This is a genomic window from Pseudomonas sp. Os17 (genome assembly GCF_001547895.1).
Classification (GTDB): Bacteria; Pseudomonadota; Gammaproteobacteria; order Pseudomonadales; family Pseudomonadaceae; genus Aquipseudomonas.
Genome location: NZ_AP014627.1, coordinates 5,886,401 through 5,999,238, shown reverse-complemented (window position 1 = coordinate 5,999,238; position 112,838 = coordinate 5,886,401). Strand labels below are relative to the sequence as shown.

102 protein-coding genes, 4 tRNA genes and 2 pseudogenes (2 of these 108 running past the window's edge) are annotated in these 112,838 nt (G+C 63.4%); 67 read left to right on the top strand and 41 right to left on the bottom strand.

Annotated elements, in window-relative coordinates:
• Together POS17_RS26525 and POS17_RS26520 are read left to right on the top strand one after the other, a co-directional pair.
• A protein-coding gene (locus tag POS17_RS26525; RefSeq protein ID WP_060841231.1) for a LabA-like NYN domain-containing protein crosses the window boundary here: on the top strand, window positions 1-328 show its 3' portion. Its footprint begins 152 nt before the window's first position; the window shows 328 of its 480 coding nt (coding positions 153-480); its start codon lies off the left edge, out of view; the stop codon is at window positions 326-328.
• 27 nt (window positions 329-355) lie between these two features.
• Complete coding sequence (locus tag POS17_RS26520) at window positions 356-967, top strand: 3'-5' exonuclease (protein ID WP_060841230.1); 612 nt, start codon at window positions 356-358, stop codon at window positions 965-967.
• 15 nt (window positions 968-982) lie between these two features.
• Here the strand turns inward: POS17_RS26520 and POS17_RS26515 are convergent, their stop codons facing one another.
• The gene (locus POS17_RS26515; protein WP_060841229.1) at window positions 983-1,435 is read right to left on the bottom strand and encodes an Lrp/AsnC family transcriptional regulator; all 453 of its coding nucleotides are present in this window, start codon (window positions 1,433-1,435) and stop codon (window positions 983-985) included.
• Window positions 1,436-1,595: 160 nt separating this feature from the next.
• Between POS17_RS26515 and yedA the strand changes: the two genes are divergently transcribed.
• Complete coding sequence (yedA, locus tag POS17_RS26510) at window positions 1,596-2,504, top strand: drug/metabolite exporter YedA (protein ID WP_060841228.1); 909 nt, start codon at window positions 1,596-1,598, stop codon at window positions 2,502-2,504.
• Here the strand turns inward: yedA and POS17_RS26505 are convergent, their stop codons facing one another.
• From POS17_RS26505 to POS17_RS26495, 3 genes are all read right to left on the bottom strand, one after another.
• Window positions 2,505-3,560, bottom strand: coding sequence for an alpha/beta hydrolase family protein (locus POS17_RS26505; RefSeq protein WP_060841227.1), 1,056 nt, complete (start codon window positions 3,558-3,560; stop codon window positions 2,505-2,507).
• 178 nt (window positions 3,561-3,738) lie between these two features.
• Window positions 3,739-6,945: a discoidin domain-containing protein gene (locus tag POS17_RS26500; RefSeq protein ID WP_060841226.1), complete on the bottom strand. Its 3,207-nt coding sequence runs from the start codon at window positions 6,943-6,945 to the stop codon at window positions 3,739-3,741.
• Window positions 6,946-7,283: 338 nt separating this feature from the next.
• Window positions 7,284-9,713 carry a discoidin domain-containing protein gene (locus POS17_RS26495; RefSeq protein ID WP_060841225.1) on the bottom strand — a complete coding sequence of 810 codons (2,430 nt, stop codon included), beginning with the start codon at window positions 9,711-9,713 and terminating at the stop codon, window positions 7,284-7,286.
• Between the two features lie 274 nt (window positions 9,714-9,987).
• Between POS17_RS26495 and POS17_RS26490 the strand changes: the two genes are divergently transcribed.
• Window positions 9,988-11,322, top strand: a complete 1,335-nt coding sequence (locus POS17_RS26490) for a DEAD/DEAH box helicase (RefSeq protein ID WP_060841224.1) — start codon at window positions 9,988-9,990, stop codon at window positions 11,320-11,322.
• Between the two features lie 59 nt (window positions 11,323-11,381).
• Here POS17_RS26490 and POS17_RS26485 read toward each other — a convergent pair whose 3' ends face one another.
• Window positions 11,382-12,629: a TIGR03862 family flavoprotein gene (locus POS17_RS26485; RefSeq protein WP_060841223.1), complete on the bottom strand. Its 1,248-nt coding sequence runs from the start codon at window positions 12,627-12,629 to the stop codon at window positions 11,382-11,384.
• A gap of 587 nt (window positions 12,630-13,216) precedes the next feature.
• Window positions 13,217-14,137: a histone deacetylase family protein gene (locus tag POS17_RS26480; protein WP_060841222.1), complete on the bottom strand. Its 921-nt coding sequence runs from the start codon at window positions 14,135-14,137 to the stop codon at window positions 13,217-13,219.
• Window positions 14,138-14,212: 75 nt separating this feature from the next.
• Between POS17_RS26480 and POS17_RS26475 the strand changes: the two genes are divergently transcribed.
• The 3 genes from POS17_RS26475 to POS17_RS26465 all read left to right on the top strand — a co-directional run bounded on the left by POS17_RS26475 (window position 14,213) and on the right by POS17_RS26465 (window position 16,344).
• Complete coding sequence (locus POS17_RS26475) at window positions 14,213-14,782, top strand: GNAT family N-acetyltransferase (protein ID WP_060841221.1); 570 nt, start codon at window positions 14,213-14,215, stop codon at window positions 14,780-14,782.
• A gap of 102 nt (window positions 14,783-14,884) precedes the next feature.
• Window positions 14,885-15,754 carry an acyl-CoA thioesterase II gene (tesB, locus tag POS17_RS26470; RefSeq protein WP_060841220.1) on the top strand — a complete coding sequence of 290 codons (870 nt, stop codon included), beginning with the start codon at window positions 14,885-14,887 and terminating at the stop codon, window positions 15,752-15,754.
• Entirely contained in the window at window positions 15,751-16,344 is a 594-nt protein-coding gene (locus POS17_RS26465; RefSeq protein WP_060841219.1) for an HAD family hydrolase, read from the top strand. Before tesB ends, POS17_RS26465 begins: the two co-directional genes overlap by 4 nt.
• 86 nt (window positions 16,345-16,430) lie before the next feature.
• Here POS17_RS26465 and POS17_RS26460 read toward each other — a convergent pair whose 3' ends face one another.
• Window positions 16,431-17,402 (bottom strand): hypothetical protein, encoded by a 972-nt coding sequence (locus POS17_RS26460; protein ID WP_060841218.1) that lies wholly within the window; start codon window positions 17,400-17,402, stop codon window positions 16,431-16,433.
• Window positions 17,403-18,296, bottom strand: a complete 894-nt coding sequence (gene ypfJ, locus POS17_RS26455) for a KPN_02809 family neutral zinc metallopeptidase (RefSeq protein WP_060841217.1) — start codon at window positions 18,294-18,296, stop codon at window positions 17,403-17,405.
• 139 nt (window positions 18,297-18,435) lie between these two features.
• Here ypfJ and pcaQ point away from each other — a divergent pair, with 139 nt between their 5' ends.
• The 3 genes from pcaQ (at window position 18,436) to pcaG (ending at window position 20,804) form a co-directional block, all read left to right on the top strand.
• On the top strand, window positions 18,436-19,365 hold the full coding sequence (pcaQ, locus tag POS17_RS26450) for a pca operon transcription factor PcaQ (RefSeq protein ID WP_060841216.1): 930 nt from the start codon (window positions 18,436-18,438) through the stop codon (window positions 19,363-19,365).
• Between the two features lie 103 nt (window positions 19,366-19,468).
• Window positions 19,469-20,188: a protocatechuate 3,4-dioxygenase subunit beta gene (gene pcaH / locus POS17_RS26445; RefSeq protein WP_060841215.1), complete on the top strand. Its 720-nt coding sequence runs from the start codon at window positions 19,469-19,471 to the stop codon at window positions 20,186-20,188.
• Between the two features lie 10 nt (window positions 20,189-20,198).
• Window positions 20,199-20,804 (top strand): protocatechuate 3,4-dioxygenase subunit alpha, encoded by a 606-nt coding sequence (gene pcaG, locus POS17_RS26440; protein WP_060841214.1) that lies wholly within the window; start codon window positions 20,199-20,201, stop codon window positions 20,802-20,804.
• Window positions 20,805-20,863: 59 nt separating this feature from the next.
• Here the strand turns inward: pcaG and POS17_RS26435 are convergent, their stop codons facing one another.
• The gene (locus POS17_RS26435; RefSeq protein ID WP_060841213.1) at window positions 20,864-21,712 is read right to left on the bottom strand and encodes an aldo/keto reductase; all 849 of its coding nucleotides are present in this window, start codon (window positions 21,710-21,712) and stop codon (window positions 20,864-20,866) included.
• A gap of 311 nt (window positions 21,713-22,023) precedes the next feature.
• On the opposite strand from POS17_RS26435, the gene POS17_RS26430 reads away from it, so the two are divergent.
• The 4 genes from POS17_RS26430 to POS17_RS26415 all read left to right on the top strand — a co-directional run bounded on the left by POS17_RS26430 (window position 22,024) and on the right by POS17_RS26415 (window position 26,231).
• Window positions 22,024-22,803 (top strand): IclR family transcriptional regulator, encoded by a 780-nt coding sequence (locus POS17_RS26430; protein ID WP_060841212.1) that lies wholly within the window; start codon window positions 22,024-22,026, stop codon window positions 22,801-22,803.
• Between the two features lie 571 nt (window positions 22,804-23,374).
• Window positions 23,375-24,427: a Gfo/Idh/MocA family protein gene (locus tag POS17_RS26425; RefSeq protein WP_060841211.1), complete on the top strand. Its 1,053-nt coding sequence runs from the start codon at window positions 23,375-23,377 to the stop codon at window positions 24,425-24,427.
• Window positions 24,428-24,434: 7 nt separating this feature from the next.
• A complete protein-coding gene (locus POS17_RS26420) occupies window positions 24,435-25,250 on the top strand; it encodes a sugar phosphate isomerase/epimerase family protein (protein WP_060841210.1) in 816 nt (271 codons plus the stop codon).
• A gap of 102 nt (window positions 25,251-25,352) precedes the next feature.
• Window positions 25,353-26,231 carry a DMT family transporter gene (locus POS17_RS26415; protein WP_060841209.1) on the top strand — a complete coding sequence of 293 codons (879 nt, stop codon included), beginning with the start codon at window positions 25,353-25,355 and terminating at the stop codon, window positions 26,229-26,231.
• A 6-nt stretch (window positions 26,232-26,237) separates the two neighbouring features.
• Here the strand turns inward: POS17_RS26415 and POS17_RS26410 are convergent, their stop codons facing one another.
• Complete coding sequence (locus tag POS17_RS26410; RefSeq protein ID WP_060841208.1) at window positions 26,238-27,860, bottom strand: methyl-accepting chemotaxis protein; 1,623 nt, start codon at window positions 27,858-27,860, stop codon at window positions 26,238-26,240.
• An 88-nt stretch (window positions 27,861-27,948) separates the two neighbouring features.
• Window positions 27,949-29,283, bottom strand: a complete 1,335-nt coding sequence (locus POS17_RS26405; RefSeq protein ID WP_060841207.1) for an MFS transporter — start codon at window positions 29,281-29,283, stop codon at window positions 27,949-27,951.
• Between the two features lie 527 nt (window positions 29,284-29,810).
• On the opposite strand from POS17_RS26405, the gene quiC reads away from it, so the two are divergent.
• From quiC to POS17_RS26390, 3 genes are all read left to right on the top strand, one after another.
• Window positions 29,811-31,721 (top strand): 3-dehydroshikimate dehydratase QuiC, encoded by a 1,911-nt coding sequence (quiC, locus tag POS17_RS26400; RefSeq protein ID WP_060841206.1) that lies wholly within the window; start codon window positions 29,811-29,813, stop codon window positions 31,719-31,721.
• Between the two features lie 104 nt (window positions 31,722-31,825).
• Window positions 31,826-32,503 carry a TetR/AcrR family transcriptional regulator gene (locus tag POS17_RS26395; RefSeq protein ID WP_060841205.1) on the top strand — a complete coding sequence of 226 codons (678 nt, stop codon included), beginning with the start codon at window positions 31,826-31,828 and terminating at the stop codon, window positions 32,501-32,503.
• A 99-nt stretch (window positions 32,504-32,602) separates the two neighbouring features.
• Entirely contained in the window at window positions 32,603-32,827 is a 225-nt protein-coding gene (locus POS17_RS26390) for a hypothetical protein (protein ID WP_060841204.1), read from the top strand.
• A gap of 121 nt (window positions 32,828-32,948) precedes the next feature.
• Here the strand turns inward: POS17_RS26390 and POS17_RS26385 are convergent, their stop codons facing one another.
• Both POS17_RS26385 and aroQ read right to left on the bottom strand, forming a co-directional pair.
• Entirely contained in the window at window positions 32,949-33,803 is an 855-nt protein-coding gene (locus POS17_RS26385) for a shikimate dehydrogenase (RefSeq protein WP_060841203.1), read from the bottom strand.
• Complete coding sequence (gene aroQ, locus POS17_RS26380) at window positions 33,800-34,249, bottom strand: type II 3-dehydroquinate dehydratase (RefSeq protein WP_016967261.1); 450 nt, start codon at window positions 34,247-34,249, stop codon at window positions 33,800-33,802. The genes POS17_RS26385 and aroQ overlap by 4 nt, the downstream gene beginning before the upstream one ends.
• 339 nt (window positions 34,250-34,588) lie before the next feature.
• Between aroQ and POS17_RS26375 the strand changes: the two are divergent.
• The 5 genes and pseudogenes from POS17_RS26375 to POS17_RS26355 form a co-directional block, all read left to right on the top strand.
• A pseudogene (locus POS17_RS26375) lies at window positions 34,589-34,846 on the top strand (DUF4160 domain-containing protein); the annotation flags it as partial.
• Between the two features lie 106 nt (window positions 34,847-34,952).
• A complete protein-coding gene (locus tag POS17_RS26370) occupies window positions 34,953-35,474 on the top strand; it encodes an RNA polymerase sigma factor (protein WP_060841202.1) in 522 nt (173 codons plus the stop codon).
• 63 nt (window positions 35,475-35,537) lie between these two features.
• Window positions 35,538-36,545, top strand: coding sequence for a FecR family protein (locus POS17_RS26365; protein ID WP_060841201.1), 1,008 nt, complete (start codon window positions 35,538-35,540; stop codon window positions 36,543-36,545).
• 131 nt (window positions 36,546-36,676) lie between these two features.
• Window positions 36,677-39,382, top strand: coding sequence for a TonB-dependent receptor (locus tag POS17_RS26360; protein ID WP_060841200.1), 2,706 nt, complete (start codon window positions 36,677-36,679; stop codon window positions 39,380-39,382).
• A gap of 82 nt (window positions 39,383-39,464) precedes the next feature.
• A complete protein-coding gene (locus POS17_RS26355; RefSeq protein ID WP_060841199.1) occupies window positions 39,465-40,082 on the top strand; it encodes a heme acquisition protein HasA in 618 nt (205 codons plus the stop codon).
• Window positions 40,083-40,318: 236 nt separating this feature from the next.
• Here POS17_RS26355 and trmA read toward each other — a convergent pair whose 3' ends face one another.
• A complete protein-coding gene (gene trmA, locus POS17_RS26350; RefSeq protein WP_060841198.1) occupies window positions 40,319-41,398 on the bottom strand; it encodes a tRNA (uridine(54)-C5)-methyltransferase TrmA in 1,080 nt (359 codons plus the stop codon).
• The gene (locus POS17_RS26345; RefSeq protein WP_060841197.1) at window positions 41,395-42,687 is read right to left on the bottom strand and encodes an NCS2 family permease; all 1,293 of its coding nucleotides are present in this window, start codon (window positions 42,685-42,687) and stop codon (window positions 41,395-41,397) included. The genes trmA and POS17_RS26345 overlap by 4 nt, the downstream gene beginning before the upstream one ends.
• A 207-nt stretch (window positions 42,688-42,894) precedes the next feature.
• On the opposite strand from POS17_RS26345, the gene POS17_RS26340 reads away from it, so the two are divergent.
• Window positions 42,895-43,344, top strand: coding sequence for a DUF4879 domain-containing protein (locus tag POS17_RS26340; protein WP_060841196.1), 450 nt, complete (start codon window positions 42,895-42,897; stop codon window positions 43,342-43,344).
• Window positions 43,345-43,406: 62 nt separating this feature from the next.
• Complete coding sequence (locus tag POS17_RS26335) at window positions 43,407-43,958, top strand: DJ-1 family glyoxalase III (RefSeq protein ID WP_060841195.1); 552 nt, start codon at window positions 43,407-43,409, stop codon at window positions 43,956-43,958.
• 3 nt (window positions 43,959-43,961) lie between these two features.
• Here POS17_RS26335 and POS17_RS26330 read toward each other — a convergent pair whose 3' ends face one another.
• A complete protein-coding gene (locus tag POS17_RS26330) occupies window positions 43,962-44,252 on the bottom strand; it encodes a HigA family addiction module antitoxin (protein ID WP_016966170.1) in 291 nt (96 codons plus the stop codon).
• A 15-nt stretch (window positions 44,253-44,267) separates the two neighbouring features.
• Entirely contained in the window at window positions 44,268-44,546 is a 279-nt protein-coding gene (locus tag POS17_RS26325) for a type II toxin-antitoxin system RelE/ParE family toxin (protein ID WP_060841194.1), read from the bottom strand.
• A gap of 334 nt (window positions 44,547-44,880) precedes the next feature.
• Here POS17_RS26325 and POS17_RS26320 point away from each other — a divergent pair, with 334 nt between their 5' ends.
• The gene (locus POS17_RS26320; RefSeq protein ID WP_060841193.1) at window positions 44,881-45,177 is read left to right on the top strand and encodes a hypothetical protein; all 297 of its coding nucleotides are present in this window, start codon (window positions 44,881-44,883) and stop codon (window positions 45,175-45,177) included.
• Window positions 45,178-45,211: 34 nt separating this feature from the next.
• Here POS17_RS26320 and POS17_RS26315 read toward each other — a convergent pair whose 3' ends face one another.
• Window positions 45,212-46,450, bottom strand: a complete 1,239-nt coding sequence (locus POS17_RS26315) for an MFS transporter (protein WP_060841192.1) — start codon at window positions 46,448-46,450, stop codon at window positions 45,212-45,214.
• Between the two features lie 574 nt (window positions 46,451-47,024).
• On the opposite strand from POS17_RS26315, the gene POS17_RS26310 reads away from it, so the two are divergent.
• The 3 genes from POS17_RS26310 to POS17_RS31300 all read left to right on the top strand — a co-directional run bounded on the left by POS17_RS26310 (window position 47,025) and on the right by POS17_RS31300 (window position 49,718).
• The gene (locus POS17_RS26310) at window positions 47,025-48,464 is read left to right on the top strand and encodes a cytochrome ubiquinol oxidase subunit I (protein ID WP_011063588.1); all 1,440 of its coding nucleotides are present in this window, start codon (window positions 47,025-47,027) and stop codon (window positions 48,462-48,464) included.
• Between the two features lie 3 nt (window positions 48,465-48,467).
• Entirely contained in the window at window positions 48,468-49,475 is a 1,008-nt protein-coding gene (cydB, locus tag POS17_RS26305; RefSeq protein WP_060841191.1) for a cytochrome d ubiquinol oxidase subunit II, read from the top strand.
• 75 nt (window positions 49,476-49,550) lie between these two features.
• Window positions 49,551-49,718, top strand: a complete 168-nt coding sequence (locus tag POS17_RS31300; protein WP_082729298.1) for a DUF2474 domain-containing protein — start codon at window positions 49,551-49,553, stop codon at window positions 49,716-49,718.
• Window positions 49,719-49,789: 71 nt separating this feature from the next.
• On the opposite strand, the pseudogene POS17_RS26300 reads toward POS17_RS31300, so the two are convergent.
• Window positions 49,790-50,911: pseudogene (locus tag POS17_RS26300) on the bottom strand (methyltransferase); the annotation flags it as partial.
• A gap of 214 nt (window positions 50,912-51,125) precedes the next feature.
• Here POS17_RS26300 and POS17_RS26295 point away from each other — a divergent pair.
• Window positions 51,126-51,902: a ferredoxin--NADP reductase gene (locus POS17_RS26295; RefSeq protein WP_060841190.1), complete on the top strand. Its 777-nt coding sequence runs from the start codon at window positions 51,126-51,128 to the stop codon at window positions 51,900-51,902.
• A 49-nt stretch (window positions 51,903-51,951) separates the two neighbouring features.
• On the opposite strand, the gene mscL is transcribed toward POS17_RS26295, so the two are convergent.
• On the bottom strand, window positions 51,952-52,365 hold the full coding sequence (mscL, locus tag POS17_RS26290) for a large-conductance mechanosensitive channel protein MscL (RefSeq protein ID WP_060841189.1): 414 nt from the start codon (window positions 52,363-52,365) through the stop codon (window positions 51,952-51,954).
• A gap of 287 nt (window positions 52,366-52,652) precedes the next feature.
• Between mscL and POS17_RS26285 the strand changes: the two genes are divergently transcribed.
• The 4 genes from POS17_RS26285 (at window position 52,653) to POS17_RS26270 (ending at window position 56,997) form a co-directional block, all read left to right on the top strand.
• On the top strand, window positions 52,653-54,194 hold the full coding sequence (locus POS17_RS26285) for a catalase (protein WP_060841188.1): 1,542 nt from the start codon (window positions 52,653-52,655) through the stop codon (window positions 54,192-54,194).
• Between the two features lie 67 nt (window positions 54,195-54,261).
• Entirely contained in the window at window positions 54,262-54,822 is a 561-nt protein-coding gene (locus POS17_RS26280; RefSeq protein ID WP_060841187.1) for an ankyrin repeat domain-containing protein, read from the top strand.
• A 45-nt stretch (window positions 54,823-54,867) separates the two neighbouring features.
• Window positions 54,868-56,235, top strand: a complete 1,368-nt coding sequence (radA, locus tag POS17_RS26275) for a DNA repair protein RadA (protein WP_011063580.1) — start codon at window positions 54,868-54,870, stop codon at window positions 56,233-56,235.
• Between the two features lie 33 nt (window positions 56,236-56,268).
• Window positions 56,269-56,997 (top strand): hypothetical protein, encoded by a 729-nt coding sequence (locus POS17_RS26270; RefSeq protein WP_060841186.1) that lies wholly within the window; start codon window positions 56,269-56,271, stop codon window positions 56,995-56,997.
• A gap of 16 nt (window positions 56,998-57,013) precedes the next feature.
• On the opposite strand, the gene POS17_RS26265 is transcribed toward POS17_RS26270, so the two are convergent.
• Complete coding sequence (locus POS17_RS26265) at window positions 57,014-57,382, bottom strand: PilZ domain-containing protein (protein ID WP_060841185.1); 369 nt, start codon at window positions 57,380-57,382, stop codon at window positions 57,014-57,016.
• Window positions 57,383-57,621: 239 nt separating this feature from the next.
• Between POS17_RS26265 and POS17_RS26260 the strand changes: the two genes are divergently transcribed.
• From POS17_RS26260 to yjiA, 3 genes are all read left to right on the top strand, one after another.
• Complete coding sequence (locus POS17_RS26260; protein ID WP_060841184.1) at window positions 57,622-59,688, top strand: carbon starvation CstA family protein; 2,067 nt, start codon at window positions 57,622-57,624, stop codon at window positions 59,686-59,688.
• A gap of 15 nt (window positions 59,689-59,703) precedes the next feature.
• Window positions 59,704-59,901: a YbdD/YjiX family protein gene (locus tag POS17_RS26255; protein WP_007937254.1), complete on the top strand. Its 198-nt coding sequence runs from the start codon at window positions 59,704-59,706 to the stop codon at window positions 59,899-59,901.
• 113 nt (window positions 59,902-60,014) lie between these two features.
• The gene (gene yjiA, locus POS17_RS26250) at window positions 60,015-60,986 is read left to right on the top strand and encodes a GTPase (protein WP_060841183.1); all 972 of its coding nucleotides are present in this window, start codon (window positions 60,015-60,017) and stop codon (window positions 60,984-60,986) included.
• Between the two features lie 23 nt (window positions 60,987-61,009).
• On the opposite strand, the gene POS17_RS26245 is transcribed toward yjiA, so the two are convergent.
• From POS17_RS26245 to POS17_RS26225, 5 genes are all read right to left on the bottom strand, one after another.
• Window positions 61,010-61,723 carry a GntR family transcriptional regulator gene (locus tag POS17_RS26245; RefSeq protein WP_060841182.1) on the bottom strand — a complete coding sequence of 238 codons (714 nt, stop codon included), beginning with the start codon at window positions 61,721-61,723 and terminating at the stop codon, window positions 61,010-61,012.
• A gap of 37 nt (window positions 61,724-61,760) precedes the next feature.
• Window positions 61,761-62,474, bottom strand: coding sequence for a FadR/GntR family transcriptional regulator (locus tag POS17_RS26240; protein WP_060841181.1), 714 nt, complete (start codon window positions 62,472-62,474; stop codon window positions 61,761-61,763).
• 79 nt (window positions 62,475-62,553) lie between these two features.
• Window positions 62,554-63,867 carry a C4-dicarboxylate transporter DctA gene (locus POS17_RS26235; RefSeq protein WP_060841180.1) on the bottom strand — a complete coding sequence of 438 codons (1,314 nt, stop codon included), beginning with the start codon at window positions 63,865-63,867 and terminating at the stop codon, window positions 62,554-62,556.
• A 353-nt stretch (window positions 63,868-64,220) separates the two neighbouring features.
• Window positions 64,221-65,474 (bottom strand): serine hydroxymethyltransferase, encoded by a 1,254-nt coding sequence (glyA, locus tag POS17_RS26230; protein ID WP_060841179.1) that lies wholly within the window; start codon window positions 65,472-65,474, stop codon window positions 64,221-64,223.
• 201 nt (window positions 65,475-65,675) lie between these two features.
• Window positions 65,676-69,524 (bottom strand): sensor domain-containing protein, encoded by a 3,849-nt coding sequence (locus POS17_RS26225; RefSeq protein WP_060841178.1) that lies wholly within the window; start codon window positions 69,522-69,524, stop codon window positions 65,676-65,678.
• A gap of 282 nt (window positions 69,525-69,806) precedes the next feature.
• Here POS17_RS26225 and ettA point away from each other — a divergent pair, with 282 nt between their 5' ends.
• Entirely contained in the window at window positions 69,807-71,471 is a 1,665-nt protein-coding gene (gene ettA, locus POS17_RS26220; RefSeq protein ID WP_016967012.1) for an energy-dependent translational throttle protein EttA, read from the top strand.
• A 68-nt stretch (window positions 71,472-71,539) separates the two neighbouring features.
• On the opposite strand, the gene POS17_RS31985 is transcribed toward ettA, so the two are convergent.
• Complete coding sequence (locus POS17_RS31985) at window positions 71,540-71,794, bottom strand: hypothetical protein (protein ID WP_129406527.1); 255 nt, start codon at window positions 71,792-71,794, stop codon at window positions 71,540-71,542.
• On the opposite strand from POS17_RS31985, the gene gdhA reads away from it, so the two are divergent.
• Window positions 71,793-73,130, top strand: coding sequence for an NADP-specific glutamate dehydrogenase (gene gdhA / locus POS17_RS26215; RefSeq protein WP_060841177.1), 1,338 nt, complete (start codon window positions 71,793-71,795; stop codon window positions 73,128-73,130). The genes POS17_RS31985 and gdhA overlap by 2 nt on opposite strands.
• 6 nt (window positions 73,131-73,136) lie before the next feature.
• Here the strand turns inward: gdhA and POS17_RS26210 are convergent, their stop codons facing one another.
• The 4 genes from POS17_RS26210 to POS17_RS26195 all read right to left on the bottom strand — a co-directional run bounded on the left by POS17_RS26210 (window position 73,137) and on the right by POS17_RS26195 (window position 76,592).
• Window positions 73,137-73,631 (bottom strand): GreA/GreB family elongation factor, encoded by a 495-nt coding sequence (locus POS17_RS26210; protein ID WP_060841176.1) that lies wholly within the window; start codon window positions 73,629-73,631, stop codon window positions 73,137-73,139.
• 70 nt (window positions 73,632-73,701) lie between these two features.
• A complete protein-coding gene (locus POS17_RS26205) occupies window positions 73,702-74,058 on the bottom strand; it encodes a hypothetical protein (protein WP_060841175.1) in 357 nt (118 codons plus the stop codon).
• 99 nt (window positions 74,059-74,157) lie between these two features.
• On the bottom strand, window positions 74,158-76,011 hold the full coding sequence (locus POS17_RS26200; RefSeq protein WP_060841174.1) for an Lnb N-terminal periplasmic domain-containing protein: 1,854 nt from the start codon (window positions 76,009-76,011) through the stop codon (window positions 74,158-74,160).
• Between the two features lie 92 nt (window positions 76,012-76,103).
• Window positions 76,104-76,592, bottom strand: coding sequence for a DUF3015 domain-containing protein (locus tag POS17_RS26195; RefSeq protein ID WP_016967017.1), 489 nt, complete (start codon window positions 76,590-76,592; stop codon window positions 76,104-76,106).
• Window positions 76,593-76,868: 276 nt separating this feature from the next.
• Here POS17_RS26195 and POS17_RS26190 point away from each other — a divergent pair, with 276 nt between their 5' ends.
• Both POS17_RS26190 and POS17_RS26185 read left to right on the top strand, forming a co-directional pair.
• Window positions 76,869-79,307: a Lon protease family protein gene (locus POS17_RS26190; protein ID WP_060841173.1), complete on the top strand. Its 2,439-nt coding sequence runs from the start codon at window positions 76,869-76,871 to the stop codon at window positions 79,305-79,307.
• A 213-nt stretch (window positions 79,308-79,520) separates the two neighbouring features.
• The gene (locus POS17_RS26185) at window positions 79,521-79,844 is read left to right on the top strand and encodes a PA4575 family protein (RefSeq protein ID WP_060841172.1); all 324 of its coding nucleotides are present in this window, start codon (window positions 79,521-79,523) and stop codon (window positions 79,842-79,844) included.
• A 21-nt stretch (window positions 79,845-79,865) separates the two neighbouring features.
• Here POS17_RS26185 and POS17_RS26180 read toward each other — a convergent pair whose 3' ends face one another.
• Entirely contained in the window at window positions 79,866-81,698 is a 1,833-nt protein-coding gene (locus tag POS17_RS26180; RefSeq protein ID WP_060841171.1) for a hypothetical protein, read from the bottom strand.
• Window positions 81,699-81,860: 162 nt separating this feature from the next.
• Here POS17_RS26180 and POS17_RS26175 point away from each other — a divergent pair, with 162 nt between their 5' ends.
• The 3 genes from POS17_RS26175 (at window position 81,861) to POS17_RS26165 (ending at window position 83,534) form a co-directional block, all read left to right on the top strand.
• Complete coding sequence (locus tag POS17_RS26175; protein WP_015637095.1) at window positions 81,861-82,349, top strand: TIGR00645 family protein; 489 nt, start codon at window positions 81,861-81,863, stop codon at window positions 82,347-82,349.
• A gap of 134 nt (window positions 82,350-82,483) precedes the next feature.
• Window positions 82,484-82,789, top strand: a complete 306-nt coding sequence (locus POS17_RS26170) for a DUF6482 family protein (RefSeq protein ID WP_060841170.1) — start codon at window positions 82,484-82,486, stop codon at window positions 82,787-82,789.
• 127 nt (window positions 82,790-82,916) lie between these two features.
• On the top strand, window positions 82,917-83,534 hold the full coding sequence (locus POS17_RS26165; RefSeq protein ID WP_044465159.1) for an FKBP-type peptidyl-prolyl cis-trans isomerase: 618 nt from the start codon (window positions 82,917-82,919) through the stop codon (window positions 83,532-83,534).
• A 90-nt stretch (window positions 83,535-83,624) separates the two neighbouring features.
• Here the strand turns inward: POS17_RS26165 and POS17_RS26160 are convergent, their stop codons facing one another.
• From POS17_RS26160 to POS17_RS26150, 3 genes are all read right to left on the bottom strand, one after another.
• Window positions 83,625-83,894 (bottom strand): PA4570 family protein, encoded by a 270-nt coding sequence (locus POS17_RS26160; protein ID WP_016967029.1) that lies wholly within the window; start codon window positions 83,892-83,894, stop codon window positions 83,625-83,627.
• 206 nt (window positions 83,895-84,100) lie between these two features.
• Window positions 84,101-84,442: a zinc ribbon domain-containing protein YjdM gene (locus POS17_RS26155; RefSeq protein WP_016967028.1), complete on the bottom strand. Its 342-nt coding sequence runs from the start codon at window positions 84,440-84,442 to the stop codon at window positions 84,101-84,103.
• A gap of 114 nt (window positions 84,443-84,556) precedes the next feature.
• On the bottom strand, window positions 84,557-85,525 hold the full coding sequence (locus tag POS17_RS26150; RefSeq protein WP_060841169.1) for a polyprenyl synthetase family protein: 969 nt from the start codon (window positions 85,523-85,525) through the stop codon (window positions 84,557-84,559).
• A gap of 263 nt (window positions 85,526-85,788) precedes the next feature.
• Between POS17_RS26150 and rplU the strand changes: the two genes are divergently transcribed.
• The 5 genes from rplU to POS17_RS26125 all read left to right on the top strand — a co-directional run bounded on the left by rplU (window position 85,789) and on the right by POS17_RS26125 (window position 89,595).
• Window positions 85,789-86,100, top strand: a complete 312-nt coding sequence (rplU, locus tag POS17_RS26145; protein WP_003228361.1) for a 50S ribosomal protein L21 — start codon at window positions 85,789-85,791, stop codon at window positions 86,098-86,100.
• Between the two features lie 35 nt (window positions 86,101-86,135).
• Window positions 86,136-86,393: a 50S ribosomal protein L27 gene (gene rpmA, locus POS17_RS26140; RefSeq protein WP_003228360.1), complete on the top strand. Its 258-nt coding sequence runs from the start codon at window positions 86,136-86,138 to the stop codon at window positions 86,391-86,393.
• A 194-nt stretch (window positions 86,394-86,587) separates the two neighbouring features.
• A complete protein-coding gene (gene cgtA, locus POS17_RS26135; protein ID WP_016967026.1) occupies window positions 86,588-87,811 on the top strand; it encodes an Obg family GTPase CgtA in 1,224 nt (407 codons plus the stop codon).
• Between the two features lie 184 nt (window positions 87,812-87,995).
• Window positions 87,996-89,114: a glutamate 5-kinase gene (proB, locus tag POS17_RS26130; protein WP_060841168.1), complete on the top strand. Its 1,119-nt coding sequence runs from the start codon at window positions 87,996-87,998 to the stop codon at window positions 89,112-89,114.
• A gap of 19 nt (window positions 89,115-89,133) precedes the next feature.
• Window positions 89,134-89,595: a CreA family protein gene (locus POS17_RS26125; protein WP_060841167.1), complete on the top strand. Its 462-nt coding sequence runs from the start codon at window positions 89,134-89,136 to the stop codon at window positions 89,593-89,595.
• 109 nt (window positions 89,596-89,704) lie between these two features.
• Here POS17_RS26125 and rpsT read toward each other — a convergent pair whose 3' ends face one another.
• Window positions 89,705-89,983 carry a 30S ribosomal protein S20 gene (gene rpsT, locus POS17_RS26120; RefSeq protein ID WP_016967023.1) on the bottom strand — a complete coding sequence of 93 codons (279 nt, stop codon included), beginning with the start codon at window positions 89,981-89,983 and terminating at the stop codon, window positions 89,705-89,707.
• Between the two features lie 251 nt (window positions 89,984-90,234).
• Between rpsT and murJ the strand changes: the two genes are divergently transcribed.
• From murJ to ispH, 6 genes are all read left to right on the top strand, one after another.
• Window positions 90,235-91,773: a murein biosynthesis integral membrane protein MurJ gene (murJ, locus tag POS17_RS26115; protein WP_060841166.1), complete on the top strand. Its 1,539-nt coding sequence runs from the start codon at window positions 90,235-90,237 to the stop codon at window positions 91,771-91,773.
• 129 nt (window positions 91,774-91,902) lie between these two features.
• Window positions 91,903-92,847: a bifunctional riboflavin kinase/FAD synthetase gene (gene ribF, locus POS17_RS26110; protein ID WP_060841165.1), complete on the top strand. Its 945-nt coding sequence runs from the start codon at window positions 91,903-91,905 to the stop codon at window positions 92,845-92,847.
• 13 nt (window positions 92,848-92,860) lie between these two features.
• Window positions 92,861-95,692, top strand: coding sequence for an isoleucine--tRNA ligase (ileS, locus tag POS17_RS26105; RefSeq protein WP_060841164.1), 2,832 nt, complete (start codon window positions 92,861-92,863; stop codon window positions 95,690-95,692).
• Window positions 95,685-96,197 carry a signal peptidase II gene (gene lspA / locus POS17_RS26100; RefSeq protein ID WP_016964296.1) on the top strand — a complete coding sequence of 171 codons (513 nt, stop codon included), beginning with the start codon at window positions 95,685-95,687 and terminating at the stop codon, window positions 96,195-96,197. Before ileS ends, lspA begins: the two co-directional genes overlap by 8 nt.
• Window positions 96,190-96,642 (top strand): FKBP-type peptidyl-prolyl cis-trans isomerase, encoded by a 453-nt coding sequence (gene fkpB, locus POS17_RS26095; protein ID WP_060841163.1) that lies wholly within the window; start codon window positions 96,190-96,192, stop codon window positions 96,640-96,642. Before lspA ends, fkpB begins: the two co-directional genes overlap by 8 nt.
• Before the next feature lie 103 nt (window positions 96,643-96,745).
• The gene (ispH, locus tag POS17_RS26090; protein WP_060841162.1) at window positions 96,746-97,693 is read left to right on the top strand and encodes a 4-hydroxy-3-methylbut-2-enyl diphosphate reductase; all 948 of its coding nucleotides are present in this window, start codon (window positions 96,746-96,748) and stop codon (window positions 97,691-97,693) included.
• On the opposite strand, the gene POS17_RS26085 is transcribed toward ispH, so the two are convergent.
• Window positions 97,694-98,218, bottom strand: a complete 525-nt coding sequence (locus tag POS17_RS26085; protein ID WP_060841161.1) for a GspH/FimT family protein — start codon at window positions 98,216-98,218, stop codon at window positions 97,694-97,696.
• Between the two features lie 401 nt (window positions 98,219-98,619).
• Between POS17_RS26085 and pilV the strand changes: the two genes are divergently transcribed.
• The 6 genes from pilV to thiO all read left to right on the top strand — a co-directional run bounded on the left by pilV (window position 98,620) and on the right by thiO (window position 102,282).
• Window positions 98,620-99,063, top strand: a complete 444-nt coding sequence (gene pilV / locus POS17_RS26080; RefSeq protein WP_060841160.1) for a type IV pilus modification protein PilV — start codon at window positions 98,620-98,622, stop codon at window positions 99,061-99,063.
• The gene (locus tag POS17_RS26075) at window positions 99,060-99,770 is read left to right on the top strand and encodes a PilW family protein (protein ID WP_060841159.1); all 711 of its coding nucleotides are present in this window, start codon (window positions 99,060-99,062) and stop codon (window positions 99,768-99,770) included. Before pilV ends, POS17_RS26075 begins: the two co-directional genes overlap by 4 nt.
• Entirely contained in the window at window positions 99,770-100,252 is a 483-nt protein-coding gene (locus tag POS17_RS26070) for a pilus assembly PilX family protein (protein WP_231978983.1), read from the top strand. The genes POS17_RS26075 and POS17_RS26070 overlap by 1 nt, the downstream gene beginning before the upstream one ends.
• Before the next feature lie 175 nt (window positions 100,253-100,427).
• Window positions 100,428-100,709 carry a hypothetical protein gene (locus POS17_RS31980; RefSeq protein WP_129406524.1) on the top strand — a complete coding sequence of 94 codons (282 nt, stop codon included), beginning with the start codon at window positions 100,428-100,430 and terminating at the stop codon, window positions 100,707-100,709.
• Window positions 100,710-100,724: 15 nt separating this feature from the next.
• On the top strand, window positions 100,725-101,126 hold the full coding sequence (locus POS17_RS26060; protein WP_060841156.1) for a type IV pilin protein: 402 nt from the start codon (window positions 100,725-100,727) through the stop codon (window positions 101,124-101,126).
• Window positions 101,127-101,181: 55 nt separating this feature from the next.
• Window positions 101,182-102,282 carry a glycine oxidase ThiO gene (gene thiO / locus POS17_RS26055; protein WP_060841155.1) on the top strand — a complete coding sequence of 367 codons (1,101 nt, stop codon included), beginning with the start codon at window positions 101,182-101,184 and terminating at the stop codon, window positions 102,280-102,282.
• Here thiO and POS17_RS26050 read toward each other — a convergent pair.
• The 3 genes from POS17_RS26050 to POS17_RS26040 form a co-directional block, all read right to left on the bottom strand.
• On the bottom strand, window positions 102,279-103,607 hold the full coding sequence (locus tag POS17_RS26050) for a sigma-54-dependent transcriptional regulator (RefSeq protein ID WP_060841154.1): 1,329 nt from the start codon (window positions 103,605-103,607) through the stop codon (window positions 102,279-102,281). The genes thiO and POS17_RS26050 overlap by 4 nt on opposite strands.
• 255 nt (window positions 103,608-103,862) lie before the next feature.
• A complete protein-coding gene (locus tag POS17_RS26045; protein WP_060841153.1) occupies window positions 103,863-104,096 on the bottom strand; it encodes a PP0621 family protein in 234 nt (77 codons plus the stop codon).
• Window positions 104,097-104,223: 127 nt separating this feature from the next.
• The gene (locus POS17_RS26040) at window positions 104,224-105,246 is read right to left on the bottom strand and encodes an outer membrane protein assembly factor BamD (protein WP_060841152.1); all 1,023 of its coding nucleotides are present in this window, start codon (window positions 105,244-105,246) and stop codon (window positions 104,224-104,226) included.
• 150 nt (window positions 105,247-105,396) lie between these two features.
• On the opposite strand from POS17_RS26040, the gene rluD reads away from it, so the two are divergent.
• The 7 genes from rluD to POS17_RS26005 all read left to right on the top strand — a co-directional run bounded on the left by rluD (window position 105,397) and on the right by POS17_RS26005 (window position 110,484).
• Window positions 105,397-106,359, top strand: coding sequence for a 23S rRNA pseudouridine(1911/1915/1917) synthase RluD (gene rluD / locus POS17_RS26035; protein ID WP_016964308.1), 963 nt, complete (start codon window positions 105,397-105,399; stop codon window positions 106,357-106,359).
• Window positions 106,356-107,081 carry a peptidoglycan editing factor PgeF gene (gene pgeF / locus POS17_RS26030; protein WP_060841151.1) on the top strand — a complete coding sequence of 242 codons (726 nt, stop codon included), beginning with the start codon at window positions 106,356-106,358 and terminating at the stop codon, window positions 107,079-107,081. Before rluD ends, pgeF begins: the two co-directional genes overlap by 4 nt.
• A gap of 130 nt (window positions 107,082-107,211) precedes the next feature.
• The gene (gene clpB, locus POS17_RS26025) at window positions 107,212-109,776 is read left to right on the top strand and encodes an ATP-dependent chaperone ClpB (RefSeq protein WP_060841150.1); all 2,565 of its coding nucleotides are present in this window, start codon (window positions 107,212-107,214) and stop codon (window positions 109,774-109,776) included.
• 295 nt (window positions 109,777-110,071) lie between these two features.
• Window positions 110,072-110,147 (top strand) — tRNA-Asn (locus POS17_RS26020).
• A 9-nt stretch (window positions 110,148-110,156) separates the two neighbouring features.
• Window positions 110,157-110,233, top strand: a tRNA-Pro gene (locus tag POS17_RS26015).
• A gap of 5 nt (window positions 110,234-110,238) precedes the next feature.
• Window positions 110,239-110,314, top strand: a tRNA-Lys gene (locus POS17_RS26010).
• 93 nt (window positions 110,315-110,407) lie between these two features.
• A tRNA-Pro gene (locus tag POS17_RS26005) sits at window positions 110,408-110,484 on the top strand.
• 96 nt (window positions 110,485-110,580) lie between these two features.
• Here the strand turns inward: POS17_RS26005 and POS17_RS26000 are convergent.
• Window positions 110,581-112,838, bottom strand: partial view of a transporter substrate-binding domain-containing protein gene (locus POS17_RS26000; protein WP_060842016.1) — the 3' portion only. 1,393 nt of this gene lie beyond the right edge of the window; 2,258 of the gene's 3,651 nt are visible here — the last part of the coding sequence; its start codon lies beyond the right edge, outside the window — the gene reads right to left on this strand; the stop codon is at window positions 110,581-110,583.

Genomic DNA, 112,838 nt, shown 5'->3' with positions numbered 1-112,838 from the left:
TGACAGCAAGCAGCAGCAGTTTCAGCAGATCCTGCGCAACCTGGGCTTCACGGTAAAACTCAAACCCTACATTCAGCGCAGCGACGGCTCGGCCAAGGGCGACTGGGACGTGGGCATCACCATCGACATCATGGACGCCGCCGCCCAGGTCGACGAAGTGGTGCTGGCCTCCGGCGACGGCGACTTCGACCTGCTGCTCGAACGCATCATCCACAAGCACGGGGTCAGCGCCGTGGCTTACGGCGTGCCGGGCCTGACCGCCAATTCGCTGATTCGCGCCGCCACGCGCTATGTGCCGATCGAAGGCGCCCTGCTGCTCAAGAGCTGATCATTTTTCATACGGAGCTGCACAGGTTTGGAACGTATTGCCGTCATCGACTTTGAAACCACCGGAATCTCCCCGAGCAGCAGTTGCCGGGCCACGGAAATCGCCGTGGTGATGCTTGAGCAGGGGCGCATCGTCGAGCGTTACCAGAGCCTGATGAACGCCGGGGTGCGGGTGCCGGGCTTCATCGAACAGCTGACCGGCATCAGCAACGCCATGTTGCGCAGCGCACCGTCGGCGGAGCAGGTGATGAACGAGGTCAACGAGTTCGTCGGCACCACGCCGTTGCTGGCCCACAACGCGGCGTTCGACCAGAAGTTCTGGGATTTCGAGCTGGGGCGGATCAAGCGCACCCGTTTGCAGAATTTTGCCTGTTCGCTGTTGCTGGCCCGACGCCTGATGCCGGCGGCCCCCAACCACAAGCTGGGCACCCTGACCCAGTACGCCGGCCTGCCCCACACCGGCCAGGCGCACCGGGCCATGGCCGATGCGGAAATGGCCGCCAACCTGGTGGCGCACCTGGCGGGCGAGCTGCGGCACACCCATGGCGTGCGTGAGCTGTCCCACGACTTTCTCTGCAAACTGCAGAAAGTCCCGGCGGCCAAGATCCCCGAGCACCTCAAGCGTCAGCGCGGGGGCTGAGCCCAGGCTCCGGATTCATTTGCCGTTGCTTTCCAGTTGCCCCAGGGGCACCCGCCGTTCGATGGCGCTGGACAGCACGATGGAGGTCTTGCTGAAACCGAACTGGGCCACACGGTTGATCAGCTCTTCCAGCTCCGGCATCGAGCCCACTGCCGCCTGCATGATCACGCAAGGATCGCCGGTCACCCGATGGCATTCGGTGAGCTGGGGGATCTTGATCAACTCGTCGTAGTTTTTCTGGTTGCCATGCTGGGCCAGGCGCAGTTCGATCACGCATTGGATCGGCAAGCCGACCTTGGCCATGTCGACCTTGGCCTGATAGCCGGTGATCACCCCGCTGGCCTCCAGCTTGGCGACGCGCTCGGCCACCGCCGGCGCTGAGAGGTTGACCTTGCGCGCCAGCTCGGCGTAACTCGCCCGGCCGTTTTCCAGCAGGCTGGCCAGGAGCAAGCGGTCGTATTTGTCCATGGATGGCTCCTGATCGGACCGACTTTCGAAAGCACGGTATTTAGCGCAGAACTCCATGCTTTGGAAAGTGTACTGCCCTTATAAACAGGTTTTGTAACTTAAGTTCACCAGGTCGCCTTTCTAGAATAGTGTTCCTCCTGCCTGCTCCGAGCTGCCTCCCATGCCTGGCCAAAGCCGTTTTTCCCTGCCGTTGATCGCCGCTTTCTTTGCCTTGTACGTGATCTGGGGGTCGACCTACCTGGTGATCCGCATTGGCGTCGAGTACTGGCCGCCGCTGATGCTCGGCGGCGTGCGCTTCATCATCGCCGGCAGCCTGATGTATGCCTTCCTGCGCTGGCGCGGGGTTCCGGCACCGACCTGGGCGCAATGGAAGGCCGCCGGGATCATCGGCGTGCTGCTGCTCAGTTGCGGCAATGGTGCGGTGACGCTGGCCGAACACTCCGGGGTGACCTCCGGCGTGGCGGCCCTGGCGGTGGCCACGGTGCCGCTGTTTACCCTGCTCTGCGGCTACTTCTGGGGCGCGCGCAATACGCGCCTGGAGTGGGCCGGCATCCTCCTCGGGATGATCGGCATCGGCATGCTCAACCTGGGTTCCAACCTGCAATCCAGCCCGCTGGGGGCCGCGCTGCTGCTGTTCGCCGCGGCGGCCTGGGCCTTCGGTTCGGTGTGGAGCAAGCACCTGCCGCTGCCCCAGGGAGCCATGGCCAGCGCGGCGGAAATGCTCGTTGGTGGCGTGGTGCTGATGATCGGCAGCACCTTGAGCGGCGAGCACCTGGACGCCATGCCGCCCCTGGAAGGCTGGCTGGCCCTGGCCTACCTGGCCGGCTTCGGTTCGATCATCGCCTTCAACGCCTACATGTACCTGCTCAAGCACGTGCGGCCGGCCGCGGCCACCAGCTATGCCTACGTCAATCCGGCGGTGGCGGTGCTGCTGGGGATCGTCTTTGTCGGTGAAACCATCGGCATCGAAGAGGCCCTGGCCATGCTGGTGATCATCAGCGCGGTGGTGCTGATCGGCCTGCCCCAGTGGCGCAAGCCGAAAGCCGCGGTGCAGCAAGAGGTGGCCTGATCAGCCGGCTGGTGCCTGGCCGGCAAGGTTCTGGCGGAGAAAGTCGCCGATCAATTGCGCCGCCTGCCGGTGCAGGGCCTGGCGATCCGCGCCATCGCCATCCCGGCAGATGATCTGGTCCCCAGGCGCCTGCTCCTTGAGCAAGGCTGCGGCGTCCGGCTTGCACAGCTGCATGAAGCTGAAGTGGCTGGCATCGGCCAGGACCTGATAGCGCGAAGGCGGGGACGCCAGATGGGCGTTCAGGTAGCCCGACTCTTCTTCCACCGGCATGTCCGCGATGTTCACTCCGGCTCCCAGGACCAGGATCGGTGTCTTCAGCGTCGACACACTCTCGGGGATAAAGCCACGGGCGAACCCCAGGTCCAGCGCGACGACGGTCTTGACTCGCGGGTCCCGCAGGTCTGCGCCGAGAGGGCCTTGGTGCTCCGGGGTGATCCCCAGTTCGGGCGCCAGTCCGCACAGGCGCGGATTGGGATGCAGCCGGCATTCCTCCAGGTAGCGTTGCGGGCTGTAGCGGGCACCAGCCAGCGCGGTGACGGTCCAGCCGCCCAGGGAGTGGCCGATGGCGGCGATGCGCTGCGGGTCGACCGTGCCGGCCAGGCTGTTGTCGCGGCTGAGCTCGTCGATGACCCGGCTCAGGTCGCGCGGGCGTTCCCAGAGCTTCGCGGCTTCTGCGGGGCGCTGGTCGAATGTGCTGGTGCCCGGGTGATCGGGGGCCGCGACTATATAGCCCTGGTCGACCAGCTCGGGTACCAGCCAGCTGAGGTTGCGCCAGTTGCCGCGGTAGCCGTGGGACAGCACCACCAACGGGTGTGCGCTGCTGCTGGGCGGGGCATCCTGGATCGTGGTCAGGCCCTGGAAAATCCGGTTATCGGCCGAGGTCAGGGCGGGGGAGGAGGCCGTGGTGGGGTACCAGAGGGCGACATGCAGGGGGCGCTGCTGACTGGCGTCCGCCAGCGTCACTTCACGAAAGCCGATGAGTTCGGCGGCTTGCACCTGGGACAGACACAGGGAAAGGCCCGCTAGCATCCATGCGGACAGGGCAGATTTGCGCATTCGGATCTCCATTGGCAAAGCATCGGTGTTCTGCCAGTGGGGGCGCGCCTTGGAGGAGTCGACGGCGTTCAGCGGCAGAGGGCGGACGACGACTGATGGCAGTCGCCGCCCATCCTTTTACCTGAAGTGGCCGGGAAAGGGTGACCGGATTGCGGAGCAAGCGGTCACGCCTCTGGCATCAGTTACAGGCGCCGGCGTCGCGCCAGACCTTGCCACTGCCTTCGCCACCGACAGTGGCAGCAGACGGCTCGTTGCCTTTGGTCCACCAGCGGGCGATGTAGTAGCGGCCGTTGTGGCTGACCTTGTCGTTGGCCAGGTAGGTGCCTTGACGGCTCCAGGCGCCCAGGCAACCGGCTGGCGTTTCCACGCTGTCGGCCAGCACGGTCACGCTATGGTCGCGGCTGACCGTATGGCTGCCGTTGCCCAGGTTCAGGGTGAAGCGGTAGCTGATGTCCTTGTCGCTCTTGGGCGCGACAAAGATCAGTTTCGACCCCGAGGCCTGGAAGGCGACGCTGGGCGTCACGGTCCATTGGTAGCTCAGCGCCAGGCCGGCCGGATCGCTGGAGCCGGCGGCGTCCAGGGTCACTGTTTCACCGCCCTTGGCCTGGCTGACGCCGGCGATGCTCGCCAGCGGCGGCTTGACCGGCGCCGGCTTCTCGGCCAGCACCTTGACCTGATGCACTCGGGTAGCGCTGTGCTTGCCGTTGTTCACTGTCAGGCTGACGTTGTAGATCACGTCCTGGGCAGCCCTCGGGGCGACGAACTTCATCAGGTCGCCAGCGGCTTCAAAGGCGACGCTTGGGTTGACGCTCCAGCTGTAGCTGAGCTTCAGGCCCGCCGGGTCGCTGGACCCGCTGGCGTTGAGGTAGACCGTTTCGCCCGGCTTGGCCTGGCTGGTACCGCCGATCACGGCTACCGGCGGTTTGACTTCCTCCACCGGTGGCTCGACCGGTTTCTCGCCGCCGCTCTGGCACGGGCCCAGGTCCCGCCAGACCTTGCCGGCGCCGTCCGGGCCGGTGGTGCTGGCCAGGCCCGGCTCGGCGCCCGAGGTCCACCAGCGGGCCTGGTACTGACGACCTTTCCACTGCACCACATCGTTGCCGACGTAAGTGCCCCTGAGCGTCCATTCCGGTTTGCAACTGGCGGTGCCGGCCTTGCCCTTGATCAGCATCTCGTGGGTCCGGGTGCTGCTCTGCTTGCCGTTGCTCAGGGTCAGGGTGAAACGGTAGCGGGTGTCTTCCTGTAGTTCCGGCGCGGTGAAGCTGATGCGCGCGCCGTCGTAGTCGAAGTCCAGGCGCGGCGAGGCTTCCCAGGCGAAGCTCAGGGCATTGCCCTGGGGATCGCTGGAGGCCGAGGCATCGAGGACGATCCTGTCCCCGGCGTTGGCTTCGGTCTTGCCGCTGATCACCGCCACCGGAGGTTCACCGGCATTCACCGGCTTGAGGGACGCGGCCTTGACCTCGTTGTCGGCGCTGAATTCGCCGTCGGCCAGCAGGGTCCAGGCGCCGTTCACGCTGCTGCTGCCATAGACCTGATAGCCCTTGATGTTGCCGCTCAGGCCGGCGTCCTGGCGCGGCAGGTAGTGCAGTTGCGAGAAGCGGCTGTCGGCCCCCAGGTCGATCAGTATTTCATGGGGGTAGCGCGCCCCCGGCGCCGTGCTCCAGTAGGAGTTGGGGTTGCCGTCGATGGCGTGGTTGCCGACCGCTGCGCCAGGCACCGCGCTGCTGGTGGACACAACCTTCCAGCTCTCGCGGGGCAGGGCCTTGCCCTTGGCATCCACCAGCAGCAGTTCGGCGACGCTGGCGTTGTCCTTGCCGTCCACCGCGGAGGTGGCGACGAATTTCAGGTAGCGGCCCTGGGCCGTGTCCTGGGTCAGACCATAGGCGTGGCCTTCAAGCACCTGGTCATGAGTGGCCCGGTTGTCGGTGTTGACCGCCAGGTACCAGCGTCCCGGCTGCGGGTCGTTCACCCCCAGGGACACGTTGTGGCTGCGTGCCGAGCGGTAGTCGTAGCTTGAGCCGCTGGGCTGGGCGCCGCGCTTGAGCAGCAACTGGATCTGGCCGGCCTTCTCGGTGAGTTCGCCGTCCACCACGGTGAATACCAGGCGCCGGGTGCCTTCGGGCACATCCACCGGGAAGTAGCGGGTCTGGCCGCTGGCCAGGCTGACTTTCTGGTTGAGGATCGAGGTGCTTTGCTCCTGTTCGAGCGGGACCACGGAAGGGCTGTAGGCCGACATCAGCGCCGCGTTTTCCCGCCAGACCCGGGCCATGTTGGCGGTTGTCGCGTTGCCCAGCGGCACGCCGCGGCTGTCCTTGACGTCCGGGTTGGAGAAATAGCCCACATGGTTGCCGCAGAGGATAGTGCCGACCCGACCGTTGTTGTAACCGAAGCGGTAGTGGCTGCCATCGGAGCAGTGGCTACCGCCGATGTTGTGGGCCAGTTCGTGACGGAACACGGTGGACGATTTGATGGAGTTGATGGTGTAGCGCCCGGGTAGCTGGCCCCAACCCACAGCGGTGTTCTCCCCGGGGATGCCAACGACGAAGCTGGCGACCACGTCCGGGCTGTAGCGGCGCATGCCTTCGGCGAAGACGTTGCGCACCTGATTCACGTTGGGGCTGGTGATGGCGACATCCTTTGGCACAACTTGAGTGCCCACCAGGCGCAGGCGCACGCCCTGCACCTTGGACTGTTGCAAGGCGCGGTTGACCGAGGCCACCTGGACCAGGGCGTAGGCTTCGTGGTCACCGATATAGTCGGCGGCGGCCTGGGAGAACCCGGCCAGCAGGTCGATCACGGTTTCGCCCTGGACGTTGCGGTCGACCTGGAAACTGCGCAGGCCGCTGCGTGATTCCTTCTGGGCTGGCGGCTCGCTGCCGTCATTGGCGATGTAGTCGACGCTCGACGGGTCAAAGGCCGCCCCGGGGTCGAGGTGGATCAACGACTGCTGGCCGTTAGCGTCGCCGCGAATGATCGCATTGGCGTCCGGCAACAGGGCGAGAAAGCTGCCGTCGGGACGCGCGGCGAGGGTCATCTCTCCGGGGGCGCTGAGGGTGCGGGCACGTCCTTCCAGCTGGCCGGTCATGACCCGCAGGTCCTTGAAGGTATCGTCCTGTTGCGGGACCAGGCTGCGGATGCGCATCCCGGTGACCTGTTGCAACTGTTCGGTACCGGTTTCGACCGCGCTGAATGGCATGGCCCTGGCACCGGGCATCGGCAGGTTGATGAAGTGACCCTGGATCACCGTCGCGCCCTGAGTCGCATCGGGAGTGGGCTGGCCGACATCGGCCTGCACCATGCCCAGGGGCAAGAGCAGGGCGGCGCCCAGGCTGGCGCCCCAAAGGCGGGTAGCGCGGGACAAGGCAGTCAATCTGAAGCTCGACATAACTATTCCTGGAGAGTCTCGGCGCGGTGCGAAACCTGGCGAACAGGACCGCTAAAGCGTCCGCGCTGAGAAGGTGGATAAGGAGTTGTGCCGGCGGAGGGCATCATAGGCAGGGGCGCTCCGGGCGTACATCGAACAGGGGGCTTTTCGTACCGGTCCTAGGCGCCCGGGTGGGGCGCTGCTGGGGGCGGGGCGCCAATCGTCCTGGGCGGCCAAGCACTGACATGCAGCGCGCTGCAGGGGCCTCGGCGAGGTCACGCAGACGGCAGCCGACAAGGGCCGCCGTCTGCGCGGGGGGAGGGGGCTGGTTGCCGGGGGCGTGAAGCCCCCGGTGAAAGTCAGTGACAGGGCCCGAGGTCGCTCCAGACCTTGCCGCTGAAGTCCGGCCCGGTGAACGCCGGGTTGCCCGGCTCCTGGCCTTGGGTCCACCAGCGGGCGAGGAAGAAGCGCCCGTTGTGGCTGACTTTCTGACCGCCCAGGTAGGCCGTGCTGCGATTCCAGGCACTTGTGCAGCCGGGCGCCGTTTGCGGCGGGGCGAGGACCGTGACGCTGTGCTCGGCGGTGGTGGTTTTCTGGCCGTTGTCCACGCTCAAGGTGAAGCGATAGCGGGTGTCCTGCTTGAGCCGCGGCGCGCTGAAGCTGATGCGCGCGCCGTCAAGCTCGAAGTCCAGTGCCGGCGTGACATGCCAGGCAAAGCTCAAGGCTCGGCCTTGCGGGTCGCTGGAACCCGAGGCATCCAGTTGCACCCGTTCATCGGCGTTGGCCTGGCTGCGACCGCTGATCACGGCGACAGGTGGCTGGATGGCCGCGACCGGCTTGAGGGCAACGGACTTGACCTCGTTGTCGGCACTGAACTCGCCTTTGGCCAGCAGCGCCCAGGCGCTGGTCGGGCTGTCGCCGCCATACACTTCGTAGCCCTTGATGTTGCCGGCGGCATCGTTGTTTTGCCGCGGCAGGTAGTTCAAGGAGGAGAAGCCTCGCTCTGCTCCGAGGTCGATGATGATCTCGTGGGGATAGCGGGCGCTGCCCGAACTCCAGTACGAGTTCGGTTTGCCATCGACGAACCACAGGCTGTTGTCGATGCCGGAGGTCTTGCCGTTGACCGAGTGGACGCGCCAGCCGCTTCTCGGCAGCGGCTTGCCCTTGGCGTCGGCCAGCAGCAGTTCGGCGATGCTGGCGACGTTGCTGCCGTTGATCGACGACGTGGCGACAAAGCGCAGGTAGCGAGCCTGGCTGGTTTCCCGGGTCTTGGCGAAGACATGGCCTTCAAGCAACTGGTCGCTGGCGCTCTTGTTCTTCTCGGCTCGTACCCCGACGTACCAGCGTCCGGGCTTGGGATGATTGACCCCCAGGGCGACGCCATGGTTTTCCAGGGTGCGGTAGTCATAGTCGCTGACGCTGGGGCGGGCGCCGTGCTTGAGCAGCAGTTGCACCTTGCCCGCGCGTTCATGGCGCGGGCCGTGGTTGATCGACAACGCCAGGCGCTCGGTGCCCTCGGGAATGTCCAGGGCCTCGTAGTGGATCGTGTCCCGTCGCAGGTCGATGGATTTGTTCAGCAGCGGTTGGGCTTCCTCGTGATCCATGGGAATCACCGCCGGGCTGTAGGCGGACATGCGCTGGGCCCCTTCACGCCACAGGCGGGCCATGTTGGCGGTGCCCAGCTGGCCCAGGGGTACGCCCAGGTTGTCCCTGACATCCGGGTTGGAGTAGTAGCCCACGTGGTTGCCACACAGGATCGTGCCCACCCGGCCGTTGTGGTAGCCGAAGCGGTCGCTGCTGCCGTCCGAGCAATGGTCGCCGCCGATGTTGTGCCCCACCTCATGGCGGAAGGTGGTGGGGGACTTGATGTTGTTGATCGAGTAGCGGCCGTTGATATTGCCCCAGCCGAGCATGGTGTCGACCCCCGGGGTGCCGACGAAGAACCCGGTCACCAGGTCGGGGCTGTATTGCCGCATGCCCTCGGCGAACAGGGTACTGACCTTGCGCATGGTGCCGTCGGGGCCGGAGGTGATCGGGTGATCCTCGGCAATCACCTGGGTGCCCACCAGGCGCAGGCGCACCCCGTTGATCAGTGACTGGCGCAGGGCATGGTTGACCGAGGCGACCTGGGCCAGGGCGTAGGCTTCGTGGTCGCCGATGTAGTCGGCGGCGGCCTGGGAGAAACCGGCCAGCAGATCGATGACGGTTTCGCCCCGGGCGTTGCGGTCGATCTGCAGGCTGCGCTGGCCGTCACGGGTTTGCAGCAGGTTGGGCACTGGCGGTTCGGCGGGCTTTTCGTAGTCGATGTTGCCGGGAGCGTGGGAGTGTCCTGTCTCGGCCGGGATCAGCGTCTGCCGACCGTCGGCATCACCGCGAATGGTGGCGTTGGGCAGCAGGGCGATGAAGCTGCCATCGCTGCGCGTTGTGACCACGACGTTGCTTTCGTTGTACGCCAGGCGGCTGGTGCCCTGGGCCCGGCCCACCAGGACCTTGATGTCCTTGAAGCGATCGTCCTGGTCCAGACGCAGGGCGCCGATGCTCAGGCCGGTGGCCTGGGTCAGGCGCTGGGTACTGGCGGCCGGTGCATTGCGCAGCCGGGGATCGGGGTTCAAGGCCTGGATGTCGATGAACGGGCCGCTGATCGCCGCGGCGCTGTCAGCGACAGTTGTGACGGGGGATGTCTCGTGGGCCAGGACCGGATTGGCCAGGGGCATGAGCAGGACGGCACCCAGGCCGGCTGCGCGGATGGCATCGGCCAGGGAAAGGGAAGGCAATGTGCGATGAGGCATGACCACTCCGGGAAAGGCACAGCGCAGCGCGAAACCTGTATTGGGAATCGTTGAGTGACGGGCGCTGATGGGATGGATTCGGGAGGTTTGCCGGCGCGGTGAATGTTATGAATCGACCTGTTGCTTGTACATGTCCGCCAGGCCTTTTCGGTCATGTACGAGGCGGTGGATGGCCGGCGATGCCAAGCGGCGGTCGGGAAAGCAAGCGCGCAAAAGTGCGGTAAACTGCCGGCCATTGCCTCTTCTGTGCTGACTTTTTCCTACGGTACCCCCAATGACATTCGCCACTCTTGGCCTGATCGAACCCTTGCTGCGCGCCCTTGAAACCCTCGGCTACCAGACCCCGACCCCGGTACAGGCACAAGCCATTCCGGCGGTCCTGGGCGGGCGTGATCTGATGGCCGCGGCCCAGACCGGCACCGGCAAGACCGCCGGTTTCGCCTTGCCGCTGCTGCAGTTGCTGACCATCGAAGGGCCGAAGGTCGACAGCAATTCGGTGCGTGCGCTGATCCTGGTGCCGACCCGGGAGCTGGCCGAACAGGTTCACGAAAGCGTGCGCCAGTACGCCGAGCACCTGCCGCTGCGCACTTATGCGGTGTATGGCGGGGTCAGCATCAACCCGCAGATGATGAAGCTGCGCAAAGGCGTGGACCTGCTGGTGGCGACTCCGGGGCGTCTGCTGGACCTGTACCGGCAGAACGCGGTGAAGTTCAGCCAGTTGCAGACCCTGGTGCTGGACGAAGCCGACCGCATGCTCGACCTGGGCTTCTCCGAGGAGCTCAAGGACATCTACGCGGCGTTGCCGAAAAAGCGCCAGACCCTGCTGTTTTCCGCGACCTTCTCCGACGCCATCCGCCTGCTGGCCGGGCAGATGCTCAAGGACCCGTTGAGCATCGAGGTCAGCCCGCGCAACGTGGCCGCCAACACGGTCAAGCAATGGGTGGTGCCGGTGGACAAGAAGCGCAAGCCGGAGCTGTTCAGCCATCTGCTGCGCAAGAACCGCTGGAAGCAGGTGCTGGTGTTCGCCAAGACCCGCAACGGCGTGGACGCCCTGGTGGAGAAGCTGCAGGGCCAGGGCGTGAACGCCGACGGCATCCACGGTGACAAGCCCCAGGCCACGCGCCAGCGCGCCCTGGACCGGTTCAAGGCCAGTGAGATCCAGATCCTGGTGGCCACCGACGTGGCGGCCCGTGGCCTGGACATCGAAGACCTGCCGCTGGTGGTCAACTTCGACCTGCCGATCGTCGCCGAGGACTACATCCACCGCATCGGTCGTACCGGCCGTGCCGGCTCCACCGGCGAGGCGATCTCCCTGGTGTGCGCCGATGAAGTCAACCTGCTGTCGGCGATCGAGATGCTCACTCGCCAGACCTTGAAGCGCCATGAAGAGCAGGATTTCGAGCCCGAGCACCGGGTGCCGGAAACCGACGCCAGCGGTCAGGTGGTCAAAAAACCGAAAAAGCCCAAGAAGCCGAAAACGTCCGGCGGTGGCGGCAAGCGCAACCTGGGCAAGTGGGTGGACAGTGGCGAAGTGGCCGAAGCCCCGGCGGTGAAACCGGTGCGCAAGGTCCCGGCGTTCAACACCGGACCGCGCAAGCGCAAACCTTGAAAGCAGCTACAAGCTGCAAGTTGTAAGCGGCAAGTTCAGGTGAGCTTGCCGCTTGTAGCTTATGGCTTGCCGCTGCTGTTCAGCCATTCGAGCATCCCCAGCCCGGCCCGCCGTCCGCTGGCAAAGCAGGCGGTCAGCAGGTAACCGCCGGTGGGGGCTTCCCAGTCGAGCATTTCCCCGGCGCAGAACACCCCCGGGATTGGCGCCAGCATCAGCCGTTCATCCAGCGCTTGGAAGGTGACGCCGCCGGCGCTGCTGATGGCTTCGTCCAGTGGCCGCGGGCGCACCAGGGTCAAGGGCAGCGCCTTGATCGCCGCCGCCAGGCGTGCCGGATCGTTGAAGGTGTCGGCGCCCGTCAGCTCCCGCAGCAACCCGGCCTTGACCCCCTCGATCCCCAACTGACTCTGCAGGTGCTTGGCCATGGAGCGCGAGCCACGCGGCTTGGCCAGGGCCGCCTGAACCTTGTCCCGAGGCTTGCCCGGCAGCAGGTCGATATGAACGGTCGCTTGCCCGTGCCGGACGATGCTGTCGCGGATCGCTGCCGACAGGGCATAGATCAGGCTGCCCTCGATGCCGCTGGCGGTGATCACGCATTCACCCAGCCGAGGGATGTCGTCATTGAGGCCGATGGCCACGTTCTTCAGCGGCGCCCCGGCGAATTTGCTGCGCAGCGGCTCGCTCCAGGCACTGACCTCGAACCCGCAATTGCTCGGTTGCAAGGGCGCCACCTGCACGCCGCGCTGTTGCAGCAGCGGCAGCCACGCACCGTCTGAACCCAGGCGCGACCAACTGCCTCCACCCAACGCCAGCAGGGTGGCATCGGCCTTTACCGCGAGCTCGCCGTCGGGGTGCTGGATACGCAGGCTGCCGTCGGCATTCCAGCCCAGCCAGCGGTGGCGGGTGTGGATAACCACCCCGGCGTCGCGCAGGCGCTTGAGCCAGGCGCGCAGCAGTGGCGCGGCCTTCATGTCGGTGGGAAACACCCGCCCGGAGCTGCCGACGAAGGTGTCGATGCCCAGGCCGTGAATCCACTGGCACAAGGCCTCGGCGCCGAATTCGCGCAGCAGCGGGGCGATGTACGGCGCCCGCTCGGCATAGCGCGAGAGGAAGGCCGGGTAGGCTTCGGAGTGGGTGATGTTCATGCCACCGACCCCGGCCAGGAGGAACTTTCGGCCCACCGATGGCATGCCGTCGTACAGATCGACCCGAACGCCGGCCTGGCTCAGTACCTCGGCCGCCATCAGGCCGGCGGGGCCGCCGCCGATGATTGCGACGTGGTGGGGCGTGGAAGAGTGCGATGCAGTCATGGCAGAGGCGGGGCTGAGGAAATAGGCCGGGCATTCTACCCGAGGTGCAGGGGGCTTGCTGGACCGATGCAGCCTGGTCAAAAACTGAGCATCGGGCTGCATGCCTTGTGTGCCGTGGGCTGGCGCGACTTTCGCGCAGGTTGTCCACAGGCAGCTCCACAGGGATTGGGGGTAAGCGGCCCACACCTGGATGACACCCTGATGAAACTGATCAAAAACTAGTCGATTGTCTGCAGGCCTTGCGCCGCGTGGGCTGTGGCGACTTTCACGCAGGTTGTCCACAGGCGGTTCCACAGCGATTGGGGGTAAGCGCTAGGGCGTCGCCGAACGCCAGATGCCGCTGATCAAAAAACAGGCACCGTACTGCAAGCCTTGTCGATAGAGGGCTGCAGCGTGTTTCACGCAGCTTATCCACAGGCGGCTCCACAGGGATTGGGGGTAAGCGACCCACAACACTGTGACCGTCTGATGGCATTGATCAAAAAACAGACGATTGCTCGCAGCCCCCGGAAAACATGGGCTGGCGGGGCTTTCTCCCAGGTTATCCACAAGCGGCTCCACAGCGGATGTGGGTAAGGCCGCCGGGTTCAGTAGCAGCCCGAGGATTCCCAGACCCGCTGTGCACTGTGATGGAGGATGCCGTGGCGCCGGGCCAGGGCCTGGCGGTCCTTGCTGTAGCCGCCGCCGATCACCCCGACCACGGGAATGTCGCGGCCCAGGCAATGGCGCATGACCCGTTCGTCGCGCTCGGCCACACCGGCATCGGTGAGCTTGAGGTAGCCCAGGGCGTCGTCCTGGTGCACGTCGACCCCGGCGTCGTACAGCACCAGGTCGGGCTGATACAGCGGCAGCAGGTAGTTGAGGGTGTCGTCCACCACCTTGAGGTAGTCGGCGTCGCCCATGCCCATGGGCAGTGGGATATCCCAGTCGCTCTGGGCCTTGCGTGCGGGGAAGTTCTTTTCACAGTGCAGCGAGACGGTCACCGCATCGGGGGTATGTTGCAGGATCCGTGCAGTGCCATCGCCCTGGTGTACGTCGCAGTCGAAGATCAGCACTCGCCCCACGCGCCCGCTTTGCAGCAGGTAATGGCTGATCACCGCCAGGTCATTGAAGATGCAGAACCCCGCCGGATAGTCGTAGTGGGCGTGATGGGTGCCGCCGGCCAGGTGGCAGGCCAGGCCATGTTGCAGGGCCTTTTCGGCCGTCAGCAGGGAGCCGCCGACAGCGCGCACGGTGCGCCGGGCCAGGGCTTCGCTCCAGGGCAGGCCAAGGCGCCGCTGGTCTTCCCGGGACAACTCGCCGCTCATGTAGCGCTCGATATACGCGGGGTCGTGGGCCAGGGCGAGGATGTCGGCCGGGCACAGCTCGGGGCGCAGCAGCTCGGCGTCGCGGGTCAGGCCGCTGTCCACCAGGTGGTCGCGCAGCAGGCGGAACTTGTCCATGGGGAAGCGGTGTTCCGGCGGAAACTCGGGGCTGTAGTCGTCGTGATAGATCAGTGGCAATGACATGGCATTTTCTTAGAGGAACCCGTGAAGGATCCTATCAGCGATGTAGACTTGCACCCATGGAAACGGAGGGGCCCGATGGAGCCAATATTGCAACTCGAAAGCGCGCGCCTGTTGCTGCGCCAGTGGCGTGATGATGATTTGCCGGCATTTGCCGCTATGTGTGCCGATCCGCAGGTCATGCGCTACTTTCCCGCGCCCTTGAGTCGTCTGGAAAGTGCCGCGCTGATCGGGCGCATACGCGGGCATTTCGCCGAACATGGCTTTGGCCTCTGGGCGCTTGAACGTAAGGATAACGGTGCCTTTATCGGCTTTACCGGGCTGCTGGAGGTGGGCTTCGAAGCGACCTTTACCCCTGCGGTGGAGATCGGCTGGCGCCTGGCCCGGGAACACTGGGGCCTGGGGTATGCCAGCGAAGCGGCCTGGACTGCCTTGCGTTGCGCGTTCGATCGACTGGCCCTGGACGAAGTCGTGGCCTTCACCACCCGCAATAACCTGCCGTCGCAGAAAGTCATGCAGGCCATTGGCATGCATCACGCGGCCCAGGAGGATTTCGAACACCCTAAACTCGCCGCCGATCATCCGTTGCGCGAGCATGTGCTGTACCGCATTACCCGCGAACAATGGCTGGAAACCTTGCATGGATAGCAGGCGCGCACGTTTAGAATGTGCCGACGAGATACCTGGCCCCAATTGATAGACCGCCGCAGCCGAGATTGCGCGGTTTTGCCCTGTGTGAGGAGAGTCTGAATGAGTCATGTGCTGGATGATCTGGTCGATCTGTTGACCCTGGAAGCCATCGAGGAAAACCTGTTTCGCGGTCGCAGCCAGGACCTGGGTTTTCGCCAGCTGTTTGGCGGCCAGGTGCTCGGCCAGTCGTTGTCCGCGGCCAGTCAGACGGTGGAGGAGGCGCGCCATGTGCACTCCATGCATGGCTACTTCCTGCGTCCCGGCGACGCCGCCTTGCCGGTGGTCTACCAGGTGGATCGGGTGCGCGACGGCGGCAGCTTCAGTACCCGGCGGGTGACCGCGATCCAGAAGGGCAACCCGATCTTCACCTGCAGTGCTTCCTTCCAGTACGACGAAGAAGGTTTCGAGCACCAGAACAGCATGCCCCAGGTGGTCGGGCCGGAAAACCTGCCGTCGGAGCTGGAGATCACCACCCAGCGCGCGCACCTGATTCCCGAGCACATGCGCGAGAAACTGCTGTGCCCCAAGCCCATCGAAGTGCGCCCGGTGACCGAGAAGGACCCCTACAACCCGCAGCCGATGGACCCGGTGAAGTACGTCTGGTTCCGCGCCGACGGCGCCCTGGCGGACATCCCGGCGCTGCACAAATACCTGCTGGCCTACGCCTCGGACTTCGGCCTGCTGACCACCTCGATGCTGCCCCACGGCAAGTCGGTGTGGCAGAAGGACATGCAGGTCGCCAGCCTCGATCACGCCCTGTGGTTCCACGCCGACCTGCGGGCCGACGACTGGCTGCTGTACGCCATGGACAGCCCCTGGGCCGGCAATTCCCGGGGCTTTTCCCGGGGCAGCGTGTTCAACCGCTCCGGGCAACTGGTAGCCTCGGTGACTCAGGAAGGGTTGATCCGTCATCGCAAGGATTGGGCATGAGTCTTTCAGAGATAAAACACTGGGTGTTCGACATGGACGGCACCCTGACCATCGCCGTGCATGATTTCGCGGCGATCCGCGAGGCGCTGTCGATTCCTCCAGAGGACGACATCCTCACGCACCTGGCGGCCTTGCCGGCGGACGAGTCCGCGGCCAAGCATGCCTGGCTGCTGGAGCACGAGCGCGACCTGGCCCTGGGTTCGCGCCCGGCGCCGGGCGCGGTGGAACTGGTGCGGGACCTGGCCGGGCGCGGTTATCGCCTGGGCATCCTCACGCGCAATGCCCGGGAACTGGCCCACGTGACCCTGGAAGCCATCGGCCTGGCGGACTGCTTTGCCAAGGCCGATGTACTGGGGCGCGACGAGGCCCCGCCCAAACCCCATCCCGGTGGTTTGCTCAAGCTGGCCGAGGCTTGGGACGTGGCGCCGCAGCGCATGGTGATGGTGGGTGACTACCGCTTCGACCTGGACTGCGGGCGCGCCGCGGGAACGCGCACGGTGCTGGTGAACCTGCCGGACAACCCCTGGCCGGAGCTGACCGACTGGCATGCCCGGGATTGCGCGCAGCTGCACGAACTGCTGTCGGCCTGAAGGCCGGCTCTCCGGCAAGCCGGCTGCTGCCCGCCCCGTAGGCGCCGGCTTGCCGGCGAAAGCGTCATGGCTGGCAGCGCCTTGGTCTAGTTGAACAGCGCCGCCTGCCCTTCGGCTGAGGTGAACATTCGGTCGCCGTCATGCCCGACGCCGGGTACTTCCACCAGCCGTTGTGGCAAGCCTTGCGGGTGACGCCGCATCAGGTAGTCGAAATAGTTGCGTCCGCGAATCAGCCGGTAGGCCCCCTGAGTCTCGGCCGCGCAGCTCTTGTCCAGGGCCGGGTGGTTGGGGTCGACGTCCTGCTGGCCCAGCAGGTAGGTGATGTCGCGCGCCACGTAGCCCTGTTCGAGTTGCGCCGGGGACTGCCCGGCGGCATAGGCCGGCAGCCGGTTCAGGCCATATTTCCAGTCATTGAAACCCGGGCAGTTGACCGGCGCGAATGCCACCGGGCGTGTGGCATCGAAGTAGGCGTAGGACGACGGATTGGCGATCACGAAGCGCAGGCCGATGCCGAGCTTTTCCAGCTCGGAATGCTTGCCGGTGGTCAGGGCATAGCGCTGCACCACCTGAGCGCCACCGGAGTGACCGGCGATCACCACTTCCTTGAGTGCGGGAAAGAGCCGGCGGTCCTGCAGGCGCCGGAGGATGGCGTCCAGCACCGCATAGGCGCTGATGGCCACGGGGCCGGCAGCGGGTTCGCCGGCCATCCAGGCATTGCCCTGCCAGCGCAGCAGCGTGGCCGGCAACGGATGGCGGGCGCTGTCGCCCTGGTTGAGAAACTGTGGGGCGATCACCAGGGTCGCGGCGCTTTGCCCGGCCCGTGCGGCAGCATTTTTGCCGCTCTTCAGGTAAGTCTGGGCGTTGCGCAGACGACCGTGAACGATGATCAGCGCCCGCTGTACGCCGGGCAGCGGCTGGCGCCAGTCCTGGCTCAGGCCCAGGGCCAGCTGCCCGCCCTCCAGGGGCAGGCGTCCGGGGCTGATGACCTTGACCCCGTGTTCAGCGGCCTGGGCGCTCAGGCTGCCCAGGCACAGCAGCAGTGCCAGCAGGCGACGCATCTACAGGCTCTTGGCGGCAAAGGTGTCGCACTGGCCGACCTGGCCCTGGCTGAAGCCGGTCTTGAACCAGCGCACCCGTTGCGCCGAGGTGCCATGGGTGAAGGAGTCCGGCACGACCCGGCCCTGGCCTTGCTGCTGCAGGCGGTCGTCGCCGATGGCGTTGGCGGCATTCAGGGCTTCTTCCACGTCCCCCGGTTCCAGCCAGTTCAGGCGTTGCTGGGCGTGGTAGGCCCAGACCCCGGCCAGGCAATCGGCCTGCAGTTCCTGGCGCACCAGCAAGCCGCCATCGCCTTCCATCTGCCGCCCTTGCTGACGCGCCGCCTGGATCTTCGCCGACACCCCGAGCAGGGTTTGCACGTGGTGCCCGACTTCGTGGGCGATCACATAGGCCTGGGCGAAGTCGCCGGCGGCGGAAAAGCGCTGGGCCATTTCCCGGAAGAAGTCCATGTCCAGGTACACCTGGCGATCGGCCGGGCAGTAGAAGGGCCCGCTGGCGGAAGTCGCCGCGCCACAGGCGGAGTTGACCCGGCCACGGAACAGAATCAGCTTGGGCGCCTGGTACTGGCGGCCGGCCTGCTGAAAGATCTGGCCCCAGGTGTCTTCGGTATCACCGAGGATGGCGCGCACGAATTCCGCCTGCTCATCGTTGGCCGGGGGCGCCTTGCGCGCCTGGGGGGTGGCCGGCGCCGAGGTCTGGCTGCTCTGGCCGAGCAATTGCCCGAGAATTTGCAGCGGGTCCTGGCCGGTGGCCCAGCCGATACCGACGATCAGCACGATCGCCGTCAGGCTCAACCCCTTGCCGCCGCCAAACCGCATGCCACCGCCACCGCCATTGCTGCTGTCATCTCGCACATCGACGACGTTGTCGCTGCGCCGGCCTTTTTTCCAAAGCATGGGGGAGTCCTCGTTTTTGCTGCTGGTCAGTGTTGCTGGTGGCTCAGACCGGCGCCAGTCCGGTCGTCAGGGATTTTTGCGCACGCTACCATGGCCCGGCGCCGGATCGATCCGGTCCAGACTCATTCGGGGCTTGCTATTGAACATCGATACCCGCATCAAATTCCGTCACTTGGTGTGTTTTCTTGAAATGGCCCGCCAGGGCAGCCTGGCCCGAGCCGCCGATAGGCTGGCGGTGAGCCAGCCGGCAATGTCGAAAACCCTCAAGGAACTGGAGGCCCTGCTGGAAACCCGGCTGTTTGCCAGGAGCAAGGCCGGCCTCAGCCTGACCGAGGCCGGGCGGGCCTTCCTGCGTTACGCCGGGCCTTCGGTGCAGGCCCTGCGCGAAGGCGTCAGCAGCCTGCGCGGCGGCGAATATGCCGCCGGGCTGGTCCGCATCGGCGTGCTGTCCACCGTGGAAAGCCTGCTGCTGCCGGAGGTGATGCGGCGCCTGCACCAGCGGCACTCGGCATTGACCGTGAGCGTGGTGACCGGCCCGAGCGCCTATCTGCTGTCGCAGTTGCGGGTCGGCGATCTGGACCTGGTGGTGGGCCGCATGACCGAGAGTCCGGAGATCCAGGGCCTGAGCTTCGAGCACCTGTACAGCGAATCCATGACCCTGGTGGCTCGCCCCGAGCATCCGCTGGTGGTCGGTCCCTTCACCCGTGACGCGGTGAGCGAATATCCCCTGGTGCTGCCCCTGGCCGGCACCAGCATCCGCAAGCATGCCGACAGCCTGTTCGTGCAGTGCGGCATTGCCCAGTCGGCACAGCGTTTGGAAACCCTGTCGGTGGCCCTGAGCCGGCGTTACACCCTGTCCAGCGATGCGCTGTGGATCGCGCCGCTGGATGCGGTGCGCCTGGACCTGGCCAATGGCGAACTGCAGGAACTGGACCTGGGCCTGCGCGAGCCCGGCGGTTCGCTGGGCATCTCCAGCAACGCCAGCCTGCCGCTGTCCCTGGCGGCGCAATGGGCGGTCGAGGTACTCAGGGAGGTGGGACAGGCCTATCGCGAAGGCTGTTATCCATAACCATTTGGTTATGGGTTGAGGGCGGCATTTCAATTTTCCGCGCTCCTGATTTGTTTGAAACTGCACCCGCTGCGCTCCATAAATCAAACAACAGGAGAACGACATGTCTGATGCAGACAGCAGTCGCTTCGTGATTCGCGACCGTAATTGGCACCCCAAGGCCCTGACCCCCGACTACAAGACCTCCGTTGCCCGCTCGCCGCGCCAGGCGCTGGTGAGCATTCCGCAATCGCTGAGCGAAACCAGCGGCCCGGACTTTTCCCACCTGCGCACCGGGCGCTTCGATAACGACCTGTTGCTCAACTTCAATAACGGCGGCTTGCCGGTAGGGGAGCGGATCATCGTTTCCGGGCGGGTCTGCGACCAGTACGGCAAACCCATTCCCCACACCCTGGTGGAGATGTGGCAAGCCAACGCCGGCGGCCGTTACCGGCACAAGAACGACCGCTACCTGGCGCCCCTGGACCCGAACTTCGGCGGCGTCGGCCGGGCCCTGACCGACCGCGACGGCTACTACAGCTTCCGCACCATCAAGCCCGGCCCCTACCCATGGCGCAACGGCCCCAACGACTGGCGCCCGGCGCATATCCACTTCTCCATCAGCGGTCCGTCGATTGCCACGCGCTTGATCACCCAGCTGTATTTCGAAGGCGATCCCTTGATTCCGCTGTGCCCGATCGTCAAGTCCATCGCCAATCCGGATGCGGTGCAAAGCCTGATCGCGCGCCTGGACATGGGCAACGCCAATCCCATGGACTGCCTGGCCTACCGCTTCGACATCGTGTTGCGCGGCCAGCGCAAGACCCACTTCGAAAACTGCTGAGGAGCCCGCCATGCCTGTTCAACTGCTGCCTGAAACCCCCTCGCAAACGGCCGGCCCCTATGTGCACATCGGCCTGGCCCTGGCGGCGGCGGGTAACCCGACCCGCCCCGAGGAAATCTGGAACCAGATGGCCAAGCCCGATGCGCCGGGCGAACGGATCCTGCTGATCGGCCATGTGTACGACGGCAACGGCCACCTGGTGCGCGATTCCTTCCTGGAGTTCTGGCAGGCCGATTCTGCCGGGGTCTACGACCCGGTGTTCGACACCGAAAAGCCGTTCAACTGCTTTGGCCGCACCGCCACCACCTTCGATGCCGGGGAATGGACCCTCAACACGGTCAAGCCCGGGGTGGTGAAGAACGCTGCCGGGGTGCCCATGGCGCCGCACATCAACCTGTCGCTGTTTGCCCGGGGGATCAATATCCACCTGCACACCCGGCTGTACTTTGCCGATGAGCCGGAGGCCAACGCCCAGTGCCCGGTGCTGAACCTGATCGAGCAGCCGCAGCGCCGGGAAACCCTGCTGGCCCATCCTTGCGAGATCAATGGCCAGCGCGCCTACCGTTTCGACATCCGCATTCAGGGTGAGGGCGAGACGGTATTCTTCGACTTCTGAAACATCGCCGGGCCGCCCCTCCAGAAACCTTTCCCTGACGCCGCGCCGTGGGGTGGGCATCAGTGGTCGCAAGCGTCCCAGGCCGGAGCGAAGTCCGGACTGACCTGACGCTGATCCTTGGGCAGGGCGGCGATCAGCGCCCGGTCTGCATCGTCCAGGCGAATCTTCAGGGAGTCCAGGTTGGCCAGTTGGTTGGCCCGGCTGCTGGCCTTGGGGATCGCCGCGACGTTGTCCTGGTCCAGCAACCATTTGAGCGCCACCTGGGTCGGCAACACGCCGTGCTTGGCGGCGATCTGCTGGATCTCGGCCACCTCTGAAACCTTGTTGCGCGCCAGCGGGGTATAGGCGGTCAGCACCATGTCGCGTTCGCGGGCGTAATCCAGCAGGCCGCGCTGCCCCAGCAGCACGTGGTACTCCACCTGGATCGCCGACAACGGCGCGCCCAATTCCTCGACCACCCGGCGCAGCAGGGCCAGGGGAAAGTTGGCCACGCCAATGTGCTTCACCCAGCCTTGTTCCTTGAACGACACCAGGGTGTCGATGCTGCGCTCCAGCTCCCAGTCGCTGGCGGGCCAGTGGATGTGGAACAGGTCGACGTAGTCGCTGCGCAGGGCTTTCAGGCTACGCTCCAGCGAGTGGCGCATGGCATCGGGCTGCAACTGGTCCCACCAGACCTTGGTGGTGACGTGGATCTGCTCCCGGGGGACCGCGCTATTGGCCAGGGCCAGGCCCACGGCTTCTTCGTTGTGGTAGGCCTGGGCCGTGTCGATGTGCCGGTAACCCAGCTCCAGGGCCTGTTCCACGGCGCGGGTGCATTCCAGATCGAGCATCGGCCAGGTGCCCAGGCCGAGCTTGGGCATGTGCAGGCCACTGTGGGTCAGGACCGGGCAATCTAGGGTGTGAGGCATGGGCAATCTCCCTGTGGATAAAGCAGCGCAGCCGGGGGCGACAGGTCGGGGCGGTGGCCGGCGGTTGAGGGGCGTACAGCACGCTCGGTCGGACGATGCCCGGCCAATAGGGCTGTGGCGCAGTCGCTGGATGCTGGATTTGTGGAAGGTGGTTCCAAAAAATATACGGGCTCGGCTAACCTGCGCACAAGGCGTTGTGCCGGGCCCCGGGTCCGGCCGCGTCGATTCTGGGCGGTAATCGAACCCTGCCGCGCAGTTCCCCAACCGGCCCGTTGTCACTAGAATCGGCCAAATTTTGTCGGGACCCGACCATGGCTGGCAGTCAAATCGAACGCGTCTTCAGCGTTCTCGAACGTCTTACCGGTGACCCCCGCGGCCTGCCCCTGCAGACCCTGGCGGAACAGCTGGAGATCCCCAAAAGTGCAACCCATCGCCTGCTGGCGGAGTTGATTCGCCTGGGCTATGTGCGCCAGAACCCGGACAACCTGCGCTACCAGCTGTCCACCCGGCTGGTGGCCATGGGCTTTCGCTACCTTGCGGTCAGCGGCGCCGACATTGTCCAGCCGGTGCTCGATCGGCTGGCCCAGGAGGCCGGCGAGCTGGTGCGCCTGGGCGTGATCGAGGGCGAGCGCCAGACCTGGATCGCCAAGTCCCAGGGCGCCCGTTCCGGCCTGCGCTACGACCCGGACATGGGCCGCGAGGCGCCGCTGTTCTATACCGCTTCCGGGCATGCCTGGCTGGCCACCCTGAGCGATGCCGAGGCCTTGTCGCTGGTGGAGCGCCAGGGCGTGGAGCCCCCGGCGGACCTGGGGCCCAATGCACCGCGCTCGAACATCGAGTTGCTCGAACGCCTGCGCCTGGCCCGCGAGCAGGGCTACGCCTGGGTCGAGGAAAGTTCGGCGGTCGGCACCTCGGCGATTGCCGCCGTGGTGCGTCATCCCATCGATGGCCGGGTGGTGGGCGTGCTCAGCATCGCCGGCCCCAGCGCGCGCCTGCCGTTGGCGCGGCTGCACCAACTGGCGCCGTTGCTGCTGCGCTTTGCCGAAGAGCTGTCGGCCGCCAGCCAGGCTTCCGAACTGTTCAACCTGTAGCCGCTGCCGAGCTTGCGAGGCTGCGCAAAGGCCCGCAGGGCCTTGCCTGGCGATCTACCGTCGGGCGGGTGGTGGCCTTGATATCGCCGCGTCTGTTGCACAGCCGTTCGCAGCCTGCGGCAGCGGCTACAAAGGCTTCGGTATGTCCTCTGTAGCCGCTGCCGAGCCTGCGAGGCTGCGCAAAGGCCCGCAGGGCCTTGCCTGGTGATCTCCCGCCGAACAGGTGGTGGCCTTGATACCGCCGCGTCTGTTGCACAGCCGTTCGCAGCCTGCGGCAGCGGCTACATAGGCTTCGGTATGCCCTCTGTAGCCGCTGCCGAGCCTGCGAGGCTGCGCAAAGGCCCGCAGGGCCTTGCCTGGCGATCTCCCGTCGGGCGGGTGGTGGCCTTGATATCGCCGCGTCTGTTGCACAGCCGTTCGCAGCCTGCGGCAGCGGCTACACGAGCCTCGGCTCGGCACAAAGCCGTTCGATAATCGGACGGTATTTTTTATCCCTCTTGTATGAAAATGGAACTGGGTTCTAAATATTTGGAATTCATCGTCCCTATAACAATCACAAGAGGATCTTCCATTGAACTCGCCACTGCGCATTGCCCTGATCGGCGTCGGCAACATGGGGCAGCAGCACTACCAGCACCTCAAGACCCTGGCCGAGGCCCGGCTGTGTGCCGTGGCCGATCCCGGCCCCGAGGCCTTCGCCGTCGCCGCGCAATGGCAGGTGCCGCATTTCAGCGATCACCGAACCCTGCTGGAGGACATTCGCCCGGACGCGGTGATCGTCGCCAATCCCAACAATCTTCACGTCAGCACTGCCCTGGATTGCCTGGCCGCAGGCGTGCCGGTGCTGCTGGAAAAACCGGTGGGCGTGCACCTGGATGAAGTACGCGAGCTGGTGGCGGCATCGCGCAACACGGGCGTGCCGGTGCTAGTGGGCCACCACCGGCGCCACAATCCATTGATCGCCCGCGCCCATGCTTTGGTGCACAGCGGCGCCCTGGGCCGCCTGACCAACGTCACCGCGCTCTGGCAGTTGCGCAAACCCGAGAGCTACTTCGATATTCCCTGGCGCCGCGAGGCCGGGGCCGGCATGTTGCTGACCAACCTGATCCACGACCTGGACCTGCTGCGCCACCTGTGTGGCGAAGTGCGACAAGTGCAGGCCATCACCAGCAACAGCGTGCGCGGCTACGCCAACGAAGATTGCGCCGCGGTGCTGCTGCAGTTCGACAGCGGCGCCTTGGGCAGCCTGACCGGTTCCGATGCCGCGGCCGCGCCCTGGAGTTGGGAGCTGGATGCCGGGGAGAACCCGGTGTATCCGCGTCAGGCCGACCAGCCTTGCTACCTGCTGGCCGGCACCGAGGGCGCGCTGAGCATTCCCCAGCTCAAGCACTGGCATTACGCCGAAGCCGGGGAGGGTTGGCATCAACCCTTGCTGATGCAGCAGGAGGTCTTCGAGCCGGGCGAGGCCCTGCGCTTGCAATTGCTGCACTTCGTCCAAGTCGTCCGCGGCGAAGTCGCGCCCCTGGTCAGCGCCGCCGATGCCGCGCGCACCCTGGCGTTGGTCGAGGCGATTCGCCAGGCCGCGGCCACGGGTCGCGCCTGCACCCCAACCCCGATTGAGTGAACGACTGATGAGTGAACGGATTTTTTCCCTGGCCAGCCTGACCGTGCTGGAGCTGTCACCACCGGAGATGGTGGAGGTGGCGGCCCGGGCCGGCTACAGCCATGTCGGCCTGCGCCTGGAACCGGCGACCCCGGAGGAGCATCACTTCCCGCTGGTGGCGGATGCCGGCTTGCGTCGCCAGACCCTGGCGCGCCTGCGCGATAGCGGCGTGCGGGTGCTGGATGTGGAGATCCTGCGGCTCAAGCCGCAGACCCGGGTGGGGGACTTCGAAGCGCTGCTGGCGGTGGGCGCCGAGTTCGCCGCCAGCGAGTTGCTGGTGGCGGGCAATGACCCGGACGAGGCGCGCATGACCGACAACTTCGCCGCCCTGTGCGATCTGGCGCGGCAGTACGGGTTGCACCCGCACCTGGAGTTCATGCCCTGGACCGACGCGCGCAACCTGGAGCAGGCCGTGCGGGTGGTGGAAAACGCCGGTCGTGACAATGGCTGCGTGCTGGTGGACGCCTTCCATTTCGACCGTTCGGGGTCGCGTCTGGCGGACCTGGCCAAGGTTGATCCGGCGCGCCTGCGTTACGCGCAGTTGTGCGACGTGGCCGGGCCACGGCCGGACGACATGCAGGAGATCCTGCGCCAGGCCCGTAACGAGCGGCGCTTTCCGGGGCAGGGCGATTGTGATCTGGCGGGGTTGCTCAAGTGTCTGCCGCCGGAGTTGCCCCTGAGCTTGGAAATTCCCACGGTGCAATTGCTCGAACAGGGCGTGAGTGCCTTGCAGCGGGCACAGATGGCGCTGGATGCAACTCGCGCGCTGCTGGCCAGGACCTGAGTGGGCGGGAGGGCTTTCGCCGGCAAGCCGGCTCCTACAAATACCCGCTAGGAGCCAGCTTGCCGGCGAAGCTGTGTCTTCAATCACCTTCAAGGAATGCCCATGACCCGCAGCACGCCCCTTTCCGGGATCAATCAGCCTTTCAAGGGCATCCTGCTGATCGTCCTGGCGACCTTCCTGTTCGCCAGCCACGATGCCCTGTCCAAATACCTCTCGGGGTTCTTCCCGGTGATCATGGTGGTCTGGGCCCGATACCTGGTCCACACCTTGCTGATGGCCGGGATCTTCCTGCCGCAATCCGGCCTGCGGGTGCTGCGCAGCAAGCGACCGCTGCTGCAAGTGCTGCGGGCCTTGTGCCTGCTCAGCACCAGCTTGCTGTTCACCTCGGCGCTGCTGTTCATCCCCCTGGCCGAGGCGACGGCGGTCAACTTTCTCGCGCCGGTGCTGGTCACCGCGTTGTCGGTGCCCTTGCTCGGCGAGCAGGTGACCCGCGGCCAGTGGCTGGCGGTGATCTGCGGTTTTGTCGGGGTGCTGATCATCGTCCACCCGGGCGGTGAACTCTTCACGCCGGCGGTGCTGCTGCCGTTCTGTTCGGCGCTGTTCTTCTGCTTCTATCAACTGCTGACCCGCAAGCTGGCCGAGCACGACAGCCCCACCACCAGCAACTTCTTCGCCGGGTTGTGCAACACCCTGGTGATGACGGCGCTGGTGCCGTTCTTCTGGCAGACCCCGGGGATTGTCCATGGCGTGCTGATGCTGGCGCTGGGGGCCTGTGGCATGTGCGCCCACCTGTTCCTGACCCAGGCCTTTCGCCATGCGGCACCGGCGCTGTTGGCGCCCTTCGGCTATTGCCAGATTGTCTTTGCCGGGCTGCTGGGCTGGCTGCTGTTCAGCCACACGCCGGATGGGATTACCCAAGTGGGCATCGCCGTGATCTGCCTCAGCGGGCTGGCGGCGGCCTGGCAGCAACGCCGCCGCTGAGACGGCTCAGAAGCGGAAGCGCACCACCAGGTTCTGCAGGCCGGCCGCCAGGTGCGACAGCTCCTGGCTGGTGGCGTTGGTGCGCGTGGCGGCATCGGCGCTTTCCAGGGACAGGTCGCGGATGTTCAGCAGGTTGCGGTCCACTTCACGGGCCACCTGGGCCTGTTCTTCCGAGGCACTGGCGATCACCAGGTTGCGCTCGTGGATCTGCTCCATGGCCCGGGTGATTTCCCCCAGGGCCAGCCCGGCCTGTTCGGCGATGGACAGGGTCTGGGCCACCCGCTGACTGTTGCCGTGCATGGACTGCACCACGCTGTCGGTGTCGCCCTGGACCCGGCCGATCATCTGTTCGATTTCCTGGGTCGACTGCTGGGTGCGATGGGCCAGGGCCCGCACTTCGTCTGCCACTACGGCAAAACCACGCCCGGCTTCCCCAGCCCGCGCGGCCTCGATGGCGGCGTTCAGGGCCAGCAGGTTGGTCTGTTCGGCAATGGCGCGGATCACGTCCAGCACCTTGCCGATTTCCCGTGACTGCTCGGCCAGGGTCTGCACTTGCTGCAGGGCGGTGCCGACATCGCTGCTCATGGCCTGGATCGAGTCCAGGGTCTCGATCACCCGGGTCTGTCCCTGGGCGGCCTGGGCGGTGGACTGGCGGGTGGTGTCGGAGGTGGACACCGCGTTGCGCGCCACTTCCTCGACGGCCGCGGTCATCTCGTTGACCGCGGTGGCCGCTTGCTCGATTTCGTTGTGTTGCTGCTGCAGGCGGCTGGAGTCCTGGTGGGTGCTCTGGCTCATCTGTTGCGCGGCGGCGGCCAGTTGGGTCGAGGTGCTGCTGATCAGTTGCAGGGTTTCACGCAGGCTGGCCTGCATGCTGGCCAGGGCCTTGAGCAGGCGCGCGGTTTCATCGCTGCCCTCGCTGTGGATCGGGCGGCTGAGATCACCGGCGGCCACTTGCTCGGCCACGCCCACGGCCTGGCGGATGGGCATGACGATGCTGCGAATCAGCAGCCAGGCCAGGCACAGGGTCAGCACGGCGACGGCCAGCAGGGCGCCGATCACCGTGACTTTGACCTGGGTGTACAGCGCGTCGGCACGCTGGGCCGACTGGCTGACTTCCTCGGCGGTCAGGTTCATCAGTTCGGTGAACTGGTCGCCGGTCTGGGTCGAGTAATCCTGGATCTTGCCGTTGAGCAGGGCCGTCATCTCGCTGCTGCGATTGTCCCGGGACAGGGCTTCGTACTCGGCCAGGGCCTGTTGGTAGCTCTTGACCGTGGCGAGGAATGTCTCGTACTGCACCCGGTTGTGATCGCCTACCAGCGGCGCGAACCTGGCCAGGGCCTGGTCGAGCCAGGCTTGCACCTGATGCAGGCGGGCAATGGTGCTTTCCAGCACTTTGGGTTCACGGTTGAGGGCCATGCGTAGGCTCAGCACGCGGATGCTCAGCACGTAGTCGCGCACTTCTCCCAGGTAGCGGGTGCTGGGCAGGGAAATGTTTTCGGTGTGTTGGCCGGTGGCGCGGACTTCGGCCACTTGCTTGAGGGCGAACAGCCCCTGCAGCAGGACCAGCAGGGCAATCACGCCGAAGCTGATCACGGCGCGCTTGGCGATGCTCAGGTTACCCAGCGTCATGGGACGATCTCCGAGTGTGGAAAAACAAAAGGGGGCACAAGCAGATAAAAAAAACGCAGGCCCTGGGCGGGCCTGCGTGAAAGGAGCATCAGTCTTCTACTTGCGGAATCTTGCGAGGGGCCATGAAGTACATCCAGGTCAGGGCAATGAAGTACATGGCCGGGATCAGGGTGAACAGCACGGTGTAGTTGTTGTTGGTGGCGGTGAGGATGTGGCCGACGATCTGGGTCATGAACATGCCGCCGATGGCCGCGCACATGCCGCCGAAGCCGAACACGGTGCTCATCATGTGCTTGGGCGTGTAGTCCATCACCAGGCTCCAGATGTTGGCGGTCCAGGCCTGGTGGGCGCCGATCCCCAGGGAGATGGCGAACACGGCCAGCCACAGGTTGGCGGTGCCGGCGGCCATGATCACGCCGATGATGCAGCAGGCGAACATGAACATCGACAGCAGCCGCGCCTTGATCGGGTTCATGCCGCGACCAATGAGGAACGAGGAGAGGATGCCGCCACCGACGCTGCCGAAGTCGGCGGTCAGGTAGATGATGATCAGCGGGATGCCCATCTGGGTCACGTTGATCCCCAGGTTGTACTGCTGGTTGAGGAACGGCGGCAGCCAGTACAGGTAGAACCAGAACACCGGCGCGGTCAGCGAGTAGGCCAGGGCGAAGGCCCAGGTGCCGCGCATGCGCAGGATGCGGCTGAAGGGCACGCGGGTTTCCTCGGGTTCCGCTTGTTGCTGGATGTAGGCCAGCTCCGACGCTTTGACGCTGGGGTGATCTTCCGGGTTGAAGTATTTCAGGCCCCAGAACAGCAGCCAGATGCCGCCCAGTGCGGCCATGCACAGGAACGCCGCCTGCCAGCCCCAGGCATGCAGGATCAAGGGCAGCAGCATCGGCGTGAACATCGCACCAACGTTGGTCCCGGCGTTGAAGATGCCGGTGGCCACCGCACGTTCACCGGCCGGGAACCACAGGCGCGTGGTCTTCACACAGGCCGGGTAGTTGGCGGCTTCGGTGAGCCCGAGAATGAACCGGCAGACCATGAAACCCGCCGCCGAAGTGGCCAGGCCGTGGGCGCCGGTGGCCAGGCTCCAGAGCAGCACGGCAAAGAAGAACACCCGCTTCACGCCGATCCGGTCGATCAGCCGGCCCTGGAGCACGAAGCCCACGGCGTAGCCGACCTGGAACCAGAAGTTGATGTTGGCGTAGTCCATCGCCGTCCAGCTCATTTCCTTGGCCAGGATCGGCTGCATCACGCCCAGGGCGGCGCGATCGATGTAGTTCAGGGTGGTGGCGAAGAACACCAGGGCGAGCATGCCCCAGCGGGTCTTGCCGACGGCCATGGCGCCGCGGATCTTGTCGCCGATACCGCCGGCAACACGCAGGCTCGGGGCGATGCGAGAGCTTTGAGAAGGAATCATGTAAGCCATCCGTTCAGTGACTGACGAGCCAGGGCTCGTCGGAACTCTAAGGCGCGTGATCAATCGTCAGCGAGGGCATGTGCGCCGGGGACTGGGTGATTGATCGGCTGGGTAGGTTCGTCGTTGCGGCGTTGCTGCAGGTGGACGAACGTCATCGGGACGACCGCAGCTCAGGGCTGTCGCGTGTCGTGATCCAGGGTGCCGGTTGAGGTCGTTCCAGGCGCAAGCCAAAGGGATGAGCAGCAGGGCGGGGCGTTGAGTGCAAGCATGAGGGTGTACCCGATTTTTGAAATTTTTATGGTCTGTTCTGGGTCTGGGTGATTGAAGCCGCGGTTTTCGGGGCAGCTCAATGTGTTGTCGATGGTGCGCAGTGGCCGAAAAATCGTCAATTCGCCAATCGGCATTCTGTTCGATAATCGAACACAAAACTAACTGGTTCGTACACTTTAAATCATGCTGTGGAATAATCCGCTCCATCGAATAAAAGGCTCGGGCGCCACCGGCCGTCATTTCCCGGGAGTTGAATCATGCAGCGTTCCATTGCCACCGTTTCCTTGAGCGGCACCCTGCCGGAAAAACTCGAAGCCATTGCCGCCGCAGGGTTCGATGGGGTGGAGATTTTCGAGAACGATCTTCTCTACTACGACGGCAGCCCCCGGGAAATCAGGCAGATGTGCGCCGACCTGGGGATCGCCATCACCCTGTTTCAGCCGTTTCGGGATTTCGAGGGCTGCCGCCGTGATCGCCTGGCGCGCAACCTGGAACGCGCCGAACGCAAATTCGACCTGATGCAGGAGCTGGGCACCGACCTGGTGCTGGTGTGCAGCAACGCCCAGGCCGACAGCCTCGGGGAGCGGCAGATCCTCATCGACGACCTGCACCTGCTGGCCGAGCGGGCCGGCGCCCGTGGCTTGCGCATCGGCTACGAGGCCCTGGCCTGGGGCCGTCATGTGAATACTTATCAACAGGTCTGGGACATCGTGCGCAGCGCCGATCACCCGAGTCTCGGGGTGCTGCTGGACAGCTTCCACACCCTGTCGCTCAAGGGCGACCCGGCGGCGATTGCCGAGATTCCCGGGGACAAGATCTTCTTCGTGCAGATGGCCGACGCGCCGATCCTGGCCATGGACGTGCTGGAGTGGAGCCGGCATTTTCGCTGCTTCCCCGGCCAGGGCGAGTTCGACCTGCCGGGCTTTCTGGCGCCGATCATCAAGAGCGGCTACACCGGGCCGCTGTCCCTGGAGATCTTCAACGACGGTTTTCGCGCCGCGCCGCCGCGGGCCAACGCCGCCGATGGCCTGCGTTCCCTGCTGTACCTGGAGGAGAAGACCCGCGAGCGCCTGCTGCAGGAAGCGCAGCCGGTTCCCAACCTGGACATCCTGTTCGCCCCGCCGGCAGTTGAAGCCTATGGCGGCACCGAGTTTCTCGAGTTCGCGGTGGACGATGCCCTGGGCGCCAAGCTGGGGAGCTGGCTGGAGCGCCTGGGTTTTGCCAAGGCCGGAGAGCATCGTTCCAAGAACGTGAGCCTGATGCGCCAGGGCGATATCAACCTGATCCTCAACGCCGAGCCCTATTCCTTCGCCCACAGCTTCTTCGAGGCCCATGGCCCGTCGGTGTGTGCCACGGCCATCCGGGTTAAGGACAGTGCCAAGGCCCTGGCGCGGGCGGTGGCCTACAAGGGCCAGCCCTATCGCGGCCTGGTCGGTCCCAACGAGCTGGAGCTGGCAGCGGTGCGCGAGCCCGATGGCAGTCTGATCTACCTGGTGGACCCGCAGCAGGGTGGCCAGCACCTGTACGCCACCGATTTCAACCTGTACGAAGGGGTGCAGGCCAAGGGCGGCCTCAAGCGCATCGACCACATGGCCATGGCCCTGCCGGCGGACAGCCTCGACAGCTGGGCGCTGTTCTACAAGAGCCTGCTGGATTTTGAAGCCGATGACGAAGTGGTGCTGCCCGATCCCTATGGCCTGGTGAAAAGCCGGGCCCTGCGCAGCCGCTGCAGCTCGATCCGCTTGCCGCTGAACATCTCGGAAAACCGCAACACCGCGATCTCCCATGCGCTGTCCAGCTATCGCGGCTCGGGGGTGCATCACATCGCCTTTGATTGCGACGACATCTTCGCCGAGGTCAGCCGGGCCAAGCAGGCCGGGGTGCCGCTGCTGGACATTCCGCTCAACTACTACGACGACCTGGCCGCGCGCTTTGACTTCGACGATGAGTTCCTCAGCGAGCTGGCCTACTACAACGTCCTGTATGACCGCGATGCCCAGGGCGGTGAGCTGTTCCATGTCTACACCGAGGCCTTCGAAGGGCGCTTCTTCTTCGAGATCATCCAGCGCAAGAACGGCTACGCCGGTTATGGCGCGGCCAACGTGGCGGTGCGTCTGGCGGCCATGGCCAAGTCCCGCAGTGGCGCGGTGCGTCAGGCCAAGTTGTAGCGGATTGGTAACCGGAGGCGGCAATCCGCCGCCTCTGTGCTTTCTTTCGCGACAGGACGCGGCCCATAATCGCCCGCGTGTGCAGTGATGGCCGTGAGCCCAGAATGACAATGACCAGTGAACGCTCGATTGCGCCCGATGAGCCAGCTCTCGAACCGCGCAAGAGTCGCAAGAACAACCCGGAAAAGACCCGCGAGAACATCCTTCAAGAAGCCATTGTCGAGTTCGTCCAGCAGGGCCTGTCCGGCGCGCGGGTGGATGCGATCGCCGAGCGCATCCACACCTCCAAGCGCATGATCTATTACTACTTCGGCAGCAAGGAGCAGCTGTACGTCGAGGTGCTGGAGAAACTCTACGGCGATATCCGCAGCACCGAGAGCCGTCTGCACCTGGCGGAACTGGCGCCGCAGGAGGCGATTCGCCGGCTGGTGGAGTTCACCTTCGATCACCACGACCGCAATGTCGATTTCGTGCGTATCGTCAGCATCGAGAACATCCACAAGGGCGAGTACGTCAAGCAGTCCGGCGTGATCAAGGCGATGAACAACACCATCCTCCATGCCCTGGGCGAGATCCTCGAGCGTGGCGCGCAGGAAGGGGTGTTCCGCAGCGGCCTGGATCCGCTGGACGTGCATTTGCTGATCAGCTCGTTCTGTTTCTATCGGGTGTCGAACCGTCATACCTTTGGCGAGATCTTCCAGATCGACCTGCCGGACGAAGCCATCAAGCAACGGCACCGGGAAATGATCTGCGAGTCGGTGCTGCGCTACCTGCAAGTCTGACGCCACTGCCGGTAGGAGCTGGCTTGCCAGCGAAAGCGTCCGTAAGATCGCCATCGCCACCCCGGCTCCTACAACATCCCCCTCGACAAGGAAGGCACCATGGGCAACCCCGTTCCCACGCTGAAAATCATCCTGATCCTGATGATCGTCGTTGACTCGTTCTGGTTCGGCGAGCGCCTGCTGTCCCTGACCGGGTTCAGCGTATTCGACTGGCTGCCGAGCGCGCTGATCAATGTGGTGGGCCTGTTCGGCAGTCTGCTGATGATTCTCTTCAACGTGCTGCTGATCGGCCTGCTCTCGCGCCTGCAGCTCAAGCCCGAGTAGGCGCAGTACCTGTAGCCGCTACCCAAGGCTGCGAACGAGCCGCAGGCTCGCCAGCTTCCCGACGGATGCCGAGGCCCCGGCGAGGCCTGTCGCAGCCTGCGGCAGCGGCTACAGGCGCATTTCAGCCATTCATGCTCTGGAAGTGCGCCAGCATCCGTTGCGGGTCGGCGCTCCGGCCGCTGAACAGCTCGAATGCCTTGACCGCCTGGAACACCGCCATGGTGCCGCCGTCCAGGGTTCGGCAACCCAGGGCGCGGGCGTTGCGCAACAGCTCGGTTTCCAGTGGGAAATAGACGATCTCGGCCACCCACAGATCCGCCCGCAGCAGTTCCACCGGCACCGGCATGCCCGGCAGCTTGGCCATGCCCATGGGCGTGGTGTTCACCAGGCCGTCGGCGCTGGCCAGGGTACTGGGCAGGTCGGTGCCGGCCCTGGCCCGACCGGCACCGAAGTGCTGGTTGAGGTTGTCCGCCAGACTCTGCGCCCGCTGGTTTTCCACATCGAAAATGCTCAGGTGTTCCACGCCCTCACTGAGCAGGGCGTGGGCCACTGCCGCGCCGGCGCCACCGGCCCCCATCTGCACCACGCGGCGTCTGGCCACGCCTGGCAGGCCACGGCGGAACCCTTCGGCAAAACCCAGGCAGTCGGTGTTGTGGCCGACCCGCTTGCCGTCCTTGAGCACCACGGTGTTGACCGCGCCAATGCCGCGAGCTTCCGGGGACAGCTCGTCGAGCAGCGGCAGGATGCTCTGCTTGCAGGGAAAGGTGATGTTCAGTCCGGTGAAGTTCATCCGTTCGGCGGCTTGGAGCAGGTCGGGCAGGGCGCTGCTGTCGAGCCCCAGTTGGTCCAGGTCGATCAGCCGGTACAGGTAGCGCAGGTTTTGCGCATCGCCTTCGTGTTCATGCAGGGCCGGGGTGCGCGAAGCCTGGATGCCGGCACCGATCAGTCCGGCGAGTACGCCTGTAGGGCCAGTCATAGACCTTGCTCCTTGAACCGCAGGCTGAAGTGTTCCAGCGCCAGGCGATAACCGTGGCTGCCGAAGCCGCACATCACCGCCAGGGCGATGCCCGAGACAAAGGAATGATGGCGGAAGGGTTCGCGGGCGTGGACGTTGGACAGGTGCACTTCGATCACCGGCAGCTCACTGGCTACCAGGGCATCGCGGATCGCCACCGAGGTGTGGGTCCAGGCGGCAGGGTTGATCACGATGCCGGCGCAGCGGCCGCGGGCGGCGTGGATCCAGTCGAGCAATTCGCCTTCGTGGTTGGTCTGGCGAAATTCCACGGCCAGGCCGAATTCCTCGGCGGCACGGCCGCACAAGGCAGAGACATCGGCCAGGGTTTCGTGGCCGTAAGTCGCCGGTTCACGAGTGCCGAGCAGGTTCAGGTTCGGGCCGTTGAGCACCAGAACGATAGGACGCATGGGGGTAGATCTCCGTTGTTATTGTCAGCCTCGGGAGAAGGTACGAGGCGCTGGGGAGGTAAATTGTACTAACTGGTTAATTTGGTCAATTGATGGCCGAGAGCCGAGGCCGGGAAGGTTGATTAAGTGTTCGATAATCGAACGCTGTTATGGGCGATGGCCGTGGCAAGGCCCTGCCCGGCAATAAATGCTGACGACTTTGCAACTGCCGTAAGGCTGCCCTGGCCCCTCCGGGGCTGACCTCAAGCAGGTCGCCTCCTGCTGCTCTTTCAGGCCAGTGGTCGGATTAATCATGGAAACACGAGCTCTTGGACTCAATAACCTAACGGATGGGTTGGCATGAAAGTGTTCGTTTACAAGGGCTATGCGGTCGTCGTCATGTTGCGTGACGAGCATTGCCCACCCCATGTGCATGTGGATGGCGGTCGTTGGAGTGCCCGTTTTCGCTTCAGCTTCTGGCACAACGGCGTCGAGCTCTGGGACGTTGTCCCCCATGGTCGCCGCCCGGCGCTGGCAGTCCTTGAGGGCTTGCGCCAGGCCTTGACGCAACGGGTGCATCTGGCTCGGCGTATCGGGTGGAGGCGCCGGAATGAGGTTGACCGGCGCCAGAGTGGATCGCCAATGAATATTGATATCAATTGAAAATCATTCTCGACTGATCTTAAGATGCCCGGCAATTTCCTTCATGTTCCAGGGAGTAGGTTTGTCGGACGTGGATCTCAAGGGACTGTTTCTCAAGCATGCCGCTGCCTTGCGTGGGTATCTGGCGCGCAAGGTACGGGACCCGCAGTTGGCCGCAGATCTGGTGCAGGAGAGTTTCCTGCGGCTGGCCGAGCATCGGCACGGCGAGCGGATCGACAACTCCCAGGGCTATCTCTACCGCACGGCGAACAACCTGCTGATCGACCATGTACGTCAGGAAGCGCGGCGCAAGACACAGACCGTGCCCCATGAAGTGCTGGCCGACATCGAGGATGAGGCGGCCGGGCTGGAGGCTCAGGCGATGGCGCAGCAACAGCGCAAGGCACTGAAACAGGCGATCACGGAACTGCCGCCGCGGACCCGGGAAATCTTTCGCCTGAACCGCATTGAAGGCATGACCCACGCCGAGGTGGCCCGGCACCTGAACATTTCCGACAGCTCGGTGCAAAAGCACCTGGCCCGGGCACTGGCCTATGTGATGCAACGCCTGCAGGCTACCGACGGTCGGCCGGTTGACCAGTGAGTTACGGTAAAAGTCGGGGTCAGACGTCACTGCTTATGTATAACGAGAAATCGAGATTCACACGTGAATAGCCAGGGTCCGCAAGAGCGCAGTATCACCGAGGCCGCTGCCGACTGGGCGGTGCGTTTGCAGGCGGGAGGGCTGAGCGCCGTCGAGCAGGCGCAGCTTGCCCAGTGGCAGGCCGCCGACCCGCGTCACCCCGAGGCCCTGGCGTTTGCCCGGCAGACCTGGGAAGCCCTGGGAGAGCTGCGCCTGGACCCGGAGCTGGCCGGCACGGCGCCGCCACGGCGTCAGGCAGGAAGGCCGGCGGCGCATCGAGCGCGCCGCCGGCGTCTGCTGCCACGAGTTGCCAGCGCGGCCGTGCTGGTGCTGGCGGTCGCCCTGGGCTGGCTGCAAGGGCCGCAGGCGCTGCTGTACCTGCAAGCCGACTACCTGACCGGAAAAGGCCAGGTGCGCAGCGTGCAACTGGCCGATGGCAGCACCGTGGAGCTGGATTCGGACAGCGCCATCAGTCTGGATTTCAGCGACGAGAAACGTCAGGTCCTGCTGTTGGCCGGTTCCGCGGTGTTTGACGTGGCGCCCATGGTCGGCGAGGAAAAGCGCCCCTTCATCGTACGCAGCGCCGGTGGCCAGACCCGGGCCCTGGGCACCCGTTTCGTGGTCGGTCGGGAGAGCGACCAGCAAGCCTGGGTCGGGGTGTTGCAGCACAGTGTCGCGGTGAGCCTGGATGCTCCGGCGCAGGGTGGCACTGGCGAGCAGGTTGTGCAGCAAGGGCAGAGCGTGCGCTATGACCCGCAGTCGGGGGTGGTCGCCATCGATGGGCTCGACCTGCAACGGGCCACCAGTTGGCGGCGCGGTGTGCTGGTGTTCGATCGCCAGCCCCTGGGCGTGGTGGTGGAGCGTCTGAATCGCTATCGCCCCGGGCGGGTGGTGCTGGCCAACAGGGCCCTGGCCCAGCGGCAGGTCAGCGCGGTCTTCCGCCTGGACATGCTCGACGCCGCCCTGGTCACCCTGACCCAGGAGCTGCAGGTGCAACGTTTCGACCTGGCCGGCGTCAGCCTGATTTACTGAGGCCTGCGGGCCTCTTTCCCTATCCCTGAAAAATAATCGGAAAAAACCTTACTGAGTTTTCCGGCCTGGCACGTCTATCTAATTGAGATGCATTCGCATAAGCAAAAATAGCCAGCGCAGGAATCAGGGACATGAGGGTAGGCCGTCGCACTGGAATTCACGCCGCAAGTCGGTTGGCCCTGGCCATCCACTTGGGCGTAGCAGGACTGTTGGCGGGAAGCGGCCTGCTGCACGCGGCGGAGCCCGTCGGAGCTGCCCGGCAGAGTACCCAGCAGCCACGCGAGCTGGATTTCGATATTCCCGCCCAAGCCCTGGGCAGTGCCGTGCTGCTGTTTGCCGAGCAGGCCGGGGTGCAAGTGCTGTTCGACAGCCTGCGCCTGCATGGCTTGCACAGTTCGCCACTCAAGGGGCGCTACGGCGCTGAGGACGGGCTGGCCCGCCTGCTGGGCAATGCCCCGGTGGAGTATCGCTTTAGCGGTGAGCGCCAGGTGACCCTGAGCCGGGTGGAAGCCGCGCGGGATGGCGCCCTGGCCCTGGCCCCCACCACGGTTTCCGCTGACCCTGAAGGTCGCCAGAGCGACTGGGTATACAACGCGCCGCGCTCGGTGAGCATGGTCGGCCGCGAGCAACTGGATCGCAATCCACCGCGGCATGCCGCCGAGATGCTGGAGGAAACCTCCGGCGTGTACTCGGCCGTCAGCCAGCAGGACCCCGGCTTGTCGGTGAACATCCGCGGCCTGCAGGACTATGGCCGGGTCAACATGTCGGTGGACGGCATGCGCCAGAACTATCAGCAAAGCGGCCACCAGCAGCGCAACGGCACCCTCTATGTCGACCCCGAACTGCTCTCCGAAGTGGTGGTGGAGAAGGGCGCGACCTCGACCATGGGCGGCGCCGGGGTGATCGGCGGGGTCGCCAACTTTCGCACCCTTGAGGCCCGCGACCTGCTCAAGCCCGGCCAGGAGCTTGGTGGCCGGATCCGCCTGACCACGGGCCTGGGCGGCCGCAGCAACGGCACTCACTTCATCGGCAGCTCCGCCTTCGCCATCGGCACCCAAGCCTGGGACATGCTGCTGGCCGCCAGTGAGCGGCATCTGGGCGACTACCGGCCGGGGACCCGTGGCGGCATCGGTGAGTTGCGCACCGGCAGCTGGATGGCCCCGTCGATCAATGACCGGGTGAAGCACTCCAAGGTGGCCTATTCCGCTTCGGTGATGCGCTCACGCCTGGCCAAACTGGGGCTCAACCTGCCCCAGGACCAGCGTCTGCAACTGAGCTACCTGAGCACCGAGGTGGCCTACGACGACGCCAACATGATGAACACCGAGAACCAGGAGCGGCTCTGGGAAAAGCTCGGCAGCAGCAAGGTGCATTCGCAGAACGTCGGCCTCGACTACAGCTACACCCCGGACAACCCGCTGATCGATTTCAAGGCCAAGCTCTACTACGTCGACAACAGTAACGACCAGAGCACCCTGACCCGCCGCAGCAGCCCGGGCTATTCGATCACCTACCAGACCGACACCTACGGTGCGCAGGCGCAGAACACCTCGACCTTTGCCCTGGGGGAGTTGTCCACGCTCAAGGCCAACTACGGCCTGGAGTTCTTCTATGACAAGGTCCGCCCCGACTCCAGCCAGCCGGTGCCCAAGGGTTCGGCGGTCAACGCCTCGCCGGCGGCGAGCATGACCCCCGAGGGCGACCGGGCCCTGGGCAGCCTGTTCACGCGGCTGGATTTCGACTACGACGGCTGGCTGAACCTCAATGCCGGGCTGCGCTACGACCGCTACCGCCTGCGGGGCGAGACCGGGATCAACACCCGCACCTTTGTCATCGGCAAGACGCCGCAGCAGGTCTCGGTGCCCGTGGCCTACGACATCGACAGCCAGGAAGGGCGCTTCTCGCCGACCTTCGGCCTGTCGCTCAAGCCCGGGGTCGAGTGGCTGCAACTGTTCGCCAGCTATGGCAAGGGCTGGCGGCCCCCGGCGGTGACCGAAACCATGATCAGCGGCCGGCCCCACGGCGGCGGCTCGGAGAGCACCTTCCCCAACCCGTTTCTCAAGCCGGAGCGCTCCACCACCTGGGAAGCGGGGGTCAACGTCTTCAAGGAAAACCTCTGGTTCAACGATGACCGCCTGGGAATCAAGGTGGCCTACTTCGATACCCGGGTCGACGACTTCATCTATATGGCCATGGGCGTGCAGCCCCCCGGCTACGGTTCGCCCGGCATCGGCAACAGCGCTTACGTCAACGACCTCAGCAGTACCCGCTTCAAGGGCGTGGAATACCAGCTGGACTATGACGCCGGCCGCGCCTACGGCCAGCTGAACTACACCCACATGATCGGCGACAACGATTTCTGCACGAAAGTCGCCTGGCTGGGAGGCGTGACCCAGCCGGTGAAGAGCGGCACCGGGCGTGGCGCGATCGTCACCGGCATGCGCCCCGATGAGGCCGCCAACCAGGCCAGCCGCTGCAATGCCGCGATCCTCGGCTCGGCCGAACACATGCCCATGGACCGCGGCACCCTGACCCTGGGCGCGCGCTTTTTCGAACGCAAGCTGGATATCGGTGCCCGGGCCCGCTACAGCGCCGGCTACTCGATCGCCGGTTCCGCCACCGGCACCGTGAGCCAGACCGGCGTCTACCCGGCCGACTGGAAGCCCTACACCGTCTACGACCTGTATGGCAGCTACCGGGCCACTGAAGACTTGACCCTGCGCCTGGCCATGGAAAACGTCACCGACCGCGCCTACCTGGTGCCCCTCGGCGATGTCCTGGCCTTCACCCTCGGCCGCGGCCGGACCCTGCAGGGCAGCGTGGAATATCAGTTCTGAGCGCTTTTGCCCGTTGCCGGGCAAAACCGCAGCAGGCATTGGCGTGCTGCGGCCATGACCCACCTATGTATTGGAGTTTTGCATGAGCATTTCGATCTCTTACAGCGCTACCTACGGCGGTAATACTGTTGCGCAATACCTGACTGACTGGTCGGCCTACTTCGGTGACGTCAACCACCGCCCAGGCGAAGTGGTCGATGGCACCAACACCGGCGGCTTCAACCCGGGCCCGTTCGACGGCACCCAGTACGCGATCAAGAGCACCGCCAGCGACGCCGCCTTCGTTGCCGACGGCAACCTGCACTACACCCTGTTCAGCAACCCGAGCCATACCCTGTGGGGCTCGGTGGACACCATCTCCCTGGGCGACACCCTCGCCGGTGGTGCGGGCAGCAACTACCACCTGGTCAGCCAGGAAGTCAGCTTCAGCAACCTGGGCCTCGACAGCCTGAAGGAAGAAGGGCGTGCAGGCGAAGTGCACAAGGTGGTCTACGGCCTGATGAGCGGTGACAGCTCGGCCCTGGCCGGCGAGATCGATGCCCTGCTCAAGGCCATCGACCCCAGCCTGTCGCTGAACTCGACCTTTGACGACCTAGCCGCGGCCGGCGTTGCCCACGCCACCCCGGCTGCCGCAGTCGCGACCGATATCAGCCTGGTGGGCGTACCGGGCATGGCCCTGGACTGGGCCCTGGCCGCCTGAGTGTCGGCTTGATACACCGCCGTCGCCCGCGTTTTACACAGCCAGGGGGCGGCGGTGGTCAATGTTGGGGCGCGTCAGGCCTGGCCTTGTAGGCGCTGGCTTGCCAGCGAAAGCACCCGCCAGCACGGCGCATGTCCCAGTGGGCCCATCGCCGGCAAGCCGGCTCCTGTGCAGGGGGCGGGCGGCAGAATGCAAACAGCCGTCGCGAGGACGGCTGTTGGTTGACGCAGGGCCGATCAGCGGCGGGTCAGCAAGACCCCGGATTCCATGTGGTGAGTCCAGGGGAACTGGTCGAACAGCGCGCAGCGGGTGATGCGGTGGCTGTCGTGCAGTTGGGCGATGTTGGCCGCCAGGGTCTCCGGGTTGCAGGAGATGTACAGGATGTTGTCGAAACGCCGGGTCAGTTCGCAGGTGTCAGGGTCCATGCCGGCCCGGGGCGGGTCGACGAACACGCTGCCGAATTCGTAGCTCTTCAGATCCACGCCTTGCAGGCGGCGGAACGGACGCACCTCGTTCAGGGCTTCGGTCAGCTCTTCGGCGGACAGACGCACCAGGGTGACGTTATCCACCGCGTTTTCGCTGAGGTTGCTCAGCGCGGCGTTGACCGAGGTCTTGCTGATTTCGGTGGCCAGCACCTTGCGCACCCGGGTGGCCAGGGGCAGGGTGAAGTTGCCGTTTCCGCAGTACAGCTCCAGCAGGTCGTCCTGGCGTTCGCCCAGGGCTTCATAGGCCCAGTTGAGCATCTTCTGGTTCACCGTGCCGTTGGGCTGGGTGAAGGCGCCCTCGGGCTGGCGGTAGCTGAAGGTACGCCCGCCGACGTCGAGCTTTTCCACCACGTAGTCCTGGCCGATGACTTCGCGCTTGCCCTTGGAGCGGCCGATCACGCTGACGTTGAGGTCGGCGGCCAATTGGCTCGCCGCCTTGTGCCAGTGCTCGTCCAGCGGGCGGTGGTAGCACAGGGTGATCATCGCGTCGCCCGCCAGGGTGGTGAGGAACTCCACCTGGAACAGCTTGTGGCTCAGGGGCGCGCTGGCTTGCCAGGCGGCCTTGAGCCGGGGCATCAACTGGTTGATGCGCTGGCTGGCGATGGGGAATTCCTCGATGAGGATCGGCGTGCGCTTGTCGTCCTGGGAGAACATCGCGTAGTGCCGCTCACCGGCTTCGCGCCACAGGCGGAATTCGGCACGCAGGCGGAAGTTCTGCAAGGGCGAGTCGAAGACCTGGGGCTCGGGCGCATCGAAAGGCGCCAGCAGGTCACGCAGGCGCGCGACCTTGTCGTTCAACTGGCTGTTGTAGCTTGCGGCGTCAAAAGTCATGCGGGGTAACCGAGCTTGATCACGAACAGGATCGACAGAATCACCAGGGGCGCGTTCAGCTCACGGGCGCGGCCCGATAGCAGTTTGATCACGGTCCAGGCGATAAAGCCGAAGGCAATGCCGTTGGCGATGGAGTAAGTGAAAGGCATGGCCAGGGCGGTGACCACCACGGGAGCGGCAACGGTGATGTCGTCCCAGTCGATTTCCGCCAGGCCCGAGGTCATCAGCACGGCGACGAACAGCAGGGCCGGCGCGGTGGCGAAGGCGGGCACGCTGGCCGCCAGTGGCGAGAAGAACAGCGCCAGCAGGAACATGATCGCCACCACGATGGCGGTCAGGCCGGTGCGGCCGCCGGCGCTCACGCCCGCAGCGGATTCGATGTAGCTGGTGGTGGTCGAGGTGCCCAGCAGGGAACCGGCCATGGCCGCGGTGCTGTCGGCGATCAGCGCCCGGCCCATTTTCGGCATGTGGCCGTCCTTGCCCATCAGGCCGGCGCGCTTGGCCACGCCGATCAGGGTGCCGGAGTTGTCGAACAGATCGACGAACAGGAAGGCGAAGATCACGCTGATCAGGCCGATGTCCAGGGCGCCCTTGATGTCCAGCTGCAGGAAGGTCGGGGCCAGGGACGGTGGCATCGAGGTCACGCCGCCGAACGGGGTGACGCCCATGAGAATGGAGACGAGGGTTACCGCGAGGATGCCGATCAGCACGGCGCCGCGCACTTTCAGGGCTTCCAGGGCCACGATCAGGGCAAAGCCCAGGGCTGCGAGGATAGGCGCCGGTTTGCTCAGGTCGCCCAGGCCCACCAGGGTCGACTTGTTGCCGATCACGATCTCTGCGTTATGCAGGGCGATCAGCGCCAGGAACAGGCCGATACCGGCGGCAATCGCCGAGCGCAGGGGCAGGGGGATGCTGTTGATGATCCATTCGCGGATCTTGAAGATCGACAGTATGAAAAACAGCACCGCCGAAATGAACACCGCACCCAGCGCCACTTGCCAGGTGTGGCCCATGTGCAGGACCACGGTGTAGGTGAAGAAGGCGTTCAGGCCCATGCCCGGTGCCAGGGCGATCGGGTAGTTGGCGATCAGGCCCATGACGGTGGAACCGATGGCCGCCGCCAGGCAGGTGGCAACGAAAATCGCGCCTTTGTCCATGCCCGTTTCGCCGAGGATGCTCGGGTTGACGAAAAGGATGTAGGCCATGGCCAGGAAGGTGGTGACGCCCGCAAGAATCTCGGTGCGCACGTTGGTGTTGTGTGCCTTGAGTTGAAACAGCCTTTCCAGCATGTCTGCTCCCCGTGGCGCCGCCGGGCGCCGTGAATGTATCGACTCCAACAGCAAAGCACAGACTTTATAAGGTGCCTGCGGATTTGCCCTGGGTCGGAAAAAGCCGCGCATCATACCAGCAGCGTGGGCCAATGGCTGCGATCGTCGGCGATGTTTTGCCCCGCTGGCAAGTAGCGCATACTGCGCCCTGCTTTCAAGGGAGGATTTATGCGCAGCACAGTGAAAATGATCGCGTTGGCGTTGGTGGGAGCAGCGGCCTGCTGGCTGACGACTCCGGCCGTGGCTCGCTCGGCGCCACCCTTGAGCCGGGTGGAGATTCTCAAGGTGCTGTCACCTTCCTGCGGGCTGGAGGACGTTTCCGACGGCCGTGAACGGACCCAGTGCGATCACAGCGGCCCGAACATCAAGGTCTATGTGCTGGAGATCGGCTACGGCCGCGAGCCCCATGTGACCCTGGACGGTTTTGAAGTCGACGGCACCCGTTCGGCCGTGTGCGAGGACGGTTCCAGCTATGTGCCTTGCGGCAACTCCGGGATCACCGTCGGCTACATCTATGTGTTCGACCTGGCGGGCAAGCAGGAAGGCACCTTCAGTTTCCGCAACACCTCGATCAACGCGCCGGGCAATACCCTCGGCGCGCAGATCTACATCAGGTAGCGGCGAACGGTTCGGGGCAAAGCTGACTAAGCTCTGAAGACGTTCCTTGTGGAGTCATCCCCATGACCTTCAGAGCCTTGGTCACCCTTGCCGAAGGCATCGATGATCTGCAAAGCGTGACCCTGATCGATGTCCTGCGCCGTGCCGAACTCGAAGTGCTGGCGGCCAGCGTCGAAAACCGGCGCATGCTCACCTGCGCCCGGGGCACCCGGCTCACCGCCGACGCCATGCTGGTGGATGTACTGGCCCAGCGCTTCGATCTGATCGTATTGCCTGGCGGCGCGGTGGGCGCCCAGCACCTGGCGAGCCACCAACCGCTGATGCAACTGGTCAAGGACCAGGCAGCAGCGGGGCGCCTGTTCGCCGGCATCGCCGAAGCGCCGGCCCTGGCCTTGCAGGCCTATGGCGTGCTGCGCCAGCGGCGCATGACCTGCCTGCCCAGTGCCAGCCATCAACTGCTGGGCTGCAGCTTTGTCGACCAGCCGGTGGTGGTGGATGGCAACTGCATCACCGCCCAGGGTTCCGGCGCCGCCCTGGCGTTTGCCCTGGCCCTGGTGGAGGCGTTGTGCGGTCGCGCCAAGCGCGCCCAGGTGGCAGCAGAGTTGCTGGTATAGGGCTCAGCCGACATGGGCCGCGATAGGCTCGATCACCGGTTGCAACTCCTGCTCGGTGTGCCAGATGTCGTAATCGGCCTGCACCGCCAGCCAGACCTTGGCCTTGCCGATTCCGGCACGTTCCAGGCGGACCGCCAGTTCCGCGCGGATCGGCGCATGGCCGTTCAACACCTTGGACAGATGCGGGCGGGCATAGCCGATATGCCGGGCCAACTCCGTCACGCTGATGCCCAGCTCAGGCAGGACATCCAGGCGCAGGGTGTCACCGGGGTGGGGTGGGTTGTGAATGGGCATGATCCTGCCTCCTGTTCAGTGGTAGTCCAGATAATCGACCAGTTCGATATCCGAACCTACGAAACGAAAGATCACTCGCCAGTTGCCGGACACCACCAGGGACCAATAGCCGTGCAGGTCGCCCCTGAGTGGGTGCAGCCGCCAGCCCGGCAGGTTGAGGTCTGCCGGTTCGCTGGCGTGATCCATGAACGACAGCTGGCGGGCCAGCCGGCGTGCATGCTCAGCCCGTATTCCACGAGTCGATCCGGTTTCATAGAAGGCGCGCAGGCCTTTGTGCTGAAAGGACTTGATCATGGGGAGCGAGTGTAAGGCGATACCTTACACTCTTCGTAGCGGTTTTGTATTGCAGAGAATGATCAACACGCTGTTACGAGGTGGTTGCGTGCTTTGATTGTTGTTGGAGAGGGCCGCCTACAGCGGCCTGACGGTGGGGCTCGAAAGCGGGTAACAAAGGTTAACAGGCCGCTCATTGCACCGTTCGCTCCAGCACTTCTATAGTTCGCGCCGTCGCTGCCAATTCAGTGAACGGGTTTGGTCACCCGAAATTAGAAGGCGCTTTGCATTCAAGTTCGGCGGGCGCTGGGTTGTTATTCAGCCCAGTGCATTCATGACCAAAAAGGATTTCTCGATGAATATTTCAATTGATACTCCTCGCTACCTCCCGCTCAAATCCAGCGCTGGCCTTCCAGGTGTTCTCTTCATCAACGCCAATGCGTCCCCTGAGGCGCTTCACGAGGCGGCCGAGCATCGTATGCGTACCGCTGCCAACCTGCTGGAAACCCTGTGCTGCCTGAACTTCAGCCACGGCGATGTGAAGGACATCCCGCACATCATCGAAGTGCTCTATGTACTGACCCAGGATGGTTGCGACCTGCTGGAGGCGGCGAAATGGCGTGTAGCCGCTGAGGCTCAGCCCGGTCATTGATAACTGAATCTGGCCGCGCCCGTCCGGCGCGGCTTCAGGCCTTGGCCTCTTCCACTCGCTCGATCATCCGATCGCGCTTGGCCAGAGTCGGGAACAGCTTGATCCAGACCCCGGTCACCAGCAGCGTGCCGACCCCGCCCAGGACCACCGCCGGCACTGTGCCGAACCAGTGGGCGGTCAGCCCGGATTCAAATTCCCCCAGCTGGTTCGAAGCGCCGATGAACAGGCCGTTCACCGCGCTGACCCGGCCGCGCATTTCGTCCGGGGTTTCCAGCTGCACGAAGGACGCGCGGATCACCATGCTGATCATGTCCGCCGCCCCCAACACCACCAGCACCGCAAGGGAAAACCAGAACGAGGTCGAGAGGCCGAAGGCGATGGTGGCCACGCCGAATACCCCGACCGCGGTGAACATCACCCGCCCGACCTTGCGCTCGACGCTGAAACGCGCCAGCCACAGTGACATCAGCAGCGCGCCCACCGCTGGCGCCGAACGCAGCAGGCCCAGGCCCCAGGGGCCGGTCAACAGGATGTCCTTGGCGAACACCGGCAGCAATGCGGTGGCGCCGCCCAGCAGCACCGCGAACAGGTCCAGGGAGATGGCGCCGAGGATGTCCGGGCGGCTGCGGATGAAGCGAATCCCCGCCAGCAGCGAATCGAGGGTGGCCTTGCCCTTGTTCAGCGGCGTCTGCCGCGCCGGCAGGTTGAGCATCAGCAGGCAGGCGATCAGGTACAGGACCACGGTGGGGCCGTAGACCCAGACGCTGCCGAAGGCATACAGCAACCCGCCCAGGGCCGGGGCGACGATGGTCGCCGACTGTTGCGCCGATTGCGCAGCGGCCACCGCCCGGGGAAACAGCGCCGCGGGCACGATGCTCGGCAGCAGGGCCTGGGTGGTGGGCATCTCGAAGGAGCGGGCGCCGCCGAGGAGGAAGGCCAGGATGAAGATCATTTCCCGGGTGACGCTGTCGGTCAGGCTGCCGACGGCCAGGGCCAGGGCGATCAAGGCTTGCAGCAACTGGCAGATCGCCGCTACCCGGCGCCGGTCGTAGCGATCGGCCACATGCCCGGTGTGCAGCATGAACAGCACGCGCGGGGCGAACTCCACCAGCCCCACCAGGCCCAGGTCGAGGACGTTGCCGGTCAGTTGGTAGAGGTTCCAGCCGATGGCCACGGTGAGCATCTGGAAACCGCTGGCGGTGAAGATCCGGGCCAGCCAGAAAGCGATGAACGGGCGATGGTGACGGAGCAACAGAGGCGTTTGGCTGGGCATCGGGCGGTCAATCTGAGCGGGGAGTGCGTCGAGGTTATCACCAAGATGTAACCAATAGTTGCGGTGCGCGGGAAAATCGTTAGCTGCGCATCTATCTTCTTTTTTGCTCCCATGCCGGGCCGCCAACCCTTGTAGCCGCTGCCGCAGGCTGCGAACGGCTCCGGAGGAGACGCCAGGATCTTGAATACGCCGCAGGTTCGACGGGCAATCGCCAGGCAAGACCCTGCGTACCGAACGCGGCCCGGCCTTTCGCCGCGTCGCAGGCTCAGCAGCGGCTACAGGCGTTTTGCGTGGGAAAACGCCGGGAAAACCCCGAACTTGAGAGGGTGAGGCAAGCTGTCACGCGGCAAATAACCACAGAGTTGTGCGCCGAAAATAGGACTACTCTTTTAACGTTGCTTGACCCAGATCAAAACCTTTTCCAGTGGTTTGATGTGGCGGCCCAAGGGCCAGAATCCCTACGTTGCGATGGTTTAAAAAAGAACGAATCCGAATTCGCCGAACTCCATATCCGTGGGGGCAGTAGGCGCTGGCCCTTGGCCCGCAGCCGGTATTACCTGATAGAGGAAAGCTTATGTTCGGTTTAGAGGCGCTTGATCTCGCCCGAATTCAATTCGCGTTCACCATCTCGTTCCACATCCTGTTCCCGGCGATCACCATCGGCCTGGCGAGTTACCTGGCGGTACTCGAGGGCCTGTGGCTGAAAACCCGCGACGACACCTACCGTGATCTCTACCACTTCTGGTCGAAGATCTTCGCCGTCAACTTCGGCATGGGTGTGGTTTCCGGCCTGGTGATGGCTTACCAGTTCGGCACCAACTGGAGCCGTTTCTCGGACTTTGCCGGGTCGGTCACCGGCCCCTTGCTCACCTATGAAGTGCTCACGGCCTTCTTCCTGGAAGCCGGTTTCCTCGGTGTGATGCTGTTCGGCTGGAACAAGGTCGGGCGCAAGCTGCACTTCTTCTCCACGGTGATGGTGGCCATCGGTACCCTGATCTCGACCTTCTGGATCCTCTCGTCCAACAGCTGGATGCAGACTCCGCAAGGCTATGAAATCGTCAACGGCCAGGTGATCCCGGTGGACTGGCTGGCGGTGATCTTCAACCCGTCATTCCCCTATCGCCTGGCGCATATGGCGGTCGCCGCGTTCGTTGCCACGGCGTTCTTCGTCGGCTCGTCCGCAGCCTGGCACTTGCTGCGGGGCCGCGACAACCCGGCCATTCGTCGCATGCTGTCGATGGCGATGTGGATGGCCCTGATCGTGGCGCCGGTGCAGGCGGTGATCGGCGACTTCCACGGCCTCAACACCCTCAAGCATCAGCCGGCGAAAATTGCCGCGATCGAAGGCCACTGGGAAAACGTCGGCAACGAGCCGACCCCGCTGATCCTCTTCGGCTGGCCGGACATGAAGGCCGAGAAGACCCGTTTCGCGGTGGAAATCCCCTACCTGGGCAGCCTGATCCTCACCCACTCGCTGGACAAGCAGGTGCCGGCGCTCAAGGAGTTCCCGCCCGAGGACCGGCCCAACTCGACCATCGTCTTCTGGTCGTTCCGGATCATGGTCGGCCTGGGCATGCTGATGATCTTCACCGGCCTTTGGAGCCTCTGGCTGCGCAAGCGTGACACCCTCTACACCTCGCGCCCGTTCCTGTACCTGGCGTTGTGGATGGGCCCATCCGGGCTGATCGCGATCCTCGCGGGCTGGTTCACCACCGAGATCGGCCGTCAGCCGTGGGTGGTCTATGGCCTGATGCGCACGGCGGACGCCTCGTCCGGGCACAGCTTTGTGCAGATGAGCATCACCCTGGCGCTGTTCGTGGTGGTGTACTTCTCGCTGTTCGGCGTGGGTATCGGCTACATGATGCGCCTGGTGCGCAAAGGTCCGGTCACCAACGAAGGTGCCGAAACCAGCCACGGTGGTCCCGGGCAGAAACGTACCCCGGCCCGTCCGCTGTCCGCAGCCGACGATGACCACGACGCCGACCACGGCACCCGCCTGAACAAGGGGAACTGAGTCATGGGTATTGATCTTCCGCTGTTATGGGCCGTGATTATCATCTTCGGCATCATGATGTACGTGGTCATGGACGGCTTCGACCTGGGGATCGGGATTCTCTTCCCGTTCGTCAAGGACGAGCGCGACCGTGACGTGATGATGAACACCGTCGCCCCGGTCTGGGACGGCAACGAAACCTGGCTGGTGCTGGGGGGCGCGGCCTTGTTCGGCGCCTTCCCGCTGGCCTACTCGGTGGTGCTCTCGGCGCTCTACCTGCCGCTGATCCTGATGCTGGTGGGGTTGATCTTCCGCGGCGTGGCCTTCGAGTTCCGCTTCAAGGCCAAGGACGACAAGCGCCATATCTGGGACAAGGCCTTCATCGGCGGTTCGCTGGCGGCGACTTTCTTCCAGGGTGTGGCCCTGGGGGCGTTCATCGATGGCCTGCCGGTGGTCAACCGGCAGTTCGCCGGCGGCTCGCTGGACTGGCTGACGCCCTTCACCCTGTTCTGCGGCCTGGCGCTGGTGGTGGCCTATGCCTTGCTCGGCTGCACCTGGCTGATCATGAAGACCGAAGGCAAGCTGCAGCAGCAGATGCATGACATTGCTCGGCCCCTGGCCTATGTGGTGCTGGCGGTGATTGGCATCGTCAGTATCTGGACGCCGCTGGCCCACGCCGAGATCGCCGCGCGCTGGTTCACCCTGCCGAACCTGTTCTGGTTCCTGCCGGTGCCGATCCTGGTGCTGGTGACCATGTACGGCCTGCTGCGCGCCGTGGCCCGCAATGCCCACTACACGCCGTTCCTGCTGACCCTGGTGCTGATCTTCCTCGGCTACAGCGGCCTGGGCATCAGCCTGTGGCCGAACATCGTGCCGCCGTCGATCTCCATCTGGGACGCCGCCGCGCCGCCGCAGAGCCAGGGCTTCATGCTGGTGGGGACCTTGTTCATCATCCCGTTCATCCTGGGCTACACCTTCTGGAGCTACTACGTGTTCCGCGGCAAGGTCACCCACGAAGACGGTTACCACTAGGCAGGAGCCGGCTGCTGGCGCTTTCGCTGGCAAGCCGGGCCCTACGGGAATTCGGGTTAGGCAGGAGTTGCAATCATGAGCGGTAAACACTCTTTGCAGGAAATCGAACAGGCGGAAAAGAAACCGCTGTGGCAGCGCCTGGGCTGGCTGGCGATGATCTGGGGTGGCAGCGTACTGGCCCTGTTCGTGGTGGCCAGCCTGATGCGCCTGTTCATGAATGCTGCGGGCCTGACCACCCACTGATCATCCCATCCCGTTGCCTTGCGGCACGGTTTCAACCCTCCGCCTGCGGAGGGTTTTTTTTGCCTGTTACCCTTGCGTGCCTTGAGGATCACGAACTTGGGCGTCGCCGCCACTTGTTCGACGCCGCGGAACAGCCGCGCCAGCTTGCTGTGATAGCCCAGGTGGCGGTTGCCGACGATATACAGCGCGCCGCCCACCACCAGGGCCTCCCGGGCCTGCTGGAACATGCGCCAGGCGAGGAAGTCGCCCACCACCTGCTGCTGGTGGAACGGCGGGTTGCACAGCACCACGTCCAGGGACTGCGGCGCCTGCCCGGCCAGGCCATCGCCGGCACGCATCTCGGCTTCACGATCGCCGAGCAGCGCCTGCCAGTTCTCCCGGGCCGACTGCACGGCCATGAAGGACTCGTCCACCAGGGTGTAGTGGGCCTGGGGGTTGTCCAGGGCGCTGGCGATGGCCAGCACGCCGTTGCCACAGCCCAGGTCCGCGACCCGGGCGCTGCCGAGGTTCTGCGGCAGGTGTGGGAGGAAGGCGCGGGTGCCGATGTCCAGGCCTTCGCGACAGAACACATTGGCGTGGTTGAGCAGCTCGATGGCCGGCTGCTCCAGGCGATAGCGGGTCGGGTAGGGCGACACCACCGCCGGCCTGGCTTCTGGCGTGGCGATCAGCAGGCGGGCCTTTTTCACCGCCAGGGAGGCCTGCACCGGGCCGATGTAGCGCTCCAGCAAGTCGCCGGCGGCGCGGGGCAGGTGCTTGATCATGGCCGCCGCCACGACCTGGGCGCCTGGGGCCAGTTGCCCTTGCAGGCGGATCAGTTGCTCTTCCAGCAGGGCCAGGGTCTTGGGCACGCGGATCAGCACCCGGTCGAAGGGGCCGTGCAACGGCTCGCTGGCCGGTATCACCCGCAGGGCGTCGAAGGGCAGGCCGTTGCGCGCCAGGTTCTTTTCCAGGGCCAAGGCGCCCAGGTACGAATCGCCGCTGCTGCTGACCTGGACCTTGCCCAGCAGGCTCGCGGCCAGGGCGCCAAAGCTGTCATTGAGGATCAGCACCCGGCTGTCGCTGGTCGGTTGCTGCTCGGCCAGGTGGTTGAGCAGGTATTCGTCCGCCGCGTCGAAGGCTTGCAGCGGCTCGTTCTGCTGTTCGGGCTGGCGGATCAGGTCGAGCTGGGCGAAGGGGCTTGCAAGCAGGGGCATGGGGCGGACTCTAGGTAATCGGTGAATGTCCCGGCGGTGGGGGCTGTCGCGCGCACGGGAACCCTCGAGCAGCGGCGGTGCGGGCCGTTCGAAGCGGGGCTAAATGGTACGGTTTTTTGCCGGGGATTGCCCGCGCTCTATGCCACTACAAACCGCCGGTGTTTCTGTCCGGCGCTTTGCGGGACACTAGAGCATCGCTTTTGTGGAGCCCGTCATGACCGCCAGTGAAGAAAAGTACACGCGCCAGACCCTGCTCGAGGTCCAGCCGTTGACCTCCAGCCTGTTTACCCTGCGCACCACCCGGGACGCGGGTTTTCGCTTTCGTGCCGGGCAGTTCGCCCGTCTCGGGGTGACCAAGGCCGATGGAAGTACGGTGTGGCGCGCCTATTCCATGGTGTCGTCGCCGTTCGATGAGTTTCTCGAGTTCTTTTCCATCGTGGTGCCCGGCGGCGAGTTCACCAGCGAACTGAGTCGCCTGGCAGTGGGGGACAGCCTGCTGGTGGATCGCCAGGCCTTCGGCTACCTGACCCTGGACCGTTTCGTCGACGGTCGCGACCTCTGGCTGCTATCCACCGGCACCGGGATTGCGCCGTTCCTGTCGATCCTGCAGGACTTCGAGGTGTGGGAGAAATTCGAGCGCATCATCCTGGTCTACAGCGTGCGCGAGGCCAAGGAGCTGGCCTATCAGCAGCTGCTCGCCGAGTTGCCCCAGCGTGAGTACCTGGCGGAAGTGGCCCACAAGCTGCAGTTCATCAGCACCGTGACCCGCGAGCAGCATCCGGGCAGCCTCAACGGGCGCATCACCCAGCTGATCGAGAACGGCGAGCTGGAGCGTGCCGCCGGCGTGGCCCTGACCCCCGAGCATTCGCGGGTGATGCTCTGCGGTAACCCGCAGATGATCGATGACACCCGTGCGCTGCTCAAGCAGCGGGGCATGAACCTGAGCCTGAGCCGGCGGCCGGGGCAGGTGGCGGTGGAAACCTACTGGTAAGCAAAACGGCGCCTTGAGGGCGCCGTTCCTTGTAGTGCTGAAGCCTGTATCAGGGCTTGTTGTTCTGCGCCTTGAGCAGATCGCGGATCTCCCCCAGCAGTTCTTCTTCCTTGCTCGGTACCGGCGGCAGTGTCGGGGCCACGGCCTCTTCACGCTTCAGGCGGTTGATCACCTTGACGCCCATGAAGATGGCGAAGGCAATGATGATGAAGTCGATGATGCTCTGGATGAACTTGCCGTACGCCAACACCACCGCCGGCGTATCGCCCGCCGCGGCCTTGAGCGTGACTGCCAGATCCCCGAAGTTCACCCCACCGATCAGCAGGCCGATGGGGGGCATGACCACGTCGCCGACAAAGGACGAGACGATCTTGCCGAACGCAGCGCCAATGATGATACCCACGGCCATGTCGACCACATTGCCTTTGACCGCGAAGGCCTTGAACTCACTTAGCACGCCCATAGGTTATTCCTTGTTACAGATGAGGTTGGTTACGGCAGTGTAATTCAGCAAAAAGCATTTTGCCGACACAACTTTTAACAGCTTGCGGGCTTATTGACCGATAAACAGGCAAAGAGTTTATTCAAAGTGCCAGCAGATCGCGCGCGATATACCCCGCATCAGATGAGATAACCAGAACATTCTGTCAATCGAGTGGTTGCGGGCTTTCTATTTATCATTCAAATAGTTAGCCACTAGCCTCTAGCGAGCGCATCGGGATGCGCCTTATATAACTAGAGGAATTCAACATGACCGCTTCTCTTGGCCTTGGGAGTCTTTCCCAGCGACGCATACTGGGCGTGCTTGCCGCCAGTCTGCTTTCCCTTTCCGTACAGGCTGCCACGCTGACCCGCGACAATGGCGCGGCAGTGGGCGATAACCAGAATTCACAGACTGCAGGCGCCACCGGCCCGGTGTTGCTGCAAGATGTGCAACTGATCCAGAAGCTTCAGCGGTTCGATCGCGAGCGCATTCCAGAGCGTGTGGTACACGCCCGTGGTACCGGCGCCCACGGCACTTTCACCGTCACCGACAGCCTCAGCGACCTGACCCGTGCCAAGGTCTTTGCCGCCGGTGAGACCACTCCGGTATTTGTCCGTTTTTCCTCGGTGGTGCACGGCAACCACTCCCCGGAAACCTTGCGCGACCCACGGGGTTTCGCCACCAAGTTCTATACCGCAGAGGGTAACTGGGACCTGGTCGGCAACAACTTCCCGACGTTCTTCATTCGCGATGCCATCAAGTTCCCGGACATGGTGCATGCGTTCAAACCCGATCCGCGCACCAATCTGGATGATGACTCGCGACGTTTTGATTTCTTCTCTCATGTTCCCGAAGCCACTCGCACATTGACCGAGCTGTATTCCAACTCCGGAACTCCGGCCAGTTACCGGGAAATGGATGGTAATGGCGTGCACGCCTACAAGTTGATCAATGCCAAGGGCGAAGTGCATTACGTGAAGTTTCACTGGAAGAGCCTGCAAGGCCTGAAGAATCTTGATCCGAAACAAGTGGTCGAGGTCCAGGGGCGTGATTACAGCCATATGAGCAACGACTTGGTAACCCACATCAATAAAGGGGACTTTCCCAAGTGGGACTTGTATGTCCAGGTATTGAAACCCGAAGACTTGGCCAAGTTTGATTTCGACCCGCTGGACGCCACCAAGATCTGGCCGAATGTGCCCGAGCGCAAAGTCGGGCAGATGGTGTTGAACCGCAACCCGGCCAACGTGTTCCAGGAAACCGAGCAGGTGGCCATGGCCCCGTCCAACCTGGTGCCGGGAATCGAACCGTCGGAAGACCGTCTGCTGCAGGGCCGGGTGTTCTCCTACGCCGATACCCAGATGTACCGCCTGGGCGCCAACGCCCTGCAACTGCCGATCAACGCGCCGAAGAGCCCGGTGAACAACGGCAACCAGGACGGCGCCATGAACCTGGGCCACACCAGCACCGGGGTCAACTACCAGCCGAGCCGCCTGATGCCGCGTGAAGAGCCGCAAAGCGCGCGCTACAGCCAGATGGCGCTGTCGGGCAGCACCCAGCAGGCGAAGATCCAGCGTGAGCAGAACTTCAAGCAGGCCGGGGACCTGTATCGCTCCTTCAGCAAGAAAGAGCGCCAGGACCTGATCGACAGCTTCGGCGGCTCCCTGGCCACCACTGACGACGAGAGCAAGCACATCATCCTGTCGTTCCTTTACAAGGCCGACCCGGAGTACGGCAGCGGCGTGACCCGCGTGGCCAAGGGCGACCTGGCCCGGGTCAAGGCCCTGGCAGCCAAGCTGAGCGACTGATCGCGCCAGCCTCACCTCGTCACGCCCGTCCGGGCGTGACGTCTTTTTCCGACAGAGGAGTCGCGCCATGCGTCTTTTTATAGCGCTGTTGTCAGTGGCCTGGTCGTTTGTCGCCTATGCGCAGCCGGCGGCCGAACCAGCGGCGAGTGCCGACCCGGTGGCGGTCAAGGTTCAACTGGAACACTACTATTTCGATGCCGCGCGCCGGGGCGACGTGGCAATGCTCGACACCTTCATCGAGGCCGGTTACGCCCTCGATACCCAGGATGAAAAGGGCTACACCGCGCTGATCCTGGCCGCCTATCACGGCCAGGGCCCGGCGGTGGAGCGCCTGCTGGCCGCCGGCGCCAATGCCTGTGCCCAGGACAAGCGCGGCAACACCGCATTGATGGGGGCAATCTTCAAGGGCGAGGTGCAGATTGCCCGGCGCCTGCTGGCCGCCGATTGCAGCCCCGACCAGCGCAACGGCGCGGGGCAGACCGCCGCCATGTATGCCGGGCTGTTCCAGCGGGAGGAATTGCTTCAGGCCCTGGCGGCCAAAGGCGCGGACCTGAATGCCGAGGATCCCCTGGGCAATAGCGCCACGCGGCTGGCCAGCGGGCAGATACGCACCGCGCCGCCGCGCTGATCCGTTCCAGCTGAGCTATCATCGCGGTTTTTGCCGGGGGTTCAGATGGCCAAGGCCAAGCGCATGTACGGCTGCACCGAGTGCGGCTCCACCTTTCCCAAATGGGCCGGGCAATGCGGTGAGTGCGGGGCCTGGAACACCCTGACCGAGACCATGATCGAAAGTGGCGGCGCCGCGGCACCTGCCGGGCGCACCGGCTGGGCCGGGCAGCAGGCGCAGATCAAGACCCTGGCGGAAGTCAGCGTCGAGGAAATCCCGCGTTTCTCCACCGCCTCCGGCGAACTCGACCGGGTGCTGGGCGGTGGCCTGGTGGACGGTTCGGTGGTGCTGATCGGCGGCGATCCGGGGATCGGCAAGTCGACCATCCTGCTGCAGACCCTGTGCAATATCGCCACGCGCATGCCGGCGCTCTACGTCACCGGCGAGGAATCCCAGCAGCAGGTGGCGATGCGCGCCCGGCGCCTGGGCCTGCCCCAGGATCAACTGCGGGTGATGACCGAAACCTGCATCGAAACCATCATCGCCACGGCCCGGGTGGAAAAGCCCAAGGTCATGGTGATCGACTCGATCCAGACGATTTTCACCGAGCAGCTGCAATCGGCCCCGGGCGGCGTGTCCCAGGTGCGCGAGAGCGCGGCCTTGCTGGTGCGCTACGCCAAGCAGAGCGGCACGGCGATCTTCCTGGTGGGCCACGTGACCAAGGAAGGCGCCCTGGCCGGGCCGCGGGTGCTGGAGCACATGGTCGACACCGTGCTGTATTTCGAGGGGGAGTCCGACGGTCGCCTGCGTTTGCTGCGGGCGGTGAAGAACCGTTTCGGTGCGGTCAACGAACTGGGCGTATTCGGCATGACCGACCGCGGCTTGAAGGAAGTCTCCAACCCTTCAGCGATTTTCCTCACCCGCGCCCAGGAAGAGGTGCCGGGCAGCGTGGTGATGGCCACCTGGGAAGGCACCCGGCCGATGCTGGTGGAAGTTCAGGCGCTGGTGGATGACAGCCACCTGGCCAACCCGCGCCGGGTGACCCTCGGCCTGGACCAGAACCGCCTGGCCATGCTGCTGGCGGTGTTGCATCGCCACGGCGGTATTCCGACCCACGATCAGGACGTGTTCCTCAACGTGGTGGGCGGGGTCAAGGTGCTGGAAACCGCGTCCGACCTGGCGCTGATGGCGGCGGTGATGTCGAGCCTGCGCAATCGTCCGCTGCCCCATGACTTGCTGGTGTTCGGCGAGGTGGGGCTGTCCGGCGAAGTGCGTCCGGTGCCCAGCGGTCAGGAGCGCTTGAAAGAGGCGGCCAAGCATGGCTTCAAGCGGGCCATCGTGCCCAAGGGCAACGCACCGAAGGAGGCGCCGCCAGGCTTGAAGATCATTGCCGTGACCCGCCTGGAACAGGCGTTGGATGCGCTTTTCGAATAATCGGCACGGGACTCGCAGGGAAGGAGGCAGGGGATGGGCATGACAAGGTTGAAGCGCTGGATGCTGGGCGCGGGGCTGTTGGGCTGTTCGGCGCTGGCCATGGCCCAGCAGGCTGAAGTACCGGAAGGCTATCGGATCGCCCAGCAGGTGCTGGTGGGGGACGGCTCGGTGCTGGAAGTACTGGAGGATCTGCGTATCACCCCCGAGTTGCATGCCAACAGCTGGGGCAATGGCCTGGACGCCGACAGCCTGCTCCCGTCCGACGACGATCACCCGGTTGCGCCGTTGGGGGCGCTGGCGCGCCTGGTTTCCGATAGCGGCGAGGTGTTGGCGCAGAAGTCCCTGGACTACCCGATGGCCACGGTGGAAAAGGCTCCGCTGAACGGCCTGCCGTCGCCGGCGTTTTTCCTGACCATTGACCAGACCGCGCCCATGGGCAGCTACAGCGGTCCCCTCACTGAAGTACTGACGCCGGAACAGAGTCAGCTGGATCCGGTGCTGTGCCTGGGGGAGGGCGGCGAGAAGCAGCCGCTGGTGTTCGCCCAGACCGGCAAGGCCGCCTGGCAGATCGTGCCCTCGGACAAGGGCGGCACCGAAAGCATCCAGCAGGTGTCGTCGGCGTCGTCGATGGAGAACGAAGAGTTCATCACCACCTATCGCACCTTCCGTTATGTCGACGGCCAGTGGACCGTTGCCTCGCGGCAACAGGCGGGTTACTGGGACATGGAAAGCGAGTTTCCCGAACCGGCGCTGTTTCCCTGAACAGCAGTGGGGCCGATCAGATATCGATCAAGGCCCCGAGCTCCCGCTCCAGTTCCTCGGGGTCTGCCAGGTTCAGCTCGATCAGGCGCCTGAGGTGTTCGATGGACTCCAGGCCGATGTGCAGGCAGACGAATCCCAGCTGGCCATGATTGTCATGGGCCAGTTGCACGTCCATGCGCACATCGGCATCGGGCCCGAGGTGGATATCGGCTTCGAAGATGCGGTTGGGGTCGCCCAGCCAGGGGTCGGGGCGCTCGATCAGCAGGCCCTTGAGGGACAGGTCCAGCAGTTGCACCGGCCAGCGGTGGGTGCCCTGGCTCAGTTTGGTCTTCGCATCGAAGGCGATGCGCTTGAAGCGTCGACGATCGGCGTATTGCTCGCTCATGGGCTGGCCCTCTGCATGGTGCACTGACTATAGACCGCGGTTTATGACTGTCGCCACAGGCGGCCTGCAAGCGTGCGACGGCGTTATCGGTCAGGCTGGTCTGAGTTGAAAAAGTTTCGAAAAAAAACCTGCTCATTCGTTAAAAGAAGGCTCTAAACCAACGTGGGGGGTGGTCTTTGAGAGCAGTAGCGCTACACTCGAAACGCTGTCTTTCTGTCCACCCTGGCTGGAATAAAAAAATGAAAAATAATAATAGCCTGCTGCGCCATGTCCCCTGGCTGCTGCTGGCAATCGTAGGAGCGTGCGCCCTCGGCGTAGTTGCATTGCGCCGCGGCGAGGCGATCAACGCCTTGTGGATTGTGGTGGCCGCGGTGGCCATCTATCTGGTGGCGTACCGGTATTACAGTCTGTTCATTGCCACTAACGTCATGCAGCTGGACCCGCGTCGGGCCACTCCGGCAGTGATCAACAACGACGGTCTGGACTATGTGCCGACCAACAAACACATTCTCTTCGGTCACCACTTTGCCGCCATCGCCGGCGCAGGCCCGCTGGTGGGGCCGGTCCTGGCGGCGCAGATGGGCTACCTGCCCGGCACACTGTGGCTGATTGCCGGTGTGGTCCTGGCCGGTGCGGTGCAGGACTTCATGGTGCTGTTCCTGTCCACCCGGCGTAACGGCCGCTCCCTGGGCGACATGGTCCGTGAGGAGATGGGGCGTATCCCGGGAACCATCGCGCTGTTCGGCTGCTTCCTGATCATGATCATCATCCTCGCGGTGCTGGCGCTGATCGTGGTCAAGGCCCTGGCCGAGAGCCCGTGGGGCATCTTCACGGTCATGGCGACCATCCCGATCGCGGTGTTCATGGGCGTGTACATGCGCTACATCCGCCCGGGCCGCATTGGCGAGATTTCGCTGATCGGCGTGCTGCTGTTGCTGGGCTCCATCTGGCTGGGCGGCCAGGTGGCTGCCGATCCGGTGTGGGGCAAGATGTTCACCTTCACCGGTATCCAGATCACCTGGATGCTGATCGGCTACGGTTTCGTCGCCGCGGTACTGCCGGTGTGGCTGATCCTGGCTCCGCGGGACTACCTGTCGACCTTCCTCAAGATCGGCACCATCATCGCCCTGGCGATCGGCATCCTGATCACCATGCCCGAGCTGAAGATGCCGGCCCTGACCCAGTTCACCGATGGCACCGGCCCGGTGTGGAAAGGCGGCCTGTTCCCGTTCCTGTTCATCACCATCGCCTGTGGCGCGGTGTCGGGCTTCCATGCGCTGATCTCCTCGGGGACCACGCCGAAGCTTTTGGATAACGAAGCCAACGCCCGCTACATCGGCTACGGCGGCATGCTCATGGAGTCCTTCGTGGCGATCATGGCCATGGTCGCGGCCTCGGTGATCGAGCCGGGTGTGTACTTCGCCATGAACAGCCCGGCGGCCATTGTCGGCGGCGACGTGGTGGCCGTGGCGCAGACCGTCAGCAGCTGGGGGTTTGTGATCAGCCCGGAACAACTGCAGGCGGTGGCCAAGGACATCGGTGAAAACACCATCCTGGCCCGTGCCGGCGGTGCACCGACCCTGGCGGTGGGGATCGCGCAGATCCTTCACCACGTGCTGCCGGGTGAAAACACCATGGCGTTCTGGTACCACTTCGCGATCCTGTTCGAAGCGCTGTTCATCCTCACCGCGGTGGATGCCGGTACCCGTGCCGGTCGCTTCATGCTCCAGGACCTGCTGGGGTCCTTCGTTCCGGCGCTCAAGCGCACGGAATCCTGGACCGCCAACCTGATCGCCACCGCCGGTTGCGTGGCCCTGTGGGGCTACCTGCTGTACCAGGGCGTGATCGATCCGCTGGGCGGCATCAACACCTTGTGGCCACTGTTCGGCATCTCCAACCAGATGCTCGCCGGTATCGCCCTGATGCTCGGCACGGTGGTGCTGATCAAGATGAAGCGCCAGCGCTACATCTGGGTCACCCTGCTGCCGGCGGTCTGGTTGCTGATCTGCACCACCACCGCGGGCTTCATCAAGCTGTTCGACGCCAACCCGGCGATCGGCTTCCTGGCGCTGGCGAAGAAGTACAGCGATGCCCTGGCCAATGGTCAGATTCTCGCTCCGGCCAAGGACATCACCCAGATGCAGCACGTGATTTTCAACGCCTACACCAACGCGACCCTGACCGCCCTGTTCCTGCTGGTGGTGTTCAGCATCCTGTTCTACGCGCTCAAGGTCGGTGTTGCGGCCTGGGGCAGCAAGGAACGCACGGATAAAGAAGCGCCCTATCAGGCGGTGCCGGATGCGTAATCGAGGATTGCAAGCATGTTCAACGACCTGAGTCGCCTCGGTAAATACCTCGGGCAGGCCGCGCGCCTGATGGTCGGCATGCCCGACTACGACAACTACGTCGAGCATATGCAAACCAAGCACCCGGACAAGCCGGTGATGTCCTACGAGGCGTTCTTCCGGGAGCGCCAGGAGGCCCGCTACGGCGGCAAGGGCGGTCCGAAGTGCTGTTGAAACACAACGTTTGAGCCACACCCAGGCAGGAGCCGGCTTGCCGGCGATAGCGATTCTTCGGACGCCATCGCCGACACGCCGGCTCCTGCGTTTTTTGCGTGGGAGATCCTGTTTTGCAAAATCCTATTCCCGTCACCGTGCTCAGCGGTTTTCTCGGTGCCGGCAAGACCACCTTGCTGCGGCACCTGCTCAAGGCCGAGCACGGCTTGAAGATCGCCGTGATCGAGAACGAGTTCAGCGAGGCCGGCATCGACACCCAGTTGCTGGGAGAGCAGCCGGTCCAGGTCATGACCCTGTCCAACGGCTGCGTCTGCTGCACCATCCACACCGACCTGACCAAGGCCCTGTATCTGTTGCTGGAGCGTCTGGACAGTGGCGAGATCGCCTTCGACCGGCTGGTGATCGAGTGCACCGGCCTGGCCGATCCGGCGCCGGTGGCGCAAACCTTCTTCATCGATGAAGAGTTGCGCGAGCGCTACATTCTCGACGGCATCATCACTCTGGTGGATGCCAAGCATGCCGAGTTCCACCTGACCCAGACCATCGCCCAGGCGCAGATCGGCTTTGCCGACCGGTTGCTGGTGAGCAAGCGTGACCTGGTGGATGAGCAGACCTTCGATGCCCTGAGCCAGCGCTTGACGCGGATCAACCGCCGGGCGCCGATCCGGGTGGTGGAGCACGGCCGGATCGACCTGGCCGAACTGCTGGATGTGCGCGGCTTCAATTTGAATGCTGATCTGGGGGGCGGCATCAGCCTGCGCCCGGTGAGCCAGGCACCCTCGGTGGACCGGATCTCCAGCCTGGTGCTGCGCACCGAGCAGGCCCTGGATCTGGATCGCCTCAGCGAGTTCATGAATGAGCTGCTGGAGGATCACGGCAAGCAGCTGCTGCGTTACAAAGGGGTGCTGAATGTGATCGACGAGCCGCGGCGCATGGTGTTCCAGGGCGTGCTCAAGCTCTATGGCTTCGATTGGGACACCGAGTGGGCCGAAGGCGAGGCGCGGGAGAGTGTGATGGTGTTCATTGCCGATGATCTGCCGGAAGAGAAGATCCGGCAGGGCTTCGACAGGATGCTGGGCCGCTGAAGCCTTCGCCGGCCAGCCGGCTCCTACCGCCGGGCCTCGGCGGGTGCCGTGCCTAGCAGGCGGCGCTCCAGGTGATCCAGGTGCCGGTGCATCAGGGCTTCGGACTGCTCGACGTCGGCCGCCTGCAGCGCGTCGATGAGCGTTGCGTGCTCTTGCCAGGCACAGCAGTGGCGGGTGCGACCTTCGAACTGGGCGATGGCCAGGGACGTCAGGGGTACCAGGCTGCCGAGAAACTGCGCCAACGGGCCGTTGCCCGCCACTTCTGCCAGTTGCAGGTGGAACTCCCCGGACAGGCGGATGGCCGGTCCGCGCTGGTCGCGCTCGATGGCTTCACGTTCCCGGGCGATCAATTGCCGCAGAGGTTGCAGTTGGCGCCGGGGTTGTTGGCAGGCCAGGCGCACCAGGGTGATTTCCGTCAGGCGCCGGGCGTGCAGGATCTGCCGGGTCTGTTCCCGGTCCGGGGCGGCGACCTGGGGCCGGTGATTGGGCCGCAGGATGATCACTTGCTGATGGGACAAGCGTGCCAGGACCTGGCGGATGATGCTGCGGCTGACGCCGAAGGCCTGCCCCAGGCTGTCCTCGGTGAAGCGGCTGCCGGGGTCGATGCGCTGTTCGAGGATGGCATCGAAGATCTGCGGATAGACGTCATCGACCAGCAGTTTTTTTTCGCCGCACTGGCGCCGCGGCAGGCTGGCCACCAGGGTGAAGGGGTTGTTTTTCAGGGCGTAGCTGACCATGGCCTGTCTCCAGTCCAGTTGCTGACTCGGGGGTTGATTACGGGGCGTTGCTGCCCAGGTGATCGTCCGGAATGTTCAGTTCGATGCCCATGCGCTGGCCTTCCTGGAGAATGTGCCGACGCATCTCGGCGCTGGCCAGGGCGCTGTTCTTGTTGCGGATCGCCCGCACCACCGCTTCATTTTCTTCCAGGCGTTCGGCCAGGTGCTCCGGCGAGTTGCGCAGGATCTGCGCACTTTGCTTGAGGGCATTGCTGGTCTGTTGCACCACGTTCTGGAAGATCGGGTTGCTGGTCAGGGTGAACAGTTCCTCGTGGAAGGCGATGTAGGCATTGACCCCGGCCTCGCTGTCGCCGGCTTCCAGGGCCTCGCGCATGTCCATCAGGGTCAGGCGCAGCTGGCCGACTTCCTTGCTGCTGATGGATTGCGCCACCAGCCCGACGATGAAGGGTTCCAGGGTGTAGCGCAGTTGCAGCACGTCCTCGAGGCTGGCACCGGCCACGCTGCTTTCGGCTCCCTGGGCTTCGCCCTGGGGGGCATCCAGCACTACCACGCCTTTGCCTGGCATGGAGCGCACCAGGCCCAGAGTCTCCAGGACGATCACCGCTTCGCGCAGGCTGGGGCGGCTGATGCCCAATTGCTCGGCCAGTTCACGTTGCCCGGGCAGCATGTCGCCGGAGCGCCACTGGCCACGGGCGAGGGCGGCCCGGAGCTTTTCTACCACTGAATTCACAACCGTTGACGAGCTGATCACTGTTGACTCCATGAGCTATCGGTAGCGCGCCGTTGCCGCGCTGATGGTGGTGCCTGCCGTGGGCAGGCACCAGGCTGGATTAAAATTCCTGCTGGTGGGCAGCGGCCACCGGTTTGCGCGCCTGGAAGGTATAGCCCTGTTGACCACTGAGCACCTTGTTGGCCCGTTGCACGTCGATGTCCTTTTCCCAGCGGGCGATGGCCACGGTGGCCACGCAGTTGCCGATCAGGTTGGTCAGCGCGCGACCGATGCCCATGAACCAGTCCACCGCCAGCACCAGCACCAGGCCCACCACCGGGATCGCCGGGATCGCGGTCAGGGTCGCGGCCAGGATCACCAGGGCCGAACCAGGGATCCCGTGGGCGCCCTTGGAGGTGATCAGCGACACCAGGAGGATGGTCAACAGGTCCGACATGGACAACGGCGTGCCGGTGGCGTTGGCGATGAAGACAATGGCCAGGGTCAGGTAGATGGAGAAACCGTCCAGGTTGAACGAGTAGCCGGTGGGAATCACCAGGCCCACGGTGGAGCTGCCGATGCCCAGGTGTTCCAGCTTGCGCATGATCTGTGGCAGCACCGCATCGGAGGAGGCGGTGCCGAGGACGATCAGCAATTCTTCGCGCAGGTACTTGAGAAAGGGCAGCATGCGCAGGCCGGACAGACGCATCACCAAGCCGAGGATCACCGCGACGAAGGCCAGGCAGGTCAGGTAGAACAGGCCCACCAGGCTGCCTAGGTGCTGCAGTGAATCCAGGCCGTACTTGCTGGTGGTGAAGGCGATGGCGCCGAACACGCCGATGGGCGCCAGGCGCACGATCATGCCCATGATGCGAAAGATCACGTGGCTCAGCTCGTTGATCAGCCGGGAAATGCCCGAGGCCGCTTCGCCCACCAGGTTCAGGGCGCTGCCGAACAGCACCGAGAACAGCAGCACCTGGAGAATGTTGTTCTCGGCAAAGGCGCCGATCACCGAGGTGGGGATCAGGTCCATGAGGAACTGGGTGGTGGTGTGCATGTGCTGGCCGCGCTGGGCGATATCGCCCATGTCGGCGGCGGACAGCTGTTCCAGGTGAATATTGGCGCCGCTGCCGATGCCGGTGCTGAAGGCCATGACCAGGCCGATCACTAGGGCGATGGTGGTAAGGATCTCGAAGTAGATCACCGACTTGAGGCCGATGCGTCCGACCTTCTTCAGATCGCCGGCGCCGGAGATACCGCTGACCACCACGCAGAACACGATCAGGCCGATGAGCATCTTGATCAGCTTGATGAAGCCATCGCCCAGTGGTTTGAGTTGTGAGGAGTATTCGGGGAGGGTGAGGCCGCAGACGATGCCAAGCATCAGTCCGAGCACAACCTGGAGGAAAATCGAACGCGAGCACCATCTGAGCATGGGGAGGAATCCTGGTCGGTGTCCTGTCTGCCGTGCGCATTGGGGGCGCAGCGGATGGAGGACTTAATTATTGTGGTCTTACCGGTATGTCCAGTGCAGGCGCAGTCTACGCTCGGCTTTTAGCGGTTTACAAGAGGGCTGACGCAAATTGGCATGACCGGTCTGACCAGTGGTTTTTCCTCCCCAAGTCACTGTAGCCGCTGCCGTAGGCTGCGATCGGCCGGAACGGCCGCCCGAGTATCTTGCGTTCGCAAGACCTCGCAGGCTCCTTTCAGCGCCTGGTGTGGCGGCCATCCAGGCACAAAAAAGCCCGGCGCTGGGCCGGGCTTTTTCTGTTGCGGTCTGCGGGCTGATTAAGCGCCGTATACCGGCAGCTTCTTGCAGATGGCCTTGACCTTCTCACGCACGGCGTCGATCACCGCTTCGTTGGACAGGTCCGCCAGGATGTCGCAGATCCAGCCGGCCAGTTCCTTGCACTCGGCTTCCTTGAAGCCACGGGTGGTCACGGCCGGAGTACCGAAGCGCAGGCCGGAAGTGACAAACGGGGAACGTGGGTCGTTAGGCACGGAGTTCTTGTTCACGGTGATGAAGGCTTTGCCCAGAGCGGCGTCGGCGTCTTTACCGGAGATGTCCTGCTTGATCAGCGACAGCAGGAACAGGTGGTTCTTGGTGCCGCCGGAAACCACGTCGAAACCGCGTGCGATGAACACTTCGGCCATGGCCTGGGCGTTCTTCACCACTTGTTCCTGGTAGGCCTTGAACTCAGGCTGCAGCGCTTCCTTGAAGCAGATCGCTTTAGCGGCGATCACGTGCTCCAGCGGGCCGCCCTGGGCGCCCGGGAATACCGCGGAGTTCAGCTTCTTCTCGATGTCGGCGTTGGCGCGAGCCAGGATCAGGCCGCCACGTGGACCGCGCAGGGTCTTGTGGGTGGTGGTGGTCACGACGTCGGCGAACGGCACCGGGTTCGGGTAGACGCCAGCGGCGACCAGACCGGCCACGTGGGCCATGTCGACGAACAGGTAGGCGCCAACCTTGTCAGCGATTTCGCGGAAACGCGGGAAGTCGAGGATCTGCGAGTAGGCGGAGAAACCGGCCACGATCATTTTCGGCTTGTGCTCGAGGGCCAGGCGCTCGACTTCGTCGTAGTCGATCAGGCCGTTGGCGTCGATGCCGTATTGAATGGCGTTGTACAGCTTGCCGGAGGAGGAAACGGCAGCACCGTGGGTCAGGTGACCGCCATGGGCCAGGCTCATGCCCAGGATGGTGTCGCCGCCTTGCAGCAGGGCCAGGTAGACCGCAGCGTTGGCCTGGGAGCCGGCGTGTGGCTGGACGTTGGCGTAGTCGGCGCCGAACAGCTCCTTGGCGCGATCAATGGCCAGTTGCTCAACCACGTCGACGTATTCGCAACCGCCGTAGTAGCGCTTGCCTGGGTAGCCTTCGGCGTATTTGTTGGTCAGTACCGAGCCTTGAGCTTCCATCACCGCTGGGCTGGTGTAGTTTTCCGAAGCGATCAGCTCAATGTGCTCTTCCTGACGCTGAGCTTCTTGCTCCATGGCGGCAAAGAGATCGGCGTCGTACTTGGCAATAGTCAAATCACGGCTGAACATGGCGGTCCTCAAGGATCGGGGGGCAGAAAGGGGAGGCATTCTAACCCAATGGGTTTTAGATGGCATATGAAAGGACATCATGTCGCACAGAAGCAGCGCTCAAGTGACGAAATGCAAGCTCCAAGCCGCGAGCCACAAGCCACAAGCTGGCAGCGGATCGCTTTTCTCTTGCCGCTTGCCGCTTGAAGCTTGCCACTGCCTTTAGTCGAACATGAACAGGGCGTCGTTGCTGAATTGCGCTTCGAAGCGATTGGCCGGCATCGGCCGGCCGAACAGGTAGCCCTGGACCTCGTCGCAGCCGTGTTCGCGCAGGAACTCCAGCTGCTCGTGGGTTTCCACGCCCTCGGCGATCACCGCCAGGTTCAGGCTGTGGGCCATGGCGATGATGGCGCGGGCGATTTGCGCATCCTGCTCGCCGGATGGCAGGCCGTCGACGAAGGTGCGGTCGATCTTCAGCACGTCGATGGGGAACTGCTTGAGGTAGTTGAGTGAGGAATAGCCGGTACCGAAGTCGTCGACCGCGATGCTCAGGCCGAGATTCTTCAGGCCGTCGAGGATCTGCATCGCCTCGCTGACTTCGCGCATCAGGATGCTTTCGGTCAGTTCCAGTTCCAGGCACGCCGGCGGCAGGCCGGTGTCCTTGAGGATGGTGGCGATGCGCATGCCCAGCTGGCCGTCGGAGAACTGCCGCGCGGAGATGTTCACCGAGACCTTCGGCACCCGCACCTTGGCCTGGTGCCAGGCCTTGAGCTGGCGGCAGGCTTCGCTGATCACCCAGTCGCCGACATCCACCACCAGGCCCAGTTCTTCCAGGACCGGAATGAAATCCCCCGGCGGCACCAGGCCGCGCCGCGGATGCCGCCAGCGCAGCAGCGCCTCGGCGCCGGTCAGGCGCTTGCCGTCGCCGCTGAACTGCGGCTGGTAATAAAGCACGAACTCTTCCTGCTCCAGAGCGTGGCGCAGGTCGCTTTCCAGCTCCAGGCGCTCCAGGGCGCTGGCGTTCATGTCGGCCTGGTAGAACTGGAAGTTGTTCTTGCCGCGTTCCTTGGCGTGGTACATCGCGGTGTCGGCGTTCTTCATCAACTGGCTCAGTTCGTTGCCGTCCTGCGGACTCAGGGCAATCCCGATACTGGCGGTGACAAAGAACTCCCGGCCTTCGAGGACGAAGGGCTTGACCAGGCTGGCGAGGATCTTCTCGGCCACGTTGATGGCCCGGTTCAGGGCTATTTCGCGACTGGAACGGGGTTGCAGGAGCAGGGTGAACTCGTCGCCGCCCATGCGCGCCACGGTGTCGTCATCGTCGACGCAACCCAGCAGGCGAGTGGCCATTTCCTTGAGCATGCGATCCCCGGCGGCGTGGCCCAGGGAGTCGTTGATCGGCTTGAAGCGGTCCAGGTCGAGGAACATCAGCACCACCCAGGACTTTTGCCGCTCCGCCGATTGCAGCGCGGTGTGAAGGCGGTCCTGGAACAGGGTGCGGTTGGGCAGGTGGGTCAGGGCGTCGTAGTAGGCCAGGCGGTGAATCCGCTGTTCGCTGGCCTTGCGCTCGCTGATGTCGCTGAAGAAGCACACGTAGCTGGCCAGGTCGCCTTCGTCGTCGAGCACTGCGGTGATCCCGACCCAGGCCGGGTAGTGTTCGCCATTGCGGCGTTTTAGCCAGACTTCGCCTTCCCAGGTGCTGTGCTGGTGCAACTGCTTGAGCACGTAGCCCAGGTGGGCTTCCTGCTGCTCGTCGACGGTGAGCATGTTGGGCAACTGGTCGAGTACCTGGGACACGGCGTAGCCGCTGACCCGGCTGAAGGCTTCGTTGGCCTGCACGATGTAGCCGGCCGGGTCGGTGATCAGGATCGCCGAAGTCGAGTGCTCGAATACCGTGGCCGCCATGCGCAGGTCTTTTTCCGCCCGGCGCTGCTGGCTGATGTCGCGGCCGACCCCGAGCACGCCTTCGAAGGCGCCGTGCTCGTCCCACACCAGGACCAGGCGCAGTTCGATGGGGATCTTGCGGCCGTCGGCCCGCAGGCAGTCGAAGAGGAACAACTGGGTCTGCACCTGGCTGCGCAATTGCGCCAGTTGCTCGGGTTTGTCCAGGGCCTTGCTGACCCGGTCCATCAGGGCATAGATGCCGGTCAGTTGCTGCGGGTTGGCGATGGTCGACTGCCAGCCGTTCTGGAAGATCCACTCCACGTCGTAGCCCAGTACGGCATGCACCGAGGGGCTGACGTAGTTCAGCGAGAGCTTGCTGTCGGTGGAGAAGATCACGTCGCTGATGCTCTCGGCGAGCATGCGGTAGCGTTGCTCGCTGTCACGCAGCGATTCGCTGGCCTCGATCTGGTCGGTGATGTCCTTGGCCACGCCGATGATGCGCGTCACCTGGTCGTAGCGGTCCCGGGCCAGGGCCTGCTCGCGGATTTCGAAGCGCCGCCACTGGCCGCTACGGTGGCGGAAGCGCAATTGGCATTGCAGGAGCTGGGCGTAGGCCGAGTGGCGCTGCTCCTGGCGCAGGCGGTGATAGAGGTCGGCGTCTTCCGGGTGCAGGAGAATTTCCCAGAAGTATTCGCCCATCTGGTGCAGTTCGGTCTTGTTGTAGCCCAGGGTCTGGCCCAGGTGGTGGTTGCTGAAGATCATCCGCTGGCTGATCACGTCCTGCACGTACAGGTGATCGGGCACGGTGCGCACCACGTCGGACCAGAACCCCTCGCGCTCCAGCAGCGACAGCTCGATCAGCTTGCGACTGGTGATGTCGCTGATGCTGAGGATCACCGCACTGTAGTCCTCGACGGCCTCCGGCAGGCGCAGGACCAGCCACAGGTGCTGGTCATTGCCCTGGGCGTCGCTGAGCTTGATTTCCAGTTCCAGCTGTTTCTGCTGGTTGACCACCGCTTCCAGCAATTGGCAGCCGATCGCGTTGCCGTTATTCGGGTTGCCTTCTATCAGCAGTTGCCAGGCCTGCTCGCTGGACTCGACGTTGAGCAGGCGCAGGGCCACTTGGTTGACTTCGGTGATGCGCAATTCACTGAGCAGCTGCTGGCGATGATCCGGGTGGCTGGCTTGCCAGCGCTTGAGCTGGTCGCTGTTGTGCACATGGTGCTTGTCGAGCAGCTCCGGGAGCCCGGCGATATCCATGACGCACAGGGCCACGCCGGTGCCTTCGAAGATGTCCTGGTAGCGCCGCCGGCCTTCGTGCAACTGGCGCTGGCGCCGGCGCATGTTCAACAGGGCGATCACCGGCAGCAGGGAGAAGGCCAGGCCCAGCAGGCATTTGCCGATAAAGGCCGGCAGCAGCTCCTCGATCACGGCCTGCTGGTCGAACAGGCCGCGCAGTTGCCAGTCACTGTTGCTCAGGGGCACCAGCAGTACGCTGTCGGCCATTTCACCGGGATCCAGCATGCCCGGGGTCGGGGTGCTGTGCTCGTCGCGCTTGATCACCTGGCGGCTGAGACGGTTCTCGATCACCCAGGTGGGCTTGAAGCTTCCTTCGCTCTGGCGCACCAGGGTCTGCAGGAAGCTCGGCGCCAGGCGCAGAACCCAGTAACTGGGGGTGGCGCCGCTGGACTGGTGCAGCAGCACGTGCACCACCGAACCGTCGGCGGGGTTGCTGTAGTAGTAGCGCTGCAAGTGGCTGCGCTGGATCAGTTCGGCGAGCCAGGGAGCGTCATGGCTGTCGCTGGCGCTGTCGCTGAGAATCTGTCCGGAGGCATCCAGCAAGGCAAAGCTGCGCACATCCGGCAGGGAACGCTGGAGCTTGTGCAGTAATTGCTGCTGTTGCTGGCTGTCCTGTGGCGATTCGACGATCGGTAGCAGATTGAGGGCGATCTGCGCATTGAGCGCCAGGTTCAGGCTCAGGTGGTCGGCCAGTTCGGCACTGTAGTCGATGGCGTGCTGGCGTTGGTCCTTGCGGGTTTGCTGCAATTGGTCGAGCAGTTGCCAGAACAACAGAGCCAGGAGGAGCAGCACCAGCGTTGCCAGTGCGCCTTTGAGTGTGCCCCGCAAAGGATAGGCCGACGCGGAGGCTCTAGCGCGCGCGGGCTGTGGCGAAATAACGTTGGACAAGCTGTGATCCTGCGGTTTGGCTGGGCTGGCGCGACGTGCACTATAAGCCGGACGCCCGAAGGGCGGCTAGCATGCCTTGAGTTGTGGCAAAGTGCCAGTCCCGCTTGGCTGGACCTGGATCGTGCATTGAGGTAGTTTTGCCGGTTACGCGGGAGCGTTCCAGCTCCAGACAATCAGGCTTTTTCCGCCCGCCGGTATTGATCATGGTCAATGCCGGCGCTGCGCATGGCCTGGCCCGGGCCCGGCCCGTTCTATTCATCAGTCACTGACGCTAGGTTCACCATGGCTCAATACGTCTTCACCATGCATCGGCTGGGCAAAGTTGTTCCGCCGAAGCGGGAAATCCTGAAAAACATCTCCCTGTCTTTTTTTCCCGGCGCCAAGATCGGCGTGCTGGGCCTCAACGGTTCGGGCAAGTCCACACTGCTGAAAATCATGGCCGGCGTCGACACCGAGTTCGAAGGTGAAGCCCGTCCGATGCCGGACCTGAACATCGGCTACCTGCCTCAGGAACCACAGCTGGATCCAACCAAGACCGTGCGTGAAGTGGTCGAGGAAGCGGTGAGCGTGATCAAGGACGCCCAGGCACGCCTGGACGAAGTCTACGCCGCCTACGCCGAGCCGGATGCCGACTTCGACAAGCTGGCCGCCGAACAGGCCAAGCTGGAAGCCATCCTGCAAGCCAGCGACGGCCATAACCTGGAGCGCCAGCTGGAAGTGGCTGCCGACGCCCTGCGCCTGCCGGCCTGGGATGCCAAGGTCGAGCACCTGTCCGGTGGTGAGAAGCGTCGTGTGGCCCTGTGCCGCCTGCTGCTGTCGGCCCCCGACATGCTGCTGCTGGACGAACCGACCAACCACCTGGACGCCGACTCGGTGGCCTGGCTGGAGCATTTCCTCCACGACTTCCCGGGCACCGTGGTCGCGATCACGCACGACCGTTACTTCCTCGACAACGTCGCCGGCTGGATTCTCGAACTCGACCGCGGCGCGGGTATTCCATACGAGGGCAACTACTCGGGTTGGCTGGAAGCCAAGTCCGCGCGTCTGGCCCAGGAATCCAAGCAGCAGTCGGCCCATGAGAAGGCCATGAAGGAAGAGCTGGAGTGGGTGCGCAAAGGCGCCAAGGCCCGCCAGTCGAAATCCAAGGCACGTCTGCAACGCTTCGAGGAAATGCAGTCCCAGGAGTTCCAGAAGCGCAGCGAAACCAACGAGATCTACATCCCGGCCGGTCCGCGCCTGGGTGACAAGGTCATCGAGTTCAAGAACGTCACCAAGGGCTATGGCGATCGCGTCCTGATCGACAACCTGTCGTTCTCCATGCCCAAAGGCGCCATCGTCGGCGTGATCGGCGGCAACGGTGCCGGTAAGTCGACCCTGTTCCGCATGATCATGGGCAAGGAAACCCCGGATTCGGGCAGCATCGAGATCGGCGAAACCGTGCAGCTCGCCTGCGTGGACCAGAGCCGCGAGGACCTGGACGGCAGCAAGACCGTGTTCCAGCAGATTTCCGACGGGTCCGACCAGATCCGCATCGGCAACTACGAGATCCCGTCGCGCACCTACGTCGGCCGTTTCAACTTCAAGGGCGGCGACCAGCAGAAGTTCGTCAAGGACCTCTCCGGTGGTGAGCGTGGCCGTCTGCACCTGGCCCTGACCCTGAAAGAGGGCGGCAACGTCCTGCTGCTCGACGAACCGTCCAACGACCTCGACGTTGAAACCCTGCGTTCCCTGGAGGAAGCCCTGCTGGACTTCCCGGGCGCCGCCATTGTGATCTCCCACGACCGGTGGTTCCTGGACCGGGTGGCCACTCACATCCTGGCTTACGAAGACGATTCCCAAGCGGTGTTCTTCGAAGGCAACTACACCGAGTACGAAGCCGATCGCAAGAAGCGCCTGGGCGAAGCCGCAGCGCAACCGCACCGTGTGCGGCACAAGAAGCTGGCCTGACCGGCTTGCTGCTTGAAACAAACGGAGCCTTCGGGCTCCGTTTTTTTTGTTCGTCGGCAAACCGGCCCCTACAAAAAACGGCCGTTGCGCTGTGCGTCGACTGGTCGGTGAAGGGTTTTCTGCGGCTCCCCAAAAACGTGCAGGCCTTGGAATTTGTGCCACCAAATCCGTGCACAAAACCCCTGAAAATCGTCGTCATTTATATCTAATGCACCATTTAAATTCATATCTGCGACATTTTGCGCTGTCGCGGTGCGAGTTGAATTGATAAAGTCCCGGGCAAATCTCCCCTTAACGACAATAAATTTGCCGAGACTTCCCATGATCGAATCCGTCGAAGACTTCCTCGCCCGCCTGAAAAAGCGCGACCCGGACCAGCCCGAGTTTCACCAGGCGGTGGAAGAGGTTCTGCGCAGCCTCTGGCCATTTCTCGAAGCCAATCCGCACTACCTGAGCTCCGGCATTCTCGAGCGCATCTGCGAGCCGGAACGCACCGTGGTGTTTCGTGTGTCCTGGGTCGACGATCAAGGCAAGGTCAGGGTCAACCGCGGCTTCCGCATCCAGATGAACAGCGCCATCGGCCCCTACAAGGGCGGCTTGCGCTTCCATCCGTCGGTCAACATGGGGGTGCTGAAATTCCTCGCCTTCGAGCAGACCTTCAAAAACTCTCTGACCTCCCTGCCCATGGGCGGCGGCAAGGGCGGCTCGGACTTCAACCCCAAAGGCAAGAGCGATGCCGAGGTCATGCGCTTCTGCCAGGCCTTCATGACCGAGCTGTACCGGCATATCGGCGCCGATGTGGACGTGCCGGCAGGCGACATCGGCGTTGGCGCCCGGGAGATCGGCTTTCTCTTTGGCCAGTACAAGCGCCTGAGCAACCAGTTCACTTCGGTGCTGACCGGCAAGGGCATCAGCTACGGCGGCAGCCTGATTCGTCCGGAAGCCACGGGGTTCGGCTGTGTGTACTTCGCCGAGGAAATGCTCAAGCGTCGCGGTGACCGGGTCGAAGGCAAGCGAGTGGCGATCTCCGGTTCCGGCAACGTCGCCCAGTACGCGGCCCGCAAGGTCATGGACCTGGGGGGCAAGGTGATCTCCCTGTCCGACTCCGAAGGCACCCTGTATTGCGAGTCCGGCCTGAGCGAGGAGCAGTGGCTGGCGGTGCTGGAACTGAAGAACGTGCAGCGTGGGCGGATCAGCGAGCTGGCGGCCCGCTTCGGCCTGGAGTTCCGCGCCGGCAAGACCCCGTGGGACCTGGCCTGCGATATCGCCCTGCCTTGCGCCACGCAGAACGAGCTGGATGCCGAGTCTGCTCATGCCCTGCTGCGCAACGGCTGCACCTGTGTCGCCGAAGGCGCCAACATGCCGACCACGCTGGAGGCTGTGGATATCTTTATCGACGCGGGCATCCTGTTTGCCCCGGGCAAGGCCTCCAACGCCGGTGGCGTGGCGGTGAGCGGCCTGGAGATGTCGCAGAACGCCATGCGCCTGCTGTGGACCGCCGGTGAAGTCGACAGCAAGCTGCACGCCATCATGCAGTCGATCCACCATGCCTGCGTGCATTACGGCGAAGAAAATGGCCGGATCAACTACGTCAAGGGCGCGAACATCGCCGGCTTCGTCAAGGTGGCCGATGCCATGCTGGCCCAGGGCGTGGTCTGAGGCGTCTCAGGCCGGTTCGATACGGATGATCTCGATCAACTGATTGCCCGCCGGCCGTTGCCACAGCACCTCGTCACCGGGTTGTGCCCCCAGCAGGGCACGACCCAGGGGCGAGGCCCAGTTGATCAGACCCCGAGCCGCATCGGCTTGATCCTCCCCGACCAGTTGCACGCTTTGCTGATGATCCTGTTCATCGACGAAGGTCACGCGGCTGCCGATCTGGACCTTGTCGGTCGAAGTGGCTGCCGTCACCACCTGGGCGCTGTGCAGGCGCTGGGTGAAATAACGCAAGTCGCGCTCAAGTTCGGCCACCCGCTGCTTGTCGGCGGCGTCCCCCAGATCATTTTGCTCGGTGTGCTGGCTGTGCAGCAGGGCGACTCTGGCCTGCAATTCGGCAAAGCCCTGGGGCGTGACGTAGTTGGGCTGGGCGCTGATCTGGCGCTCCACGGGCTGCTCGGCCTGGGCAGCGGCCTGATCTTCATTGACGAAAGCGCGGCTCATGATGTTCTCCTTGAGTGGAGGGGAGGCCATGGTTGCAGGCTTTTAGGCCGGGCGGTTGCCTGAAAGCGACCTACTGCGAGCGATAGGCCCGGGCCGCGTCGCGGTCCTTTTCCTGTTGCCAGGCCCGTTCCCGCTCGTCCCAGTGCCGCGTTCGATAGTCGTTGCGGTCCTGATTCTCCAGCATCGCCTGGCATTGGCGGAAACCGTCGTCCCAGCCTTCGGCGTATTGCGGGTCCTTGAGGTAGCGCGGCACGTCCTTGCGGAACTCCCCGCGTATCGACCCCGCTGCCTGGCGTCCACTGACGCAGCCCGCGTCGAAACCGTCGACAAAGGCCGGCGGATAGCCTTGCTTGAGCAAATACTCGTGGTTCGACTCACAACCACCGATCAGGGCCAGCGCCAGCACAGCCCAACCATAGCGCCACATCCAGAAACTCCCGGGCTTCACTTGAGTGAAGTCTAGAAGGGCAATTGTCGGCGAGGCGTGAAAACCTTGTCGCGAACCGCTTGAAGCTTGCGGCTGCTCTTAATAGTGATACCACTTGAGTTCGAGCATCACTTCGTTCACCGGAGTCGCCAGTTGGCTGAACTCCCGTTGCGCGCTCAAGCGCAGGCCGAGGTTGCGCGACAGTTCCCACTGCTGGTTGAGGCTCAGGCTGCGACGCACCTCGCCGTTGGTGAAGTAGTCGCCCTTGGCTTCGAGGCTGAAATTGCCCAGCGGGTTTTTCCACAGCAGTCCGGAGTTGAAGCCTGCCGCCGGGGCGATGAAACCGGCGAAATCGGCGTTGTGCTCGACCCGCACGGTGCCCAGGACAAAGCCCAGCGTGTCTTCGCCCAACTGCCAGGTGCCACCGGCACCACCGTTGACATGGCTGACCAGGGTTTCATCGTCGTGCTTGCCCGGCACCCGCTCCAGGCCGCCGGTGACCTGCCAGGACCAGGGCTGCAGCAGCTCGTTGCGCGGGGTCAGGGAGCGGATGGTGGCCAGGTCCAGCTGCTGCAGCTGCCAGTGGTTGCCTTCGTACTGGCGCAGTTTCATCTGCAGGATCTCGATCTGCGCCCCCAGGGGAAAGCCTTCGGCGTTGTCGTTCAGGTCGTGGTAGGCCATGCGCAGGCCGTATTCGGCGAAGGCCCGGTCGTCCCGGGTGCCGACGCCCAGTTGCCAGGTGCGGGACTGGTGGCCGTCTTCCGGCAGGCCGGGCCGTTGGATCTGCAGCTCGGGCGCCGGGTTCTGGTTGATCGCCCGCAGCAGTTCGAAGCTGCGCTGGGAACGCTCGGCATCACGCTCCAGGCCGTTGGCCCGATAGCGTTCGAGGCGGTAGGCGGCATCGACGATCAGGGCCTGGCGATCCCGGGGCAGGGCCTTGAATTCGCCTGTCTGCAATTGTTTCTGATCGGCGCTGACCTTGAGTACCCACTGCTGTTCGGCGTGGCTCAGGGGCTGGGCGCGGCTGAGCAGCTCGCGTTCCCGGGAGGGGCGATAGTCGATCCGCTCCACCAGGCCGGCGTCCTTGACGGCCTTGACCGTGTCGGTGGGAATGGCCGTCAGGGGGAACTGGCCAGTCAGGCGCAGGCTGGGGCGTGCCACCTGCAGCAGCTCCAGCAGGCGGTAGGAGCAGTTCTCGTCGAAGAAGAAGTAGTCGAACTTGATCTGCTTGAGTTCCCAGACGTGCTCCACCATGCGTTCGGTTTCGGCTTGGGTCAGATTCAGCCGGTATTCCCACAGGTCGCGGTTTTCCAGGCTGCGGTATTCCGAGAGCTTTTCCTGGTAGGGCACCAGGGCGAAGAGCCCGGGGTAGCCGCCCATCAGGCCTTTCCAGGCGTACAGAATGCTGTTGTCGGAGCCTTCGATGTAGGCGCCGAAGTTGATCGCGTAGCTGAGCAGGGCGGTGTGGTTGCTCTGCACATCGGCTTGGTCGATGCGCAGCAGGGTGTGGCCGAACATCGACGAGGGGCTGTTCAGGTACGCGGCGGGAAAGATCATCACCGTGCTGTGGGGCGAGACGTCCTTGAACCACTGGGTGAATTCGGCGCACTCCACCCGCGGCAAATCGTTCAGGCCCAGTTGTGCCTTGAGCCAGCGGGTGCGGGACGGGTAGACGCACTGGGCATGCCGGTCACCGGCGTCGGCCGGGGCATAGAGGGCTTTCAGGGTCGCGGCCAGCTCGGCATCGGGATGATGGGCACCGTCGGCCGCCAGGAAGAACTTCGGGTCGCTGACGTAACTGCGCCAGCCACCGAGCTTGGCGGTTTCGTAATGACCTATGGAAATCCAGAAGGGGTCATGGGCCAGTTGCTGCAAACGTTGAGGGTCGATCTGGGGCGCGGCATACAGCGGGGCGCAGACACAGAGCGCCAGGTAGGCAAGGCGTTTGAGCATGGTGGGCAACTTAAGTCGGAAATACAAAGACCCAAGATGGGCAAGGTCCGGAAAATAAAACCCGCTCCCCGGAGGAAGCGGGCGGGTCGAGCTTAAGCGGGAGTGGCGTATTTCGCCAGGCGCGCATCGTTCTTCAACACGGCCAGGGTATTGGTGTGCACATCTTCCGCGGTCACGTCAGCCTTGCTGAAGATCTGTTGGAAGTGTTCGTGGGTGACCGCGGCGAAATGCGCACGGTCTTCAGGTGCCACGCCGAGGACTACGGCATAGGTGGTCAGGGCTTCGCCTTGACCCTTGGCCATGTCTTCGGAGAGCTCGTTCATCATGCCGTTCATGGCGAACCAGGATTTGCCGCCATAGGTCAGCGATGCGTTGGTGGAGCAACCGTTGGTGCCGGAGGTCATGCCAAAGGTGGCGTTGCCGGAGGTGCCGTTGGTGGTGGAGGCCAGGAAGTGCGCCGGAGTGCCACGCTGGCCTTGGAACAGCATGTTGCCCCAGCCGCAATCCGGACCACCGGGCGCTTGAGCCATGGCGTTGAGGGATACAGCGGTGAAAAGAGTACCGAGAAGAATCCGTTTCATAGCGTTGTTCTCTTTGTGTGCATACCAATGGACGGGGGAGACTGGCCCGTGGGGGCACCAGTGGGCCGGTTATCTATCCAGCCGCGCAGTTTGGAGTTTAGGCAGGTTCCCCGGGTTCCGTGATTTTTTACAAACAGTGTCGGAAACAGCAGGTTTTATTTGTCGCGGGGGACAGTATCCGGCTTGTCTATGCTTTCCCCTGAGGCGCGCCTTGCCAGCCGGGCATACCCGGCGCCAGAATGCCGCCATCTGCCCCGCCTGATGTAAGGAAGCCCGATGCCTGATCCTGTTGCTGCCAGCCTGCGTCTCGCGCCTGAAGCGCTGACCCGCCCTTTCTCTGCTGAACAGTTCAGCTTCTCGACCACCAATGATTTGGAGCCCTTTCGCGGTGTGCTTGGCCAGGAACGTGCGGTCGAAGCCTTGCAGTTTGGCGTGGCCATGCCGCGCCCCGGTTACAACGTGTTTGTCATGGGCGAGCCGGGCACCGGCCGCTTCTCCTTCGTCAAGCGCTACCTGAAAGCCGAAGGCAAACGCCTGCAGACCCCGTCCGACTGGGTCTACGTCAACAATTTCGACGAGCCCAGGGAGCCCAGGGCGCTGGAGTTGCCCGCCGGTGCCGCCGGCAACTTCATCAGCGATATCAACGGCCTGATCGACAACCTGCTGGCGACCTTCCCGGCGGTTTTCGAGCATCCGTCCTATCAGCAGAAGAAGAGCGCCATCGACCGTGCCTTCAACCAGCGTTATGACCGTGCCCTGGATGTGATCGAGCGCCTGGCACTGGAAAAGGACGTGGCGCTGTATCGCGACAGCAGCAACATCGCCTTTACCCCGATGTTCGATGGCAAGGCCCTGGACGAGGCCGAGTTCGCTCAGTTGCCGGAGGCTGATCGCGAGCGCTTCCACGAGGACATTTCCGCGCTGGAAGAGCGTCTTAACGAAGAGCTGGCGAGCCTGCCGCAATGGAAGCGCGAGTCGAGCAACCAGCTGCGCCAGCTCAATGAGGAAACCATCACCCTGGCCTTGCAGCCCTTGCTCGCGCCGCTGTCCGAGAAGTACGCGGAAAACGCCGCGGTCTGTGGATACCTGCAGGCGATGCAGGTCTATCTGTTGAAGACGGTGGTCGAGCAGTTGGTGGACGACAGCAAGACCGACGCGGTGGCGCGCAAGCTGCTGGAAGAGCAGTACTGCCCGAGCCTGGTGGTGGGTCACCCGGCCAGTGGTGGCGCGCCGGTGGTGTTCGAGCCTCACCCGACCTACGACAACCTGTTCGGCCGGATCGAGTACAGCACCGATCAGGGCGCGCTCTACACCACCTACCGGCAATTGCGCCCCGGTGCCTTGCATCGGGCCAATGGCGGCTTCCTGATCCTGGAAGCCGAGAAGATGCTCAGCGAGCCCTTTGTCTGGGACGCCCTCAAGCGTGCCCTGCAGTCGCGCAAGCTGAAGATGGAATCGCCTCTGGGCGAGATGGGCCGCCTGGCCACCGTGACCCTGACGCCGCAGATGATCCCGTTGCAGGTCAAGGTCATCATCATCGGTGCCCGCCAGCTGTATTACACGCTGCAGGACCTGGACCCGGACTTCCAGGAGATGTTCCGGGTACTGGTGGATTTCGACGAAGACATTCCGATGGTGGACGAGAGCCTGGAGCAATTCGCCCAACTGCTCAAAACCCGCACCTCGGAGGAGGGCATGGCGCCGCTGACGGCTGATGCCGTGGCGCGGCTGGCCACCTACAGTGCGCGTCTGGCGGAACACCAGGGGCGCCTTTCGGCGCGGATCGGCGATCTGTTCCAACTGGTCAGCGAGGCCGACTTCATCCGTCACCTGGCCTCGGACGAAATGACCGACGCCGGGCACATCGAACGGGCACTGAAAGCCAAGGCCACGCGTACCGGTCGGGTGTCGGCGCGGATTCTCGACGACATGCTGGCCGGGATCATCCTGATCGACACCGACGGCGCGGCCGTGGGCAAGTGCAACGGCCTGACGGTGCTGGAAGTCGGCGACTCGGCGTTCGGGGTGCCGGCGCGGATTTCCGCCACGGTGTATCCCGGTGGCAGCGGCATTGTCGACATCGAGCGTGAGGTCAATCTGGGCCAGCCGATTCACTCCAAGGGGGTGATGATCCTGACCGGTTACCTGGGCAGTCGCTATGCCCAGGAGTTCCCCCTGGCGATTTCCGCCAGCATTGCCCTGGAGCAGTCCTACGGTTACGTGGACGGTGACAGTGCTTCCCTGGGAGAGGCCTGCACCTTGATTTCGGCGCTGTCGAAAACTCCGCTCAAGCAGTGTTTCGCCATCACCGGCTCGATCAACCAGTTCGGCGAAGTGCAGGCGGTGGGTGGGGTCAACGAGAAGATCGAAGGTTTCTTCCGGCTGTGCGAGGCTCGCGGTCTGACCGGAGAGCAGGGGGCAATCATTCCCCAGGCCAACGTGGCCACCCTGATGCTCGACGAGAAAGTGCTGCAGGCAGTGCGTGCCGGGCAGTTCCATGTGTACGCGGTGCGTCAGGCCGACGAGGCCCTGAGCCTGCTGGTGGGTGAGCCGGCCGGTGAGCCGGATGCCGAAGGGCAGTTCCCCGAAGGCAGCGTCAATGCACGGGTTGTGGAGCGCCTGCGGGTCATCGCCGAGATGATCAGTGAGGAAGACCTCAAGGAGGCGGAAAAGGAGTTGGCGCAAGAGGCGCTGAGTGAAACCAAGCCTGCGTGATGGCTGTCGATGGCGAGGGCAGTGTCCCTCGCTGTCGGCGTCGGGAGTCTGACGTCAATTTGACAAAATAGACCATTCGGCGCCTGTTGGATCGCTCAACTTTGTTTATCAGGCTTTTCTTCTATTCTCAGGGCAAGGAGAACGACAGTCGTCGCTGGATCGAAACAGCCCTCAATTGAAGGCTGAACAGTGGTTCTACCGAGGGTCGCCGCCATGTCGCGCAACCTTTGTCTCACCCGCCAATGCCTTGGCCTGGTTACCCGTATCGAATGCAGCGTCCGCCCACTGGCGGGGGACAACGGTATGTGGACTCTTCTCTTCGCCGCCGGAATGGCCGGTGAACAACCCTCGGCGATCAAGTCCCAGGGACCGTTCTGTGGCCCCGTGGTTGCCGAATCGATTCTCGACTCGATCGTTGAAAGCCTGACCACCCACGGCTATCAACTGGCCGACGATCCGCAGATCTGGTGCCTGCACCTCCAGGCCCAGCTGCGTCAGATCAATGGCGAACGGGGACGCAGCGCCGGCGACTTCTAGTTCCAGCCCGAGCCCTGATCCTCAGGAAGCCGGTGGTGTCGACTCGCTTTTCTCCAGCTTGACCTCGAAGCCGTATTCCACGGTTTCGAGATCGCTGCGGGTATAGGTCTCCAACTGGCTGGGCTGGCCGTAGAAGTAGTGCACGTCGAACAGTGCCGGACCGTCGGCCGACGCGGTGTGGCTGGTCGCGAGAATCTCCTTCAGGTACTGGCCGCTGTCGTCCTTGGCATAAAAGCGCCAGGCGTCCGCGGGGAAGAGTTTCTGGTCCACGATCAGGGCATTGCCCTTGAGTTCGAGCCCTTTGGGCAACTGCCGGGTGCTGATGCTGTCCTTCTTGATGCTGGCCAGGAACAGTGGAATGGAACCCACGGCGTAAGCCGGGGTTTCCGGGAACAGGTTGAGGTCGTAGGTGATGACGCCGCGCAGCGGGTCGATCTCGAAGGCCTCGTCAGGCAGTTCGATCGGTTCGCCACGCTGGCCCTTTTCGTTCTGGGTGAAGAAGGTCAGGGGCGTGTCGCCGGTGCTGAACTCCGAGCCCAGCAGTTCGTCATTGAAGGTCCGTGGGTGGCTGAACTCAATGCGCATTGCGCTGGCATCCTCCACCGATTGGCTGATGGTCACGGATTTCTTCAGTGTTTCCTCGTCGAGCTGAGCGCCCTTGAGGTAGTTGGCCGCCTGATCGTCATAGACCACCACCGGCATGGGCAGCGGCTGGACGTTCTTGTCGGTGGTGCTGCGGTCGAAACGATGCACCGGCAGGTCCAGGTCCTTGCGTGTGACGTTGGCCTGAGCGAAGTCGAGCACCGCCACCTCGAGCTTGTCCACCACGCCGTTGAAATACACCTTGGCGTAATGATTGGTGTGTTGTTGCTCGAAGGCTTTCTGTTCGTTCTCCAGTTGTTTCTCGAAGTCGTCGCTCCAGCTTTTCTGCTTCTGCATCTCGGCCAGTTGCTGTTGGTAAAAGGCAATTTGTGCCGCGCTCTCGTTGATCGAGCCGGAGCGGGAGAGGATTTGACCGGTGCTGTCCCGGGCTTGTGTCAACAGCGGGTTGAGCGAGGTGTCGTTGGCCTCTTCGGGGAGCGGGCTGCTGTTGTTCAGTTCGATTTCGGCGACGTTTTTCTCCAGCGACAGCAGGGTCAGGCGGATATTGCCGTCTTGGCGCGGCTGGCCGATATCGGCCTTGGTCAGCTCGAAGGTGAGTACGCGACTGGGGGCGATCACTTCAAGCTTGCCCAGCAGGGAGACGGGTTGCGGCTGGTTCTTGTTGTCGACCTCCAGGCCCTCGATAAAGGGGTAGGTTACGGTCAGGTCGTCCGGGTTGGTCAGGTTGGAGCTTGACGGGCTCAGTTGAATCCCCGGATCGGTCTCCGACCATTCAGGTTGGAAGGGGACGACTTTCTTGTTGCTCAGGGTGACCGACTGCCACTCCAGGCCGTGGGGAAAGGGGAACTGCGCGGACAGGTCGAAGCTGAACGGAAACACCGGTTGCAGGTCGGTCAGGTAGTCCGAGCTGGAAGGCTTGCGCAACACGAACAGGCCATTGACGTAGGTATCCACCAAGGCTTGTGGCGTGGGGTAATGCTTGAGCAGGGCCAGGCTGTCCTCGCCGTATTCGGTGTCGATCGGCTTGCTGGCAAGCTTGCCTTGCGCGCGCTCCAGAAGCAGCAGCGAGCCCCCGAGATCGCTGATGGCTTCTTTGAGCTTGGGATCCTGGATAGCGTCCAGGGAGGCTTCGAACTGCCTGGTTCTCTCTTCGAGGCTGGCCTGCTTGTGTTCGTCGCTGGGTGAACAGCCGCCGCTGATCAGCAGAACCAGGCCAAGGCCGATGCTTGTCAAAGGCAATCGCAAATCCATTTTCCAGTCTTCCTGTCCAATGTCGGTGAGTGGTAGGAACGGTTCGACACTAGCAGAAAAAACGTGCGGAAAAACCCGTAGAAACGGGGATTGCCTGTGGTTTATGGGCATTTGGCGCGCTGATATACTCGCCGCCGTTTTTTACTCCGGGTGCGAGATTTAATGGAACGTTTTATCGAAAATGCAATGTATGCCTCACGCTGGCTGCTGGCGCCGATCTACTTCGGTTTGTCCCTGGGCCTGCTGGCGTTGGCATTGAAGTTCTTCCAGGAAGTCTTCCACGTCATTCCCAATGTATTTTCGATGGCTGAGTCGGACCTGATCCTGGTCCTGCTGTCGTTGATCGACATGGCGCTGGTGGGCGGTCTGCTGGTGATGGTGATGATCTCCGGCTATGAGAACTTCGTATCGCAGCTGGACATCGATGAAGACAAGGAAAAGCTCAGCTGGCTGGGCAAGATGGATTCTTCGTCGCTGAAGATGAAGGTGGCGGCTTCCATCGTGGCGATCTCCTCGATTCACCTGTTGCGGGTGTTCATGGACGCCAAGAACACTCCGACCGAGTACCTGCTGTGGTACGTGGTGATTCACATGACCTTCGTGATCTCGGCCTTTGCCATGGGTTACCTGGACAAGCTGACCAAGCACTGATTGCTCCTGCTGGATCAATAGCGGCCGCCCGTGCGTTGCAAAACGGACGGGCGGTGTTGTTTGTGGCTTGTGCTTTTCTTGACCGAGGAATATCCATGTAGGCGTCGGGGGTTTCCAATGCACGAGGTGCGCTTATGAACCTGCAGGAAATGAATGCCTACGCCATCGCCGGAAAAGTCGATGAATTGAACCTGATCTCCCTGGAAGGCGGGATCTATCTGCTCGAGGCGCGCATGCACGGGGCTGCTTACCCGCTCAGCGACGCCCAGGGACAGATGTTTCATCTGCGTTCGGTAGAGCATGCCCGTGAGGTATTGCAGTCCTTTCCCAAGTTGCCTTTCAACCTGATTCACACTTCGGTGCACGATGAGATGTGCGGTTTGTCCGCCAGTGCCGAAGAAAGCCTGAAGGTACCGATCACTATGCGCTCCGCCTGGTAATGGCGGGGTTGCGCTGATTATCGCCGAACTTCTGTGCTAGTCTGCTCGCCCTTTTGATTCCGGGCGCTCCGGGAGGCCCTGTGTTTCTGCGGCCTTCCCTGAGCCGTCCGCACAGCGGAGCAGTGTCATGTCCGAAGTAAATCTGTCCACCGACGAAACCCGCGTCAGCTACGGTATTGGCCGTCAGCTGGGTGACCAGCTGCGCGACAACCCGCCACCGGGTGTGAGCCTGGACGCAATCCTGGCGGGCCTGACCGACGCATTCGCCGGTAAGCCAAGCCGTGTGGGTCAGGAAGAGATGTCCGCCAGCTTCAAGGTGATTCGCGAAATCATGCAGGCCGAAGCGGCTGCCAAGGCTGAAGCGGCTGCTGGTGCCGGCCTGGCTTTCCTGGCGGAAAACGCCAAGCGTGAAGGCATCACCACCCTGGCTTCCGGTCTGCAATTTGAAGTGCTGACCCAGGGCGACGGCGCCAAGCCATCCCGTGAAGACAGCGTGCGTACCCACTATCACGGCACCCTGATCGACGGCACCGTGTTCGACAGCTCCTACGAGCGCGGCCAGCCTGCCGAATTCCCGGTAGGTGGCGTGATCGCCGGCTGGACCGAAGCGCTGCAACTGATGAACGCCGGTAGCAAATGGCGTCTGTACGTGCCGAGCGAACTGGCCTACGGCGCACAAGGCGTGGGCAGCATCCCGCCGCACAGCGTTCTGGTGTTCGACGTCGAGCTGCTGGACGTTCTGTAACCCGTGTAGGGGCCAGATGGCTGGCAATGACGGCCGCGCACGCGCGGTCCGTTCATCCTCGGCCAGCTTGCCCCTTTCTCGGTTCTGGTTTCATAGACGGATTTTTGCGCCCAGGCTCTGGCCATCGGCGCCGGTTGGCCGCAAGGCTCTGGCGTAGCAGAACAAAAACAGGTTGCGCACCAACTCCTTGAGTACCAGCGGCTCGCTGGAGCTCAAACCGTTCAGGTCCAGATCTCCCTGGTCCTGCAGCTCGCTCAGGGCTTCCTCTTCCAGCACAGCACAGACTTCCCCGGTTTCCCGATGCAGGATTCGCAGGTAGGGGTGTGGGCGGTCCAGCCAGGCATCAATCAAATAAGTCATGGGTGTCATCTCCTTGAATGGGGTTCAATGAGAATAATTCTTATTCAATGAATAGCAAGTACCTATTGGCGGTTTCTGCTTTTTTCTGTGTGGAAATTGTTTTCGATCAAATCGGCTGGCTTTTCGCTAGCAGGTGTGTGGATCAAGCATGGCGGGGGGTATAGGTGGGAAACCCTCTCGCGGCAGGCGCGAGAGGGGGGGAGGCGTCAGACCTTGCGGACGAACTCGGATTTGAGCTTCATCGGGCCGATGCCGTCGATCTTGCAGTCGATGTCGTGGTCGCCATCGCACAGGCGGATGTTCTTGACCTTGGTGCCAACCTTGACCACCAGGGAGGTGCCCTTGACCTTGAGGTCCTTGATTACGGTGATGGTGTCGCCGTCTTGCAGCACGTTGCCCACCGAATCTTTCTTCACGGCTTCATCGGATGCGGCTTCGGCTTCGCCGCTGGCGGACCACTCGTGGGCGCACTCGGGGCAGATCAGCTGGGTGCCGTCCTCGTAGGTGTATTCGGAATTGCATTTTGGGCAGGGTGGCAAAGTGCTCACTTAAGCTCCTCAAAGTCAGGATGGCTAAAAAGCGCACATTGTATAGGGTTTTGTCGGGGAGGGGGCGCTGGGAAGTTGCGCCGGCTCCTGCGCATAGGCAGGAGCCGGTGCATTTTAGTGGGTGCGGGCGACGGCGAATTCGCTCAGTTCCACCAGTGCGTCGCGGTATTCGCTGGGTGGCAGGGCTTCCAGGCAAGTAATGGCGCGAGCCACGTAGTCGCGAGCCAGCTGTGCGGTGTAGTCCAGGGAGCCCGACGCCTCAACCGCTGCACGGATGCTTTCCAGGTCCTCGATACCGCCTTTCTGGATGGCCTGGCGCACCAGGGCAGCCTGTTCCGGGGTGCCTTCGCGCATGGTGTAGATCAGCGGCAGGGTCGGTTTGCCCTCCGCCAGGTCGTCACCGACGTTCTTGCCCAGGGTTTCGGCATCGCCACGGTAGTCCAGCAGGTCGTCCACCAGTTGGAAGGCCACGCCCAGGTGATCGCCAAAGGTGCGCAGGGCTTCGGACTGTTCCGGTGTCGCACCGGCCAGGGCGGCGGCGCTGTGGGTCGAGGCTTCGAAGAGCATCGCGGTCTTGCCGCGGATGACTTCCATATAGGTTTCTTCGGTGGTGCTGGCGTCACGCACCTTGGACAGTTGCAGCACTTCGCCTTCGGCGATGATCCGCGTGGCCTGGGACAGAATGCGCATGACCGGCATCGAGCCCAGTTCGACCATCATCTCGAAGGAGCGCGAGTACAGGAAATCGCCCACCAGCACGCTGGGAGCATTGCCCCACATGGCGTTGGCGGTGGAGCGGCCACGGCGCATGCCGGACATGTCGACCACATCGTCATGCAGCAGGGTGGCGGTGTGCAGGAACTCGATGGTGGCGGCCAGCAGGCGCAGGTCATCGCCTTCGCGGCCCAGGGCCTTGCCACATAGCAACACCAACAGCGGGCGCAGGCGCTTGCCTCCGGCCGAGGTGATGTAGTCGCCGATTTTCGAAACCAGCGGTACTCGGGAAGTCAACTGTTTCTTGATGATGCCGTCGACGGCGCTAAAATCGTCCGCCACCGCGCGGTAGAAAGCTTGGGGTTGCATCAGCGACAGGTGCTCCAGAAGGGTTGCGCGGCATGCTAGGACCCGCGTCCGCAGGTGTCAAGGCGCGCTCCCGGCGGTGCTTGGCGCCGCCTGAACGGCACTTGCATCGCTATTGTGCCTTGCGTACAATCGCGCACCCTGAACTTCCTGGGCAGCACCTGCCTTACGCAATTGCACTTGGGCCGTTCCAGCCCCATGCAGCCATGCCAGCCAATACCTCTTCTTATAAAGAGCTGGGTGAGCAGGATTATCGGAGAAATACCATGTACGCAGTAATCGTTACCGGCGGTAAGCAATACAAGGTCGCTGAAGGTGAATACCTGAAGATCGAAAAACTGGAAGTCGCCACTGGCGAATCCGTGACTTTTGACCGCGTTCTGTTGGTCGCCAACGGCGACGACGTGAACATCGGCGCACCTGTTGTTGCTGGCGCAACCGTCAAGGCTGAAGTGATCTCCCAAGGTCGTCACGATAAAGTCCGCATCATCAAGTTCCGTCGCCGTAAGCACCACATGAAGCGTATGGGCCACCGCCAGTGGTTCACCGAGATCAAAATCACCGGTATTCAGGCTTAATTTCAGCCTAATTCCTCACTAGGAGAATTGAACTCATGGCACACAAAAAAGCTGGTGGTAGTACCCGTAACGGTCGCGACTCAGAAGCCAAACGCCTTGGCGTGAAGATGTATGGCGGCCAGGTCATCAAGGCCGGCAACATCATCGTGCGTCAGCGCGGCACCCAATTCCACGCTGGCTACGGCGTTGGCATGGGTAAAGATCACACCCTGTTCGCGAAAATCGAAGGCGTGATCAAGTTCGAAGTAAAAGGCGCCTTCGGTCGTCGTTACGTGAGCGTTGTCGCGGCTTAATTGCGCGATCGCTGGAAAAGCCCTGTCTCGCGACGGGGCTTTTTCGTTTGTGGGATGAGTCTCTTGCAAAACTGTTTGTACGAGCTGGCAGCGTTGGATGTTTCGGTCGTTGATTGAGGTCGCTGCGCTCATTTTTGCAAGAGTCTTATGTCTTGGTTTCTTCAGCTCGCCCGTGCGGCGAGAGGCGTTTGATCATGAAGTTTGTTGATGAAGTTTCGATCCGAGTAAAAGCTGGCGACGGCGGCAATGGCTGCATGAGTTTCCGTCGGGAAAAATTCATCGAGAACGGTGGTCCCAACGGCGGTGATGGTGGTGACGGCGGCTCGATCTATATGGTTGCCGACGAAAACCTCAACACCCTGGTGGACTACCGTTACACCCGGCATTTCGATGCCGAGCGTGGCTCCAATGGTGGCAGCACCGACTGCACCGGCAAGAAGGGTGAGGATCTGGAGCTGCGGGTTCCGGTCGGCACCACCATCATCGATGCTGGCACCCAGGAGGTCATTGGTGACCTGACCAAGGCCGGTCAGCGCCTGATGGTGGTGCAGGGTGGCTGGCACGGTCTGGGTAACACCCGGTTCAAGTCCAGTACCAACCGTGCGCCGCGCCAGACCACTCCGGGCAAGCCGGGTGAGCAGCGCGATCTCAAGCTTGAGCTGAAGGTGCTGGCGGACGTCGGTCTGCTGGGCTTGCCGAATGCCGGCAAAAGTACCTTTATTCGCTCGGTTTCCGCGGCCAAGCCGAAGGTGGCCGATTATCCGTTCACCACGCTGGTGCCGAACCTGGGCGTGGTCAGCGTCGATCGCTGGAAGAGCTTCGTCATTGCCGATATTCCGGGTCTGATCGAAGGGGCTTCCGATGGCGCGGGCCTGGGGATTCGCTTCCTCAAGCACTTGGCGCGCACGCGCATCCTGCTGCACCTGGTGGACATGGCGCCGCTGGATGAAAGCAGTCCGGCGGATGCGGCGGAGGTGATCGTCAACGAGCTGGTCAAGTTCAGCCCGTCCCTGGCCGAGCGCGAGCGCTGGCTGGTGCTGAACAAGAGCGACCAGATTCTTGAGGAAGAGCGTGAGGAGCGCGTCAAGGAGATCGTCGATCGCCTGCAGTGGACTGGCCCTGTCTACGTGATCTCGGCCATTTCCAAGGATGGCACCGAGCGTCTGAGTCGCGACATCATGCGTTACCTGGAGGATCGCGCTGATCGCCTGGCGGCCGACCCGGCCTACGCCGACGAGCTGGCCGAGCTGGATCAGCGTATCGAAGACGAGGCGCGCGCCCAGTTGCAGGCGCTGGATGACCAGCGTGCTCTGCGTCGCAGTGGCGTCAAGAGCGTCCACGACATCGGTGACGATGATTGGGATGAAGAGGATGTGGATGACGAGGACGGTCCGGAAATCATCTACGTCCGCGACTGATCCTGTCGTCGCGGGCTGGCCCGCGAAGACGGTTTATCTGGCCTGGCGCGGTGTTATCATCGCTGCCAGCCAGCTCTCAAGGCGCCGCTCATTCGAGCGGCGTTTTGGTATCTGCAAGCTGTGAATACGAATAACCCCATGAGTGGCGCTCGGTCGCGCCGCTCGCTGGCAAAGGTTGAATAAGATGCGGAGCAAGGTGACGGGTGCGCAACGCTGGGTCGTGAAGATCGGTAGCGCGCTGCTGACGGCGGACGGCAAGGGGCTGGATCGCGCTGCAATGGGTGTATGGGTCGAGCAGATGGTGGCCTTGCATGAGGCCGGCGTCGAGTTGGTATTGGTTTCCTCGGGCGCTGTGGCGGCCGGGATGAGCCGCCTGGGCTGGACCGCACGACCGAGTGCGATGCATGAGTTGCAGGCGGCCGCTGCCATTGGCCAGATGGGGTTGGTGCAAGCCTGGGAGTCGAGTTTTGCCGAGCATGGCCGGCATACCGCGCAGATTCTGCTGACCCATGACGATCTGTCGGATCGCAAGCGTTACCTCAATGCGCGCAGTACCCTGCGGGCGCTGGTGGAGCTCAAGGTGATTCCGGTGATCAATGAAAACGACACCGTGGTCACTGATGAAATCCGCTTTGGCGACAACGACACCCTGGCGGCGCTGGTTGCCAACCTGGTGGAGGCTGATCTGCTGGTGATTCTCACGGATCGCGATGGCATGTTCGACGCCGATCCGCGCAGCAATCCCGATGCTCAGTTGATTTACGAGGCGCGTGCCGATGATCCGGCGCTGGACGCCGTGGCTGGAGGTACCGGCGGCGCCCTGGGGCGTGGCGGCATGCAGACCAAGTTGCGGGCGGCGCGGCTGGCGGCGCGTTCCGGTGCGCACACCATCATTGTGGGTGGGCGTCTGGAGCGGGTGCTGGATCGCCTCAAGGCCGGCGAGCGCATAGGTACCTTGTTGTCGCCGGAGCGCGGCATGCTGGCGGCTCGCAAGCAGTGGCTGGCCGGGCATCTGCAGACCCGTGGCACCCTGGTGCTGGATGAAGGGGCGGTGTCGGCGCTCGCTCAGGGCAACAAGAGCTTGTTGCCGGTTGGGGTCAAGCAGGTCCAGGGCGGTTTCCGGCGTGGCGAAATGGTGGTTTGCGTGGCGCCCGACGGTCGTGAGATCGCCCGTGGCCTGGCCAACTATAGTGCGCTTGAGGCGCAGAAGATCATCGGTCAGCCTTCTGATGCAATTGTGGGTGTCCTGGGTTACATGGCTGAACCGGAACTGGTTCACCGCGACAACCTGATTCTGGTGTAAGCGATCTAAGGAAAAGCGAATGCGCGTAGCAAAAGGATTGTTGGGCTTGCTCTTGGCGATGCCGTTCATGGCTTCGGCCGAGGAAATTGGTCAGGTGTCCACGGTATTCAAGTTTGTCGGGCCGAACGATCGCATCGTGGTCGAGGCCTTCGATGATCCCAAGGTGGACGGTGTGACGTGCTATCTGTCGCGAGCCAAGACCGGTGGCCTCAAGGGTGGCCTGGGTTTGGCGGAGGATCGTGCCGAGGCGTCCATCGCTTGTCGTCAGGTGGGGCCGATCGCGTTCAAGGGTGAGCTCAAGGATGGTGAGGAGGTCTTCAAGGAGCGTACTTCCCTGGTGTTCAAGACCATGCAGGTGGTGCGTTTTCTCGACAAGAAGCGCAACACCCTGGTGTATCTGGTCTACAGTGATCGGGTGATCGAGGGCAGTCCGCAGAATGCGGTGACGGCGATTCCTATCCTGCCTTGGCCGCATCAGTGAAATATTGAATCTTGGCGGGCCGGCTCCGGGTGGGGCTGGCTGGTCAAGGTGATAAATGGCAGGCAATAAAAAACCGACCCTTGGGTCGGTTTTTTAACAAGCGCGTCGCTTAGGCTGCAGCAGCAAGGTTCAGAGCCTTGATGTGGCCATTCAGACGACCTTTATGGCGAGCAGCTTTGTTCTTGTGGATGATGCCCTTATCGGCCATGCGGTCGATAACTGGCACGGCCAGAACATAAGCAGCTTGCGCTTTAGCGGCGTCTTTGGCGTCGATGGCCTTAACTACGTTCTTGATGTAGGTACGAACCATGGAACGCAGGCTGGCGTTGTGGCTGCGACGCTTCTCAGCCTGTTTTGCACGTTTTTTGGCGGAAGGTGTGTTGGCCACCGTCGAGCTCCTCGAAAGACTTTTTGGGAAATAGCAAACAAAATAGGCCGCGAATCATGCCGATGAGTTGAAGTCTTGTCAAGGGCGGGTGATACGTTCCGCTGAGTGGTCGATCTGAAGAGGCGGGATATTTATTTCCGGCGCTTGACCTGTAAACTCGCGAGCTTTGGCTCTGTGCTGTTGCGGCGCGGAGTATCGCATAAGTGGGCGTCTTTTCGCCTGCTGTTTATCTACAGGCAAACAACCTTTTCATGAACCTGCTCAAGTCATTGGCCGCGGTCAGCTCTATCACGATGCTTTCCCGGGTGCTGGGGTTTGTCCGCGATACCATCATCGCGCGCACCTTCGGCGCCGGGATGGCGACGGATGCTTTCTTCATCGCCTTCAAACTGCCCAACCTGCTGCGACGGATCTTTGCCGAGGGCGCCTTTTCCCAGGCCTTCGTACCGATCCTCGCGGAGTACAAGAGTCAGCAGGGCGAGGAGGCGACCCGCACCTTTATTGCCTATGTCTCGGGGTTGCTGACCCTGGTCCTGGCGCTGGTCACGGCCCTGGGCATCATTGCCGCGCCCTGGGTGATCTGGGCCACGGCGCCTGGTTTCGTCGATTCGCCGGAAAAATTCGCCCTGACCTCCGATCTGTTGCGGGTGACCTTTCCTTATATATTGCTGATTTCTCTGTCCTCGCTGGCCGGGGCGATTCTCAATACCTGGAATCGCTTCTCGGTGCCGGCCTTCGTGCCGACGCTGCTCAATGTCAGCATGATCATCTTCGCGCTGTTCCTGACCCCGTATTTCGATCCGCCCGTGATGGCGCTGGGTTGGGCGGTACTGGCCGGTGGCCTGGCGCAACTGCTCTACCAACTGCCGCACCTGAAGAAGATCGGCATGCTGGTGCTGCCACGCCTGAATCTGCGGGACACCGGTGTCTGGCGGGTGATGAAACAGATGCTGCCGGCGATTCTCGGGGTGTCCGTCAGTCAGATCTCGCTGATCATCAACACCATCTTTGCCTCGTTCCTGGTGGCCGGCTCCGTGTCCTGGATGTATTACGCCGACCGGCTCATGGAGCTGCCGTCCGGCGTGCTGGGGGTCGCCTTGGGGACCATTCTGCTGCCGACCCTGGCCAAGACCTACGCCAGCAAGGATCGTCATGAGTACTCGCGGATCCTCGATTGGGGGCTGCGCCTGTGTTTCATCCTGGTGCTGCCGTGCTCCCTGGCCCTGGGCATACTGGCCGAGCCGCTGACGGTCTCGCTGTTCCAATATGGCGAGTTCAGCGCCTTTGATGCCTCCATGACCCAGCGTGCGCTGGTGGCTTATGCCGTGGGTTTGCTGGGGATCATCGTGATCAAGGTGCTGGCGCCGGGCTTTTATGCGCAGCAGAACATCCGCACGCCAGTGAAAATCGCCATTTTCACCCTGGTCGTCACCCAGTTGCTCAACCTGGCGTTTATCGGCCCCTTGAAGCACGCCGGCCTGGCCCTGGCCATCAGTGCTGGAGCCTGTATCAACGCGGGCCTTTTGTTTTATCAGCTGCGCAAGCAGCAGATGTTCCAGCCGCAGCCGGGCTGGGGGCGCTTTGCGCTGAAGTTGCTGGTGGCCGTGGCGGTCATGTCCGGTGTGCTTCTGGGGTTGCTGCACTTCATGCCCGCCTGGGATCAGGGGCTTATGCTTGCGCGTTTCCTGCGTCTGGGGGTTCTGGTGGTGGCTGGCGTGGTGGCCTATTTCGGCATGCTGGCCCTGCTGGGCTTCCGTTTGCGCGACTTCAATCGCAAAGCCTTGAACTGATGACGCTTTAATGGTCGGGGCAGGGCGGGCACGGGTTTTGTCGGTTCGATCACTTTGGGTTACGGTGTTGCCTGTCGTCGGCCGCCGGGTGTGGTTATAATCGGCCACTTTATGAGCAAGAAGCGCGTTATGCAGCTGGTTCGAGGCCTCCACAATCTGCGCCCCCAGCATCGGGGCTGCGTCGCCACTATTGGCAACTTTGACGGTGTTCACCGTGGTCACCAGGCTATTCTGGGGCGGCTGCGTGAGCGTGCGCTCGAGTTGGGCGTGCCCAGCTGCGTGGTGATCTTCGAGCCGCAGCCGCGGGAGTTTTTCTCCCCAGAGACCGCCCCGGCCCGCCTGGCCCGCTTGCGCGACAAGCTGCAGTTGCTGGCTCAGGCAGGTGTCGATCGGGTCCTGTGCCTGGCCTTCAACCAGCGCCTGAGCAAGCTTGGCGCCAGCGAGTTCGTCGAGCGGATCCTGGTGGACGGCCTGGGTGTGCAGCACCTGGAAGTGGGGGACGATTTCCGCTTCGGCTGCGACCGGGTTGGCGATTTCGAGTTCCTGCAACAGGCCGGAGCCACCCACGGATTTACCGTGGAAGCCGCGCAGACCGTTGAGCTGGATGGCTTGCGCGTCAGCAGCACCCAGGTCCGCAATGCCCTGGCCGCTGCCGACTTTGATCTGGCCGAGCGGCTGCTCGGCCGACCGTACCGGATTGCCGGACGGGTCCTGCACGGGCAGAAGCTGGCGCGCCAGTTGGGTACGCCCACTGCCAACGTGCAATTGAAACGCCGCCGCGTGCCGCTGTCCGGGGTCTACCTGGTGAGCGTCGATATCGATGGCAAGACCTGGCCCGGTGTCGCCAATATTGGTGTGCGGCCCACGGTTGCAGGTGATGGCAAGGCCCACCTGGAAGTTCATCTTTTAGATTTTGCCGGCGATCTGTATGACCGGCGTTTGACGGTGGTTTTCCACCACAAGCTGCGTGAAGAGCAGCGTTTCGCCTCCCTGGAGGCGTTGAAGACGGCGATCAATGCGGATGTTGCCGCCGCCCGTGCCCAAGTGGCACGTATCCATAGCGCCAATCGCTAATGAAGAGCCTTAAATGACCGACTATAAAGCCACGTTAAACCTTCCGGACACCGCCTTCCCAATGAAGGCCGGCCTGCCTCAGCGCGAACCACAGATTCTGCAGCGTTGGGACAGCATTGGCCTGTACGGAAAGTTGCGCGAGATTGGCAAGGATCGTCCCAAGTTCGTCCTGCACGACGGTCCTCCCTATGCCAACGGCTCGATTCACATCGGTCATGCGGTCAACAAGATTCTCAAGGACATGATCATCCGCTCGAAAACCCTGGCGGGTTTCGACGCGCCTTATGTTCCGGGTTGGGACTGCCACGGCCTGCCGATCGAGCACAAGGTCGAGGTGACTCACGGCAAGAACCTGTCTTCGGACCAGACTCGCGAGCTGTGCCGCACCTACGCGTCGGAGCAGATCGAAGGGCAGAAGGCCGAGTTCATCCGCCTGGGCGTGCTGGGTGACTGGGCCAACCCGTACAAGACCATGAACTTCGCCAACGAGGCCGGGGAGATCCGTGCCCTGGCGGAAATGGTCAAGGGTGGCTTCGTGTTCAAGGGCCTGAAGCCGGTGAACTGGTGCTTCGACTGCGGTTCGGCCCTGGCCGAGGCGGAAGTCGAGTATCAGGACAAGAAGTCCGCCACCATCGACGTGGCCTTCCCGATTGCCGACGAAGCCAAGCTGGCTGGCGCCTTCGGCCTGGCCAAGCTGGCCAAGCCCGCCGCCATCGTGATCTGGACCACCACCCCGTGGACCATCCCGGCGAACCAGGCGCTGAACGTCCATCCGGAGTTCAACTACGCCCTGGTGGATGCCGGCGAGCGCCTGCTGGTCCTGGCCGAAGAACTGGTGGAGTCCTGCCTGGCTCGCTACAGCCTGGAAGGCTCGGTGATCGCCACCGCCCCGGGTTCGGCCCTGGAACTGATCAATTTCCGTCACCCGTTCTATGATCGCCTGTCGCCGGTGTACCTGGCCGAGTACGTGGAACTGGGCGCCGGTACCGGCGTGGTTCACTCCTCGCCTGCCTACGGTGAAGACGACTTCGTGACCTGCAAGCGCTACGGCATGGTCAACGACGACATCCTCAACCCGGTACAGAGCAACGGTGTCTACGCGTCGTCGCTGGAGTTCTTCGGCGGCCAGTTCATCTGGAAGGCCAACCCGGCCATCGTCGACAAGCTGAGCGAAGTCGGCGCGCTGCTGCACACCGAAACCATCAGCCACAGCTACATGCACTGCTGGCGTCACAAGACCCCGCTGATCTATCGCGCCACCGCGCAATGGTTCGTCGGCATGGACAAGCAGCCGGAAGCCGGCGGCACCCTGCGTCAGCGCGCCCTGCAAGCCATCGAGGACACTCAGTTCGTCCCGGCCTGGGGCCAGGCGCGCCTGCACTCGATGATCGCCAACCGTCCGGACTGGTGCATCTCCCGCCAGCGCAACTGGGGCGTGCCGATTCCGTTCTTCCTGCACAAGGAAAGCGGCGAACTGCACCCACGTACCGTCGAGCTGATGGAAGAGGTGGCCAAGCGCGTCGAACAGCAAGGCATCGAAGCCTGGTTCAAGATGGACGCCACTGAACTGCTGGGCGACGAAGCCAGCCAGTACGACAAGATCAGCGACACCCTGGACGTCTGGTTCGATTCCGGCACCACCCACTGGCACGTGCTGCGCGGTTCGCACCCGATGGGCCATGAAAGCGGCCCGCGTGCCGACCTGTACCTGGAAGGTTCCGACCAGCACCGCGGCTGGTTCCACTCGTCCCTGCTCACCGGTTGCGCCATCGACAACCACGCGCCGTACCGCGAACTGCTGACCCACGGTTTCACCGTGGACGAGAACGGCCGCAAGATGTCCAAGTCCCTGGGCAACGTGATCGCCCCGCAGAAGGTCAACGACACCCTGGGCGCCGACATCATGCGCCTGTGGGTTTCGGCCACCGACTACTCCGGCGAGATGGCGGTTTCCGATCAGATCCTGCAGCGCAGCGCCGACGCCTACCGGCGTATCCGTAACACCGCGCGCTTCCTGCTCTCCAACCTGAGCGGCTTCAACCCGGCCACCGATCTGCTGCCGGCTGAAGACATGCTGGCCCTGGACCGTTGGGCCGTGGACCGTACCCTGCTGCTGCAGCGCGAGCTGGAGCTGCATTACGGCGAATACCGCTTCTGGAACGTCTACTCCAAGGTGCACAACTTCTGCGTGCAGGAGCTGGGCGGCTTCTACCTGGACATCATCAAGGACCGCCAGTACACCACCGGCGCCAACAGCCAGGCCCGGCGTTCCTGCCAGACCGCGCTGTTCCACATCTCCGAAGCGCTGGTGCGCTGGATCGCGCCGATCCTGGCCTTTACCGCCGACGAGCTGTGGCAGTACCTGCCGGGCGAGCGCAACGAATCGGTGATGCTCAACACCTGGTACGAAGGCCTGAGCGAGTTGCCGGAAGGCTTCGAGCTGGACCGCGCCTTCTGGGAGCGGATCATGGCGGTCAAGGCCGCGGTCAACAAGGAACTGGAGAACCAGCGCGCCGCGAAAGCGGTGGGTGGCAACCTGCAGGCCGAAGTGACCCTGTACGCCGAGGATTCGCTGTCGGCCGATCTGGCCAAGCTGAGCAACGAACTGCGCTTCGTGCTGATCACCTCCACCGCCAGCGTCGCGCCTCTGGCCCAGGCCCCGGCTGACGCGGTGGAAACCGAAGTCAGCGGCCTCAAGCTGAAAGTGGTCAAGTCGAGCTTCGTCAAGTGCGCCCGTTGCTGGCACTGCCGCGAAGACGTTGGTGTGCATCCGGAGCATCCGGAAATCTGCGGGCGTTGCGTGGACAACATCAGCGGCGCAGGCGAGGTTCGTCACTATGCCTAACGCCGCAGGCCGTTTCGGCCGTCTGGGCTGGCTGTGGTTGAGCGTGCTGGTCCTGGTCATCGACCAGGTCAGCAAGCTGCACTTCGAAAGTTCGTTGAGCATGTACCAGCAGATCGTGGTGATCCCGGACTACTTCAGCTGGACCCTGGCCTACAACACCGGTGCGGCCTTCAGCTTCCTTGCGGACAGCTCCGGCTGGCAGCGCTGGCTGTTTGCCCTGATCGCGATTGTGGTCAGCGCGGTGCTGGTGGTCTGGCTCAAGCGCCTGGGGCGCAATGAAACCTGGCTGGCCATCGCCCTGGCCCTGGTACTGGGCGGGGCTCTGGGCAACCTGTACGATCGCATCGCCCTGGGGCACGTGATCGATTTCATCCTGGTGCACTGGCAGAACCGCTGGTACTTCCCGGCATTCAACTTCGCCGACAGCGCCATTACCGTCGGCGCGGTGATGCTGGCCCTGGATATGTTCAAGAGCAAGAAAACCGGAGAAGCCGTTCATGACTGAACAGGTATTGACTGAACAACGTATCGGTCAGAACACCGAAGTCACTTTGCACTTCGCATTGCGCCTGGAGAACGGCGACACCGTAGACAGCACCTTCGACAAGGCCCCGGCGACCTTCAAGGTCGGCGATGGCAACCTGCTACCCGGGTTCGAAGCAGCGCTGTTCGGCTTCAAGGCTGGTGACAAGCGCCATCTGACGATCGAGCCGGAAAACGCCTTCGGCCAGCCCAACCCGCAGAACGTGCAGATCATCCCGCGTTCGCAGTTCCAGGACATGGAGCTGTCGGAAGGCTTGCTGGTGATCTTCAATGACGCGGCGAACACTGAATTGCCCGGTGTGGTCAAAGCGTTCGATGACGCTCAGGTCACCGTCGACTTCAACCACCCGCTGGCCGGCAAGACCCTGACCTTTGATGTCGAGATCATCGACGTCAAAGCGCTTTAACAGCATCGCCGGCACGCTGCCTCCTATTCTGTAGGAGCCGGTTTGCCGGCGATCCGCTGTCTACAACGATCTAACTTCTTGCGCGCAAGACACGAGGCACAGCATGCAAATCAAACTCGCCAACCCCCGTGGCTTCTGCGCCGGTGTGGACCGGGCGATCGAAATCGTCAATCGCGCCCTGGAAGTCTTCGGGCCGCCGATCTACGTCCGGCATGAAGTGGTACATAACAAATTTGTCGTCGAAGACCTGCGCAATCGCGGAGCGATCTTCGTCGAAGAGCTGGACCAGGTGCCGGATGACGTCATTGTCATCTTCAGCGCCCACGGTGTTTCCCAGGCGGTGCGCAACGAAGCCGCCGGTCGTGGCCTCAAGGTGTTCGATGCCACCTGCCCGCTGGTGACCAAGGTGCATATCGAAGTGGCGCGCTACAGCCGCGACGGTCGTGAATGCATCCTGATCGGCCACGCCGGCCACCCGGAAGTCGAAGGCACCATGGGCCAGTACGATGCTGGCAATGGCGGCGCCATCTACCTGGTGGAAGACGAGAAGGACGTGGCCGAGCTGCAGGTGCGTAACCCCGAGCGCCTGGCCTTCGTGACCCAGACCACCTTGTCCATGGATGACACCAGCCGGGTGATCGACGCCCTGCGTGCGCGCTTCCCGGCCATTGGCGGGCCGCGCAAGGACGACATCTGCTATGCCACGCAAAACCGCCAGGACGCGGTCAAGCAACTGGCCGACGAATGCGACGTGGTACTGGTGGTCGGCAGCCCCAACAGCTCCAACTCCAACCGCCTGCGCGAGCTGGCCGAGCGCATGGCCACCCCGGCCTACCTGATCGACGGTGCTGAGGATCTGCAGCGCAGTTGGTTCGACGGGGTCGAGCGGATTGGCATCACCGCCGGTGCTTCGGCGCCGGAGGTTCTGGTGCGTGGGGTGATCCAGCAGTTGCAAGCCTGGGGCGCCACGGGGGCCGACGAGCTGGCGGGACGCGAAGAGAACATCACCTTCTCCATGCCCAAGGAGCTGCGGGTTCGCTCCCTGCTCTGATCAGCCTGCTGTCGCACACAAGGCCTGCTCGGCGGCATCGCTGCGCAGGCTGACCCGCCCGCTGCGTGACAGCACCACCTGATGACGGCTGTGCTCCCGGTCTGCCTGGCAGATGTGCAGGGTGCCGGCCTGGAAGGCGCCACTGGGCAGCAACGGGTTGCCCAATGGGCTGAAACGCACGTAATGCTGCACCGGGCGATTACCCACTATCAGGACCTGCCCACCGCTGCGCCGCTCGATCAGCAGCGGATTCTCCGAATCCTCCGGCCCCTTGCCACTGATATCCAGAATGATGCGCCAGCCCCGGCTCCAGTCGTTGTCCAGGCCATGGATCAGCGCGGTGCGTTGATGCAGGATTGCCGCCGCCCGGGCATTGCGCAGGCCGCTGGCAAGCATCTGCGCGGAGTCCTGCTGGCGATTGGAGCGCAGCAGCTCACTGAGGGCGGCGCTGGACAGTGGCAGCAACAGCGCCAGCACCGCCAGCGCGCTCAGCAGTTCGATCAGGCTGAAACCCTTCTCATGCATGCGCTATTCCTCCCTGGAACGCCCGATTTCACGCGATAGGTACCCGCCCTTGAGCCAAAGGGCCACAGTGCCAGTCTCCGACCGGCCAGGCGTTGAACTGTTATAGCCGAGGACGTTGCCAAGGCTTGCCATGAATTTGCGCACAAAGGGTTTCAGCTGGCGGCAACCACATATCGCGCTCTGTGTTGTCGCTTGCGGCACATGCTGTGTGGGGGCGCAGGGCAATGTATTGCGGGGTGTTCCAGCCAGCGGCCTGGGGGCGACGCCGAGGCTAACCTCTGGAGGCGGCCGCATCGATTTGCGCCGTCCTGGCGCGGCTCGCCGAACTTGAGGGGCCGTCGCCTGCGACGAGTGACCGGATCCTGTCGCAATCGAGCTGGGAGTCATGGAGGACGTTACGGATGAACCGGTGGCATGCACAGGACGGCATGTCCTTGATCGAGGTGCTGGTGGCGCTGTCGATTCTGGCGCTGGGCCTGTTGGGGGCCGCGGCGCTGCAGATCAGGGCGCTGCAGCATACCGACAGTGCGCGAATGAGCACTCAGGCCAGCTTTATCGCCTACGACATGCTCGATCGCATTCGGGCCAACGCATCTGCCGATTACACCCTTGGTACTCCCTCTGAGGGCAACACGGGCACGGTGCGGGATCAGGACCTGGTGGACTTTGCCGGCAACGTCGCCAGCTTTGGCGGGCCCGGCGCCAAGGGGCGCATCAGCGTCAACCAGCAGGTCTACACCGTTCGCATCACCTGGGACGACTCCCGTGCCGCGGGCCGGGTTGCCAGCCAGCGCAGCCTGGAAATCAGCAGCCGAGTGGCGGTGGGGCCGGGAGGCACGCCGTGAAGCGAGGCAACTGCGGTTTTGCGCTGGTGGAGATGATGCTGGCCCTGCTCTTGGGGCTGGTGCTGGTGTTGGCCGCAACCCAGGTATTTATCGCGGCAAAACACACCTACCTCAGCCAGAGCGCCGCGGCCTACTTGCAGGAGGATGGGCGGTTTGTCCTGAGCAAGATGCTCCAGGAAATTCGCATGGCGGGGCTGGCAGGGTGTTTGCGGGACGTCGACGACGCGAGTATCGCCACGGAATTTTCTCGTTACCGGGCCACCCCGATTCAGTGGGACAGCGCCGAGCACAAGCTGACCCTGATCACTGCGGATGTCGGTGAGGATGGCGGGGCGCCGACCTGGAGCCTGGTCACCGACTGCCAGCGCAGCGCGGTGGCCTATTCGGGGGCTCATCCAGGAGGTGTCGGGCAGCAGGTGTTTGCCTTGCGACGAGTGTTCTACAGCTACAAGAACCATCAACTGTTGTTCGGCAGTGGCCTGGGCAAGCAGCAGGCGGTGCTGTTGGACAACGTCGAAGCCTTCGATGTCGGTTTCGGTGTGGCCCGCTCCGCAACGGATAGCGGGGTTGCTCGCTACAGCCCGCATCCGGGGGATCCGGCGCGGATCCGCAGCGTGCGATTGCGCCTGACCCTGGCCGATCCCGACGCTCGGGTCGGCCCGCAGAGCTACACGGTGGTGGCGGCCTTGCGCAACAGGTTGCCCTGATGAGGTACCCGGCAGGATTCAAGCCCGACGGCGAACGGGGCATGGCGTTGTTGGTGAGCCTGGTGTTTCTGCTGGTGCTGAGCCTGATCGGCCTGTCATCCCTGCAGAACGCCACCTTGCAGGAAAAGATGGCCGCCAGTCTGCTGCAGCACAATCGGGCTTTCCAGGCCGCGGAGGCGGCGCTGCGCCTGGGGGAAGGCGCGGTCCGCCGGGGTTATGACTCTTTGCCGCTGTGCGCGGATCCTGTGCGGTGTGCACCTCCCGCTGAATCGACGGTGGTCAGCGGTGCCGGCTTCAATGAGGCTTCGGCGGTGACCTGGGTCGCCACCGGCGAGGGTTTTTATGCGGTGCAGAACCTGGGGATTGTCCTGAATGCGCTCGGCCTGCCCCCCGACACTTCGGCCACTCTGTACCGAGTGACTGCAGTAGGGCTGGCGGGGCAGGCGCGCAGCGTGCTGGAGAGCATTTATGCCAAGTACTGATTCCGAGATGCTGCGGTGCCGGTGGCCGTTGGTGTTTGCGCTCGTGCTGCTGGGCAATGGGGGGCAGGTTGTCGCAAGCGACGTTCAGTCGCCGGTCAGGGTGGCTGATCAGGTTCCGGAGCCCTCTGGCCTATCCGGTTCGTGGTCCTTGAGTGCTGGGTGGCTCGAAACTGGTGTGTGTGACTCAGGCCAAGCCTGCGGGAAATTGATCGAGTTGCAGGCGTTCAGCGGTAAGATGCTCGACGCCGCGCCGCTGGACGCCGACGGTGCTGGAGTCGTGACGGATCAGGAAGCCTTCTCCACGGGCACCGGATTCGTCGATGGGCTCCCCGGCCGCGCGGGCGTTTCCAGCCATCAGCCCCCCAAGATCGTCAGCGCCCCTGGCGGCGCCAGCAGCTCCCTGGAGCAAAGGTCCAGCGGTGGCAGCCGGCGCATCCTGTGGCGACAAATTCAGTAAGCGAGATTCTTGACCATGCGCAGATCCAAACAAGGTTTTACCCTGATCGAAATCATGATCGTGATTGCGATCATAGGTCTGGTCCTGACCTTGAGCCTTCCCAGCATCACCGAATACCTGAAGAAGCCCCATCGCAGCGAAATCGCGGCGTTGCTCACCGAGCAGGCACAGCAGCTCGAACGCCACTTTTCCAAAGCCGGGGTCTACAGCAACGCTCCGGACCTGAGTGCCGGCAACGATTACTACAGCATCGCCCCGACCCTGACCGACACCGGCTTCTCGCTGACCGCATCGCCCAAGGCCGATACGCTGATGGCGGGGGACAAATGCGGCAGCTTCAGCATCGATCAAACCGGCGCCATCAGCGTCACAGGTCAAGCCGAAGGGCTGACGGCCAAGGACTGCTGGGGGCGTTGATCACGGGGTTCGGGGGCTGCGGCGCCCACTGTCTTTCTCTTGAATGGATCTGACTATGGTTGAACAACAGCAAGTGCTGGTGGTGGGCGGCGGGGTGATCGGTCTGCTCACGGCCTTCAATCTGGCGTCCCGGGGCCAGCGGGTACGACTTGTGGAGCGCTCGGACCTGGGGCGCGAGTCGTCCTGGGCCGGTGGCGGGATCGTTTCGCCGCTGTATCCCTGGCGCTACAGTCCGGCGGTCACGGCCCTGGCCCACTGGTCCCAGGATTTTTATCCACAGCTGGCGCAGCAACTGCTGAACGCCACTGGGGTCGATCCCGAGGTCCATACCACCGGGCTCTATTGGCTGGACCTCGAAGACCAGGCCCTGGCGCTGGAGTGGGCGCAACGCGAAGGCCGTCCCCTGAGTGCCGTGGACATCTCGGCGGTGCATGACGGAGTCCCGGTGCTGGGTGCCGGCTACCAGCGGGCGATCTACATGGCCAATGTGGCCAATGTGCGCAACCCGCGTCTGGTCAAATCCCTCAAGGCGGCTTTGCAGGCCTTGCCCAATGTGCGCATTGACGAGCAATGCGCGGTCAGTGGTTTTATCCACGACGGCCAGCGAGTGGCAGGGGTGCATAGCTCGCTCGGAGAGATTCGTGCCGACCAGGTGGTGCTTTGCGCTGGTGCCTGGAGTGGCGAGTTGCTCGGTAGCCTGGGGCTGGAGCTGCCCGTGGAGCCGGTTAAGGGGCAGATGATCCTCTACAAGTGCGCTGCCGATTTCCTCTCCTGCATGGTTCTGGCCAAGGGGCGTTATGCCATTCCACGACGGGACGGCCATATCCTGGTGGGCAGCACCCTGGAGCATGAGGGCTTCGACAAGACCCCGACCGCCTCGGCGCTGGAAAGCCTCAAGGCCTCGGCCGTCGAGCTGATCCCGGCCCTGGCGGATGCCGAAGTGGTGGGGCATTGGGCTGGGCTGCGACCCGGCTCTCCCGAGGGGATTCCCTATATCGGACCGGTTCCCGGGTTTGCCGGCCTGTGGCTCAACTGCGGGCATTACCGCAACGGTCTGGTGCTGGCACCGGCTTCCTGCCAGTTGTTCTGCGACCTGTTGCTGGGGCATGCACCGATCATCGATCCGGCGCCCTATGCCCCTGAGGGGCGGGTCTAGTCCAGTCCGAGCTTCTTCATGCGATAGCGCATCGAACGCAGCGACAGGCCCAACCGCCGGGCCGCCTCCGTGCGGTTCCAGCGGGTTTGCTCCAGGGTCTGGAGCAGCAACTGGCGCTCCACCTGCTGCAGGTGACGCGCCAGATCGAGATTGAGGGCGGGCCCCGGCGGGAGCTCGTCCTCAGGTTCGGGGACCGGTAAATTCAGGTCTGCCACTTCGATCCACGGACTCTCGCAAAGGGCCTGGGCCCGTTCCAGCAGGTTCTCCAGTTCACGCACATTGCCGGGGAAGTCGTAGCGCTCCAGGGCTTGCAGTGCTTGTGGGTGCAACTGTGGGGCTGGCCGGCCACTGCTGGCGGCCAGACGCTGGAGAATGTGCCGGGCCAGTAGCCCGATATCGCCCCGACGTTCGCGCAGGGCGGGAACCCGCAACTCGATGACATTCAGCCGATAAAACAGGTCCTGGCGAAAGCGTCCGGCTTGCACTTCGCTTTTCAGATCCTTGTGGGTCGCACAGAGTATTCGTACATCCACCGCCTGTTCTTCCTGAGCGCCTACTGAGCGCACGGACTTTTCCTGCAGGGTTCGCAGCAGTTTCACCTGCATGACCAGCGGCAGGTCGGCGATCTCGTCAAGGAACAGGGTGCCGCCGTGTGCGGCCCGGAACAGTCCGGGCTGATCCATCAGGGCGCCGCTGAAGCTGCCCTTGCGGTGACCGAAAAACTCGCTCTCCATCAGTTCGCCGGGAATCGCTCCGCAGTTGACTGGGACAAAGGGCTGTGCGGCTCTGGGGCCTGACTGGTGGATCAATCGGGCCACTCGTTCCTTGCCGCTGCCGGACTCGCCGCTGATGTAGAGCGGCGCGAGGCTGGCGGCCAGTTTGGCAATATGCCGGCGCAGGATGACCATGGGCGGCGAATCCCCCGGCAGTTGCTCAGAGAAGCGAGTCGCTACACTCGAGTGTGGTCGTTTCAGGGCGGTGGCCACCCAGTCCCGCAGGCGCTTGAGGTCCAGAGGCTTTGGCAGCAGGTCGCAGGTTTCGGCATCCAGGGCGCTGGTTGGCGCGCAGGCCTCGTGGCTGAGCAGGGCCACCGGCAGTTGGGGATGGTGCCGGCGAATATGCTGCAGCAGCTCCAGGCCGCTGCCGTCCGGCAGGTGCAGGTCGGTCAGGCACAGGTCGAAATGCTCCCGGGCCAGGTGGCTGCGGGCCTCCTGCAGGCTGCGGGCGCTTTGGGTGTGCAGGCGCATGCGGCCCAGGGTGATCTCCAGCACAGAGCGGATTTCCCTGGTCTCATCGACCACCAGCGCTCTGTGCTGTGGATTCATGGTGGTGGCCGTCTTTCTCCGGGGGTGAGCAGCGGGCGACAGCGCTCGTGCTGAAGGCGAGAGATGAAGTCTAGGCCCGCGGGGAGGCGCGCGCAGGGGCTTGGGCGACGGTTATTTTGTCGCCAGTTGTGTGGGTTGGCGCCCCGAGTCCGGGGCTGGCAGGGCGAGGGGAAAGCAAGGGCTTTCGGTGCTGACGCAAGGGCTCAAGGTGCGCGTGTCGGGAATGGCTACGCGCTTGAGCCCATGTCGCAGCTGTCAGCGGTCCTGGCGGCCAGGGCCTTGCTCCAGATGTGCCTGGCTGCAGTACCACTGTTGCGACAGGCTCAGCGCCCGATCCTGAGGCAGGTGCACGCCGCAGTGGGCACAGCGCACCATTGGTGTAGTGGCCGGTTCGTGGGGGCTGCGGGGTGTGGCCGCGGGGCGCTTGAACTTGCGCCAGAACCATACCGCAGCGGCAATCAGGGCGATCCAGAACAGTAGACGAAGCATGGTGACCCGCTTTGTGGGGGGAGAGAGGCGGCAGTTTAGCCAAGCGCCTGGCAGGCGCACAGGCCCAAGAAGTGTCAGGCATGAAAAAGGGAGACTTGAAGTCTCCCTTTATTTGCTGCGCTGGCTGTCAGTCGAACACGCCGAAGGTCATGTAGCTGAACCAGGAACGGTCGCTGTTGTTGCCGGCGGCCTCGTGCTTTTCTTCCTCGATCGCATCGCCGTTGCTGTCTTTGGGCTTGAGCTCCGATGGGATCGCGTCCTTGGCGTCCTGGTACTGCTTCATCACGTCCTGGTTGGCGCGGGTTTCTCCCGGCGGCAGCGGTGGGCGAGACTCGATCAGGCCCAGGGTGGCCTTGCTCAGCCACGAACGGTTGTCGGCTTCCGCCACGCGCGGTACGAACTGGCCGTCCACCAGGCTTGGGTGATTCGGGTAGTTGAGCTTCAGGGTTTCCAGGCTGGTTGCAGCCAGCTCGTCCAGGTGCAGGCGCTGGTAGGCCTCGGTCATCACCGCCAGGCCGTCACCCACGGAAGGGGTTTCCTGGAAGTTTTCCACTACGTAGCGGCCACGGTTGGCGGCGGCGACGTAGGCCTGGCGGGTCAGGTAGTAGTCGGCCACGTGGATTTCGTAGGCGGCCAGCAGGTTGCGCAGGTAGATCATGCGCTGCTTGGCGTCCGGGGCGTAGCGGCTGTTGGGGAAGCGGCTGGTGAGCTGGGCGAACTCGTTGTAGGAGTCGCGGGCGGCACCCGGGTCACGCTTGGTCATGTCCAGTGGCAGGAAGCGCGCCAGCAGGCCGACGTCCTGGTCGAAGGAGGTCAGGCCCTTGAGGTAGTAGGCGTAGTCCACGTTCGGGTGCTGGGGATGCAGGCGAATGAAGCGCTCGGCAGCGGACTTGGCGGCTTCCGGCTCGGCATTCTTGTAGTTGGCGTAGATCAGCTCGAGCTGTGCCTGATCGGCGTAGCGACCAAAGGGATAGCGCGATTCCAGGGCCTTGAGCTTGGCTGTGGCGCTGGTATAGCTGTGGTTGTCCAGGTCGGTCTGCGCCTGCTGGTACAACTCGACTTCGCTCAGGTTTTCGTCAACGACTTCCTTCGATGAGCAAGCAGCGGTCAGTGCGAGGATGGCGATCAGCAGCAGGTGTTTCACTTGCATGGCGGCTTGCGTCCCTATGACGGCCGCTGTCTTGGGCGGGGCCGTCCTGTTATGATGAGCGCCCCGTTGAAAGCCTCGGGGCAAAAGACGCCGTATTTAACCACAAGCGCGCAGCCGAAACCAAAGGCTGTGCCGACGCCCAGTCCGAGCATGTCCGATAAAATTGAACTTCGCGCAGAGGTGCCGTCCGAACTGGGCGGTCAACGCCTCGATCAAGTCGCCGCCCAACTATTCGCTGAGCATTCGCGCTCGCGCCTTTCCGCCTGGATCAAAGACGGCCGCCTGACTGTGGACGGAGCGGTGATCCGCCCGCGGGACATCGTGCACGGCGGTGCCGTACTCGAGCTGACCGCCGAGCAGGAGGCCCAGGGCGAGTGGATCGCCCAGGACATCGAGCTGGACATCGTCTATGAGGACGACGACATCCTGGTGATCAACAAGCCCGCGGGCCTGGTGGTGCACCCGGCTGCCGGCCATGCTGATGGCACCTTGCTCAACGCCTTGCTGCATCACGTTCCCGACATTATCAATGTGCCTCGGGCCGGTATCGTCCACCGCCTGGACAAGGACACCACCGGTCTGATGGTGGTGGCCAAGACCATCCAGGCCCAGACCCAGCTGGTGGCCCAGTTGCAGAGCCGCAGTGTCAGCCGCATCTATGAATGCATCGTGATCGGTGTGGTCACCGCCGGGGGCAAGATCAACGCGCCCATCGGCCGTCACGGCCAGCAGCGTCAGCGTATGGCGGTGATGGAAGGCGGCAAGCAGGCCGTCAGCCACTATCGGGTACTGGAGCGTTTCCGTTCCCACACCCACGTGCGGGTCAAGCTGGAGACCGGTCGTACCCACCAGATCCGGGTGCACATGGCCCATATCAACTTCCCGCTGGTGGGCGACCCGGCCTATGGCGGTCGTTTCCGCATTCCGCCGGCGGCCAGCCAGACCATGGTCGAGTCGCTGAAAAACTTCCCGCGCCAGGCCCTGCATGCCCGTTTCCTGGAGCTGGATCATCCGACCACCGGTGAACGCATGAGCTGGGAGTCGCCATTGCCGGATGACTTCGTCTGGCTGTTGTCGCTGCTCAAGCAAGACCGTGAGGCGTTCGTCGGATGAGTGACTGGCTGCTGCCTGACTGGCCCGCGCCGGCCGGGGTCAGAGCCTGTGTCACCACCCGCAGCGGCGGCGTCAGCCTGGCGCCGTTCGACAGCCTGAACCTGGGCGATCACGTTGAAGACCAACCTGAAGCGGTGGCCGAAAACCGACGGCGCCTGACCGAGCGTTTCGACATTGCTCCGGCCTGGTTGCAACAGGTGCACGGGATTGCCGTGGCCCACGCTGATCCGTCGGTGGTGGCAACGGCCGATGCCAGTTGGTCGGCGACTCCGGGCATCGCCTGTGCGGTGATGACTGCCGATTGTCTGCCGGCGCTGTTCTGCAACCGAAGCGGAACCCGGGTTGCGGCGGCTCATGCCGGTTGGCGCGGGCTGGCGGCCGGTGTGCTGGAAGCCACCCTCGACAGCCTGGATGCCGCACCCGCCGAAGTGCTGGTATGGCTGGGGCCGGCCATTGGCCCGGAGCGTTTTGAGGTCGGGGCTGAAGTGCGCGAAGCCTTCGTCAGCCAGTTGGCTGCTACCGAGCAAGCCTTTGTACCAAGCGTCAATGCCGGCCGCTTCATGGCCGACATCTACCAGCTGGCGCGCCTGCGCCTGGCGGCTCGGGGGGTAACGGCGGTCTATGGTGGCGGCTACTGCACCGTGACCGACCCACGCTTCTTTTCTTACCGACGCAGCCCGCGTACCGGACGTTTTGCCTCCCTTATCTGGCTAGAGCGCTAGACTCATCTGACTTGCGTCAAGCTGCTGGCGCTTGAATCTCCCAGAATCGACCGCATCTAGAGAAACATCTGGCAGGTTTCTCTATTTAGGTGTGTCCATCGCTCCGGCCTGCTCAAAAGGAAGGTGACTAATGCGTATAGACCGATTAACCAGCAAGCTTCAGCTGGCCTTATCCGATTCTCAATCTCTGGCGGTTGGCCTGGATCATCCGGCCATCGAGCCAGCGCACCTGATGCAGGCGCTGCTTGAACAGCAGGGCGGTTCGATCAAGCCCTTGCTGATGCAAGTGGGCTTCGACGTCAACAGCCTGCGCAAGGAACTGAGCAAAGAGCTCGATAAACTGCCGAAAATCCAGAACCCCACTGGCGACGTCAACATGTCCCAGGATCTGGCGCGCCTGCTCAACCAGGCCGATCGCCTGGCGCAGCAGAAAGGCGATCAGTTCATTTCCAGTGAACTGGTGCTGCTGGCGGCCATGGATGAAAACAGCAAGCTCGGCAAACTGCTGCTGGGCCAGGGCGTGAGCAAGAAGGCTCTGGAGAACGCCATCAACAACCTGCGCGGCGGCGAGGCGGTAAATGACGCCAACGTCGAGGAGTCGCGTCAGGCCCTGGATAAATACACCGTTGACCTGACCAAGCGTGCCGAGGAAGGCAAGCTCGATCCGGTGATTGGCCGTGACGATGAAATTCGCCGGACCATCCAGGTGCTGCAGCGTCGTACCAAGAACAACCCGGTGCTGATCGGTGAGCCCGGCGTGGGCAAGACGGCCATCGCCGAAGGCCTGGCCCAGCGGATCATCAATGGTGAGGTGCCCGATGGCCTGAAAGGCAAGCGCCTGCTGTCCCTGGACATGGGGGCCCTGATTGCCGGTGCCAAGTACCGCGGCGAGTTCGAAGAGCGCCTGAAATCCCTGCTCAATGAGCTGTCGAAGCAGGAAGGCCAGATCATTCTGTTCATCGACGAGCTGCATACCATGGTCGGCGCGGGCAAGGGCGAAGGCTCCATGGATGCGGGCAACATGCTCAAGCCGGCGTTGGCCCGTGGTGAGCTGCACTGCGTGGGTGCCACCACGCTCAACGAGTACCGCCAATATATAGAGAAGGATGCGGCCCTCGAACGGCGCTTCCAGAAAGTGCTGGTGGACGAGCCGAGCGAGGAAGACACCATCGCTATCCTGCGTGGCCTGAAAGAGCGCTACGAGGTGCACCACAAGGTGGCGATCACTGACGGTGCGATCATCGCCGCGGCCAAGCTCAGCCATCGTTACATCACTGACCGGCAACTGCCGGACAAGGCCATCGACCTGATCGACGAGGCCGCCAGCCGCATCCGCATGGAGATCGACTCCAAGCCGGAAGTGCTGGATCGCCTGGAGCGGCGCCTGATTCAGCTCAAGGTTGAATCCCAGGCCCTGAAGAAAGAAGACGATGAGGCCGCGATCAAGCGCCTGGAAAAACTCCAGGAAGAGATCGTCCGCCTGGAGCGTGAATACGCTGACCTGGAAGAAGTCTGGACCTCGGAGAAAGCCGAAGTGCAGGGTTCCGCACAGATTCAGCAGAAGATCGAGCAGTCGCGTCAGGAACTGGAAGCGGCCCGACGTAAAGGCGACCTCAATCGCATGGCCGAACTGCAGTACGGGGTGATCCCGGATCTGGAGCGCAGCCTGCAGATGGTCGATCAGCACGGCCACAGTGAGAATCAGTTGCTGCGCAGCAAGGTCACCGAGGAAGAAATTGCCGAAGTGGTGTCCAAGTGGACCGGCATCCCGGTGTCGAAAATGCTCGAAGGCGAGCGTGACAAGCTGTTGAAGATGGAAAGCCTGCTGCATCAGCGGGTGATCGGCCAGAACGAGGCCGTGGTGGCGGTATCCAACGCGGTACGCCGCTCTCGGGCCGGGTTGTCCGATCCGAACCGTCCCAGCGGCTCGTTCATGTTTCTCGGCCCGACCGGGGTCGGCAAGACCGAACTGTGCAAGGCCCTGGCGGAATTTCTCTTCGACACCGAAGAGGCCATGGTGCGGATCGACATGTCCGAGTTCATGGAGAAACATTCCGTGGCTCGCCTGATCGGTGCGCCACCGGGCTATGTCGGTTACGAAGAGGGCGGCTATCTGACCGAAGCCGTGCGTCGCAAGCCGTACTCGGTGATCCTGCTGGACGAAGTCGAGAAGGCGCACCCGGATGTGTTCAACATCCTGCTGCAGGTGCTCGAAGATGGTCGCCTGACGGACAGCCACGGACGTACTGTGGACTTCCGCAACACGGTGATCGTCATGACCTCCAACCTGGGCTCGGCACAGATCCAGGAGCTGGTGGGGGACCGTGAAGCACAGCGGGCAGCGGTGATGGATGCAGTGTCCACTCACTTCCGGCCGGAATTCATCAACCGTGTCGACGAAGTGGTGATCTTCGAGCCTCTGGCGCGGGATCAGATCGCGGGCATCACGCAGATCCAGCTGGGGCGCCTGCGCAGCCGTCTGGCGGAGCGCGAGCTGAGCCTGGTGCTGAGCGACGAAGCCTTGGACAAGCTGATCGCCGTGGGTTACGACCCGGTGTATGGCGCGCGGCCGTTGAAGCGGGCCATTCAGCGCTGGATCGAGAACCCGTTGGCCCAGTTGATCCTGTCCGGTGGTTTCTTGCCGGGCGCTACAGTTACCGCCTCGGTGCAGGACGACGAAATCGTCTTTGCCTGAACCTTGGGTGGCCGCTGAGTAAAAAGGCCTCGCCTGGCGAGGCCTTTTTTTTCACTAGGGTGTTGAACTGTAAGGAAAAGGCTTGTAAAGTGCGCCCCGCAGTCAGTCACCCCCCTAGGTTTTTTCTGATGTAGAAGAAACCGGCAATGAAGTCGCAATTCATTGTCTTAAAAGCAATTTAAGGGGTTGACAGGTAGTTTGAAGATTGTAAAATAGCGCGCCTCAGAGGCATGAACGTAGCGATACGGACAAGCCGAAGAGGATGAAGTAAAAGTTGTAACTTGAAATATGTAGTTCCGTGATAGCTCAGTCGGTAGAGCAAATGACTGTTAATCATTGGGTCCCAGGTTCGAGTCCTGGTCACGGAGCCAATTTCAAACCGGGGTATAGCGCAGTCCGGTAGCGCGCCTGCTTTGGGAGCAGGATGTCAGGAGTTCGAATCCCCTTACCCCGACCATTTTTGGGTCGTTAGCTCAGTTGGTAGAGCAGTTGGCTTTTAACCAATTGGTCGTAGGTTCGAATCCCACACGACCCACCATTTTTGAGACCAGTTCGCTGGAATCGAATCTTAAGATCAGACGCCAAAAGCTCTGTTCGCAGAAGGCGCCTTTTAAAGGTGCCTTTTTTTTACCGGGGTATAGCGCAGTCCGGTAGCGCGCCTGCTTTGGGAGCAGGATGTCGGGAGTTCGAATCCCCCTACCCCGACCATATTCACGAAGAAGGGCACCTCTTGAGGTGCCCTTTTTCGTTTGTCTGCAAAAATGTCGTGCCCCGGGGCGGCAAGCCATGCTACGCCCCTTGTGCTCATTCGACGGGCAACGCCTCCCAGACCCTGCGCTGTTCCAGCAGACGCCGCTCCAGGGTCACGATTGCCTGTTTCACCTGCTCTACGCACTCCCTGACCGTCTCCAGAGCCAGCTCCGGGCTCAGGCAGGCGTCTTCCAGCTGGCGACAGCTCTCGACCAATTGTTCGCCCTTGACCACTCGCGCAGCGCCCTTGATGCGGTGCGCCAGCTCTGCCAGTTCCACGGTGGCCTGTTCCTCGAGCAAGGTGTCGAGGCTCTGCATGTCCATGCGATTGTTGCTCAGCAACTCACTGAGAATGTGGTGCAGCATCGTCGGCTCGCTGCCCACCAGGGTGTGCAAGGACTCCAGATCGAATACCCGGGAGGAGCGGGGGCTGGCGGGCTTCGAACTGGCGAGGCTTTCCTGCTCGCCCTCATCGGCCTGCCCCATGGCCAGCAGGCGTTCTTCCAGCTCGTCCAGGCTGATGGGCTTGATCAGGCAGTCGTTCATTCCCGCCTGGATGCAGCGTTCCACCTCCTCCTGCTGGGCGTCAGCGGTCAGGCCGATGATCATCATCGGCTGCGCGGCATTGTCCCGTTCATCCTGGCGAATCGCCCGGGTCATCTCGGCCCCGTTCATGATGGGCATGTGGCAGTCGGTGATGATCACGTCGAAGTCCTGCTCACGCCAGATGTGCAGGGCCTCCAGACCGTTTTCCGCCTCGAACACGTCATGTCCGAGGAAGCACAGTTGCTGCTGCAGGACCTGGCGGTTCACCGGATGATCGTCCACCACCAGGATCTGCAAGCGGTACATGTGACGCTTGTTGACCGGGGGCAGGCGCTCGGCTGCGGCCACGCGCTCCAGTGTCTGCAGACGCAACTCCACATTCACTCGGGTGCCGTGTCCCACAGCGCTGCTCATCGATACCTGGCCCCCCATCATTTCGCACAGGGAACGGCAGATCACCAGGCCCAGGCCTGTGCCTTCGATGTTCTGCACATTGCGCTCCACCTGGGCAAAAGGCTGGAACAGACGCTGCTGGCTGCAGGGCGAGATGCCGATCCCCGAGTCCTCGACACAGAGCCGTACCCGCAGCACTGCGTGGTCCAGCAGATCGCCGCTGATGCTCACCTTGATAAAACCGGCCTCGGTGAATTTGATGGCGTTGCTCACCAGATTGGACAGGATCTGCTTGAAACGCAGGCCGTCCACCAGTACGTCGCCGTTGATGCTGGAATCGATCTCGAGGATCAGGCTCAGGCATTTCTGCCGGGCCAGTCCTTCGAACACCCGCGCCACCGACTCCACCAGTTCGCGCAGATTGGCCCGTTTGGGCGAGAGACTCAGGCGCCCCGACTCGATACGGGCGATATCCAGAATGTCGCCGATCAGCTCCAGCAGGCTGTGCGCCGAGCTGTAGGCAATTTCAATGCTGGAGCGTTCGATCCGGTCGCTGTCGGCGCGTTTGAGCGCCAGCTCGAGAATGCCGATGATCGCGTTCATCGGCGTGCGGATCTCATGGCTCATGGTGGCCAGGAACGTGGTCTTGGCCCGGCTGGCCTCGTCCGCGAGGTTCTTGGCTTCCTTCAGCTCCTGGACCAGATGCCGATGCTTGGTGATGTCCAGCCAGCCGCAGATCACGCCCTTGGTGACGCCATTGGCATCCTTGAATGGCTGAATCCAGTGTTCGATCCAGACCTCCTTGCCCTGCAGCTTCACCGCATAGACCGATGTGATGGTCTGGCCGTCGTTGATTGCCTGCAGGTAGTTCTGATGCAGATCGGGTTGCGCCGCGAAGTGCTCGGGCGGCAGTTGCTGCACGGTGCGGTTCAGCACCTCTTCGGCGCTGAGCCCGACGCTCTCCAGGTAACTGCGGTTGCAGGACAGCATGTTGCCGTCGACATCGCGGATATAGAGCGCAGGCGGCATGTTTTCCGCCAGCGTTTCGATAAAGCGCAATTGGTCGTTGAGGGTTTGCTCGGCCTTGACCCGGCGACGCAGGTAGAAGACCCAGGCCAGTGACAGCAGGAGCAGCAGTGAGGCCCCGGCGATGATCTCGGCGATCATCAAGGCGTAGTCGCGCCAGGTTTGGCTGCTCATCCCCGGGGGCGAGCGCCAGTGGCTGGCGATGGCGTTCAGGTCGTCCGCCGGGAGGCTGAGCAGGGCCTTGTCGAGGATGGACTGCAGCTCCGGGTCGCTGCGGCGCAAGGCAAAGTTGGCAGTGGCCTGGGTGGTGTGAATCAGGTCGGAGACGGCCAGGCGGTTCTGAAACA

Bases quoted from the DNA above. Each gene is read 5' to 3' on its own strand.
- POS17_RS26515 (WP_060841229.1), bottom strand. From the start codon at position 1,435: ATGGACAAATACGACCGCTTGCTCCTGGCCAGCCTGCTGGAAAACGGC.
- yedA (WP_060841228.1), top strand. From the start codon at position 1,596: ATGCCTGGCCAAAGCCGTTTTTCCCTGCCGTTGATCGCCGCTTTCTTT.
- POS17_RS26505 (WP_060841227.1), bottom strand. From the start codon at position 3,560: ATGCGCAAATCTGCCCTGTCCGCATGGATGCTAGCGGGCCTTTCCCTG.
- POS17_RS26500 (WP_060841226.1), bottom strand. From the start codon at position 6,945: ATGTCGAGCTTCAGATTGACTGCCTTGTCCCGCGCTACCCGCCTTTGG.
- POS17_RS26495 (WP_060841225.1), bottom strand. From the start codon at position 9,713: ATGCCTCATCGCACATTGCCTTCCCTTTCCCTGGCCGATGCCATCCGC.
- POS17_RS26490 (WP_060841224.1), top strand. From the start codon at position 9,988: ATGACATTCGCCACTCTTGGCCTGATCGAACCCTTGCTGCGCGCCCTT.
- POS17_RS26485 (WP_060841223.1), bottom strand. From the start codon at position 12,629: ATGACTGCATCGCACTCTTCCACGCCCCACCACGTCGCAATCATCGGC.
- POS17_RS26480 (WP_060841222.1), bottom strand. From the start codon at position 14,137: ATGTCATTGCCACTGATCTATCACGACGACTACAGCCCCGAGTTTCCG.
- POS17_RS26475 (WP_060841221.1), top strand. From the start codon at position 14,213: ATGGAGCCAATATTGCAACTCGAAAGCGCGCGCCTGTTGCTGCGCCAG.
- tesB (WP_060841220.1), top strand. From the start codon at position 14,885: ATGAGTCATGTGCTGGATGATCTGGTCGATCTGTTGACCCTGGAAGCC.
- POS17_RS26465 (WP_060841219.1), top strand. From the start codon at position 15,751: ATGAGTCTTTCAGAGATAAAACACTGGGTGTTCGACATGGACGGCACC.
- POS17_RS26460 (WP_060841218.1), bottom strand. From the start codon at position 17,402: ATGCGTCGCCTGCTGGCACTGCTGCTGTGCCTGGGCAGCCTGAGCGCC.
- ypfJ (WP_060841217.1), bottom strand. From the start codon at position 18,296: ATGCTTTGGAAAAAAGGCCGGCGCAGCGACAACGTCGTCGATGTGCGA.
- pcaH (WP_060841215.1), top strand. From the start codon at position 19,469: ATGTCTGATGCAGACAGCAGTCGCTTCGTGATTCGCGACCGTAATTGG.
- pcaG (WP_060841214.1), top strand. From the start codon at position 20,199: ATGCCTGTTCAACTGCTGCCTGAAACCCCCTCGCAAACGGCCGGCCCC.
- POS17_RS26435 (WP_060841213.1), bottom strand. From the start codon at position 21,712: ATGCCTCACACCCTAGATTGCCCGGTCCTGACCCACAGTGGCCTGCAC.
- POS17_RS26430 (WP_060841212.1), top strand. From the start codon at position 22,024: ATGGCTGGCAGTCAAATCGAACGCGTCTTCAGCGTTCTCGAACGTCTT.
- POS17_RS26420 (WP_060841210.1), top strand. From the start codon at position 24,435: ATGAGTGAACGGATTTTTTCCCTGGCCAGCCTGACCGTGCTGGAGCTG.
- POS17_RS26415 (WP_060841209.1), top strand. From the start codon at position 25,353: ATGACCCGCAGCACGCCCCTTTCCGGGATCAATCAGCCTTTCAAGGGC.
- POS17_RS26410 (WP_060841208.1), bottom strand. From the start codon at position 27,860: ATGACGCTGGGTAACCTGAGCATCGCCAAGCGCGCCGTGATCAGCTTC.
- POS17_RS26405 (WP_060841207.1), bottom strand. From the start codon at position 29,283: ATGATTCCTTCTCAAAGCTCTCGCATCGCCCCGAGCCTGCGTGTTGCC.
- quiC (WP_060841206.1), top strand. From the start codon at position 29,811: ATGCAGCGTTCCATTGCCACCGTTTCCTTGAGCGGCACCCTGCCGGAA.
- POS17_RS26395 (WP_060841205.1), top strand. From the start codon at position 31,826: ATGACAATGACCAGTGAACGCTCGATTGCGCCCGATGAGCCAGCTCTC.
- POS17_RS26390 (WP_060841204.1), top strand. From the start codon at position 32,603: ATGGGCAACCCCGTTCCCACGCTGAAAATCATCCTGATCCTGATGATC.
- POS17_RS26385 (WP_060841203.1), bottom strand. From the start codon at position 33,803: ATGACTGGCCCTACAGGCGTACTCGCCGGACTGATCGGTGCCGGCATC.
- aroQ (WP_016967261.1), bottom strand. From the start codon at position 34,249: ATGCGTCCTATCGTTCTGGTGCTCAACGGCCCGAACCTGAACCTGCTC.
- POS17_RS26360 (WP_060841200.1), top strand. From the start codon at position 36,677: ATGAGGGTAGGCCGTCGCACTGGAATTCACGCCGCAAGTCGGTTGGCC.
- POS17_RS26355 (WP_060841199.1), top strand. From the start codon at position 39,465: ATGAGCATTTCGATCTCTTACAGCGCTACCTACGGCGGTAATACTGTT.
- trmA (WP_060841198.1), bottom strand. From the start codon at position 41,398: ATGACTTTTGACGCCGCAAGCTACAACAGCCAGTTGAACGACAAGGTC.
- POS17_RS26345 (WP_060841197.1), bottom strand. From the start codon at position 42,687: ATGCTGGAAAGGCTGTTTCAACTCAAGGCACACAACACCAACGTGCGC.
- POS17_RS26340 (WP_060841196.1), top strand. From the start codon at position 42,895: ATGCGCAGCACAGTGAAAATGATCGCGTTGGCGTTGGTGGGAGCAGCG.
- POS17_RS26335 (WP_060841195.1), top strand. From the start codon at position 43,407: ATGACCTTCAGAGCCTTGGTCACCCTTGCCGAAGGCATCGATGATCTG.
- POS17_RS26330 (WP_016966170.1), bottom strand. From the start codon at position 44,252: ATGCCCATTCACAACCCACCCCACCCCGGTGACACCCTGCGCCTGGAT.
- POS17_RS26325 (WP_060841194.1), bottom strand. From the start codon at position 44,546: ATGATCAAGTCCTTTCAGCACAAAGGCCTGCGCGCCTTCTATGAAACC.
- POS17_RS26320 (WP_060841193.1), top strand. From the start codon at position 44,881: ATGAATATTTCAATTGATACTCCTCGCTACCTCCCGCTCAAATCCAGC.
- POS17_RS26315 (WP_060841192.1), bottom strand. From the start codon at position 46,450: ATGCCCAGCCAAACGCCTCTGTTGCTCCGTCACCATCGCCCGTTCATC.
- POS17_RS26310 (WP_011063588.1), top strand. From the start codon at position 47,025: ATGTTCGGTTTAGAGGCGCTTGATCTCGCCCGAATTCAATTCGCGTTC.
- cydB (WP_060841191.1), top strand. From the start codon at position 48,468: ATGGGTATTGATCTTCCGCTGTTATGGGCCGTGATTATCATCTTCGGC.
- POS17_RS31300 (WP_082729298.1), top strand. From the start codon at position 49,551: ATGAGCGGTAAACACTCTTTGCAGGAAATCGAACAGGCGGAAAAGAAA.
- POS17_RS26295 (WP_060841190.1), top strand. From the start codon at position 51,126: ATGACCGCCAGTGAAGAAAAGTACACGCGCCAGACCCTGCTCGAGGTC.
- mscL (WP_060841189.1), bottom strand. From the start codon at position 52,365: ATGGGCGTGCTAAGTGAGTTCAAGGCCTTCGCGGTCAAAGGCAATGTG.
- POS17_RS26285 (WP_060841188.1), top strand. From the start codon at position 52,653: ATGACCGCTTCTCTTGGCCTTGGGAGTCTTTCCCAGCGACGCATACTG.
- POS17_RS26280 (WP_060841187.1), top strand. From the start codon at position 54,262: ATGCGTCTTTTTATAGCGCTGTTGTCAGTGGCCTGGTCGTTTGTCGCC.
- radA (WP_011063580.1), top strand. From the start codon at position 54,868: ATGGCCAAGGCCAAGCGCATGTACGGCTGCACCGAGTGCGGCTCCACC.
- POS17_RS26270 (WP_060841186.1), top strand. From the start codon at position 56,269: ATGGGCATGACAAGGTTGAAGCGCTGGATGCTGGGCGCGGGGCTGTTG.
- POS17_RS26265 (WP_060841185.1), bottom strand. From the start codon at position 57,382: ATGAGCGAGCAATACGCCGATCGTCGACGCTTCAAGCGCATCGCCTTC.
- POS17_RS26260 (WP_060841184.1), top strand. From the start codon at position 57,622: ATGAAAAATAATAATAGCCTGCTGCGCCATGTCCCCTGGCTGCTGCTG.
- POS17_RS26255 (WP_007937254.1), top strand. From the start codon at position 59,704: ATGTTCAACGACCTGAGTCGCCTCGGTAAATACCTCGGGCAGGCCGCG.
- POS17_RS26245 (WP_060841182.1), bottom strand. From the start codon at position 61,723: ATGGTCAGCTACGCCCTGAAAAACAACCCCTTCACCCTGGTGGCCAGC.
- POS17_RS26235 (WP_060841180.1), bottom strand. From the start codon at position 63,867: ATGCTCAGATGGTGCTCGCGTTCGATTTTCCTCCAGGTTGTGCTCGGA.
- glyA (WP_060841179.1), bottom strand. From the start codon at position 65,474: ATGTTCAGCCGTGATTTGACTATTGCCAAGTACGACGCCGATCTCTTT.
- ettA (WP_016967012.1), top strand. From the start codon at position 69,807: ATGGCTCAATACGTCTTCACCATGCATCGGCTGGGCAAAGTTGTTCCG.
- gdhA (WP_060841177.1), top strand. From the start codon at position 71,793: ATGATCGAATCCGTCGAAGACTTCCTCGCCCGCCTGAAAAAGCGCGAC.
- POS17_RS31985 (WP_129406527.1), bottom strand. From the start codon at position 71,794: ATGGGAAGTCTCGGCAAATTTATTGTCGTTAAGGGGAGATTTGCCCGG.
- POS17_RS26210 (WP_060841176.1), bottom strand. From the start codon at position 73,631: ATGAGCCGCGCTTTCGTCAATGAAGATCAGGCCGCTGCCCAGGCCGAG.
- POS17_RS26205 (WP_060841175.1), bottom strand. From the start codon at position 74,058: ATGTGGCGCTATGGTTGGGCTGTGCTGGCGCTGGCCCTGATCGGTGGT.
- POS17_RS26200 (WP_060841174.1), bottom strand. From the start codon at position 76,011: ATGCTCAAACGCCTTGCCTACCTGGCGCTCTGTGTCTGCGCCCCGCTG.
- POS17_RS26195 (WP_016967017.1), bottom strand. From the start codon at position 76,592: ATGAAACGGATTCTTCTCGGTACTCTTTTCACCGCTGTATCCCTCAAC.
- POS17_RS26190 (WP_060841173.1), top strand. From the start codon at position 76,869: ATGCCTGATCCTGTTGCTGCCAGCCTGCGTCTCGCGCCTGAAGCGCTG.
- POS17_RS26185 (WP_060841172.1), top strand. From the start codon at position 79,521: ATGTCGCGCAACCTTTGTCTCACCCGCCAATGCCTTGGCCTGGTTACC.
- POS17_RS26180 (WP_060841171.1), bottom strand. From the start codon at position 81,698: ATGGATTTGCGATTGCCTTTGACAAGCATCGGCCTTGGCCTGGTTCTG.
- POS17_RS26175 (WP_015637095.1), top strand. From the start codon at position 81,861: ATGGAACGTTTTATCGAAAATGCAATGTATGCCTCACGCTGGCTGCTG.
- POS17_RS26170 (WP_060841170.1), top strand. From the start codon at position 82,484: ATGAACCTGCAGGAAATGAATGCCTACGCCATCGCCGGAAAAGTCGAT.
- POS17_RS26165 (WP_044465159.1), top strand. From the start codon at position 82,917: ATGTCCGAAGTAAATCTGTCCACCGACGAAACCCGCGTCAGCTACGGT.
- POS17_RS26160 (WP_016967029.1), bottom strand. From the start codon at position 83,894: ATGACTTATTTGATTGATGCCTGGCTGGACCGCCCACACCCCTACCTG.
- POS17_RS26150 (WP_060841169.1), bottom strand. From the start codon at position 85,525: ATGCAACCCCAAGCTTTCTACCGCGCGGTGGCGGACGATTTTAGCGCC.
- rplU (WP_003228361.1), top strand. From the start codon at position 85,789: ATGTACGCAGTAATCGTTACCGGCGGTAAGCAATACAAGGTCGCTGAA.
- rpmA (WP_003228360.1), top strand. From the start codon at position 86,136: ATGGCACACAAAAAAGCTGGTGGTAGTACCCGTAACGGTCGCGACTCA.
- cgtA (WP_016967026.1), top strand. From the start codon at position 86,588: ATGAAGTTTGTTGATGAAGTTTCGATCCGAGTAAAAGCTGGCGACGGC.
- proB (WP_060841168.1), top strand. From the start codon at position 87,996: ATGCGGAGCAAGGTGACGGGTGCGCAACGCTGGGTCGTGAAGATCGGT.
- POS17_RS26125 (WP_060841167.1), top strand. From the start codon at position 89,134: ATGCGCGTAGCAAAAGGATTGTTGGGCTTGCTCTTGGCGATGCCGTTC.
- murJ (WP_060841166.1), top strand. From the start codon at position 90,235: ATGAACCTGCTCAAGTCATTGGCCGCGGTCAGCTCTATCACGATGCTT.
- ribF (WP_060841165.1), top strand. From the start codon at position 91,903: ATGCAGCTGGTTCGAGGCCTCCACAATCTGCGCCCCCAGCATCGGGGC.
- ileS (WP_060841164.1), top strand. From the start codon at position 92,861: ATGACCGACTATAAAGCCACGTTAAACCTTCCGGACACCGCCTTCCCA.
- lspA (WP_016964296.1), top strand. From the start codon at position 95,685: ATGCCTAACGCCGCAGGCCGTTTCGGCCGTCTGGGCTGGCTGTGGTTG.
- fkpB (WP_060841163.1), top strand. From the start codon at position 96,190: ATGACTGAACAGGTATTGACTGAACAACGTATCGGTCAGAACACCGAA.
- ispH (WP_060841162.1), top strand. From the start codon at position 96,746: ATGCAAATCAAACTCGCCAACCCCCGTGGCTTCTGCGCCGGTGTGGAC.
- POS17_RS26085 (WP_060841161.1), bottom strand. From the start codon at position 98,218: ATGCATGAGAAGGGTTTCAGCCTGATCGAACTGCTGAGCGCGCTGGCG.
- pilV (WP_060841160.1), top strand. From the start codon at position 98,620: ATGAACCGGTGGCATGCACAGGACGGCATGTCCTTGATCGAGGTGCTG.
- POS17_RS26070 (WP_231978983.1), top strand. From the start codon at position 99,770: ATGAGGTACCCGGCAGGATTCAAGCCCGACGGCGAACGGGGCATGGCG.
- POS17_RS26060 (WP_060841156.1), top strand. From the start codon at position 100,725: ATGCGCAGATCCAAACAAGGTTTTACCCTGATCGAAATCATGATCGTG.
- thiO (WP_060841155.1), top strand. From the start codon at position 101,182: ATGGTTGAACAACAGCAAGTGCTGGTGGTGGGCGGCGGGGTGATCGGT.
- POS17_RS26050 (WP_060841154.1), bottom strand. From the start codon at position 103,607: ATGAATCCACAGCACAGAGCGCTGGTGGTCGATGAGACCAGGGAAATC.
- POS17_RS26045 (WP_060841153.1), bottom strand. From the start codon at position 104,096: ATGCTTCGTCTACTGTTCTGGATCGCCCTGATTGCCGCTGCGGTATGG.
- POS17_RS26040 (WP_060841152.1), bottom strand. From the start codon at position 105,246: ATGCAAGTGAAACACCTGCTGCTGATCGCCATCCTCGCACTGACCGCT.
- rluD (WP_016964308.1), top strand. From the start codon at position 105,397: ATGTCCGATAAAATTGAACTTCGCGCAGAGGTGCCGTCCGAACTGGGC.
- pgeF (WP_060841151.1), top strand. From the start codon at position 106,356: ATGAGTGACTGGCTGCTGCCTGACTGGCCCGCGCCGGCCGGGGTCAGA.
- clpB (WP_060841150.1), top strand. From the start codon at position 107,212: ATGCGTATAGACCGATTAACCAGCAAGCTTCAGCTGGCCTTATCCGAT.